Genomic DNA, 115,343 nt, shown 5'->3' on the forward strand with positions numbered 1-115,343 from the left:
TCATGGGTGGCTCCAAGGGCAAACTCACGGTCATGACGATCATTCATTCGCATCAATTCCGGTCCATACGTTCCCCAGCGGCCAGATTCCTTCCAAAGTTCAGAAGGTTGAAGGGCAGGCATAAGCAATTCAACAGCACCTGCTGCATCCAATTCCTCTCGGATGATTTCTTCTACTTTTTTCAACACTTTATTTCCGAGTGGCAGAAAACTATAGATCCCGCTGGCATTTTGTCTGATGAATCCCGCACGCAAGAGAAGCTGATGACTTTTGATTTCTGCATCAGCAGGTGTTTCCCTTAGTGTCGGGATGAATGTATTTTGTTGCTTCATTTACTAGCACCTCATACCATATAGATTATTTATGTAGTGTAAGAATTTCCTTCTCACTATTTTAACTTAAATGAACAGGCAGTAACACCCTCATTTTTTGATTACAAAGGGAGAAACTGCCTGTTTTGTTTCATTCGTTGAATTCTAAAGGAAAAATCTTTGTATGTCATTCCATGTTACGACGAGCATGAGTACCATGAGAAGGGCGAATCCGACGAAGTGGACCATTCCTTCCATTTGACGATCTACAGGTTTTCCTCTGACCGCTTCTACGGCGAAGAATAGAAGTCTGCCTCCATCAAGGGCCGGAATCGGTAATAGATTCATGATTCCCAGGTTGATGCTGAGGATTGCTGCCCATCTCATCAGATAGTATATTCCTGATTTCGCCACTACGTCTGTCGATTGATAGATTCCCACTGGTCCTGATAAGGCATCGATGGAAAATTCTCCAGACACGAGCTTCCCTAACAGTACAAAAATCATTTTGGTCCATTCATAGGTTTGCTGGGCACTGTTTGAGACGACCTTGAGTGGTGACTTCTCCACGGGGCTGTGAACACCGATGATCCCTATCTCTTTGCCTTCGATTTCCTGAGGCTTTGGAGTGACAGGGATCTCAGCATTTGAACCATCCCGGTCAACATTGAATCTCAGTTCATCTCCCGGATGTTTCTGAATAACCGTCACAATATCTTCCCAAGTGGATATTTCTTTCCCGTCGATACTCATGACGATGTCATTCTTTTGAAGGCCTGCCTCTTTCGCTGCCCCGTCTTCAGTCAATTCCCCAAGTACCGGGTCGTTTGTGGGTACACCCTGTAATAGACCGACTAGGATAAAGATAAAGAAGGCCAAAATGAAATTAAATAAAGGTCCGGCAAAGATGGCCAATGCCCTTTGGGGAAGGGTCTTGGAAGCGAATTGACGATCCCATGGGGCAATTTGCGTTTCCACACCATCTTCAATGAATACCGCATCGCGTGAAATAGGGAAGGTTTTCAATTCTTCCTCGTCTTCCTCATATCCACGGATATGCAGTCTATGTTCGAGATCCGCTTCTTCCACTTCGATGACACGAATATTAGGATAGCGATCTTTATTATTCATGACAATTTTAACGATCTTTTCATCCTGATCGAGTACAAGCCCCACACGATGACCCGCCTTGAGCTCCACCATTTCCGGATCCTCTCCGGCCATCCGCACAAAGCCCCCCAGCGGCAGTAAGCGAATGGTGTAGGTTGTTTCATCCTTTTTATAAGAAAATACTTTAGGACCAAATCCTATGGCAAATTCACGACATAGGATCCCTGCACGTTTAGCGAAGATTAAATGCCCAAGTTCATGAAAAAATACTAAAGCCCCAAAAATAACAATAAAGGCAATCACCGTTTGCAAATAAAAAACCACCTTTTTTATAACCTGTTGGTAACAGATTTAAATGTTAAAGTATCCCGCAAGAAACATGTCCACTATCATTCTACGTAACAGTCTGTGTAAACATGCTAAAGACTCTTGCCTACAACCAACTTGAAACGAGTCGACGGGTCTCGAGATCTATTTCATGTATGGTTTCAAGGTCAGGTCTATGTATTACCTGGTGGGCATTCATAGCCTTTTCAATATATGTTTCTATGTCGAGGAAAGATATTTTATTATCCAGGAACAGCGCTACGCTTGCTTCATTTGCGGCATTCAGCACCGTCGTCATACTCCCCCCGATCTTTCCCGCTTCGTATGCAAAAGCCAGGCACCGGAAGCGATTTAAATCCATTTCTTCAAAATGGAGTTTTCCTATTTCTACAAGGTCCAGCCTTTTCCCAGGCCTTTGAAGCCTGTCTGGATAGGTAAGGGCGTATTGAATGGGAACACGCATATCCGGTGTCCCCAGTTGGGCCATGACAGATGAGTCATGAAATTGAATCATCGAGTGGATGATGCTTTCCCTGTGTTGAACAACGTCGATCCGCTCGTATGGAATATCGAACAACCAATGAGCCTCAATGACCTCTAACCCTTTGTTCATCATGGATGCCGAGTCGATGGTGATCTTAGCTCCCATTGACCAATTTGGATGATTCAGCGCTTCATGTACCGTGACACCGACCAATTCTTCCCTCGTACGATCTCTGAAACTTCCACCGGACGCTGTAATGATTAACTTTTCGATGTTCTTTTCCCGTTCTCCCTGAAGTGCCTGGAAGATGGCGGAATGTTCACTATCCACCGGCAGCAGGGACGTCCCTTTTGCCCTCGCTGCTTCCATTACTAGATGACCGGCTGTTACAAGAGTTTCTTTGTTCGCGATCGCAATCGTTTTCCCAGCCTCGATGGCTTGAAGGGTAGGATATAACCCTACACTACCAAGTACAGCATTCACAAGGATATCGGCTTCCTGGTGACACGCTACTTCCACTAATCCTTCTTCACCATGAAGGACTTTTACAGATGAAGGAAATTCCCTCGATAATGTTTCAGCATCTTCTTTACGCTGTACGGATACGAGCCTGGGATTGAATTCAGTGATCATGTTCCTGGCTTCTTCTATATTTTTGCCGACAGACATGGCTGTCAGTCTAAATTCTTCAGGATGTTCCCTGATGACATCCAGGGTTTGTGTCCCAATGGACCCTGTAGCACCCATCAAGCTGATTTTCTTCAACACCTACACTCCTCCCGATTACAACCTTCCTCACATTAAATCAATGTTATAACAGAAAGTGAAGAAGGGGTAAAACAAATAACAAGCTATCGAAACGATCCAGCATACCACCGTGTCCCGGCAGTAATTGTCCTGAATCCTTCACTTTGTAGTGCCTTTTCAGAGCAGACTCCACTAAGTCCCCTATCTGCCCAAAAATAGATAGAATCGCTGTCACGATCACAAGTTTAGGGATGGACATATCAAGATCGATGAAAAACGTCATGATGACACCCACGATGACAGCACAGATGATGCCACCAACGAATCCTTCAACGGTCTTATTCGGGCTGATTTCCGGCCATAGCTTCTTTTTCCCCATTGCTCTGCCGATGAAATAAGCACCCGAGTCGGTTGCCCAAATGATAAATAACGCATAAAAGACATATTGCACGCCATTTTCTAATAATCGAATTTCCATGAAATAAAAGAAACCGATCCCCACATACAAAACGCTTAAAAGTGAATACGCCACATCATCAAAATTGAAGCGATTCTTGGTCGCCACTGTATACGTTAAAAATAATAGCACGGCAAGAAAGGCAAGCTCAATCTTGGAGTATCCGAAATCTGTAATGATCCCGATTGTTTCCGTCGGAATGAGGAACACCCACAAAAGAGCAAGGGATAACAAGCCCGGGATGCTGAAAATCCAACGCCCCCTCATCTTTAAAGCCTCGTATAAACTGATGGAAGCGATCAGATACATTAAAATAATGAATGGCGTTTCGCCAAAAATGATGATTGGTAAAAATATCGCTGCCGCTACCACTGCTGTAATAATTCTTTGTTTCATTAGGATTCCTCGCTTTGTAACCCACCAAATCTTCTTGAACGACCTTGATATGCCTCGATGGCTTCAACTAGATGTTCCTTACCGAAATCCGGCCACAGTACATCTGTGAAAAAGAACTCGGTATAAGCCAATTGCCAAAGCATAAAGTTACTTAAGCGGATTTCTCCACTCGTTCGAATAAGCAGGTCTGGATCTTTTAAATCTTTAGTCATCAAATAACTTGAAAACAGTTCTTCGTTTAAATCACTCTCATCTAGTATTCCATTCTGGACATCTTTTAAGACATGCTTCATAGAATCGATGATTTCTGACCGGCTGCCGTAATTCAAAGCAAAGTTCAGGATTAGCCCGTCATTGTGCTTTGTTGCTTCCATGGCCTTTTTAACGGCGGTCCTAGTATGGATAGGCAAAGCATCCGGAGAGCCCATCATCTTCACTTGCACATTTTCTTCAACCAATTCGGGAAGAAACGTCCCCAGAAATTCCTCTGGTAATTTCATAAGGAACTCTACTTCCATTTTAGGGCGTTTCCAGTTCTCTGTAGAAAAGGCATATAAGGTCAAGGCTTCGAGTCCCAGTTCATTTGCCAATTTGGTAATCTTGCGGACACACTTCATGCCTTCATGATGTCCTGCCACCCTTGGCAACGCTCTTTTTTTGGCCCATCGCCCATTACCATCCATAATGATCGCTATATGACCCGGAATCGGGTGTTTTAGTAATTCCTGAAATCGATCATCCACTTCCTCGGAAGTTTGCTGTCGTTTCCATTGTTTAAGCTTGTTTAGCATAAAAAATCCTCCACCAACAATCCAAAAAATATTTACCTTTACTATCATATCAAAAAACAAGGAAGATATCTTTAAGAAAATAGATTATGTATATTCAAGTAGATATTAGAACGTTTTGTCCAGGTCGTTCGCCCAATCACGACCGGAACAAAACGCTCCCTCAGAGAAAAGGAAAGCTATGTCGTTTATTCTTGGCTCTCTACCAAAACAAAGGGACCGGCCCATAAGGAATATGAGTTCACTTACAGGACAGCCCCTAATGATTCGTTTATGAAAGATTACACTTCCAGCATTTCTTGTTCTTTATCTTTTGCGATGTTATCAATTTTGACGATACTTTCATCTGTCGCTTTTTGAACATCATCAGAGTAACCACGAAGATCATCTTCAGTGATGTCACCGTTCTTCTCTTTTTTCTTCAATTCATCGTTAGCATCACGGCGAATATTACGGATGGCGACCTTTGCATCTTCCGCTTCTTTTTTCACAAGCTTCACAAGCTCCTTGCGTCGCTCTTCCGTTAGAGCAGGAACGACGATACGGATGATGTTCCCATCACTTGTAGGTGTAATGCCCAGATCCGATTTTAGGATTGCCTTCTCGATGTCACCTAGAGCGGATTTGTCATAAGGCTGTATGACAAGCATACGGGCTTCAGGAATAGAGATTCCAGCTAATTGATTGACTGGTGTCGGCGCACCATAGTAATCAACCGAGATCTTATCGAGCAGTGAGGCATTGGCTCTTCCTGCACGGATGCTCGCTAACTCACGTGAAAATGTTTGAATGGCTTTTGTCATTCTTTCTTTTGCATTTGTGATGATCGTGTTTGGCATTATGATTTCCCCCTTACGATTGTACCGATATTTTCACCAGTGATGGCTCTCTTGATATTTCCGTTCTCCATAATTGAGAATACAATAAGCGGAATATCATTGTCCATACATAGAGAAGATGCGGTTGAATCCATTACGGCTAAGCCTTCCTTCAGAACATCTAAATAGGATAGTTCTTCATATTTAACAGCCGTTTCGTCCTTCTTAGGATCTGCTGAGTATACACCATCTACGTTGTTCTTAGCCATAAGAATCACTTCTGCTTCGATTTCCGCCGCTCGGAGCGCAGCTGTAGTATCCGTCGAGAAGTATGGATTACCTGTACCTGCCGCAAAGATGACAACCCGTTTCTTCTCTAGGTGACGGATGGCTCTGCGTCTAATGTATGGCTCTGCCACTTGGCGCATATCAATGGATGTTTGAACCCTTGTTTCGATTCCCATCTGTTCTAGACTGTCTTGAAGAGCCAAAGAGTTCATGACGGTCGCTAGCATCCCCATATAATCTGCAGATGCACGATCCATTCCCATTTCACTGCCTATTTTACCACGCCAGATATTTCCTCCGCCAACGACAACTGCTACTTCTACATCAAGTTCAGCGATTTCTTTTACTTCTTCTGCTACATTTTTAATGACAGAAGGATTAATTCCGAAGCCATCATCACCTGCTAATGCTTCTCCACTAAGTTTAAGAACGACACGTTTGTATTTCGGAACGCTCATGGGAACCTCCATAAAATAGAATTTTTCTTGAAAAATAGGGAACACACTAGGTGTTCCCTACTAAATAATGTTCAACTTTAGCTGATCTTATTTGTTAACTTGATTCATTACTTCTTCAGCGAAGTTTTCTTGACGCTTCTCAAGACCTTCTCCTACTTCGTAACGAGTGAAATCAGTTAAAGTAGCTTTGTTTGCTTCCAGGTATTGACGTACTTTTTGGTCTGGATTCTTAACGAATGTTTGATCCAGGATACAGATATCCTCAAAGTATTTACCAAGGCGGCCTTCCACCATTTTTTCAACGATGTTTTCAGGCTTTCCTTCGTTTAGTGCTTGTTGTTTAAGTACTTCACGCTCACGTTCTACTTCTTCAGCAGAAACCTGATCGCGGGAAACGTACTTAGGATTCAATGCTGCAGCGTGCATCGCAACATCTTTCGCTACACTTGCGTCAGTCGTACCTTCCACTACTGTAAGAACGGCAATGCGGCCACCCATGTGCAGGTATTCACCGAACGCAGCGTTATCATCTTTTGTACGGATTTCAAAACGGCGAAGAGTAAGCTTTTCCCCGATTTTAGCGATGGCAGCGTTGATGAATTCATTTACAGTTGAACCATTTGCCATTTTTTGCTCAAGAGCTTCTTCAACAGATGCCGGCTTGTTGGCAAGAAGATGATCAGATAGTTCTTTAACAAGGTTTTGGAAGTTTTCGTTTTTCGCAACGAAATCTGTTTCTGCGTTCACTTCAAGAATGATTGCAGTGTTTCCTTCGCTTGCAATGTAAGTAGTTCCTTCAGCTGCGATACGGTCCGCTTTTTTAGCTGCTTTTGCGATTCCTTTTTCACGTAGGAAGTCAATTGCTTTGTCCATGTCTCCGTCAGTTTCTGTTAACGCTTTTTTACAATCCATCATTCCAGCGCCAGTTTTCTCACGAAGTTCTTTAACCATTTGTGCAGTAATTGCCATAGTGGGTTTCCTCCTTAGATTGACTATGTAGACTTCAGGGACCTATTGGTATGAGTCATAAATGTACCGACACTCTGGTAGAGTGCAGTACATGTGAATATTCTTTAAAAAAAGGTGATAAGGGTAAGCCCTCTTATCACCTTTCGTTGATTACTCAGCTGCTACAGCTGCTTCTTCACCTTGCTTAGCTTCTAAAATAGCATCCGCCATTTTACCTGTCAGAAGCTTGACCGCGCGGATCGCATCATCATTCGCAGGAATGACAACATCGATTTCATCCGGATCACAGTTTGTATCAACGATACCCACGATAGGGATATGAAGTTTACGAGCTTCTGCTACTGCGATACGCTCTTTACGAGGGTCGATGATGAATAATGCATCAGGTAGCGTGTTCATATCTTTGATTCCGCCTAAGAATTTAACTAAGCGCTCATGTTCTTTTTTAAGTTGTACAACTTCTTTCTTCGGAAGTACTTCAAACGTACCGTCTTCTTCCATCTTTTCGATGTTTTTAAGACGTGTAATACGCTTTTGGATTGTTTCGAAGTTTGTAAGTGTTCCACCTAACCAACGTTGGTTGATGTAGTACATACCTGCACGTTCTGCTTCTTCTTTAACAGACTCCTGTGCTTGTTTCTTTGTTCCTACGAAAAGAACTTTACCGCCGTTACCAGCTAGCTCTTTCACGAAGTTATAAGCTTCTTCAACCTTTTTAACTGTTTTTTGAAGGTCGATGATGTAGATGCCGTTACGCTCAGTGAAGATGTATCTCTTCATCTTTGGGTTCCAACGGCGAGTTTGGTGTCCGAAATGTACACCAGCTTCAAGCAATTGTTTCATAGAAATTACTGACATGTGTGTTTCCTCCTAAATGGTTTTGTTTTTCTCCTCCGTTTCCGTCATCTGGAAAGTAGAAACTATTTAACAAAATAGCACCATCTACCCCAATCGAGAAACGTGTGTAATCACACCATGAATACTATAGCATACCTATCCCAGACAGGCAAGGACTTCCTACATAATTTGACGAAATTTCAGCAGGAGCTCGATTTCTGTTTGACCTTTCCCGAGAGATTCAGCTATTTCTTCAATTGACATCCCTTTTTTCTTTAAAGCCAAGACTTTTTGCAAGAGTGGGTCTTGTTCGGATTCTTTGGTTTGATACTCGGGGTCCGGCCCATGGTCTTTCATCTGTTTATAAGCTTTTGAAGCGCGCTTATATCCTCCACCTGTCCACTTTGTGACATTCTCAGAAGACCGGGGATCCTCTTGTTCATTTTCTTCGGTGTGAAAGACGTTTTCTTTGTCGTTATGGACTTGTGTACTGAATTTTCGCATGAATTCATCATTTTCTTCTTTCATTTCAATCAGATAAGCTGAAATGATATCTTCCATTTCAACAATGATCTTCTTTTGCTCTTTTTCCATGTTTACAAAGCGGTTTTGCCTTGAGTATAAAATGACGATTGAAAGCAGGGAAACGATATTTAGAAGAAAAGATATAAATAGTAGAAATGTTACCATGTCATCACCCTATTTTTTTGATTTTACTACTTCTTTCAGCTTGTTTTTTTCCGGCAAAGAAAAGGACCGCTCCCGTAAGCGTATACTCCAGGGACAGTCCAACAGTGTGTATTGTTTTTGGGTTAATGCACCCTTATTTTTCACAGCATTTATGAGCCCAGTAGATTTCGTAATTTGAAAATGGATTTTGAATGAATCTGCGAAATCCTGGATGTAGACAAGCTCATGACTTCCCCGATTTCTGTCAGCGTCAGTTCTTCCTTATAGAATAAACTTAACACAAGCTGCTCTTTCTCTGAAAGGGTCAAGATCGTTTTCTCTAATTCATTCAGTTTTTCACCTTTCAATACTTCTTCTTCGGGTGAAATCGTTTTATGATCTTTAATGGAATAGTTTTGAGATTCGTGATCGTCATCAGTCAATTGCTCATCCATGGAAAGGACATTGGCAAAGAAATGCTCATTTGTGGTCTGGTATACTTCATCCGGCGTCATCTCCAATGAAGCGGCTACTTCCTCTGCGGTCACGTGACGTAAAAGCGTTTGTTCGAGTTCCACGGTCCTGGCCTCGATCTTCTTCGCCCGGTCCCTTGTAGACCGGGGAAGCCAGTCTTCCTTTCTCAGCCCATCAAGGATCGCCCCTCTGACCCGGAACGACGCATATGTATCAAACTTTAAATCTCTTGTAGGATCAAACTTCTGAAGTGCGTCCAGTAACCCCATCAAACCAAGACTCTTAATATCTTCTCTCGAGACGTTCCTTGGCAGGCCAACGGAAATTCGCTGCACATGATACGACACAAGTGGCATGTACTTTTTCACTAACATATCTCCGGCTTCTGTATCACGACTGTTGATCCATTTCTCCCAATATTGTTGTTCATCTGTTCGAGTGGGTTGTTGAGACATAAGAATCCTCCTTGCTGACTAATTCTTTCATGGAAACGCTTAGTGATTGATTTTACCTGAGCAGAATGAATGACTTCACAATTCCTTTGTACCTTCATTTACCGTACGTACCTGAAGAATGCCTGTGGACGTAAAGAATTCGATCGTTCTTCCTTTGTTGCCCCCTAAATCCTCGGAAACCACCGGCACTCCATGCTTCAATAGGGCAAATTTTACAGCTTCCGCATTTCTTGGACCGATCCTCATCACGTCACTCTTCGATTGAAATTGAAACATTTGGGCACCACCGGCCATTTTGCACTGAAGTCTTTTAATGCTTGCCCCACGGCTTCTTAGTTGACCTATGAGTTCTTCGATCCCTGTGTCGGCGTATTTGGCGGGATTCGGTCTTGTTTCATTACCGATCGAGGAGTGAGGAAGCATCACATGGACCATTCCGGCCAGTTTGAGAAAATCATCATATAAAACGACCCCGACGCACGATCCAAGACCCGAGGTGCGGATCGAGCCTTCGCCCTCGACGATATTCATATCCGCAATTCCGACCTTTACTACAGTGCTTGTTCCCATCATAGGCTTACACCCAATGATTGAAAAATGATTTCAAAGGAATCGGGATCCGGCAAGAGGAAGAAGTGTCCCTTCACACTTTCAGACTCCTCTACTTCTTCTTCTTTAAGGGCAGTGTCTATCACGATTGCATAATCGCTCACCTGGGATATTTCCAGTAATCCACAACCGATGATTGCTCCTGCCATGTCAACGGATAGAGCAGGAACGGATGGGAGAAGCTTAAGATTTGTAAAGTCAGACAGGGAAGATAAATATGAACCCGAAAGAATATTCCCCAATTCCTGCATGGCAGAAAGCCCCAGTTCTGAATAAGGGGGGGCATTAAAAGAGAAGGAGCGATCCCGGATCATGCTCCGGATATACATAGACGCCTGTTCAAGTGGCAACAGGAAGAACATACTCCCTGGTGCCTCCCCTTCAATCCGTAAGAATACACTTACGACCACATTGTCAGGTCCTCCTGCCATTTCCATCATTTCATCAAATGAAACGACTTGAACGCTCGGTACTTTCATATCAATCTTCTTATCCAGCAGAGTGGAAAGGGCAGTCGCAGCATGACCCGCCCCTATATTACCGATTTCTTTCAATATATCTAAATGCATCGATGTTATCTTTTTTTCATAGCCCAAACCTATTCTCTCCCCTTAGATGGATTGAAGTATTTTATCTAAATGGAGAATGATCAGAAGTCGTTTGTTTTGCTTTACGACTCCACCGACGTACTCAGCTTCGACGACTCCCACAACTTCCGGGGAGGGTTCAATCGATTCTCTGGAAACATCCAGCACATCATTGGCAGCATCCACGATCAAACCAACCTCTTTATCCTCTAATCCTGCAATGATCACACGTGTACTGTCAGTCGGCTCTGAAACTGGTAAATCGAATCTGCTCCTTAAGTCGATAATTGGTGTCACAACCCCGCGCAAGTTGATCACACCTTTAACATAGGAGGCAGTTCTCGGTACTCTTGTAATATGTTCCAGCTTCTCGATGGATCGTACCTGGTGCACTGGAATGGCATATTCCTTATCCACCAATTGAAATACGATAAGCTTTAGATCTTCCACTGCATCTATTATTTCACTCATTACCCTTACCTCCTATTTTATTAACGCATTGCAATCAACAATCAGCGCTACTTGCCCGTCTCCTAAAATGGTCGCACCGGAGATCGCAAATACATCGTTTAAATAATTCCCTAAGGATTTCAATACAACTTCCTGCTGACCAATAAAGGAATCGACGACTAACCCGGCCATTTTTTCACCTTTTCGTACAATGACAACAGAATACAATTCTTCATCTTTGGAATGTTTAGGTACTTCAAATACATCCTCAAGGAACAGCAATGGCACAACTTTACCCCTGAAATCAATCACTCTCTGATTATGAGTTTTCATGATTTCTTCCTTTTTCACAATTGCCGTCTCAATAATGGAAGATAGAGGAATGGCATACTTTTCGTCTTGGATTTCTACCAGCATGACAGAAATGATCGATAAGGTGAGTGGCAATTGGATAGAAAACAATGACCCCTGCCCTTCCGTGGAATCAATCGTAATGGAACCACCAAGAGACTCGATCGTCGCTTTTACAACATCCAATCCGACTCCTCTTCCGGAGATATCCGAAATTTGTTCGGCTGTAGAGAATCCTGAAGCAAGTATGAGTTCATAGATTTGTCGATCGGTTAATGTATGAACGGCTTCACCTGAGACGATTCCTTTCTGGAACGCTTTCTCGAGGACCCTCTCTTTGTTGATACCCGCTCCATCGTCTTCCAGTTCGATAAAGACATGATTCCCACTATGATACGCTTTCAGCTTGACGGTTCCCTGTTCCGGCTTTCCGTTTTTCACACGGAGTTCCGGCATTTCAATACCATGATCCAATGCGTTTCGTATCAAGTGAACAAGAGGGTCACCTATTTCATCTATTACCGTTCGATCAAGTTCCGTTTCTGCACCGATGATTTCTAATTCGATTTTTTTATTCAAATCCCGTGCAAGCTGTCTGACCATTCGTGGAAAGCGATTAAATACGGTTTCAACAGGCACCATACGCATATTGAGGATGATGTTTTGCAAATCACCTGATATTCTTGTCATTCTTTCCACTGTTTCATTTAACTCAGGATTATTCAATTCCTTGGAAATTTGTTCTAATCTTCCCCTATCAATGACCAGCTCCTCAAAAAGGTTCATAAGAACATCCAGTCGTTCAATGTTGACTCGAATCGTTTTATTGGAAGGATTCGAATGCTTTGTAACGTTTCCGGCAGGTTTTGAAGCGTCCTGTCCTTTCACTTCAACTTCTTTCTGTGCCGGCTCTGTAATGGCATCCTCTATTTGATTCTGATTCAGCAAATCCAGGCTCGTCAATTCCACAACAGAGACTTCGTCCACTTCAGATACTTTGCGCACCGCACTCTCTATATGGACTGCCTCTTCTTTAGACACCACGGCAATAACGAAGGAATGGTCGAATTGCTCCTCCTCAAGCTGATCTACTGTCGGAAGGGACTTAATGACTTCACCTAATTTCCCCAACACTTCAAAGACCATATACACCCTGGCAGCTTTAAGCAGGCAATCCTCCCGGAGTGAAACGGAAATTTCAAAACAACGGAATCCTTGTTCATGGGATTGTTGAATGACCGTTTGCTCAAAGGCTTCATACTGCATGGAAAATGTCTGTCTTTCAGCAGGTTCCGCAGTTGCAGCGACCTCACTTTCAACAAGTATTGCGTGTAGACCTTCCCCTTTTTCTATAGCCTCAAGCATCGCTACGACTTCTGTGACATCCCGCTTTCCATCCCCTCCATCGGCAATAGAGAACACCATTGCTTCCAGATCATCGACGGATTTAAACACAACATCCAATATTTCAGGTGAAACCTTTATTTTTTCATTCCTGATTGCATCGAGAACATTTTCCATTTTATGGGTAAGATTTGCTAAATCCTCATAACCCATCGTGGCAGACATCCCTTTAAGGGTATGAGCAGAACGAAAGATTTCATTGACAATCGTAAGATCTTCCGGATTTTTCTCCAATTCAAGCAATTGCTCATTGCAGGTTTGCAGATTTTCTTTACTTTCTTCTATAAACACTTCTAAGTATTGACTCAACTCCATGTGCTCCACACCTTCCTACACCATGTATGTCATAATTGATCGAGGGATATCCCCGATATGTTCCACCCTGTCCACTAATCGTGTAGCGATAGCCGATTTTGGCATCCCGAACACAATACAAGTCTCTCTTGATTCTGCAATAGCTTTTACTTCGCCTTGCTCTTTAAGCTTGATCAGTCCTTCCGAACCATCAGCACCCATCCCGGTCAAAACCACAGCTATTTTGGCATAGTGTCGAATCAGGCTTGCAGACTCGAACAAAATGTCAACCGAAGGTCTATGACCATTTCTCGGATCCTCTTTCGAAAGTTGGATCGATAATTGTCCGCCAGTTTCTACCACCTTCGTATGTACACCGCCCGGGGCAATATAGGCCGTTCCTTTTACGAGAATTTCACCGTGTTCGGCTTCCTTCACATTTATCGAGGCTTGACCATCCAAACGGTTGGCGAGTGATCTTGTAAATCCCGGGGGCATATGCTGAACGACAACGATTGGCGCATCCAGCTGACGGGGTAACCCTGTCAATACGTTTTGTAAGGCCCGTGGGCCACCTGTCGATGTTCCTATCAGAATCACCTTAGGGGATTTCACTCCCCATGGACGATCATTCGGTAATGGTTCAGTCATTTCAAGTGAGCCGATTTCGGGGTCATTTGCTGTTTCCCGCTGAAACGTCCTGGTTATTTTCCTCACATTCACCTTGCTTGCAGCCACTACTTTTTCAACCATTTCATCTTGAATCTTATGAAGATCCAAAGAAATGGTCCCTGATGGTTTCGTTACGAAATCGACAGCTCCAAGCTCCATGGCTTTAACTGTCTCCTCCGCCCCATCAAGTGTAGTGGAAGAAAGCATGACGACAGGGACAGGGCACTCCTCCATAATTCTCCTTAACGCATCTATCCCATTCATCTTCGGCATTTCTACATCAAGGGTTACGACATCGGGTCGAAGTCTTTTAATCTTAGCAATTGCGTCTTCACCATTCCTTGCAATCCCTATCACTTCTAGCTGTTTGGTGCTCGTTAAAAATTCACTGATAAGTTTTCTCATAAATGCTGAATCATCTACAACTAGAACCTTTTTCATTCAGGGCTTTTACCTCCCAAAAAATAATTTTCTAAATGACCTTACAAACCCTGTCCCTTTACGATCCCTGGACTCCCTCGTACCTGTCAGGCGATGTACCATCGTATGCAGGCTCAGTGTCATGGCTGATGCAGGATAACCCACAACGATCGGCGTTTGGTGAATGACGGCCTTCCTGACAGCTGAGTCCTCTGGAAGCACCCCCAGGGATACGATTTCCTTATGGAGGAACTTCCTCACTGTTTCTTGTAATCTAGTAATGGTTTGAAGTCCTTCATTCTTGAATTCAGCCCGATTACATAAGAGATAGAAGGGTTTTTCCCCGTCCCTCAGGTAGATATATTTCATCATAGAATAGGCGTCGGTAATGGATGTCGGTTCAGGAGTGGTGACAACAATGATTTCATCCATGGCGAGGAGGAATTCAAGTGTTCCCTTCGTAGCACCTGCCCCCATATCGAATAGAATATAATCATACTTATGGATGGCGTATTCCATTACTTCGAAAAATCGTTCCATTTGCTTTTCTTTCCACTCCACTATATTCTTTAGGCCATTACCCCCACTTATGTAAGAGATGCCATGAATATTTTCACATATAATCGTGTCGATATCTAGTTCTTTTTCCTCAATATAATCCATGATGGAGTATGAATGATGGCTTCCAAGTAGAATATGAATGTTCCCCATCCCTATATCGAGATCAAATAATAGTACCTTCTTATTCTCTTTACCAAGCAGGATGGAGAGGTTTGTAGAAATATTCGATTTACCGACCCCTCCCTTTCCACTTACGATCGCAATGGTTTTAGCAGGTTCAGAATCGGACAGGAGCATTTTCCTCCTAAGGTTATATGCTTGATCTTTCATAGCTGAATCCTTTCATGAGCATACTTACGATTTCATCCTCTTTCACCTCAGTAATATCCTCAGGGACATCCTGGCCATTCGTTACGTAGGCTGCACCGATCTTCACTTCAGACATCATATTGATCATGCTGCCATAACTTGATGTCTCGTCTGATTTCGTAAAGATAAAACGATCAATATCAATAGAAGAAAATTGAGTAATGATTTCCCTCATATCCTGCTCTTTACTTGTCAATGATAGAACCAGGTAGGTTTCCATTTGTTGATCGAAATCGATGATCTTTTGCAAATCCGCTACATATTTTCTTTCCCTGAAGTTACGACCTGCTGTATCAATGAACACATGATCGTAGTCCACGAACTTCTCGATTGCTTTATTGAAGTCCTCCATTTTATAGACCACTTCAACGGGAACATTCAGGAGACCCGCATAAGTTTTCAATTGTTCAATCGCTGCGATTCGGTATGTGTCCGTAGTGATAAAGGCAATTTTCATACGTTTCTCTATCACTGCTTCAGCGGCCATTTTGGCTAGCGTCGTAGTTTTACCCACACCCGTAGGACCAATGACATTGATATATTTCCTGTTATAACTTATTCCACCAAAGGTGATTTCTTTTAAATATTGGTGAAAAAAACGTTTCACTTCATTATGAGCCCATTCATCCTTATTGATGGCTTGAACCGATTCACTTGTGATATTTTCTTCCATCGCTTCCCCCAATTGAAACAGAGTGGAGTCACTTACGTCCTGTTTCTTAAGGTGGAGGAGAACTTCCTTTACATCATCACTGAATTTATCAAAATGATCCCTGGATTTCAGGGAAGAAATCATTTGCTTTAATTCCTTTAATTCTACTTCTACCAATCGATTGGAGTCATGCTCAGTCTTCTTTTCTTTTTCCAAGGAAGGTTTAATGACCGATGTTGAAGCCTGCTTCGTTTTCACCCGGCTGATTTCCAGTCTTTCTTTTTCAACCTCCGGGTCAATGGCTGCGATGACTTGAATCATTTTTTTCCTGAACAATCCCATAAAGCCTCCTGTGTATGAGACTTTGGAATTTAAAATGACTGCATCTTCACCCAGTTCAGCCCTGACCTTCTTCATTGCTTCATTCATAGATGGAGCCGTGTACTTCTTTACTTTCATCCAACATTCACCACCCCTAAACTTTGTACTTCTACATTTGCCTCTAATTCGTTATACGAAATGATTGGTACCTGTGGGAAATATCTTTCCGTTAACTGTCTTACATACATTCTCACAGCAGGAGAACAAAGAATGACGGGGGATTCCTCCATAAGGGAGAGCTGCTCCACTTGAGAGGCGACAGCTTCCAGAATGCTCTGCGAATCATTGGGATCCATGGATAAATAGTTGCCATGTTCTGTTTGCTGAATGGCATCCGCAATCATTTTCTCCACCTTGCCGCTCATGGTGACCACCTTTAATGAAGTGTCCCCTTGAACATATTGATTCGTGATTTGCCTGGCGAGTGACTGTCTTACATACTCCGCTAACAGGTCTGTATCCGAACTCATCTTCCCGTAGTCGGCAAGTGTCTCGAAGATGATCGGTAAATTCCGAATGGAAACATTTTCTTTTAATAGTTTGGAGAGTACCTTTTGTACTTCTCCCACGGTCAATGGATTCGGTGTCACTTCCTCAACAAGTATCGGATAGGATTCCTGCAGATGATCAATGAGCTGCTTCGTTTCCTGTCTCCCTAGAAGTTCATGTGCGTTATTCTTAATCAATTCCGTGATGTGGGTTGACACCACTGAAGGAGGATCTACTACGGTATATCCGAAAATTTCTGCCTGCTCTTTCATATCTTCTGATATCCATTTAGCGGGAAGGCCGAATGACGGTTCGACCGTATCGATCCCTTCAATGGAGTCATCTTCCACCCCTGGACTCATCGCCAGATAGTGATCTAAGAGGAGTTCCCCACGAGCCATTTCATTTCCTTTGATCTTCAACCTGTATTCGTTAGGTTGAAGCTGGATATTATCCCGGATCCTGACAACAGGGATGACTAGGCCAAGCTCGATGGCCAATTGTCGTCTGATCATCACGATCCTGTCAAGAAGGTCTCCCCCCTGGTTTGTATCTGCAAGTGGAATCAATCCATATCCGAACTCAAATTCAATCGGATCGACATTAAGGAGGTTTACGACACTTTCAGGACTCTTCATTTCGTCCTGCTCCACTTCTTCTTCCATTTCCATCATGTCTGTTTCACTTTCTTTAGGCGTCCTTGACAACATATAACCACCGATCCCGAGTAAGGCTGCTACCGGTATCGTCAAAATATCGTTGATTGGAGTGGCTATGCCAAGCATGAAAATGGTGAACCCGGATACATAGAGCATGACAGGATAAGCCAGCAGCTGATTCATGATGTCCTGCCCCAGGTTTCCTTCAGACGCAGCCCTTGTCACCACGATACCTGTTGCTGTAGATATTAACAGAGCAGGGATCTGACTGACGATCCCGTCGCCGACTGTCAGAAGTGAGTAACGGGTTGCTGCCTCTGCGATAGGAAGCCCCTGTTGAGTCATACCGATGATGATTCCAAATATCAAGTTGATCAAGACGATAACGATCCCGGCGATGGCATCCCCCTTGACAAACTTGGATGCTCCGTCCATCGCACCATAGAAATCCGCTTCTCTCCCTACTTTTTCACGGCGATTTCTTGCATCGTGCTCAGAGATCATACCGGCATTTAAATCGGCATCGATACTCATTTGTTTCCCGGGCATGGCATCGAGTGTAAATCGTGCGGCAACCTCTGATACACGCTCAGACCCTTTCGTGATAACAATAAATTGAATGACGATTAAAATAATGAATACAACAAGTCCAACAAGGATATTCCCACCTACAACGAATGTTCCAAAGGTTTCCACAACGTCCCCCGCTTCACCCTTACTAAGGATCGATCTCGTTGTGGAAACATTTAGACCCAGTCTGAAAAGCGTCAATAATAATAATAGGGATGGAAATATTGAAAACTGTAATGGTTCATTCATGTTCATGGAGATTAGGAGGACAAGTAATGCAAGTGAAATATTCATGATGATCAATAAACTCAATAACCAGGATGGGAATGGAATAATAAGCATGGCCACGATTAATATAACACTGGCTAAAACGGATAAATCTCTTGCTGACATTGTTTTTCTCCTAACTGCTTACATCTGGTTTTTAATTCGGTAAACATAAGCTAAAATTTCTGCTATTGCCTTAAAAAATTCTTCAGGGACGGCATCGCCGATTTCTGCCGAGTCGTAGAGCGAACGGGCCAGAGGCCGATTCTCTACCATGACGACGTCATTTTCACCTGCGATGTATTTTATTTTCTGTGCAAGGTAATCAACGCCCTTTGCCACGACATACGGGGCATCCATTTTATCCTCATCATATTTAAGGGCAATGGCAAAGTGGGTGGGATTGGTGATCACCACATCTGCTTCTGGTACTTCCTGCATCATGCGCCGCATGGCCATCTCCCGCTGCCTTTGCTTAATCTTAGACTTGATGAGGGGGTCACCTTCAACGTTTTTATGTTCGTCTTTCAGGTCCTGTTTTGACATTCGTATGTTTTTCTCAAAATCGTATTTCTGATAAAGAAAATCAAAAAGAGATAAGAATAACAACGCAAGAGATGCTGCAATCCCCATTTGGATCGTCAGACTTGCCATGGTCGTCAAGGAATCTCCCACCGATTTAAAGGACAGACTCAACACCCGGTCGATGTTCATCCATAGAACGACAAAGGTAATGGCCCCTACAAATGAAATTTTCAGGATGGATTTTAGTAATTCGACAATGGCACGCAGGGAGAAAATCCGCTTAAATCCTTTAATGGGATCGATCTTCTCTAATTTAGGCTGTAAAGGCTCTGTCGTGAACATCACACCTACTTGTATATAGTTGGAGATCAAGCCGGCAATGAGGGCGACGAGCATGATAGGACCAAGTAACAGGGCAAGCTCCTTCATTAGGTCCATGGTGATGACATGAACGGTATTTTCTGTAAGGTCCATGAGCATGTATTCCTGAAACGTTTGATGAAACAAATCAAACACGATATCCCCTATATAAGAAGCACTGAAGGTAAGAAATAAAAAGACAGCCAGCAGAATGATGGCCGTATTGACATCCTGACTTTTTGCTGTTTGACCTTTTTTTCTGGCGTCATCCCTTTTTTTGGGGGTTGCTTTCTCTGTCTTTTCCCCACTGAAATACTGTAGGTCTAATGATAGCCACTTCAATTTAGGTGCCTCCAATAATTTTCATTAAATCCCTCATGGTTACAAACATCATTTCAAACAATTTCTGCATGACCGTAAATGTGACCCCCATCACTATGAATAATACGATAAAGGCTACCCCGATTTTTATGGGAAACCCAACCACAAAGATATTTAACTGGGGTACGGTCCTCGCTACAATTCCTAATGCCACATCTACAAGGAAAAGAGTCGCGACGACAGGAATGGACATCTGAAAAGCGATGATGAACATGGAATTAAAGGACGTAATGACATATTCGATTAAGTTCTCATTTCCAAATGGAATCCAAGGAGAATCGATCGGAATCAATTGATAACTGTAAAAAATCCCATCGAGCAGTAAATGATGACCATTAAGGGCGAGCAATAACAATAGGGCGAATGTGTACAAATATTGTCCCGTCAAAGGACTTTGGGCTCCGGTTTGAGGGTCAATCACGTTCGCAATGGCAAACCCCATTTGAAAATCAATGAAGCCCCCAGCTATTTGAATAGCCGTTACAATCATGTAAGCAACAAAACCGATCAAAAGACCGATCATGGCTTCTTTCATGATCAAAAGGAAGTATTGTCCGTTGATTTCAAATGCCTTTGAGTCGATCGTATAGTACATAACCCATGAAAGTACCACTGAGAAGGCGATTCGATGCTGAGCAGGTATATTTCGATATGAAAACAGCGGCATCGTGACAAAAAATGCCGAAACCCTCACAAAAACGAGTAGATATACCGATAGAATAGGTACGAGCTCTTCCATACTACTACCCTACGAACCTTGTTAAATCTGAAAAAATCTGCGAAGTATACGTCACAAGCTTAGTTAACATCCAAGGCCCAAAGAAAACGATGCCGATCATCACGGCAACAATTTTCGGAATGAATGCAAGTGTCTGTTCTTGAATTTGGGTTGTCGCCTGAAAAATACTTACAATCAACCCGACGACCAGGGCCAGTAGCAGTAATGGGCCTGAGACGACGAGGGTAACATAGATACCCCTCTCTGCTATGGCAATTACGGATTCAGCATTCATTGTAACTCACCTACTTAAAAACTTTGTAAAAGAGATTTTATTACTAAATACCAGCCATCCACTAAAACAAACAGTAAAATTTTGAACGGCAATGAAATCATGACAGGTGGCAGCATCATCATACCCATCGACATCAAGACACTCGCTACAACCATATCGATGACCAAAAATGGGATGAAAATCATAAATCCTATCTGAAAAGCCGTCTTGATCTCACTCAATGCGAAAGCTGGCACTAAGGATGTGAGAGGAATATCTTTCACTGATTCGGGACGTTCAGCCCCTGAATATTCCAGAAACAATTCCAAATCCTTTTGTCTTGTCTGCTTACTCATAAATTCTTTAAATGGAATCGAAGCCTTACTGTATGCCTCTTCCAGATTGATCTCTTCATTAAAAAGAGGTGTCAACGCTTCATCATTCACCTCTTGGAAGGTAGGAGCCATAATAAAAAAAGTAAGAAATAAAGAAAGTCCGATCAATACCTGATTCGGAGGCATTTGCTGAGTGGCAAGGGACGTACGGACGAAGGACAAGACGATCATGATCCGGGTAAATGATGTCATTAATATCAGAATACTGGGTGCAAGTGATAAGACGGTAAATAGTAACAGCAGCTTTACACTTGTCGACACATCATCCGCTGAGCTACTATTGAAAAACTCCATGAACTCATTCATCTGACTGTTTCCCCTTATTCTTTAACTCCTCGAGCATTTTTTTCCTTCCCTTGTTCATTTCCTCAAGCTGTAATTTCAACTGAGCTTGAAATGACCTGTCCGTCTTATTCGGTGAAGAGCCTTTGACTCTGTTCATTAAGCTTGAAACGGCAGACTTGGTATCGGGAAATTGAGATTCCTCATAATAGGAAAGAATCTCTTCTTTTTCCTTTTCATCCCTTACCTCTTTCAATAGCTGAATGTCTTCACCCACACCCAGGACCAGTACCTGTTTGCCTACCTTTACTATCTGTACTGACCGGTTCCCCCCAAGTGGGGTCCCCCCTAAATGATTGATTAATTTTGTTTGCTGAAACGATCTTCCTTTTTGATTAATGAACTTTAATAAAAAATATATGAGTGCCACTACAAAGATAAGTGCAACGATCATCTTGAGGTAATCTAAAAACGTAACGGAAGTGGCCAGTCCTGATTCAGAACCTTCCACTTCATCCGTTTGCTGCCCCTCGCATGTATCTGGATGCTCTATGCAGTCTTTCACATTATTCACTTCAGCAAATGCTGTACTATCCCCGGCGGCTGCCGAGAAGATGAAAAGCAATATTGCAAATAGAATTTGAAACTTTTTCAATACATGCACCTTCTTATTAACTGTTAGCTTAACGCTTTCTGGATCGCTTCGATTACACGATCGGCCTGGAACGGCTTTACGATAAAATCCTTCGCTCCAGCTTGAATCGCATCGATGACCATGGCTTGTTGGCCCATGGCTGAACACATAATGATTTTCGCAGAGGCATCAATCGACTTGATTTCCTTTAAGGCAGCGATACCATCTTTTTCAGGCATTGTAATATCCATCGTCACAAGATCGGGTTTTAACTCCTTGTATTTATCCACAGCCTGACTTCCATCCGCTGCTTCCCCTACTACGTCAAAACCATTTTTCGTTAAAATATCTTTAATCATCATCCTCATAAAGGCTGCATCATCTACAATTAGAATCTTATTCGCCATTACCCTCATCCTCCATCATCTCAAATATATATCTTCCATTATTTTAATTTTTTAATACGATCACTCTGACTTACAATGTCGGTGATCCTGACACCGAAGTTCTCATCGATGACAACGACTTCCCCCTTGGCCATCAACTGGCTGTTCACAAGGATATCGACCGGCTCTCCCGCTAACTTATCAAGTTCGATGATCGAACCAGAAGATAATTCCAGGATGTCTCTGACTGAACGATTTGTTCTTCCGAGCTCCACGGTCACTTGAAGAGGAATATCCAATAGCATATTTAAATTTTTACTTTCCTGTTGTCCCAGTTTTGCAGGCTCGAAGCTACTGAACGTAGCCGGTTGTACATGCACGGGCTCAGATTGCCCGCTTTGTCCCCCCAGATGCTGAGAGTGGGAGTGGTGAGTCGTGTTCGCACTTTCCGCAATACCACTATATACCGGTTCAGGATCGGCTTTCGGTGCTTCCACACTCGGCGCGGACGTTGCCGCCACTTCCTTTGTGGCTCCGCCATTCATTAATTCATCCACTAAGCTTCTGGCAAAGGATAGCGGCAGGAGCTGCATGATATTAGAATCAATGAGATCTCCTATTTTCAACGCAAACGATACCTTTACAAGCAGGTCTTGATCTGGTATGTTTTCTTCCCCTTCTCCTTGGGGAATGTACATGAGATCAATGGATGGAGGTGAAATATCCACTTTCTTACTGAATACAGTCGACATGGATGTAGCAGCTGAACCCATCATTTGATTCATAGCCTCTTGTACAGCGCTGAGCTGAATTTCACCGAGATCCCCAGATGGATTTCTTCCATCGCCACCAAGCATCAAGTCGGCAATGATGGACGCATCCGATTGTTGGATCACAAGCAAATTCACACCGGAGAACCCTTCGGTATATTGAACCTGAATGGCGACATAAGGATGAGGAAATTCCTCTTCTAAATAGTTCTTATTAATAATGGTAACTTTAGGGGTCGTAATTTCCACCTTTTGATTTAATAAAGTGGAAAGTGCTGTTGCAGAACTTCCAAACGAAATGTTCCCGATTTCACCCAAAGCATCTTCTTCTATTGAGCTGATGTAATCACTCATCTTAATCTCTTTGCGGGCTGCTGTATCTTCTTCAGGCTCCGCCGAACCACGAAGTAATGCATCTATTTCATCTTGCGATAACATATCATCACTCATCTTCGTCGTCTCCCCCCTTCAACGAATCTAAAATTTGCACTGCCATTTTTTTATTTGATTTACCAGGCTGTGCAGTAAATTTAGGAATCTCACCTACTTTAATAGTTAAAGGATCATCGATTCGGGTATTCATTTCAATGACATCACCAATCGAAAGCATAAGGAATTCTTCTATGGTGATATCCGATTGTCCTAATTCAGCCGCGATCGGAACTTGTGCCATCTTGATTCTTCTTTCTAGCTGAGCGGCTTCTTCAGGGTTGCTTTCTTTCCGCTTTGATTCCATCCAATAACTGCCGGATAGTTTCGGAAGGATCGGTTCCAATACCACATGAGGAATGCAAATATTGATCATTCCACTGGTCTCACCAATCGTTGTATTCAAGGAAATGACCACTACGGTTTCATTGGGAGAGACCATTTGCAGAAACTGGGGATTCACTTCAAATTCAGCGAACATTGGATCAACGTCCACCACTGTGCTCCAGGCTTCCCTGAGATTTTCAAACGCCTTTTCAAATAATTGACTCATGATTCTCGTTTCAATTTCTGTCAGACTCTCCACTTTATTGACACTGATCCCTCTGCCCCCCATGACTCGATCCATCATGGAATAAGCAATATTCGGGTTGATTTCCATGAGGATCCGTCCATCAAGTGGCGGCAGTTCATATACGTTCAAAATCGTCATTTTCGGTACGGAACGAATAAATTCCTCATAAGGAATCTGATCAGCAGAAGCTACATTAATTTGAACATACGTCCTTAGTTGTGCAGAGAAGTAGGTCGTTAAAATCCTTGCGAAATTCTCATGGATTCTCGTTAAGCTTCTGATCTGGTCTTTTGAAAAGCGCAGGGCTCTCTTAAAATCATATACTTTGACTTTCTTCTCTTCTTCTTCTTTCTTGAAATCATCCGCGCTCATCTCCCCGGTATTGAGGGCAGATAACAGAGCATCAATTTCACTTTGAGACAATATTTCACTAGCCATCCCTTCACCTCCAAACCTTTCAGGCTATTCATTGAATCATCATAGAGGTGATATATACTCTTTCTACCGCGCCTTCCTGCATAAGGGAGTTCACTTTGTCCTTAACCTTTGTCTCGACTAATTCTTTCCCTTTTTTTCCTTGCAGTTCTTCTGCTTTCAATTCAGAAAGCTCTTCTATGATGATATTATTCACTTGAAAATCCCTTTTCGCTAATTCTTTCTTAGCTTTCTTACTATCCGTTTGAATTTTAAATGAGATACGAATAAAGTCGTTGCTCATTAAATTCGTGGTCATTTCAGGTATGTCCACCGAGTTTTCAATCACTTCTTCGATGGAGGGATCTTTTGCTTTTTCATCCCCGGAAAACTTCAGCAATACCACCAGTGCTATGACACCGACGAGGGTAATGGTCACCAATGAAATCATCATGATGGTCATCGTTTTACTTTTCAATTTGTATTACCTCCCTCCTGGGGCAGATGAAGAAGACTCACTTTTTGAAAAAAAGTAAGTGAGCGGGAATTGACCTCATCCACTGTTTCTTTCACAACATACCGTCTACCATTTGTTAATAAAATGGTAGTATCGGGAAATGCTTCGACTGTTTCTATGTATAGGGCGTTCAACGTAAACGATTTACCATTCAGCCTGGTTAATGTAATCATTCATTTATTGGGAGTGACTGATCTCGTCAGCCACTCCCTTCCTCCCTTTCAAGAAATTAACGTTTCAAGTTTACGAGTTCCTGCAGGATTTCATCTGACGTTGTAATGATCCGTGTATTTGCCTGGAATCCGCGCTGAGCGACAATCATTTCAGTAAACTCCTCTGAGAGGTCTACATTGGACATTTCAAGTGCACCGGACTGAAGGGCTCCACGTCCTTCCCCTGCTACACCTTGGTTTGGAAGGCCTGAGTTATTGGAAGCCTGGAACAGATTATTACCTGCCTTTGTCAATCCGCCGGGATTAGAGAATGTGGCCATAGCCAACTGACTCAACACTCTTACTTCCCCATTTGAAAATACTCCGTTCACTTCGCCGGAAGAACCGATATTGAAGCTTTCTAGATACCCTTCTGAGTTTCCGTCAACTGTATCCACATTGGCAGAGGAGGAGCTGTCGAACTGAGTGATCTTGGAGAAATCAAGATCGATCGTTTGGGTTGTATTGGCACCTGTACTGTTATCAAGGGTCAACTTAAAAGGAACATATCCAGTAGGTGGTGCAATAACATTTCCTTCATTATCAAATTTAACAACTGCAGAAGTGGTGGCGGCATTTACAGAAACGTCATCTGTTAAACTTGATATGTCAACACTCCACTCGTTCATTCCTGTTTTTTCCATAATCAGTTTCAAACTGATATCCTTACCAAGTGAATCCTTAACTTTGGTCTCCAATTCCACTTTGGTCCCATCTGTGGCACTTGATTTCAAATTCCCATTATAAGTAGCTTTACTTGTAGCCTGAGGAGCCATTGTCGTGTTCGTGTCAATCTTTATATCCGTAGCGCCACTCTTATTGACCACTCCGGCCGCATCAACTGGATACCCCTGAACAAGATTACCCTGACCCGTCACAAGATTTCCGTTTGAATCCAGGTAAAAGTTGCCGGCGCGCGTGAACATTTCGTTATTTCCTTGTCTCACTACGAAGTACCCATCACCTGATATGGCGACATCCAATGAGCGTCCGGTAGTTTGAAGACTTCCCTGTGTCTGGATTGTATCGATCGATGATAATGACGATCCAAGCCCAATTTGCTTTGCGTTCTGACCTCCCCGGTTGTCTGTTGCCCTGCTGGCACCGGACACGGTTTGGTTCATGAGATCCTGGAACGTGACCCGGCCCTTTTTATATCCGTACGTATTGACATTGGCAATATTATTCCCGATTACATCTAATTTGGTTTGAAAGTTTTTCATTCCACTTATACCTGAATACATTGAACGTAGCATGAATGTTTTCCCCTTTCGTATGTGCTGCTTCGGTCATTCCACAGCATATAGGCTTCCTTCTCGAGGTCCGGCCTATGAATCGATTAATATGGTTCCATTAATGTTGGTGAATATTTGAGAATTTGCTTCTTCACGGTCCAACGCAGTAATCACCGTCTGGTTCTTCGCACTTACAATCAATGCGGCATCTTTCAGTATCACCAGTGAGTCCTGTACACCCTTTTTCTTCGCTTCTTTCACTTTCTCCCCTATCTTCTCCCACGTTTCAGAAGGGATCGAGATTCCTCTTTTTTCCATCCTTGCTTTTGCATGTTTGCTGATTTGCATTGGAGGGACATCTTGAATGGCCTTATCCAATTGGGTTGCAAATGATGTAGAAGAGCGGGTAGATCGATTAACTGATTTACTGTGATAATTATGCGTGATAGGTTGCGGTGAGCGGTGGAAGAACGTTTTTTCCATATTACCACTCCCTAAGATTCAATTTTCAACAATGCATTACTGGAGATTTTCTCACCTGATTCTGTATGAACCCATATTTGGGAATCCTTTTTCGAAACAGATTGAACCACTCCGCTCAGTTCTCCATCCTCCCCACTCCATGTCACCTTCTTGCCTATTAACATAGATGCGCTTACGAGGGATGAATCCCCGCTTCCTGATGTATTCACTTGAGAAATATTCCCCGGGGTCAAGATCGTTCCATCTTCCATGATGAATTCAACAGAGTCCCCTTTAAAACGGACACCCTTAACTAGGCCCTGTCCTTCTTCAATTTCAGGTACTTCATCAGATTCAGATTCAATGATCTTATGCCAGGTCACTTCTTTCCCTACAAATTGATTATAAGAAATCAATTGTGTCTGACTTTGATTATCCACGAATTTCTCCATTGTCTGGGTAAGATTGGTCATTTGTTCCAGGGAAGAAAATGTCGCCATTTGTGCAATGAAATCCTTGTCCTGCATGGGATTCATCGGGTCTTGATTTTGCAACTGGGTCATAAGGATTTTAAGGAAATCATCTTTCCCTAAAATATCCCCCCCTGCTTCACGCTTTTTAGCCTGAACAGTGGAATATAGTAAACTGGGATCTATTTTCGTCATGTCATCACCTATATTTCAGTATTTACGAGATAATCTTTGAAAGATGGCATCTCCTCTTCATGTGTCGATTCAGCTTGATCGGATTGTTTCTGTTTGTGCTGGTGAGATTGCTGCTCGGAATGACCTTTATACTGGCGCTCAGTATCCGTGAATGCCTGTGAGATTTCGATCTTCTCAACATTCAGATTCTGGGCACTGAAAGCATGTTTCAACCCATGAATCTGTGAATCCAGCATTTCTTTGGCACTTGTGGTAGATGCCAGGATCTTCGCTGTCATGACTCCATTTTGCTGCAATAATTCAATTCTTAAAGAACCCAATTGTTCTGGATACAGTTTAATCAAGAGCTTACTCATATTTGGTTGGGACATCATATTCGATTTACCCAGGATGTTCTGAAATTCTTTAACAAATTGCTCGTATTGAAGGGAGCGGCTTGTTTGTGGCAGATTCATTGAAAAGGTTTCAGCCTTAGGCAGAACAAAATGAAGATTGGTTCCCTGTATCGGTTGAATGCCCTTCTTATCATTTGAGCCGTTCAATTCAGGATTCTTCTCAATCGTTTCTTCAGTCCCCCGGCGCGTATAGGCTTCACGCAGTACTCTTGACCAGTCACCTGACGTTTGTGCAAGTTTCGGTAAGGTACCCTCAATCCCGGATTGAATATTCTTCACCACAGCCTTTAGCTCCGCTGCTTTAGAAGCATCAGTGACATGCATATCACGGTTACGAGCAAAAAGCTCCATTACTTTTGCTAATTTAACGGCGACTTCAATTTCTCCTTGGCTATTTAATTCTTTTAAAGAGTTTTCAACAGTTGACTTTGCTCCTTTGATATCCTTTGAAAGGACGGACTGCAATAATTGAAGTGTACCAAGCAGATCTTCATAAACATCCTCAACCTGCTCCGGTTCGACAGGTGACCCCGTTCCCAAAATGACAGACTTCAAATTAGAAAAAAGTGTTGTGATTCCTTCCGAACTTACCCCCAAAATATCTGCAATTTGACTAACATCAAGTTCTTTCACTTGTGATAGTTGATCCAACTGCTCTTGAGAGAGGCCGAGATCCTCCAGTTTACCAGCTGCAAGGATTGCTTCCATATTTACGAGAAATGACAGGGTATCCTTTGCCTTAACTTCTTTCAATTCACTGCTTTGGTTGGCGACAAACCCTAAAAGATGCTGTGAAAAGCCAATTTCTTTTTTTGCAAGATTCGCTTCCTTATACACAGGTGATGCAGCGTTTACCCTTTGTGTAGCGATTCCGATTTCCATTCATTCACCTCCTTTAAAGAAACAAACTGATCATTCCTCAGCTGATAGAAGACTTGTGTATCTTGCAGCATCCTTTGGCGGCATCTTTTCTAAAATGTCTGCAAGCATATCCGGTTTAATGTTTGAAAGGATCTTCATCGCCTCTTCATCTTCCATGTTCATGAGGACCGGAGCGGCGCTTTTCGCAGACATCGCTTCAAAGGTATTGACTACCTCCTTAAAAGCACGTTTGTTGTCTTCACCAATCTGTCGCAGTTCATTCATTTCTTCCTTCTGCTGTTGGATGGTTGCCTGAAGTTGCTCGTTGTCACTGTCTTTTTTATCCATTTCACTTTGAAGCTGGACTATTTTGGCTTCTTGATCTTCCATCGAAGCGTTTAATGAAATAATTCTCTCTTGTAATTGTTTTCTGTCCTCTCCATCATCTGAAGGGATGACCTTTGCCAAAAAAGGAATTTCCGATCCTAGTGATTGCACTTTTTCAAAGATATTGATTCCTGCAAACGTCATGATGACCAAAGCGAAGGTGATAGCAAACAAGAGAGGAATGACGATGATAAAAATGAATCTTTGGAAACGATTATGTGAATCTTTCTTTTCCTCTTCGATTACCTTTGCCACGAAATCACCTAACTCCCCGTTTCAAATATTGAACAACCGACACTTCGTCTAACTGCTTGTTTTCCATCGATTGGATGTTTTGATGAAACCGATCTAGATCTTTCTCTTTCATTTTTTCGTATTTTTTCACTTCCACATTCATATCCACCAGCTTTTCTTCATACCAATTCATCCGATTCCTCGCTTGGATCACCAAATCCTGGTAATAAGAGATGGTCTTTTCAAGATTGGTGATGAACTGTTGATGATGACGGATATCCTGGACTGATAAGCCCCCCTGTAATTTACTCTCCTGATGGAGCTCCAGGGTTTCTTTCTTTTTCAAAAATTCATATAGCTTACCCGCAACGGTTTCAAACTTTTCGATGGAACTCCTGTACATCTCCTGGACTTCATCTTTTTCTTTTTCTTTTAATGTTAAAATTCGTTGGAATTTATATTGATAACTCATTCGGATCATCCACCTTTTTCCGATAGCTTGATAAGCTCACCAACACTCGAGGGTAGAGAAATCTGTTCGTATACACCCTGCTTAAGAAAGGAGATGATTTCCGGATAATAGTTGATGGCTTCATCCACTTCACGGGAAGTTCCTTTTTTGTAAGCACCTATTTGAATCAAATCTTCTGAGTTCATATAGGTACTCAATAACTCTCTTATTCTAGTGGCAGCTTGTAAATGTTCTTTAGAAGCGAGGTGATTCATTAACCGGCTGACACTCTTCAGAATGTTAATGGCAGGATATTGACCACGATTCGAAATCTGACGGTCGAGTACGATATGACCGTCGAGTATCCCCCTCACTGTGTCTGAAATAGGCTCATTCAAATCATCACCATCTACTAGAACGGTATAAAACGCCGTAATGCTTCCATGGAGGTTTGTTCCTGTTCTTTCGAGTAGCTTCGGTAAAATAGCGAATACGGAAGGAGTATAGCCTTTCGTTGTAGGCGGTTCACCAACCGCCAACCCGATTTCCCTCTGTGCCATGGCTACCCGGGTGGCAGAATCCATCATCAGCATGACATTCATGCCTTTATCACGGAAGTATTCCGCAATCGCTGTTGCCGTAAAGGCGCCTTTAATTCTCATAAGTGCAGGCTGGTCGGATGTGGCAGACACTACAATCGTTCTCTGCAATCCTTCTTCACCTAAATCTCTTTCAATGAATTCTCTTACTTCCCGTCCGCGTTCCCCTACCAGTGCGATGACGTTTAAATCAGCTTTCGTATTTCTGGCGATCATTCCAAGTAATGTACTTTTTCCCACACCACTTCCCGCAAAGATTCCTACCCTTTGCCCTTTACCGACGGTCAACATGCTGTCGATGGCTTTTACGCCAACTTCCATTTTTTCATCAATCGGAGGTCTTGATAATGGATTGGGTGGCTCCTGCTCTGTATAGGCAGTGCTTAATCCCGACGGTAATTGGCTGCCATCAAGGGGATGCCCCAGGGAATCAATCACCTTTCCGATTAACGACGGCCCAATTTTGATTTCTAATGGTTTTGCCGTTGCTTCGACTAAACTGCCTGGTGAGATATCCTGCATGTTGGTATATGGCATAAGGATCACCAAATCATCATTAAAACCGACCACCTCTGCTTGTATCACTTTTCGTTTGCCACGGGAGAGGATATGGATATGACACACTTCACCTACAGAACTTTCAGGACCTTGAGACTCGATCATCAAACCGACTACCCGTTTCACTTTCCCGAATTTTTTGAAAGTTGGGATATGAGGGATATGAGAGATAAGATCTGCTGCTTTCATTCCACATCACCTTCAAGAAGATGGTGAAGCTTCAGCTTCAATTCTTTTAATTGAGAATCCACACTGACAATGACCCGTCCTTGATTCGTTTCAATATAGCATTCCTCAGGGAGAAGATCATCGTTGGCATAGATGAAGCATTGAATATCAGTGGGAAACATTACTTCCAGTTCAGACTTGTTTTCAGCAAGGAGCTTATGTCTCGTTGGATGCACATGTATTTGGATATGAGGTGAATCCCTCACTTCCTTTAGTCCCCGTTCCACAATGGAAAGAAATAAATCCGGTTCTTCCTTCATTTTTTGATTCATGATTTTCCCTGCACACGCTATCCCAAGATTAATGATGACTTTCTCTGCCCTTTGTATGTAACCCTCATACTGTTTCTTGTTGTTCTCTGTTATCTCATTTGCTTCCTGCAGTTTGTTCTCATATTCCCGGTAGCCTTTAATTCTTCCTTCTTCCTCCCCTTGCAGGAATCCGGCATTATATGCCTCTTGCATAAGCTGTTCCCGTTCTGTTATCCATCTTTCTTTTTCAAGTAACAACCGCTCTTCTTCTCGACGATTCTCCTCTATTGCTTCCCGGATGATTCGTTCAGCTTCAATGGTCGCTTGTTCTATGATGTGATCCCGTCGAAAAGATGCATTCCCTATTAACATATCTTCCTCTTGGGATACGTCTTCCAATGGCTTCACTCTCTTAAGAGATATTACTTTCCGGTTTTCTTCAATAGATTGAGCTACGGTAGACTTAATGATCCTAGACAATAATATCGTCTCCTCCACCACGGGCGATGATGATTTCACCTGAATCCTCTAACCTTCTTATGACTGCTACAATCCGTGACTGTGCTTCTTCAACATCCCGCAATCGGACAGGCCCCATGAATTCCATTTCTTCTTTAAGGGTCTCAACCATCCGGTTCGACATATTCCTGAATACCACTTCTTTCACTTCATCACTTGACACTTTAAGTGAGAGAAGCAGATCTTCATTATCACAATCCCTGATCACACGCTGGATGGAACGGCCATCGAGTGTGACAATATCTTCAAACACAAACATTCTCTTTTTGATTTCTTCGGCTAATTCCGGATCTTGTATCTCCAAGGCATCAAGGATGGTTTTCTCTGTCGAACGATCTACCCCGTTCAACACTTCCACTACCGCTTCCACCCCGCCGGTTTGTGTATAATCCTGTGTAACGGTCGCTGAAAGCTTCCTTTCAAGGATCGCTTCCACCTCACTGATCACTTCAGGAGAGGTACCATCCATCACAGCAATCCTTCTTGCGATATCTGCTTGGACTTCCTGGGGAAGCTCTGAAAGTATCTGACCTGCTTGTTGAGGGTCAAGATAAGATAGAATCAACGCAATCGTTTGAGGATGTTCATTCTGGATGAAGTTAAGAATTTGAGCTGCATCCGCTCTTCTTGCAAAGTCAAAGGGTTTGACCTGTAAGGAAGAGGTTAGACGATTAATGATGGCTAGCGCCTGTTCAGATCCAAGTGCCTTCTCCAAGACAGTCTTTGCATAGCCAATTCCACCCTGTGAGATATAGTCCTGCGCAATGGCGATTTGATGAAATTCCTCTAAAATATCTTCCTTAGCTTCCGTTTCTACCTTCTTCACTCCGGAAATCTCTAATGTCAATTTCTCGATATCTTCTTCCGACAAATGCTTGTAAACGGATGCTGATACATCAGGACCAAGAGAGATCAGGAGGATGGCCGCCTTTTGTTTTCCTGTTAAACCTTTCTCTCTTCTAACCATGTTCATTCCTCCTAATCCTCTGCTAACCAGGTGCGTAACAGTTTCGCGAATTCTTCCGGTTTATCTTTAGCCATTTTTTCCAGCTGCTTACGGCGAATCGAACCCTCTGTCTCTTCTTTGGGTTCAATATCCGGAATCTGGACCGGCTCTCTTGTTTCTTCATATTCCAATTCATCAGTCGATTCTTTCTTTCTTGAACGTAATAAGAAAAATACTAAAAGAAGAATCACTACAAGGAGAATCCCCCCCACAACATATGTCCACCAAGGCAGTACAGGCTTCTCTTCAGATGCAACATCCACTTTCCCATTGAACGGTTGAACCGAGACGACGACCTTTTCTGCAATCGCGTCATCTGTGAGTTCCGGGTTCGCTTCCTTATCAATGGACGTTCGTACGATCGTGGATAATACTTGACGTATATCATCGACCCTGTCCTGTGGTAATGACGATTCTTTTTCTGGATCAGGCGGTTCCACCATAACCTGTATTCCCAGGTCTCTAATCTTGTAAGGACTTTCTACAATCTCTTTTTTGATCCGATTGACTTCATTATTAATCGTTTCTTCCATGCGTTCATAATCACCATTCGATTCTGAACTGGACCCGTATGTAACACCGCTATTCGTCGGCTCGTTGGCATCGCCGGCACCTGGTGTCCCTCCTGGAGCAGCACCTTCACCCGAGAATGTTTCCGTAATACGCTGAGCACTGACTGCGATCCCTTCCATATTTTCTTCATCGACAGGGGTCACAAGGTTTTCTTCGCGGTTTTCCTGGGTAAAGTCAATATCAGTTGTCACGGAAACAACTACCTTATTAAAGCCGATCAGCGTACCGAGCATGTTTTGCACCTGACGTTGAATATCACGCTCGACTTCTTTCTTTACATTCATTTGCTGAGCAAAATTTCCACTTCCCATGGAATTATTTTGAGATTCTAAATCAAAGTACTCAAAATATTGATTCATGATGGCGATATTCTCTGTAGGAAGGTCTGGAACACTTTTCGAAACAAGATGATAAAGTGATTTGATTTGCTTTTGATCAAATGTGTAACCCGGCTTCGTATCCAAGACAATGGAGGCAGATGCATTTTGCACATCATCATTTAAGAAAATCTGCTTCTCAGGAAGATTGATCATGACTTTTGCATCCTGTATGCCGTCGATCCCTTTCATCAAATCGGCTAATTCCGTTTGCATGGCGTCCAATTTCATAACATTGAACTCATTATCGGTCATGCCGAATCCGGCATTTTGACTGAAGAAAGAATAGTCGATGCTCCCAGAGTTAGGTATCCCCTCTGCCGCCAGTTCAACTTTCAGTGTATCCACTTGTTCTTTAGGGACCATGATTGTCGATCCACTATCGGTAATTTCTGAAGGGATTCCCCTGCCATCCAGATTCTCTTTGATGGTTCCCGTCTCAGAAGGTGATAAATTACTATATAAGGGTTCGAGAGTCGTCCGCGTTGAAAAATAACTAACCGCACTAATCAGGATGACGGCAATCAGAAAGATGGCTCCCATGCTTATTTTTTGTTTTTTTGTTCTACTTGTCCAATACGACTTTATTTGCTCTGTATATTTCTTAAACGATTCATTCATTACAATCCTCCGGTACTCGACTGCATGAGCCTACTACATTGGCATTCTCATTATCTCTTGATAAGCTTCCACTACTTTGTTACGGACTTCCATTGTCGTTTGCAGGGTAATGCTCGCCTTTTGTGAAGCGATCATCACTTGATGGAGATCAACGTTCTCACCCCGTACAAGTTTTTCCGTTAATTGATCGGACTGCACTTGCATCTTATTGACTTCGTCGATGGACTTTTTAAGTAATTGACTGAAGTTTTCCGTTGCATCTGAAGGAGAACTATTTTTTTTATCAAATGACGGACTTATAACAGCCGGAGTTACCGAACTAATATTGTGTATGGCCATAGAACTACAACCTTTCTTTATTTACCAATTTCTAATGACTTCATTAACATTGCTTTGTTTGCATTAAATACAGTCACATTTGCTTCATAGGAGCGTGTAGCTGAAATGAGGTCTACCATCTCCCGCAGGGGATCGACATTCGGCAGGCGTATATATCCATCATCATTTGCATCGGGGTGCAGAGGGTCATAAACCATTTTAAATGGTGTTTCATCATCCTCTATAATCCGTGAAACTTTCACTCCACTGCCAATTGAGTGGTTGTCTTTTGTGTTCATCGCCTGATTTAAAAAAGAAGAAAACTGATCTCCCTTTGGCGCCATCACGACAGACTTGCGCTGATAAGGCTGCCACTCACCATTCACCATTTTGCCTCTCGTTGTATCCACATTGGCCATGTTGGACGAAATGACGTCCATCCTCAAGCGCTGGGCCGTCAATGCAGAAGCCGTTGTAATCATTCCTGTAAATAATCCCATTCTTACTTGCCACCCCTTATAACAGATTGCAGACTGTTAAACTTTCCATTTATCCGGTCTGACAGGGCATTAAAATAAATTTGATTCGTTGCCATCTCTGACATTTCCTGATCCAGATCCACACCATTCCCATTATGATTGTACTGAAAAGAGGATTTCGTCTTTACGGCAGGGTGTTGACTGTTTGTTCGAAAGGTAAAATGTCGTTGATTCGTTCTTTTCGCTCCCAGTTGTTGGGTGGACTGATCTAATATCGACTTAAACTCTACTTTTTTCGCTTTATAATTCGGTGTATCGACATTGGCAATATTTTGAGAAATCACTTTCTGATTTAACGAGGCATAATTCAGCCCGTTTTCGAGTGTTGAAAAGGTGTTGGAAAAAAGTTTCATTTTAGGCACCTCTATCCGTTTTTTTGACATGTATCAACTATTTTTGACATATTTATCATACAACAGTATTTATTGTAATGTTTAGCGTGTTTAGTGTCTATGAATATTCCGTAAATTTTAAAGAAAAATGGCGATATTCATCGAATTCGTGACTTTCCATTCACTTTTAAACCTTATATTCCCATGGATAAATTTACAATTAAAGTTGGTTTTTTCTCGTTTTGTTACATCAATATTACAAAGGGATGAAACGGTAAGGAAGCAGTGCACCATACATATCCGCAATTGACCGGTCATTTACGAGAAATCTATTCTCAATATGCATAAGAAAACTTCACCTAAGATCCAGGTGAATCCTTAAACCCCAATATTTATCACTCAACTCGGAAGGTTGTCGAATTTGGTCGTAACATTGTTGTAACTTTATTGTACTATCACCACCATAGATGACAATACTAAAAGAACAATTGCCGATAGTCCATTCGACTTATTTTCCCTAAACAATCTGACATTTCACTTCAAACAACCCATAAAAGCTGAGAAAGCTATCGCACTGTCAATTATGATTTCAATTTAAAAATATAAAAAAGCTGTTTCCCCGAAAGGGAAACAGCTTTTTTATATTAGTTTGTACGCAATTTATCCAGTTCCACCAAGAATTTATTATTTAATACCTTGATGTAAGTACCTTTCATTCCCAGGGAACGGGATTCAATCACGCCTGCACTTTCGAGCTTGCGAAGGGCGTTGACGATAACTGAGCGCGTAATTCCGACTCTATCGGCAATTTTAGAAGCAACCAGAAGTCCTTCATTTCCATTTAGCTCTTCAAAGATGTGTTCAATGGCTTCTAACTCACTGTATGAAAGGGAGCTGATTGCCATTTGGACGACAGCCTTGCTTCTCGCTTCCACTTCGATTTCTTCGGCTTTTTCACGAAGGATCTCCATCCCTACCACAGTTGCACCATATTCAGCGAGAATCAGATCATCATCTTCAAAGCTTTCTTCAAGGCGGGCAAGGATTAATGTTCCTAATCTTTCACCCCCACCGATGATAGGGACGATGGTCGTCAAACCACTTTTGAAAAACTCTCTATTTTCAACAGGGAAAGCGGTATATTCGCTATTCACATCCAGGTTGGGAGACGTTTCCTGTACATTAAATAAATTTTGAGTATACTCCTCAGGAAATTGACGGTCAGCAAGCATTTGCTTCATTCGCTCATTTTCGATTTGTTGATTGATGGCATAGCCAAGTAGTTTCCCACGACGGCTGACCACAAACACATTCGCCTCAATCACTTGACTTAATGTTTCTGACATTTCTTTAAAGTTCACCGGTTTCCCAGCTGCTTTTTGCAGCATAGCATTGATCGTTCTTGTTTTACCTAATAAATTCATTACGTTTCCTCCTACTACAACTAAAGTGTATCTATTATTTAATTTTATATGATCCTTAATCCATCTACCTATACCCCATAAAGGGTAAGAAAAAACTTAAAGAATGAACTGACTAAGATCCTTATCTTTTGAAATGGCGCCAAGTTTATCATCCACATATTGCGGAGTGATTTTAACCGTATCAAGGGTGATATCAGGCGCTTCAAAGGATAGGTCTTCAAGTAGTTTTTCCATGATCGTGTGAAGTCTTCTGGCTCCGATATTATCGGTATTTTGGTTTACATCATAAGCGATTTCAGCAAGTCTACGAATAGCATCGTCAGAAAATTCAATTTGTATACCTTCTGTATCCATTAAAGCGATATATTGTTTAATGATGGCATTATCAGGTTCAACAAGGATTCGCACAAAGTCTTCTGTAGACAACTTCTGAAGTTCCACCCTGATGGGGAAACGTCCCTGTAATTCAGGGATAAGATCAGAAGGTTTACTCATGTGGAAGGCACCTGCTGCAATGAAAAGGACATGATCTGTTTTCACGGAACCATATTTAGTTACAACGGTCGATCCCTCCACCACAGGGAGGATATCACGCTGGACACCTTCTCTGGATACATCCGCTGAAGATTGCCCTGAGCTTTTGCTGGCAATCTTATCGATTTCATCAATGAAGATGATCCCGGATTGCTCGGCACGAATGATTGCCTCCTGGGTCACTTCATCCATATCAATCAGCTTTTGGGCTTCCTCATTCGTCAGTACCACTCTTGCTTCTTTCACCTTCAATTTTCGCTTTTTCTTTTTCTTCGGCATGAAACTACTGAGGGCATCCTGCATATTCATCCCCATTTGTTCCATTCCTGAGCCTTGAAGCATATCAAACATGGACGCTTGCTGCTCCTCGACTTCAATCGTGATGAATTCCTCTTCCAATTCACCATTTTCGAGTCTTATTTCCATTCTTCTTCTTTGCTCTTGGAGTGAAATCTCTTCCTGCTTTTCTTCCTCTTCTTCAGATGTACCTTGTGTCCCGTTGCCGCCGAAGATCATTTCGAATGGGTTCTTATAAGAAGAGGATTTCTTTTTGGACGGTACCACAAGCTCTACCAGGCGGCGACTTGCATTTTCAGCTGCTCTTTCCCGGACACCGACCATTTTCTCCTCTTTTACCAGGCGTACGGATGTCTCAACCAGATCTCTGACCATCGATTCAACATCACGTCCAACATAACCCACTTCCGTAAACTTGGTTGCCTCCACTTTCACAAATGGTGCACGGACCAATTTTGCGATCCTTCTGGCTATTTCCGTTTTACCGACACCAGTCGGCCCCATCATCAGGATGTTCTTTGGAATCACTTCATCCTTCAATACATCGGCCAGAAGGCTCCGTCTATAACGATTCCTCAGCGCAACGGCGACCGCTCTCTTGGCATCCTTCTGGCCAACAATATATTGATCCAATCGTTCAACTATTTGCCTGGGGGTTAAGTGATCAGTACTCTTCATCAAATGGCACACTCCTTACTTTCCTATAGTGTGAGAGAATATCTATTCTTACCTGGACTTTCCAGATTAGAGCTCTTCAACGATAATCTGGTTATTCGTATATACACATATATCGGCAGCGATTTGAAGGGAAGATCGGGCGATTTCCTTAGCAGTCAAGTGGTCTCCGGCATACTGCTTTAATGCCCTGCCGGCAGATAAAGCGTAATTCCCACCGGAACCGATGGCCAGGATTCCATCATCCGGTTCAATCACTTCACCTGTCCCTGAAATTAACAGAAGGTGGCTTTCATCCATAACAATCAACATCGCTTCAAGCTTTCTCAGTACTTTATCGCTCCTCCATTGTTTCGCGAGCTCGACTGCTGCTCTTGGAAGATTACCGTTGAACTCCTGAAGCTTCCCTTCAAACATTTCAGACAAAGTAAACGCATCGGCAACAGATCCCGCGAATCCAGCCAATACTTTTCCATTAAAAAGCTTTCGTACTTTTTTTGCTGTATGCTTCATGACAACTGAATTACCGAATGTAACCTGCCCGTCACCGGACATCGCACACTTGCCATTATGCTGTACGGCAAAAATAGTGGTTGCGTGGAATTGTTCCATTTCCTAAACCTCCAACTCTTCTAAGCACGTGGATGATGTGCTAAATACGTTTTTCGTAACTGATCCTTGGATACATGGGTATACAGTTGGGTGGATGAAAGCTGAGCGTGTCCAAGAAGTTCCTGAACCGTCCTTAAATCGGCGCCATTATTCAACAAATGCGTTGCAAACGTGTGACGCAGCATATGGGGATGTATCTTCCCCGTCAAAGATGCTTTCTCGATGATCTTATTTAAAATAAGACGAATGCCTCTTTGGGTTAATGCTCCACCACGATGGTTGACCAGCAATTGAGTATGGGACCCATCCTTCGCAAGCTTCGGCCGGGAATGTAATATGTATTGTTCTAAGGCATCATGTGCAAAGCTTCCAAATGGGACATACCTCTCTTTTTTCCCTTTTCCTTTTACCAGGAGCGTAGACATCCCAAGGTCCACGTCACCCAACTGTATATTCGTACACTCACTTACACGGATTCCCGTCGCATAAAGAAGTTCGAATATGGCCAGGTTACGCATTTCCAAAGGGGTATCCCCATCACAAGCATCCAGCAGAGCCTTTATTTCCTCCTCATAAAAAAAGGAAGGCAATCGCTGTTCTTTCTTCGGAAGGTTAACAAACGAAAAGGGGTTATCGAGTAGTTGTTTTTCCCGATTTAAATAACGGTAAAAGCTTCTTATGCTCGATACCTTCCTTGAGACGGAAGATCTCTTTAAACCCTGATCATGCAGCTTAGTTAAAAAAAGTCGTGCATCAGAATACTCGACCTCTTTTAATGAACGTAAACCTTGTTCTTTCATAAATACGTAAAACTCTTCAATATCATGACGATATTGTTCAAATGTATGAACAGAATAATGTTTTTCTATTTGTAAATATTCAGTAAAGGAAAGTAATTGTTCACCTAATTGCTTATTCATGTTTAACACCTCACAAGGGCTACTAAATAGTAACACAACCGTGGGACCCTTGCAATGAATTTTACACTTTTTTCACAAAGTTCTGAATTGTTTCCAAGGCCCGGTTTGCATGTTGCTCATTACGTTCTTTCTTTCCTTTTACCTTTTTTGGTAATTCCGGGAAAAGACCGAAATTCGCATTCATCGGTTGAAAGTTATGTTTATTCGCTGTAGTGATATATCTTGCCATACTTCCCATGGCCGTCTCATATGGAAATACAACGGGTTCTTCTTCTACTGCGAGTTTGGCCGCATTTATACCTGCTATCAATCCGCTTGCAGCAGATTCCACATATCCTTCCACACCTGTCATTTGACCAGCGAAAAACAGATTCTCATGATTTTTCAACTGATACGTATTCTTCAGAACATTAGGTGAATTGATGAAGGTATTCCTGTGCATGACGCCGTATCGGACAATATCTGCATTCTCAAGTCCAGGAATCAATTGAAGAACCTCTTTCTGTGGCCCCCACTTTAAATGGGTCTGGAATCCGACAATATTATAAAGGGTACCCGCGGCATCATCCTGTCTTAATTGTACAACGGCAAATGGACGTTTACCTGTTTTAGGATCTTCAAGTCCGACTGGCTTGAGGGGGCCGAATAACATCGTCTTCTTTCCGCGTGAAGCCATTACCTCTATTGGCATGCAACCTTCAAAGAATACTTCTTTCTCAAATTCTTTCACCGGAACCGTCTCCGCGGAAATAAGGGCTTCATAGAATCGATTGAATTCACTCTCGGTCATCGGGCAATTCAAGTATGCAGCTTCCCCTTTGTCATATCGGGACTTTAAATATACTTTATCCATATCGATGGAATCTTTCTCTATGATCGGGGCAGCCGCGTCATAGAAGTATAAATGTTCCTCCCCTGTCAGCCGTTTGATTTGATTGGAAAGACCTTCACTCGTCAGCGGCCCGGTAGCAACAATGGTGATCCCCTCCGGTAAATCCGTTACTTCCTCATTAAACACGGTAACATTCGGGTGGTTTTTCACTTTATCTGTGACAAGTGCTGCAAATTCATGGCGATCGACGGCGAGAGCGCCTCCAGCCGGTACAGAGCAGGCATCCGCTGCTGACAAGATGACTGAATCCAAATGTCTCATTTCTTCTTTTAATACTCCGACTGCATTCGTAAGTGTATTCGCTCTGAGTGAATTACTGCACACCAGTTCTGCAAACTTATCTGTATGGTGTGCAGGGGTTTTAATGATGGGTCTCATTTCAAAAAGGTTGACCTTTATCCCCCTTTTTGCAATCTGCCAAGCCGCTTCACTTCCTGCTAACCCTGCTCCAATAACATTTACTGACATTTGTTTTTAGACCTCCTACATCCCGAACGCTTTATCCACTTTGCATTGTACACCAAGGGACAATGATAAGAAAGATAATTGTATATTGAAAATATGTATCGTTTGTTACAAAGATTAAAAAAACACAAAAGGGCTGACCCACCAGGTAATAGAGAAATCACCTGTTGGAACAGTCCCTCGTTCCATTGTATTCGTTCATTGTTCAACAATCAATCGTTATAATCACTATTTCTGAGGTTCTTCTTTATAATCACAATTTATACATTGAATTTGATTACCCTTTTTAAGCTTCTTCTCCACGAGCAACTCTTCACATTTCGGACATTTCCGTTCAATCGGTTTATCCCATGATAAGAAATCACATTCAGGATACTGGTCACACCCGTAGAAAATACGCTTCTTCTTACTTTTACGCTCAATGATATTCCCTTTTTCACATTTAGGGCATTTCACACCGATTTCTTTCACGATCGGCTTGGTATTACGGCAATCGGGAAAATTGCTGCATGCCATAAACTTACCGTATCGTCCCATTTTGAATACCATTGCATGACCGCATTCCTCACAGTCTTCCCCGGCAGGTTCATCACGGATTTCAATTTTCTCCATTTCATTTTCCGCTTTTTCCAGATGTTTTTCAAAATCCTGATAAAAACGGTCAATGATTCTTTCCCACTTCACATTGCCATCCTCGATGTCATCCAGGCTCCGTTCCATGTTAGCTGTAAACTCCACATCTATGATATCAGGGAAGAATTCCCTCACTAACTCTAACACGATTTCTCCAAGCTCCGTCGGGATAAATCGCTTGTTATCCAGAGTAACGTATCCTCTCCTTTGAATCGTATCAAGGGTTGGAGCAAATGTGGACGGTCTTCCTATACCGAGTTCTTCCAACGTTTTCACGAGTCTTGCCTCGGTATATCTTGGCGGTGGCTGGGTGAAATGCTGATTTGGGTCGATGTTTTCACTTTTCACTTTATCTTTTTCTTCCAATGCAGGAAGGAAATTATCTTTTTCTTCTTTCTGATCATCCGATCCCTCAACATATACCTTCATAAAGCCGGGGAATTTCACTTTTGAACCAGACGCCCTGAACATGACGGAGCCGTTTACAAGATCTACACTCATAGTGTCCATGACAGCAGGTGCCATCTCACTTGCTACGAAACGTTCCCAAATCAATTTATAAAGGCGATATTGGTCCCGTGATAGGAACGGTTTAACCGAAGACGGATTCCTCAAGGTACTGGTCGGACGGACCGCTTCATGGGCATCCTGAGCTTTTTGTTGTTTTTTCTCTTTGCGCTCAGACTGCTTGATAAAATCCTGACCATATTTATTCACGATATATTCATTGGCTTCTTTCTGAGCTACTTCAGAAATCCGGGTGGAGTCCGTTCTCATGTATGTGATGAATCCGACGGTTCCTTGTTTCCCCATTTCGATTCCTTCGTATAATTGCTGTGCAAGCATCATCGTCTTCTTTGCCCTGAAATTTAATTTACGGGCTGCTTCCTGCTGAAGGGATGAAGTGGTAAAAGGCGGTGCTGGATTTCTCTTTCTTTCCTTCTTTGTGACTTTATTCACTTCGAAAGACTTCCCTTTCACCTTGCCAAGAACATCTTTTACTTCTTCTTCCGTCTTCAATTCCACCTTTTTACCGTCAATCCCATAGAAAGATGCCTGGAATGTATCATTACCTTTGGTGAATTCTGCTTCGATGGACCAATACTCTTCCGGAGTGAAGGCTTTGATTTCATTTTCCCTATCAATGATCAACCGGACTGCAACCGATTGTACCCTTCCTGCACTTAGTCCCTTTTTGACCTTTTTCCATAATAATGGACTGATGTTGTAACCAACCAACCGATCTAAAATTCTTCGTGCCTGCTGAGCATCAACCAGGTCCATATTGATGGCACGGGGATGCTTAAATGATTCTTTGATCGCATCCTTCGTGATTTCGTTGAAAACGACCCGGCATTCTGAAGTCGTATCCATATCAAGGCTGTGAGCCAAGTGCCAGGCAATTGCCTCCCCTTCTCTGTCGGGGTCGGCTGCGAGGAAGATTCTTTTCACTTTTTTTGCAGCGGTTTTTAATTCTTTTAATACAGGGCCTTTGCCGCGTATGGTGATATACTTTGGTTCAAATTCATTCTCGACATCGACGCCCATCTGACTTTTTGGCAAGTCCCTGACGTGGCCCATTGATGCCCTGACCTTATATTTTTTCCCTAAATAACGTTCAATCGTTTTCGCCTTAGCCGGCGATTCCACTATTACTAAATAATCTGCCATCCAATAAGCCTCCTTAAAGAGGAAAATAATCACTGTTTTATAGCACCTTGGAATGTTCTTTTAACAAGCACAAACGGAAACGTTTACACTTACATTCACATAGGTGTAAGAATGATTTCAGTGTAGAGAAGTACTGCTCTAATCTATTTATTTCTCTTTTATACAGTTTTTGATACCTGTTGCAAAATGTATAACAGTTTCAGCATAAATGCAACCATTTTGTATGAATTACATGTGATATTCATCGTTTTATGTTCAAAAAACCCCTTTAATAATAGATTTTACATCATATTTTTGAAGTTTATACCCTGAGATCTGAGAAAATGTCTTCTATTGTCAGAACCATCTTGGCTCCTTCTTGTATAAGGGAGTTTGTTCCTTCTGCCAATGGATCGTATATGGACCCTGGTAAGCACAGGACTTCCCTCCCTTCGTTCAATGCATAATCTGCCGTGATAAATGTACCGCTCTTTTTTCTGGCTTCGGTGACAAGTACCGCATCACTGATACCACTAATGATTCGATTCCTAAATGGGAAATGCCATTTTTCCGGTTTGATATAAGGGGGATATTCCGAAAGGAGGAGATGGTGGTCCATCATATGGTCGGCCAGATCGACATTTTGTTTAGGATAAATATGCTGGAATCCTCCTCCCAACACACCTATCGTTCTGCCGCCTGATCTTATCGCTTCTTTATGAGCGATGGTATCAGCCCCTTTTGCCAGTCCACTTACGATCACAACATCACGTTTGACAAGCTCCGGAATCATTGTGTGTAGAACTTTTTCTGTGTAGGAGGTGGCGTTTCTCGACCCTATCACAGCCAATTTTGGGGAAAAACGGAGCAGTTTCCTGTCACCTTTTAAAAAGAGGAGAAATGGGGGATCATATACATTTTTCAACAAGACTGGATAATCATCATCAAAAAGGGTGATCCACTCTATATTGTTCTCAGCATAGAGCTGCATATAGCGTTTTGAAGAAAAGGAATGGAGATCTTTATAGAAGGTTTCTACATTCGTAGAAGTGGCGTGCGTTATCTGTTGGAGTTTTGATAAAGGGAGTTCAAGGACAGCGTGAAGATCCTGATAAGTTTCTAGCAATCGTTTTATGCCTTTCAAACCAATTCCACGGCAGTGATGAATATGAAAGACAAGGTGACGGTTTCCTTTCATTAAAAGCCTCCTAACGATCAAGTTAATATAGATAAAATTGAGACTGACAGCCAAGCTGTCAGTCTCAGTAAAAAATTAATGCGTTTTACATTTATCGAGGATTCCCTCTTCTTTAAGGACCTTGATCAATGTTTCCCCCATATCTGAAGGAGTTGGCGCAACTTGAATTCCACATTCGTTCATAACGCGGATTTTCTCATCAGCCGTCCCTTTACCACCTGAAATGATCGCACCGGCATGGCCCATACGTTTCCCTGGAGGTGCCGTACGTCCACCGATGAAGCCGACTACAGGCTTCGTCATATTAGCCTTGATCCACTCAGCAGCTTCTTCTTCGGCTGTACCTCCGATTTCACCGATCATGATCACGGCATACGTATCCTCATCTTCGTTGAATGCTTTCAATACGTCAATGAAATCTGTACCGTTTACAGGGTCTCCACCGATACCCACTGCCGTTGACTGCCCGATTCCAGCTTGTGAAAGTTGGTGGACGGCTTCATACGTCAATGTACCAGAACGTGAAACAACCCCTACATGTCCTTTAGTATGGATGTAACCAGGCATGATCCCGATCTTACATTCGTCAGGAGTGATGACTCCAGGACAGTTCGGCCCGACAAGGCGTGTATTCTTGCCTTCCATGTACCTCTTAACCTTTACCATATCCAATACAGGGATATGCTCTGTGATACAAATGGCCAGATCAAGCTCGGCATCTACCGCTTCCATGATTGCATCTGCTGCAAATGGTGCAGGAACATAGATGACGGAAGCATTTACGCCAGTTGCTTTCTTTGCTTCTTCCACAGTATTGAAAACAGGTACGCCTTCAACCTCTGTTCCGCCTTTTCCAGGTGTAACACCTGCCACGATCTGTGTACCGTATTCAAGCATTTGCTTCGTATGAAAAAGAGCTGTTGATCCTGTAATTCCTTGTACAACAACCTTGGTATCTTTATTAATAAATACGCTCATTAGTCCCCCGCCTTTCTCAGCCTACTTGCTCAACGATTTTTTGTGCGCCGTCTGCCATGGATTCAGCTGCAATGATATTCAAGCCTGATTGATTCAGGATTTCTTTACCTAAGTCTACATTCGTTCCTTCAAGACGAACCACAAGTGGTACTTGAAGACCGATCTGCTTAGCAGCTTCTACAACACCCGTTGCGATGACGTCACATTTCATGATTCCACCGAAGATGTTGACGAAAATACCTTTAACGTTTTCATCAGAAAGGATGATTTTGAATGCTTCTGTTACCTTTTCAGCTGTGGCACCGCCCCCAACATCAAGGAAGTTAGCGGGATCTCCGCCATAATGCTTCACGATGTCCATCGTGGCCATGGCAAGACCAGCGCCATTTACCATACACCCGATATTCCCATCAAGGGAAATATAGCTCAGGTCGTATTTGGAAGCTTCGATTTCTTTCGCATCTTCTTCTTCAAGATCGCGTAACTCAATGACATCCTTTTGGCGGTATAATGCATTTGAATCGAAGTTGAACTTCGCATCAAGTGCCATGACATCTCCGTCACCAGTCACTACTAACGGGTTGATTTCAACAATTGAAGCATCCTTTTGGATGTACACATTGTAAAGACCCATCATGAACTTAGCTGCTTTACCTACAAGTTTTTGAGGAATATTGATATTGAATGCAATACGTCTCGCTTGGAAACCTGTTAATCCAACAACTGGATCGATGTACTCTTTAAAGATTTTTTCAGGTGTTTGTTCTGCTACCTCTTCGATTTCCGTTCCACCTTCTTCAGATGCCATAAGGACAACCTGGGAAGTTGCACGGTCGAGTACAAGACCTACATAATACTCTTTTTTGATATCACAGCCTTCTTCGATAAGTAAGCGCTTTACTTCCTTACCTTCAGGACCCGTTTGGTGAGTAACTAAAGTTTTTCCGATTAATTCCTCTGCATATGTACGCACTTCGTCAAGGCTCTTGGCGATTTTGACTCCGCCTGCCTTGCCCCGTCCACCTGCGTGGATTTGCGCCTTTACAACATATACGCTAGAATCTAACGTTTTCGCCGCTTCTACTGCCTCTTCAGCTGTAAAAGCCACTTTACCATTTGGTACGGACACCCCGTAATTTCTGAGGATTTCTTTACCTTGATATTCATGGATATTCATTTTCCATCCTCCTATCAAACTCTTCAAAAAATAGACTGCGCTTTCATTGTATAAAATGACAGTATATATGTCTACCATTATGCTAAAAATATTATATTAATTTAAAAATTCTGAACATAATTAGATAGAATTCATTTACATCATGCCGTTTCTACTAGAAGGAACACACATAAATTATTATACTCAAAAAATATATTCCACCTAACCAATCTAGCTTCATTTAACGTCACCGTGAGATCCTTTTGTTCATTCTCTCCTGGATATGTCCCTGTCCAAACGGTAGATAAAAGCAAATACTTCTGCTACGGCTCCGTATAATTCCTCAGGGATGGATTCACCGATATCCAGGTTGCCGAGGAGGGATAACAGGCTCTTATCCTCTTGAACAGGTACTCCATGCTCCATCGCTCTTGACAGGATGTTTTCAGCAATCATCCCTTTTCCTTTTGCCACGACTTTTGGCGCTGATGCTTCTTGCTGATTATAACTTAGAGCAATCGCTTCTTTTCTCTCGTGCCGCCTTTTCATATTTTTACATCAACTCCGGAAAATGTTCGATTGGACTCGTTCCTTAAGATCTTTTCTGAGAGGCTTTCATGTTTATCGGGTTTCTTCACTTTCACGGCGGATAACTGATAGTCCAATTTCTCGAGCCCTTTTTTTAGATCGGGAATGAGTGGTTGTGACAAAGCTTCTATTGCTGAATGGTCATTCCAAACCGTCAGAGAAATGACACGGTGTTGTACCTGCATATCGATCAAGGTCTCATCCAATTCCTTCATGTTCAAATAAAATAACACCCTGCAATAGTCGCCATCGATGACTCCCTTTTCCTTCTCTTTTCCAGTCCATTGTAAGGTGATATCCGTATTTCGTCCGAACAGATACATTGGAAACTGCTGTACGATTGTAAGGAGAGGGGATGGATCCTGGGAATGAAGCACTTGATGGTTCATTCTCAGAACAATGTCATCGGCTAATTGTCGAATGTCCGATGACGGGTGATGCTGGCTTAATCCGATAAGATGCTCCTTCAGTGTCTGGCCCTGAATCTCATATCCTTTCTGGAACTGAGCTTCATAGTTGATTCCGAAGTCACCGATCATCCTTTTTAATACTTTGGCCAATTCATCTCCCCTGAGTTGTTCCGTCAGGTCCAATACCGTTTGGTGGTGAAGCATCTGGAAGATTTTTTCCTGATTCGATGAAGGGACACCTTTCCCAGTTATTTGTTCAAGCCTGCTAAAGTTCATTTCCACAAGCTTTTCCTTCCCTGCTAATCCGACCAGCTGTTTTGCCGCTGCTTCAGGTGTCTCGTCTTCTGTTCCCTCCAGCCGGGTTTTTGAGCCTGTAAGGATATTCATCCATTTATCCACAAGAGAGAAAGCTGATTTAGTACCGGCTCCACTCACACTTGAAGCCTGTTCACGGCCGCTTCGAAGTCCTTCAGTTGCCGCCAGCCCGCCCTTTCCATCTGAAGTCACTCTCTCAAGGATCATGCCCGTTAAACCTTCCTTCCATTGATTCATGACCGTTTCATTCTGAATGAATCCAAGGGACTTTAATAAATCAAATCGTCCCAAACGGTTTGCGTAGGTTTGTGAAGAATCCGCTAAACCCGTCAACGCTTTGATGACAAGATTTTCAGATATATTCCTCTTTAAGGGTTCCTGCAGTCTTCGAATCACTTGAAGAGTGCTTCCATCTCCTCCCACTTCATTTAGTTTCGAAGCAAGAGTATCCAGCATGGAAATAAAATCACCACTTTCTCCTGCTTTCATGGAAAGGAATATCCTGTCTGTAAATGGCAGGTTCCTCTTTGCCATTTCTACGATGATCTTTAAATTAAGAGCTGCATCCTCCCCTGTAACATGCTTCCCTGCAAACACCAGCATCTCTTTATGAATGGGTATCTTATCCTTTACAAGATCCGAAACCAAAGAAGTCATTTCTTTCTCATCGGTCGAAATGGATAAATGATGTAAGAGCTTAGAAGCAATTCCTTCACCATCTCCTTGGCGAGACGGGATCAATTGGAGGCTGATTCCTGCCTCTGTCTGCTTCACTTCCACCCATTGACGCTCTCCAGCTTTCAAAGGAGTTTCAAGCTTTGCCAAGAACCGCTGACCGTTTGCAGATACTTCTGCCAGATCATCACCCAACAACTTATGTACCTTTATATAGATAACCTTTCCACCCTGGACCGAAAATGGTTTTTCACCAGGAGAGGACAGTGTCTGATTCCTTGCAGTACCGTGAATGTGGGTCATCTCTCTCCCCTCCGTCCCATGTTATTCATCCTACACTTTATGCTGAAAACGCTTATCCTTTAGTCTGCAGATGCTCTTTTACCGGTGCGAAGCTTTTCCGGTGCAGAGGGGTCACTCCTAATTGCTCAAGTCCATTTAAGTGGTCTTTTGTTCCATAGCCTGCATTTTTCTCGAAAGCATAGCCGGGGTACTTTTCAGCATATTCCTTCATCATCCTGTCTCTCGTAACCTTTGCGATAATGGAAGCTGCAGCAATGGAAATGCTTTTTGAATCTCCTTTGATGATTGACTGACTCGGATATGGCGATTGAATTTTCATGGCATCGATCAATAAGTAATCCGGCTGAACAGGCAGATGGATGATCGCGTCATTCATCGCCTTTTTCGTCGCTTGATAAATATTGATGGAATCGATCTCCTCCGCCTGGACCATTCCAACTCCAATTGAAATCGCATGATGTTGGATATATTCATAATACTCTTCTCTTTTTCCTTCTGAAAGCTTCTTGCTGTCATTCAATCCTGCTAAGTAGAAGTCTTGGGGAAGGATGACGGCTGCCGTCACGACCGGCCCTGCAAGCGGCCCCCTTCCCACCTCGTCTATCCCGGCGATACGGGTGAATCCTTGATGACGCAACTCACTTTCATATCGGGTGAGGTCCTGAAACTCCTTTTTCTCCTTAGCTTGCTTCTTTCGTTCCCTTTCAAGCTGAAGCAGAAGTTTCTGAACACCCTTTCTCTCATCCTGTTTCAATTCTACCAAAATCGGATCAGACTCTGTTAGTGTCCCGATCAATTGTTTAATTTCATTGATCGTTCTATGTACTTTCGTCACGTATGCTCCTCCTCGTATATATCGGATATCCCGCACAAAAATAAAGAGGCTGCGTCAAAGAGATCCATTCCCTTTATACAGCCTCTGCCGTTATTCACTATCTTTTTCAGCTTCACCAATAAAATCAAATGTCATAGGTCCTAACTGAACATTCCGTATATCCCTGACGATGATTTCAGAAGTCTTGTCATAATTGACTTCCCCACCGGTCATCAGACAGCCTCTCTTAGCCCCGATTTTATCAAAGCTATCCACTACCTCTTCAGATAACTCTTCGAGGCCGTAACGCTCCTCTAATCGCTCTGGATAATACTCTGCAAGAAAGCGCAGGCCATATACGGCAATATCCTGCAAATTCAGAATGGTATCTTTGATTGCTCCCGTTAATGCCAGTTTATAGCCTACCTTGGGATCTTCGAACTTCGGCCATAAAATGCCGGGGGTATCGAGCAGCTCAAGCTCTTTACCGACCTTGATCCACTGCTGTGCTTTCGTCACACCAGGTGTATTTCCTGTTTTGGCGATATTCTTCTTCGCCAGCCTGTTGATCAAGGTCGATTTACCAACGTTCGGAATCCCCACAATCATCGCCCTGATGGCCCGTGGTCTCATTCCCCTCGACTTCATGCGATCGAATTTATCTTTGAGGATTTCTTTAGCCGCCTGCACGATGACTTGAAGACCTTTGCCGGCCTGTGCATTTACCGCAAGTGCGGTGATTCCCTGCTCTTTGAAGTAGGCAATCCACTGATTAGTCCTGTTTGTGTCTGCCATGTCTGCTTTATTTAATAAAACGAGTCGCGGCTTTTGGCCGATGATTTCTTCAATCATCGGATTTCTGGATGATAACGGGATTCTTGCATCAACTAATTCAATCACTATGTCTACAAGTTTTAATTTCTCAGTCACTTGTCTACGAGCTTTAGCCATATGCCCTGGAAACCATTGTATCGTCATATGACCACCTCCAAACACTTTTTCTATTATTTCACTAAACCGAAATCTTTAACAGGCCAATAGATCACTTTCGTGTCCCCGATTACTTCATCGGTCGAGACCGTTCCGATATGACGGCTATCTTTACTGAATCGCCGGTTATCCCCCATAACAAAAATTTCCCCTTCCGGTACTGTTTCTTCACCGGTTATATCCTTTAATGAAAAATCTTCGGTTAGGACACCGCCGTTCAATTGATCTTTGTATTCTTTGAGATATGGTTCAGTATAGGCTTTTCCATTAATATATAATATATCATTTTTATACTCTACCTTATCCCCCGGCAGGCCGATGACCCGTTTGATATAATCCTTTTGCTCGGGAGCATGGAAAACGACGATATCGAAGCGCTCAGGCTCTCCCAATTTACTTACAATCATTCGGTCACCATTATGTAAAGTAGGCATCATTGATAATCCGTCAACTACGATGGGGGCAAATAAAAAGAATCTGATGATAGCTGCTAACCCTACTGCAATTAACAGGGCCTTCATCCATTCCCACCACTCGTTTTTTTCTTTAACCACATCTCCACCACCCATGATTTTTTCTATCTTTTTCTATTCTACTAGAAATTCTTCTAATTCTCATTAAAAATTGGTGGTTTCCCGAAAATAGTCGATATCCTCTTTCTACTCCCTTAAACGAAAGGTTTTAGAAAAAGGAAAAGGAGCTTGTCTCCAAGCTCCTTTTCTTACGTTCTTATCGAATTTCTTTAATACGAGCCGCTTTACCACGCAGATTACGCAGGTAATAAAGTTTCGCACGACGGACTTTACCGCGACGAATAACTTCTAATTTAGCGATTTTAGGTGTGTGTACTGGGAAAGTACGCTCAACACCTACACCGTAAGAAATTTTACGAACAGTAAATGTTTCGCTGATACCGCCACCACGGCGTTTGATTACTACTCCTTCGTAAACCTGAATACGTTCACGAGTACCCTCAACGATGTTAACGTGTACACGTACTGTATCACCAGGACGGAAAGATGGTAGATCAGAGCGAAGTTGTTCTTTCGTAATATCTTCGATTAATTTGTGCATCTTTTTCAACTCCTTCCAACAGATGCTCTTACAAAAGCGATTGATTGCAGCGGAACATCGGGATCCATGATTTCAGGAGATAACTCCTGGAAACCACAAAGAATATAATACCATACAGGCCTTCAGGATGCAAGAGCCTATTTAGAGTTTCTCCATTCCTCTATCCAAGCCTTTTGTCGATCTGTGAGAGGATAACTCTCTAATAGATCCGGCCTTCTTTCATAGGTCCTTTTCAGGCTCTCTTTCTCTCTCCATTCATCGATCAGACGATGGTTTCCTGAAATCAACTCAACGGGTACCTTCATCCCTCTGAAATCTGATGGACGGGTGTAATGCGGATGCTCCAAGAGACCTGAAGAGAACGAATCAAGTATAGGGGAATCCTCATTCCCCAGTACCCCGGGAAGCAGGCGGACAACACTATCTATGACCACCATCGCCCCGAGTTCCCCGCCAGTCAACACATAGTCACCAATGGAGATTTCGTCGGTTACCACGTGCTCTCTTATTCGTTCATCATAGCCTTCATAATGACCGCAAATAAATACGAGATGATCTTCTTTCGAAAGCTCCTCAGCCTTTTGCTGGGTATATCGTTCTCCCTGCGGGCACATAAGGATGACCCGCGGCGTAGATTCTTCTTCTTTTCTCAACGCCTCGACTGCATCAAATATAGGCTGAGGCTTCAAAACCATCCCGGCCCCCCCGCCGTAAGGGTAATCATCCACCTGATTATGTTTGTTATCAGCGTACTCACGAAAGTTGATCACATTATACGTAACGGCTCTTTTCTCATTGGCCTTTTTTAAGATGGAATCACCGAAGATCCCTTCGAACATACCAGGGAATAAAGAGAGGACGTCAATTCTCATCATGATAGCAGGCCTTCCATCGGCTCAATGGTAATAAGCTGACACTCAATATCGACCGTTTTCACGATATCCTCTATATAAGGGATGAGGTACTCTTTCCCTCGCTCACCCTTCACTACCCATACATCGTTCGCCCCCGGGCTCAAAATCTCTTTGACGGTACCCAGCTCTTCTCCTGCTGTTGTCACTACCTTACAGCCGACGATTTCATGGAGATAGTATTCCCCTTCGTCCAGTTCCTGTAATTGGTCTTCCTGCACCTTCAGGATGCCTTCTTTAAACTTCTCGACCTCATTGATATTTTCATACCCTTCAAACGTAAGCAAATCAAAACTCTTATGATTTCTATGAGATTTGATCACGAGACCGAGGGATTCCTGGCCATTCCTGAACAAATAGAGAGTGTTCCCTTTCTGATAACGCTCTTCGGGGAAATCTGTCGTCGATACGACCTTCACTTCCCCTTTAACTCCATGAGTGTTGACAATCTTACCTACATTAAACCACTTTTCCATCGCATTCACCTCTTGCATTAACGTATTTCTTTCACTATACCGTCTTCTATTACAATCGTCTTTGAAAGGGTTTCTTCCTCCCAATTGTCACCAACTTGAATGTCCATCATACCTTGGACTTCTTTTTCTTTCAGCTCGCTGCCAATCGGGAGGATATTCAGCTGTTCCATTTGAAATTCCAACAGCTTGATTTTTTCTGCCCGTTCATTCAATTCTCTTTCAAAATGCTGATTTAATTTATGAGTGGGATATTTCTTGCCACGTTCAATCTTTTTCATTTCGAACTGAAGCTGATCACTTTCCTTTTTCAAATGAAACGTTTGATTTTCATAGCGTTTCATTAACAGGTCCTTACTCTTTTCTGTGAGGACTTGTTTAATTGTTATCGTATGTATCACGTTCAACGTCTTTCCTCCTCCTTCTATTCACCCCTCACTGAAGTAATGACCTTAAGGGTGTTCTTAGGGGAGAAACGGTTTTATGAGGGCTTAAAACCCATCTGACGATAGTATACCATTACATGGCGATCAACCCTATGAAAAAGGGGACTGACGTCTTAAGGCTAAGTAGTAACCTTTGTGGGTCAGTCCCCTGATTCTTAGAGCTTGTAGTAATGAGCTTTAGTAAGCTTCCTTACTCCACTATCTCTAAAAAGATTTTCTTCTGTTGTGAAGATCCTGCTGCAGCGTATACCACAGTTCGAATCGATTTAGCTACTCGCCCCTGTTTCCCAATGACCTTACCCATATCCTCGGGATGAACGGATAACTTATAAGTTAAACCGTTCGTCCCTTCATCTAAATCGACGCGGACAGAGTCCGGATGGTCAACCAGGGGTTTCACAATCGTTAGAATAAGATCTTTCATCGATCTAATCGATTACTTGCTGTTCTTAGCATTGTGGAATTTTTCCATAATGCCTTGGTTTGAGAATAGGTTACGAACTGTGTCAGATGGCTTAGCACCATTTGATAACCATTTAAGAGCTAATTCTTCATCGATTTTCACTTCAGCTGGTTTAGCAACCGGGTTGTAAGTTCCAACTGTTTCGATTTGACGTCCATCACGTGGTGAACGAGAATCTGCAACTACGATACGATAGAAAGGGGATTTTTTTGCTCCCATACGTTTTAATCTGATTTTTACTGCCATAATTAAAGCACCTCCGAATAGTTTCACACAAGTTAGTATAATATCAAATGTGTATTTTGTTTGTAAAGTGTTTTTTCTTAACAGTTCAATTTTTCTTATGAAAAGTTGAACGAATCGCTTACATAAATGGGAATTTCATCCCTTTTTTCTTACCTTTTCCTTGCATCCCACTCATCTGTTTCATCATTTTCTTCATGTCCTCGAATTGTTTCAGAAGTCGGTTCACCTCTTGAATGGATGTCCCGCTCCCTTTTGCAATCCGTTTACGGCGGGAAGCATTGATCGTTTCAGGGTGGGTTTTTTCATCGCTCGTCATGGATTGGATGATGGCCTCTACGTGACTGATCTGCTTGTCATCGACTTGAATCTTATCCAGACCCTTCATCTTGTTTGCTCCAGGCATCATTTTGAGAAGTTCGTCCAGAGGACCCATCTGCCTCACTTGACCTAGTTGATCAAGGAAATCATCAAATGTGAAAGACATCGTGCGCATTTTTTGTTCAAGTTCTTTGGCCTTCTCTTCATCCACATTCGCCTGAGCCTTTTCAATGAGGGACAAGACATCCCCCATACCGAGGATCCGTGATGCCATACGCTCAGGATGGAAGGCTTCCAAGGCATCCATCTTCTCACCCATACCTACAAATTTAATAGGCTTTTCAGTGACGGAACGGATGGATAACGCTGCTCCGCCTCTGGTGTCACCATCAAGTTTGGTCAGGACAACACCGGATATACCAAGAGCTTCATTGAAGCTTTGTGCAACGTTAACTGCATCTTGACCAGTCATGGCATCTACCACGAGGAAAATCTCGTCCGGATTGGAGAGTTCTTTAATTTCTTTCAGCTCTCCCATCAGGTTTTCATCAATGTGAAGTCGACCTGCTGTATCAATCAGAACATAATCGTGATGTTCTTCTTTTGCCTTTTCGATGGCTTTTTTCGCAATTTCAACCGGGCTTACCTGATCCCCAAGTGAAAACACGGGAAGGCTTAATTGCTTTCCGATGGTTTCCAACTGTTTGATGGCAGCGGGACGGTAAATATCAGCAGCCACCAACAGCGGTTTGCGGTTATGTTTCTTCCGAAGCAGGTTCGCAAGCTTACCAGTGGTCGTCGTTTTACCTGCACCTTGTAAACCAACCATCATAATGACAGTGGGTGGACGTTTAGCGACGGCAATCTGACTTTGTTCGCCACCCATCAAGTTTGTAAGCTCTTCCTGAACAACTTTAATGACCTGTTGACCAGGTGTAAGGCTCTTCATGACTTCTTGTCCGACAGCCCGTTCACTTACTTTCTTGACGAATTGCTTCACCACTTTAAAATTAACGTCTGCTTCTAAAAGAGCAAGACGAACTTCACGCATCATTTCTTTGACATCCGCTTCTGAGATCTTTCCTTTTCCACGGATTTTTTGTATTGTACCTTGCAGTCGGTCGGCTAATCCTTCAAATGCCATTCATGCCGCCTCCTAATCCAATATTTCAAGATCATCAATGAGTTTTAAACAATGAGAAGAATCGATTGATGGCTCTTCTATTTTTTGTCTGAGTTGATCAAGAATCTCGTTGCGTTCTTGAAATTTTTTAAATAATAAAAGCTTTTCTTCGTACTCCTCGATCATGGCCTCTGTCCTCTTAATGTTATCGTACACTGCTTGCCGGCTAACATTATATTCCTCAGCAATTTCACCTAAAGAGAAATCATCCAGGTAATAGAGGGACATATAGCTTCTTTGTTTAGGAGTTAACAAAGATTGATAAAAATCGTAGAGATAATTCATTCTGGTCGTTTTCTCCAGCACGGATATCCCTCCTTGTTAAGTGAAAAACCTTTACATATGAAGAATACAGTGTTTACGGGCGCTTGTCAAGGATACTGACGGATTTTTCATAGAGAAAAGTAGAGCAGCCTGCTGGACTATATCGTAAAGTCTCTAAAGCAGGCTGCCCTATGGATTATGATTTATTCTTCTTCATCGACGAGGGTTGAAAACAAGCCGTAAACATACTTTTCAGCATCGAACGGTTGAAGGTCATCCATTTTTTCTCCCAGACCCACATATTTCACCGGAATTTCGAGCTCGTTCCGGATCGCAAGCACGATCCCGCCTTTAGCAGTCCCGTCAAGCTTCGTCAGGACGATACCTGAGACGTTTGTTGCTTCTTTAAAGGTTTTTGCCTGTACCATGGCATTTTGCCCTGTGGTTGCGTCAAGAACGAGTAATACTTCGTGAGGGGCTCCTGGAATTTCTCTTTCAATCACCCGTTTCACCTTTTCAAGCTCTTTCATTAAATTCACTTTGTTTTGCAATCTTCCTGCCGTATCACAAATGAGTATGTCCGCCTTTTTCGCTTTGGCAGATTGGACGGCATCGAACATCACAGCCGCAGGATCGCTTCCCGCCGCCTGCTTAATGACAGGGACCCCAACGCGTTCACCCCATACTTCAAGCTGTTCGATGGCACCTGCGCGAAATGTGTCGCCTGCTGCAAGAACAACATTTTTGCCCTGTTCCTTGAACATATGAGCCATTTTTCCGATGGTCGTCGTCTTCCCTACTCCATTCACACCGACAAATAGTAAAACCGTCAGTTGGTCTTCTTGAATATTCAGGCTGTTGTCCTCATCGCGATCACCCTGGTAGATCTCAACAAGCTTCTCTGAAATGACGGATTGGACGTCTTCCGTATCTTGAATATTTTTTCGTTGCACTTCAAGTTTAAGTTCATCAATGAGCTCCATGACGGTATCAAAGCCGACATCCGCTCCGATCAGAATTTCCTCCAGCTCTTCAAAGAATTCTTCATCGACTTTGCGGTATCTGGCCACCAGATCATTCACCTTTGACGTGAAGTTATTTCTTGTTTTACTTAACCCATCTTTAAATTTCTCTGTGACATTATCACTGGACTGTGTAAATTTATTTTTAAGCTTCTTAAAAAAACTCACTTTTCCACACCCTTATTTAAGTTTCAAGTAGTTCCTTTGTTTCCTGCAGCCTGACTGATACCAGTTTAGACACTCCGGATTCCTGCATCGTTACCCCATACAATACATGGGCTTCTTCCATGGTACCTTTACGATGAGTGATGACAATGAATTGTGTTTCATCACTGAATTTCTTTAAATATTGACTGAATCTCTGCACATTCGCTTCGTCCAGGGCCGCTTCCACTTCATCCAGTATACAGAACGGGACAGGGCGGATCTTCAGGATGGAAAACAGCAGGGCAATGGCCGTCAGAGCCCGTTCCCCGCCTGACATAAGCCCCAGGTTCTGTAGCTTCTTTCCGGGAGGCTGGGCTACTATATCCACACCGGTGTGAAGCAGATCAGATGGATCGGTCAGCTTCAGCTCTGCTCTTCCACCGCCAAACAAGGCTTTGAATACACCTTCAAATTCCTCTTGTATGCTCGAGAAGGTTTGATCAAAACGTTTAATCATTTCGGTGTCCATTTCGTTAATGACCAAGTAAAGAGTGTCCTTCGCTTCCGTCAGGTCATTCTTCTGATCAACTAAAAATTCGTATCTTTCCTTCACTCGTTCATATTCATCTATTGCACCCAGATTGACGGTCCCGAGCTCTTCCAATGCTAATTTCACAAGTTTCACTTTTTTCCTTGCTTCTTCCACCTCAATTGAAAGGGGGTAGTCCTGCTTTGCCGCTTCAAACGAAAGCATATACTCATCCCGCAAATGATCAAGACGGTTTTCGAGTTCTACATCAAGACGATTGATTTTCACTTCCTCATCCCGAAGAGCACCGACCAATCCTTTATGCAGACGCTTTAATTCTTTCAGCTCTATTTCCTCGTCATCGACAGTATGTTGAAGGTTGGAGCGCTCGTCCCTGCGGACAGCGATCAACTTGGACGTTTCTTCCTTTTGCACGGCACACTCTTCTGCTTTGATTCCAAGCTGCTCTTCACCCGAGAAGTTATCCTTCATTTCTGTCTGCAACCATTCCAGATCATCCTGGAGACTTATCTTTCGCCTGTTTGTCTCAGACATTGTATCCTGCACCCGGTTCAGTTGCTGTCGGCTGTTTACCAGCTGTTCATTCCGCGCAGCGAGAATCGCTTTAATGTCACTGATTTCATTCAACAAAGCGTCTTTGGACGTTCGTTCACTATTTTTCTGAAGAGTCAGCTCATTAATCTTTTGATCAAGCTTTGTAACCTCTTCCCCTATCTCCTTGAGTGAAGCTTCCAGTTCTTTCGTTCTGTAATCATGCTTTTCTTTGATTGACGTAAAATCTTTTTTCTCCAGGTCATAAAGGGACAGCCTTTCATCCAGATTTTGCTGGGAAAGTTCAATTTCACGAAGTTGGGAGAGCAGTTCCTGTTCCTTGAGACGCAGGCTCTCCCCCTTCACTCTCATTTCTTCCAGTTTCTTCTCACGAAAATTGCTTTCTTCTTTAAGAGCTTTCACTTGGGATTGAAGCTGTTCTGTTTGAGTTTCCATACTGGAAAGCTTTTCTTTCATCTCTTCCAGTTCCCCTTTTCTTGAAAGAAGGGAATTTTTCTTCTGTTTCACAGTACCTCCGGACATGGATCCCCCGGGATTGACAACATCCCCATCCAGCGTAACCAGGCGATAACGATATTGAACAAGCTTCGCAATTTCATTCGCACCCTTTAGATCCTTTGTGATGATGACATTTCCCACAAGGCTTGAAATCACCATTTGAAAGCGATCATCATAATGCAACAGATCAGATCCCACTCCTACAAAGGAAGGATGCCCTTTCAGCATGTTCTTTTGGCTTTCGGGTATGGTTTTCCCTTTGATTACGTTCATCGGCAGGAACGTGGCTCGGCCATATTGATGTTTCTTCAAAAAGGCAATGGCTTTACGGCCATCTTCTTCTGTATCGACTACAATATGCTGCATCGATGCCGCCAGAGCCGTTTCCATAGCTGTTTCATATGATTTAGGAACCGTAATTAGCTCCGCTACCGCCCCTTGAATACCTGTTAATTGACCCGAACGCTCTTTCAGGACCTCTTTTACCCCCTGGAAGAAACCTGAATAGTCTTCTTCCATTTCTTCGAGCATTTCTTTCCGGGACTTCGCTTGTTGCAGGAATTGAAATGCTTGATAAAGTGTTTTCTCCTGTTTTTCATATTTGGCTTTCACGGATTCAAGCTTCTTTTGCTCCTCACGATACAAGAAGATGTGCTCATCAATCTGTTCTTTTTGTGTTTGAAGTTCTTTCGATCGTTCCTTGTGGCGCAAATGCAAGACTTCACGTTGAGAGACATATTTTTCATTTTCCGCTTCTAATCGGCCGCTGCGACTGGATTGCTGGTCCAACTGCTGTTTGAGATATTGAATTTCATTTTTTGCAGAAGCCTGTTGATTGAGTTTTTCAATGTAATCACTTTTAAATGATTCAATGACTTCTTCAATATTTTCGTTATAGTGCTTGAATTGATTCTGTTTCGTGACAAGGAGTTCTTTTAACCCGGACACCTCAGTATCGATCCTCTTGAAGTCGCGTTTTGCTTTTTCTTTTTCAGAAACTAAACGTTGAATTTGATTTTCAGCTTCTTCAATCGATTGCTTCAACTGTGATTCATTGGTGGACGAATTTTTCTTACGCTCTACCAGTACTTGTTTTCTACCCTCAAGTTTCTCTAATTCTTCACTTGTGGAAAGGAGCACTTCTTGTAAGTTTGAAATCGACTCATCGAGAGCCGCAATTTTATCTCTTGTTTGTGTCAGTACGGCTTCTTTCTTCTGAATGCGGGAGGAAAGGAACACTTCTTCTTGTCCATGCTGTTCGAATTCTCCACTCAGCTTTTCCCACTGCTTATGTAAGTCTTCTATATCATAGACAGTCAAGGCGACTTCGAATTTCTCGAGCTCCTCTTTCTTCTCCAGATAATCACGGGCCATGGAAGCCTGCAGCTTCAGGGGTTCGACTTGTCCTTCCAATTCATGAAGGATGTCATTCACACGATTAAGATTTTCTTGTGTTTCAAATAACTTATTTTCAGCTTTTTTCTTCCGTGATTTATACTTCAGTACCCCGGCAGCCTCTTCGAAGATGGTTCTTCTTTCTTCCGGCTTACTGTTCAGGATTTCTTCCACTTTGCCCTGACTGATAATCGAGAAAGCTTCTTTTCCTAACCCTGAATCCATGAACAGTTCGATGATATCCTTTAACCTGCATGGCTGTTTATTCAGTAAATATTCACTATCTCCCGAACGGTAGACTCTTCTTGTGACACTGACCTCACTATAATCGATGGGCAGTGTTCCGTCTTCGTTATCTAAAACAAGGGTCACTTCTGCTATATTGAGAGCTTTCCTTGAATCACTTCCGGCAAAAATGACGTCTTCCATTTTCGATCCGCGCAGGCTTTTTGCTGATTGTTCACCAAGGACCCACCTGATTGCGTCTATAATATTGCTTTTCCCGCTGCCGTTTGGTCCTACGACAGCCGTGACACCCGGGACAAACTCCACGGATATTCTTTCTGCAAAAGATTTAAACCCCATTACTTCTAGTTGTTTGAGGAACATCTTCTTTCCCCCTATTTCGCGTCCAGCTTTTGTTTTAATTTTTCCAGAGCTTTCTGTGCGGCTTTTTGCTCAGCCTCTTTTTTTGACCGGCCATTTCCAATGCCCAATTCTTCATCATTTAAACTCACTCTTGAAATAAACTGACGATTGTGGGCAGGGCCGCTTTCTTCTAAGATACTATATTCGATCATTCCTGCACTGCCCCTTTGAACCAGCTCTTGCAATTGACTCTTATAATCCATCACATGAGAAAAAGCACCGACATTAATTTTGGGGTAGACCACTTTTTCAAGGATTGAGATGACTGTTTCCAATCCTTGATCCAAGTATAACGCCCCGATAAACGCTTCAAAGACATCGGCGAGTAAAGCCGGTCTCTCACGCCCCCCCGTCATTTCTTCACCTTTACCCAAAAGGATGAGTTCACCGAAATTCAGTTCAATCGAGAACTTTACCAGGGATGGTTCACATACGATGGCCGCCCTTAACTTGGTCAGTTCCCCTTCACTCATCATGGGGTATTTCTTGAAAAGAAATTGAGATACCGTTAATTCCAGAACGGCGTCCCCGAGAAATTCTAAGCGTTCGTTATCTTCATATGGTTTTCGACGATGCTCATTCACATAAGATGAATGAGTAAAAGCTTGTTTAAGGAGTTTTTCATCTTTAAATTGAATTCCCATTTGATTTTGAAATGTCTTGAATTTCAAATCATTTTTGTGTTTAGATAATCCATTACTTCTGTTTTGCTTCCGCATCAGGCACTCCACCTTGCTAATATGTTCTCAATGTATACTAATCAAGTTTATTCTAAAAAAATCATTTACGCAAAAAATTTCTTGAACAATGAAGTTAGAACACAAATAAACTTGGTAGGGATCAGACCCCTACCAAGTTTCAAATGGTTAGAATATAAGATGGAGCATCCATCTCTCTATTCAATCTAACGATTAAGCTTTTGCCTGTATGTAGTTCACAGCATCACCTACTGTGCCGATTTTTTCAGCATCATCGTCAGAAATTTCCATATCAAATTCATCTTCAAGTTCCATAACCAGCTCAACTACATCAAGGGAGTCAGCTCCTAGATCTTCTTTGAAAGAAGCTTCAAGAGTTACTTGAGATTCATCTACACCTAGACGATCAACGATAATTTTTGTTACACGATCTAATACTTCTGCCATTTTTGTCACCTCCCCTCAAGTATTATAGAGCATTTCCACCTCTAATGAAAAGAGTATACATGAAAACGATGCATAAATTATTTCATTCTTCCCATTACATGACCATTCCGCCGTCAATATGGAGAGTTTGACCCGTCATGTACGATGCCGAATCGGATGCAACAAATGTCACTACTTTTGCAATATCCCCGGGAGCGCCAAAACGGCTTAACGGGATTTGTTTTAACATTTCACCGCGTACATCTTCCGGAAGCTGATCGGTCATATCCGTCGAAATGAAACCAGGGGCAACGGCATTCACAGTAATTCCACGGGGGGCGAGCTCTCTCGCTGTCGTTTTCGTCAAACCGATCACACCTGATTTGGCTGCTACATAGTTTGCTTGTCCAGGATTCCCGCTCACTCCGACAATGGAAGAAATATTGATGATCCGTCCGCTTCGTTGCTTCATCATTTGACGTGTAACGGCCTTCGTACACAGGAATACACCTTTAAGATTGATGTTGATGACATCATCCCATTCTGTTTCTTTCATTCTCATCAACAGATTATCCTTGGTGATGCCGGCATTGTTCACAAGAATGTCGATGGAACCAAATTCAGCAATCGTTCCCTTCACCATTGCCTGAACACCTTCAGCATCCGATACGTTACATTGAACAGCTATCGCTTCTCTACCCAAACTCTTGATTTCATCCACGACTTCGTTTGCTTTCGCTTCACTACCCGCGTAATTCACGGCGACATTACAACCTTCACGGGCAAGTTCAAGGGCGATCTCCCGTCCAATTCCACGGGATGCGCCTGTTACCAGTGCCACTTTACCTTCTAAATTCATTTAAGCTTCCTCCTTCAGCGCTTGAATCGTTTGTTGCAAGGACGCTTCATCTTGAACTGCAAATGTCTTCACACGTCTGTTCACTTTTTTCACTAAACCTGAAAGCACTTTACCAGGTCCGATTTCGATGAATGTATCTACACCTGACTCAAGCAGCTTTTCGACCGAATCTTCCCATTGAACAGGTGAGTACAATTGTTCAATTAATAAACGCTTGATTTCTTCACGTCCTGTTACAGGCTCTGCATTCACATTCGCAATGACGGGTACTTCTGCATCGTTGATCGTGATCGAATCCAGGATTGAAACGAACTGTTCGGCAGCCGGTTTCATCAATTGAGAATGGAAAGGCCCACTTACCTGTAGCGGGATGACCCGCTTCGCTCCGGCTTCCTTCGCTTTCTCTGAAGCGAGCTCCACTCCCTTTACCGTACCTGAAATGACAATCTGCCCGGGACAATTCAAGTTCGCGAGTCCAACGGGATGACCCTCATCCGTCACAAGGTCTGTCACTTCTTTCAATGGTCCTCTTCCCAAACCAAGGACTGCCGCCATCGTTCCTTCTCCGCTTGGTACTGCTTCTTCCATGAATTCCCCTCTTTTACGAACGGCATACACGGCATCTTCAAATCCGATTGCACCTGCAGCCACCAGGGCAGAGTATTCCCCTAAGCTGTGACCTGCCGTATAAACTGCCGTAATCCCCTCTGCTTTCAAGCGGTCCAGGATGGCCATGCTCGTCGTCAGGAGGGCAGGCTGAGCGTTCGTTGTCTCGGTAAGCTCTTCCTGGGGGCCTTCAAATATGATCGATGAAAGCTTTGTGCCCAATCGTTCGTCGGCTTTATTAAAATATGATTGCACATCAGGGTATTGCTCGGCTAATTCTTTTCCCATCCCAACCGTTTGGGAACCTTGCCCGGGAAAGATAAACGCGATTTTACTCATATTATTCCACACTCCCCTTTATAGCATCTTTTATCGTGTTGGAAACGTCGTGCTTCACCATTTCCCTTGCTTGTCTCATGGCATTGTACAGCGCCACTTCATTGGAAGAACCATGGGCTTTGATGACAGGTGCCTTTAGTCCGAACAGGCCGGCCCCACCGTACTCTGTATAATCGAGCATATTCTTTAATTGCTTCAGGTCATTCTTCACCAGTCCTGCTGCAAGTTTGTTTTTCGTTGAGGCCGTGAACGTTTTTTTCAACATGGAGAAAACGGACAGGGCGGTCCCTTCAATGGTCTTCAGTACCATATTCCCAGTAAAACCATCCGTTACGACAACATCGGCCGGTCCGTCCAGTAGGTCTCTGGACTCTACATTCCCTACAAAATTGACAGGCAGTTCCTTTAATAATTGGAACGTTTTCTTTGTTAATTCATTTCCCTTTTTATCTTCCGTTCCAATGTTCAATAAGCCCACACGAGGATTATTGATCCCTCTCACTTTCTCGGAATAAATGCTTCCCATGACTGCGTATTGTGCAAGATGCTCAGGTTTCGCATCGACATTCGCCCCAAGGTCAAGCATAAGGAATCCTTTTCCATCAAGTGTGGGAAGGGTCGGTGCCAACGCTGGCCGCTCAATCCCGTCAATTCTCCCTACAATGAACAATCCTGCCGTCATTAGGGCACCCGTATTGCCTGCTGAAATACAGGCATCCGCTTCCCCATTTTTCACAGCTTGGGCCATCAGTACCATCGAAGCATCCTTCTTCCGCTTCACCGCTCTGACAGGCTCATCCGTACCTTCGATCACTTCATCGGTGTGGACGATCGTCAGGCGATCTTCCGGGGTGATATACTGTTTGATCTGCTTTTCATCCCCGTATAGAAGGACTTCAATATCATTAAATTCACGTAATGCCCGCTTCACTCCAAGAACGATTTCTTTCGGGGCGTTGTCCCCGCCCATTGCATCAACGGCTAATTTCATCTACTCTTCATCCTTTACAGATTTTTTAGAGCGATACATTTCAAATTCACCGGTAAAAACGAGCTCACCACCGACTAAACTTTGAACTTCTACCGTTGTTCGGTCTTTTTGATCTTTCATATGTATCACTTTTGCTTTCGCGACCACCCGTTCCCCTTCCTTTACAGGTCGGGTAAAACGGATGTTTGACTTCGCAGTTAACGCCAAGTCGTCATTTATGACAGCAACTGCAAGGGAATTCGCCTGAGCAAACAGGTGGTGCCCCCTCGCAATCCCATTCCTGATGAAAACATGCTCCCGTTTTACATCAAAAATGGATATCGCACTTTGATCCAGCTCTATATCAATAATTTCTCCAATAATCTCTTCAATAGGTAACGACTTCACTTCGTCTTCAAACGATTTCTCTGCAACGTATTTGATGCGTTCACGAAGCTCTGGTATCGACAATTCCATCCGGTCCAACCGGATTGTCTGGACGCTTACCCGAAACCGTTCAGCCAATTCTTCATCTGTTATAAAAGGATTTACTTTGATTGTGTCAGTAAGGTTTCCCTGTCTTTCTTTTTTCGAAAGTCTCAATTTTAACACCGTCCAGTATTAGTACTAGGTACTAATAGTAGTATATAATCTAAAAAAGCAGATTGCAAGAAATAATCTCACAATCTGCCTTTTCTTAGTCTAGCTTTTCGCCTTCTAATATTCCCGATCCGGATAAATACTCCCTGAGCGGTTCAAACTCTGGATCACTCCAGAATTGATCGGATGAGATCAAACGCTGAGCATCGTCCCTTGCTACTTCCAGCGCTCGGTAGTCGTGCACCATGTCCGCCACCTTAAACTCCGGTAACCCACTCTGTTTTCTGCCGAAGAAGTCACCGGGTCCCCTCAGTTCAAGATCTTTTTCACTAAGGACAAATCCATCATTCGTTTCTGACATGATCTTCATGCGCTCTTTGCCGACTTCGGTCTTCGGTTCGGCAAGGAGGATACAATAGGATTGATGTTCACCACGTCCTACCCTTCCTCTCAATTGATGGAGCTGACTCAAACCGAATCGTTCCGCGTCATAGATGAGCATGAATGTAGCATTGGGCACGTTCACACCAACTTCAACCACCGTAGTTGAAACAAGCACTTGAAGGTGGTTTGCACTGAATTCCCTCATGACTCCATCCTTATCTTCAGGATGAAGTCTCCCGTGCATCAGACCGACTTTGTAACGTCCTTCAAAATAATGAACCAATTGATTATAGACATCGATGGCATTTTGCACATCCAGTTTATCCGACTCCTCAATCAATGGACAAATCACATAAGCCTGGCGCCCCTGGTCTAACTCCTTATCCATAAACGAAAGGACCCTGGAAAGCATATCCGCTTTCGCCCAATAGGTTTCAATCGACTTCCTTCCCGCAGGCATTTGATCGATGATACTCACATCCATCTCACCAAATACGGTGATGGCAAGTGTTCTCGGAATCGGGGTCGCTGTCATGAATAAGACATCAGGACTTTCCCCTTTTTCCCGAAGGACCCTTCTTTGATTGACACCAAACCTGTGCTGTTCATCGGTGACCACGAGGCCCAGATGCTTGAATTCGACTTCATCCTGAATGAGTGCGTGGGTACCAATGAGAATATCAATCTCTCCCTCTTTCAATTTATCCAGTAAAAGACGACGCTTCTTCCCTTTTACTGAGCTGGTTAGAAGGGCAACGGAAAGTCCCATCGACCCCAGCAGTTCACTAAGTGAATTCGCATGCTGCTCTGCCAGTATTTCTGTCGGGACCATTAATGCTCCCTGATATCCCGCTGTTACACTTGAATATAAGGCAATGGCGGATACGACTGTCTTACCGGATCCCACATCCCCTTGAAGAAGGCGATTCATGCGATAAGGAGATTTCATATCTGCTGAAATCTCATTCACCACCCGTTTTTGCGCATCGGTCAATGGAAATGGTAAAGAATCAATGAACGATTTGACTTTCTCCAAATCATAATGTTGAGACATGCCGCTTGAATGTTCCCTTTCGAACTTTCTAAGGGCCTGCATCTTCAACTGAAACAACAGGAATTCTTCATAAACAAACCGCCTTCTTGCCTGCTTCATATCTTCTGTGGAATCAGGAAAGTGAAGATGATACAGGGCATCTTTCCGACTTGAAAGCTTATACTTTTCCATTAAATGGACCGGGAGATTCTCATGGATCATATGACCATAATCATTGAAAGCCTTCTTGATGAATTTCCTGAGTGTATTGTTTTTCACTGAGCCTTTCAATGAATATACAGGTTCAAAATCCCCCTGTTTATCATGAGGGCCCGAATGAAAATATTGGGCGGTAATGATTTGCCTGTTTTTATCCCATTTTCCAGTCACCGTTACCGTATCATGAAGATTGATTTTCTTTTTTAAGTAAGGCTGATTAAAAAACACCGCTTGAACCAGATTCCTCCCAACAAGAATCCTCATGGTCAAACGGGATTTCTTTCTCCCATAAAACATCAGTGCGGGTTCCGAATGAACTTTCCCCTCAACCGTGACGCGTTCATCATGGGCTACTTCTTCCAGATCCCTAAGTCGATAATCCTCATAGCGGTAAGGCAGGTATTCTAACAGATCCAGAACGGAATGTATCCCCATTGCATTCAGCTGTAAAGCTGTTTCTTCCCCAATCCCCTTAATGTTCTGGATTGTCAGTCCTTCATTACGAGTCTTCACGTTTATTCAGGGAAACCCCAAAAATTTTTGCTTCAAGCTCTCTGCCTGTCGGAGTAGCCGCCAGTCCCCCTTGAGCCGTTTCACGAAGCGCAACCGGCATGGTTTGACCGATTTTATACATGGCATCGATCACTTCATCACAAGGAATACGGCTCGTTATACCTGCAAGTGCCATATCCGCCGCAACCATGGCATTGGCAGCTCCCATCGCATTCCGTTTCACACAAGGCACTTCCACCAGTCCTGCAACGGGATCACATACCAGACCTAACATGTTCTTCAACGTAATCGCCATGGCTTCTGCTGATTGACCAGGGGTTCCCCCTGCCATTTCAACGATGGCAGCTGCGGCCATTCCGCTCGCGGATCCTACCTCTGCCTGGCAGCCGCCAGCTGCCCCTGAGATGGAAGCGTTATTCGCCACAACGAAACCAAAGGCACCGGATGTAAATAAAAAGCGGATCATTTCATCTTTTGTAGGATTTAACTTATTTTTCACAGCAAACAGTGTTCCGGGAACCACTCCGGCGGATCCTGCAGTAGGGGTGGCACAAATGGTCCCCATCGCTGCATTCACTTCGTTCGTTGCCACAGCTTTACTGACCGCATCCAAAATAGTATCCCCACACAGTGAACGACCTGAATCAATGTATTTTTGTAATAATACAGCATCGCCGCCAGTAAGTCCTGAATGGGACTTGACACCTTCGAGGCCCCTGGCTACTGCCTGCTCCATTACTTCCAGGTTCTTTTCCATCTGACTATAAACCTGTTCAAAAGTTTTACCCGTAAACTCAATTTCCTGTTCGATCATAATATCAGATATTTTCTTGTTCTGACTTTCAGCAAGTTCAACCAATTCTGCTACATTTCTAAACATGTAAATAACCTCCTCGCCTTCATGTAAACGCTATCATAATAGTAATTGATTAATCGGAAATCCGTGTTACTTGTGTAATGTTCGGCAGTGATGTCAATTCATTGATGACCGCTTCATCTATCGGTTGATCGACCTCGATGGTCATAAGTGCCATTTGTCCTTTTTCTTTCCTTGAAACATCCATATGCCCGATGTTCAGTTGATGCTTGGCAATGACATTGGAGACAGAAGCAATCGCTCCGAATCGGTCATCATGGACTACAAGGATCGCTGGATGATGACCTGAGAGTTTAAGTTCAAAGCCGTTAAGTTCAATGATTTCAACTTTTCCTCCACCAATGGAAATACCGACCAATTCAATTTCTCCTTGATCATCCCCCATGCGGATCCGGGCTGTATTCGGATGATCCGTGATGGCATCTTCTTCTTGAAATTTGATCTTTATCCCTTTTTCCTTAGCTACATTGATCGATTCGATTATTCGTTCATCATATGTATCATAATCTAGGATACCTCCGACTATAGCTACATCTGTACCATGACCCTTGTACGTTTTTGCAAACGATCCATAAAAGGATATCGTCGCCCATTTTGGTTCCCTGCGAAAAAGGTTTCTTGCAATTCTTCCTATTCTTGCAGCACCAGCCGTATGAGAACTTGATGGACCAATCATCACAGGACCGATGATATCAAATACACTTTTGTATTTCATGACTATTCCCCCTTACCTAACATCCGATTTCTATTACCATTCTAACATAAGTGAAGGGGACAAACTCCTTTTAGAGCTGCCCCCTTCCTTTAATCCTTATTCAACTGAGAATATATAGGAGTAAAGTGGTTGTTTACCATTATGAACTTCCACTTCGACATCTTCATAGCGCTGTTCCACATACTCCCTTAGTGACTCAACATCCTCATCGCTTACATCTTCACCATATAGAATGGTCAAGATCTCTGAGTCAGCATCCAGCATTGTCTCCAATAGGCTCTGAGCAGACTTTTGACGGTCAGAATCCGAGACGACAATCTTGCCTTCGTCTATTCCCATAAAGTCATCTTTTGAAATCGATACACCATCGATCGACGTATCTCTCACAGCAAACGTGACTTGACCTGTTTTCACCTGTTTCGAAGCCTCGGTCATTAACTGTTTATTGTCTTCAACAGAAGCAGATGGATTAAAAGCAAGTAGTGCAGCCATTCCCTGCGGTACGGTCTTTGTAGGTACAACAGCCACTTCCATATCAAGAACTTCAGCCGCTTGTTCGGCAGCCATGATGATATTCTTGTTATTCGGCATGATGATGACTTTCTTCGCATTCACTTCTTCTACTGCTTTCACGATATCCTCCGTACTTGGATTCATCGTTTGGCCGCCTTCGATCACAGAAGTTGCGCCGATGCTCTTAAATAATTCGGCGATCCCTTCACCCATTGATACAGTCACAATGGCAAAGTCGACTTCCTTGGCTGGAGTCGGAGCCTCTGCTACTGCGGGCTTGGATTCTCCCACGATGCTGCTGTGCTGCTGTCTCATATTTTCAATTTTGATATTGATGAGACTTCCGTATTGATGTCCATACGTCAAAACATCCCCCGGCTGTTCGGAGTGGATATGTACTTTGGCTAATTCATCGTCACTGATCACAAGCAGGGAATCACCGAACTTACTTAAATCCTGACGAAAGTCTTCTTCCACAAAAGACTGCTTATCACTTTCAAATCGGACCATGAATTCTGTACAATATCCAAATTCAATATCCTCTGTACTCATGAAATCCTGTGCCGTCTTATGATGCTCTGCACTCACAAGATCATTCATGGATGGCAGTGACACCTGATTCGAAACCTTTTCCCCTTTAAGCTCTGCGAGGAACCCTTCATAAACGAACAGAAGTCCTTGACCTCCACTATCGACTACTCCCACTTCCTTCAATACAGGAAGTAAATCAGGTGTACGATTCAATGAAGCCTGCGCCTCGTCGACAATTGCCTGCATAAGCTTCACGAAATCACTTTCAGTCTCAGCTACAGAAACACCTTTTCTCGCAGCATCTTTCGCAACCGTTAGAATCGTTCCTTCCACAGGCTTCATAACCGCTTTATAAGCCGTTTCCACCCCTGTTTGAAGTGCATTGGCAAACTCTGCACTTGATAAGGATTCTTTCCCTTCAATCGCTTTACCAAAGCCTCTGAACAATTGGGATAAGATAACACCTGAGTTACCTCTTGCTCCCATCAATAACCCTTTTGAAAGGGCAGTAGCCACATTTCCAATATGATCTTGAATGTGGTTTTGAACTTCCTTTGCACCGGAAGTCATTGATAAATTCATATTTGTTCCAGTATCACCATCAGGAACAGGAAAAACGTTCAGCGCGTCAACCAGCTGCGCATGGGCAGATAATTGGGTGGCACCTTGTATCACCATTTGGGCAAAACGTTTTCCTTCCAAAGATGTAATCGACACGAATCTTCCTCCTCACTACGGGTTCGTGACACGAACCCCCTGCACAAAAATATTTACTGAATCTACCGCCAAGCCGACGGTCTTATCAAGAGTATATTTAACCTTGGATTGTACATTATGGGCAATCTCAGAAATTTTTGTACCATAACTCACAATAATATACATATCAATATGTACTTCCTCTTCATCTTGACGAACAATCACTCCGCGAGTGAAGTTTTCTTTACGTAAGATATCTGTGAAACCGTCTTTAATTTGGTTCTTTGAAGCCATTCCAACAATTCCGTAGCAATCCACCGCTGCACCTCCAGCAATCATTGCAATGACATCATTCGTAATATCAATTTGTCCGTACTGCGTTTTTAATTCGATGGACATGGAATGTTTTCCCCCTTTAATTACATGCTTGGCTAAAAACATTTTACTATAAGTATACTGTTTTTGAAAGCTAAACTATTATCACAAGCGTCATTTGTTGGGTTTACCCTCTATTTTTTCCTTGATATTCAAAGATTAATCATTGGCTTTTTCAGAGTATGGGAAGCAAATGATTATTCTGCGCCAGGAAATGGTGCTAATGAAAAAAGACGCCTATATTAGGCGCCTTCCCATTTTAAGTATTATACGCGTTCTACTTTACCAGATTTCAACGCTCTTGCAGAAACCCATACTTTCTTAGGCTTACCGTCCACAAGAATTCGAACTTTTTGCAGGTTTGCACCCCAAGTACGCTTGTTCGCATTCATTGCGTGAGAGCGAGCGTTACCTGAGCTGGCTTTACGGCCTGTTACTACGCATTGTTTTGCCATAATATATTCCCTCCTCACTAACAAGAAGCTGAAGTTAATTTCAGTTCCACATTTCGCTTATTATCATAAAGATACTTTAATAATTTATCACACAACTTTCTATAATGCAATACTACAATTAAAACCTTTCAAGAAAAAATACTTTACACCCCGAAAAGCGGAAGGGGCTCGACCTGGGGCGACAAGCATAAGATGAATTGACCGGAAAGGCGTTCTTTGCCTTTTTGGTCAATTTAGCTTATGACCTCGAGCCCCAAGCCCCTGGAGCTGGACATCGCAGAAAAGCGGAGGCGGCTTGGGCAGAGGCGACAAGTTCAACAAGGGACCCAATTCTCGATTGAGAGATCAGGGTAAGCACCAGAGCTGATAAATAACCGGAAAAGTTCCGCTTATTTTGAAATTACTCTTTAAAAAGGATGAAATAGGAGGAAAAATTCTGCCTATTCACTCACATCATACTAAAATGGATGTTGTTTCTGTGCATAAGCGGAAAAAATCCCCTTATTAACCTCAAAAAAAGGGGCATCCTGAATATAACCGGAAAATCTCCGCTTATTCTACTCTCGATGGCAGAGCAAGACATCTTAAAGAAGCGCATAGGAAGTATTTAGTTTATAACTACCATGTTGCTCCAAGCGGTCCCCCGCCTTCTCTAAAAAAAGAAGATGGCACCGATGCCATCCCCAATAAACCATTTATTCTTTTTTAAACGTTCCTAACATCGCCCTCACAAGTCCACCCAAGAATTTTGGTAATTTAATTGTATAAAAGCGCATTTTTAGTCCCTCCCCACAATCTAAAGAACATAATGTTTCGCTTGACAACAGTTTAGTTTATTCAAGCAGTTTCAGTTAAGTACGTCTTCTTTTCTGCCTGGTTATGAGAAGCTTTAATCACTGCTTCTTATCACCATTAATATGCCATTTGAAAAGGAAAAAGTACCAGATGATTGTATAAGTTCATTACTAATACATAGTGTGGATCCTCTTGAAATATTCCGATTTTTTAATGGATATTTAAAGCCGGTGAGGGTGATCCCATCGACATTTCCGGTGACAGGAACAAAGGAAATATACTGTAATTCCGGGCTTTTTTCAACGTTATGCTCCCCGGGTTCGGCAAGGGATAATCGATTTTGCACATCGATCATTTCCACTTTGATGCGGGCTTCTAAAAGTTTAGGAGTCATTAATAACTGCAGGTTACCCATGAAGTGATCAAGCCTTCCCCCGGTGGCACCGAAGATTGAAATTTTAGCAGGGTTCTGATCGATCGCCCAGTTCAGGGCAAGCTCCAGGTCGGTCTCGTCCTTTTCAGGCTGATAGCGATTGACTTCCCGGACTTTTTGCTGGATCAGTTCCCACTCTTCCGTATTTACTGAATCAAAATCCCCGAATGCAATATGGGGAGCAATCTTTTGTTCCAATAAGGTATAAACACCGCGGTCCACACCCACCCATTTGACTTCAACACTGCAATATTTGTTCAATTCCGGAATGTATCTATCCGGTCCTCCGGCAACGATATTGATTTCCATATCCTCCACTCCCATTTTAAAATAGAGTAGGGTGACCTTTCTCAAGGCCACCCCCTCATCAAACCGTACGTGCCCTATTAAGGCATACGGCTTACCAATGTGATTCCGCTTAGTTCAAGATGATGCAAACTTATTCGCACAGTGTATTTTAGAAAGTCGTTGTGAAGAAAAGTATTCCTCTCCCTTTTCTTTTGCTCTCTCCAGACTTCTTTTGTATTTCTTCTTTTGCTTATCTTTCATGTATTGGAGGTAGTATTCAATACCATCTCCATACTGTTTTCCGTAATATATTTGAAAAGCAGATTTAAGACCTGTACACGCAAAGAATTCAATGTTCCATTTCGTACTCATCACCCATCCTTTTCGTTGTGAAGGATGTTTGTGAAGCATAGCGACTCTCAGCCTTCGGCGAGTGTAAGAATCTATTGCCAGTAGTTCATCTCTGAATATGTTGAAACAACAGTTCAGTCGATATCCCTTCTCTTTGAATTCTTCAATCGCTTTCCACAAGGTTAGATAGAAGTTTACCTTTCCTTGAATGATGGAGTTTACGCGTTGGTACCACGCTTCTCTGCTTAAGGTGAGTGTTTTCCTGGTGGCTCTCTTAATTTTCATTCGAAAGTCTTTCCAGGTCTCATCTTTTGGTTTGGCTAAATAGTAAGGTTTACCATCCTTCTTACGTTTTCTCCAGTGTTGGAACGTAAAACCAATAAAGTCGAAATCATCATGATTGAAATCGACAATTCTAGTCTTCTCGATAGAAATTTCCAGACCTAGTTCATCGAGTTTCTCTTTTGTGATTTGTTCGGCTTTCTTAATGTCCTCTTTGGATTTGGCGAAAAGGAGGAAGTCATCGGCATACCGTACAAATCGAATGCCGTGTAAATCAAGTGTCCAATCCAGTTCGTTCAGATAGATATTCGCTAAAAGTGGAGAAATCACTCCACCTTGAGGAGTACCTGAATCTGAGCGATGGTAGGTCCCTTCTTCCATGTATCCAGCTTTTAGCCATTTCCAAATCATGTCTAGGACTGTACCGTCCGCTACATATTTGTTTAGGACCTTCATCAGTTTCTTGTGCGGGATATTGTCAAAGAAGCCTTTGATATCGCAATCATAAATGTGATTGTATCCTTGTTCAATATTCCACATTATAATTTGTACAACTCGTTTGGCTCCGCGATTTTGACGATACCCACATGACCAATTATGAAAGATATGGTCATCGAATTTTGGTTCTAATACGTTTCGCAGAGATTGTTGAACAATCCGATCTTCGACCGTAGGAATACCGAGAGGTCTCTGTTTTCCATTCTTCTTGCGTATATAGGAGCGTCTGACAGGAGTAGGCTCATATTCTTTCGCTCTCAGTTTGCCGAGTAGATTATCTAGATTTTCATCCAGGTTCTCCTCATACTTTTCAAGAGTTACTTCGTCGATTCCACCTGAACCTTTGTTGGCTTTTACTTTCTCCCACGCACTTTTCAATTTACGGTCAAACAGTAGTTGTCCGTATACACTATGCCATTTAAGCTTTAATTCTTGATTCACTACGTATTCCACACCTTTCATTGTGTACATTCAGTTCGTTTATACCGAAGTATCGTGGTCTGTTGTCATTACACACCTTTACTTGTGTAGAGTCACAAGGTCGTTCCCCTTCCGTTCACCAGATGTTTTGTCATCTGGCTACTTCCGTACTATGAGAACGTCTGACTTCTCTATCCACATTATCCATTTCGGAATTCCTTATAGGACAATGCCCTGACGGTAAGATAGAGATCTCACGGGGTCATCGCACTTTCCTTCTGTACATACCCAGCACCATCACTTGATAAGTTGAGCTCATTCGGCTGATTCTTTGAATGAACACCTTTAAGACTTCCCATTATTTTCGCATGGTCGCCAACTTACCCAGCCGCCGTGCTTCACACTTTTTGCATTTGGGTCTGCACATCCGACTACGGGTCTCTCGATTATCCGCATCTCCTCCGAACACAATCTCACAATTATGCCCTAGATTAGTCTTCGTTAGTTGTATCAGCACTCTAACGGAAGGACTTTCACCTTCGAGACGATGAATCTTCCGGGATTCGGGAGCCGTTTATACTACGTATCGTACTCCAACCCTTAACAATTCATCTTGAGTGTGGAACACTCAAGGTGCGACTGCCCGTCGCACAAAATAGGCTGATCCCTTAAGGATCAGCCTTCGTCTTTTACAAGAGAGATTTTTTCAACTCTTCAATTGCTGCCCCTCGGTCACTCTTATTATAGATGGCAGATCCAGCTACAAATACGTCTGCACCCGCTTCAGCACAAACGGCAGCCGTTTCAGGGTTGATGCCACCATCCACTTCGATTTCGAGTGAAGGATTGACTTCATTTGCCCATTCACGGGTCTTCTTGATTTTCGGCACGACAGACGGGATAAATGACTGCCCGCCGAATCCAGGGTTCACAGTCATCAAGAGGATCATATCGACATCTTGCAAGACAGGTTTGATCGAGTCTGCTGGAGTACCTGGATTCAGGACGACACCCGCCTTGACTCCCTTGCTTTTGATCATTTGTATCGTTCTATGCAAATGGGGGTCTGCTTCTACATGGACGGTAATATAGTCCGCTCCTGCATCGGCAAAGGCTTCAATGTATTGACTTGGGTTTTCAATCATGAGATGTACGTCCAGTGGTAACGTTGTTAATGGACGGATAGCTTTTACGATCATTGGCCCGAGCGTAATATTCGGTACGAAGTGACCATCCATGACGTCTACATGGATATAGTCCGCTCCCCCTTTTTCTACATCTTTAATTTCATTGCCCAGCTCTGCAAAATTGGCAGAAAGAATGGATGGTGCGATTTTCATATTTAGTACCTCGGCTTTCTTTCTTTTATTTCTTTATGGAAAGTCAAATAGTGATTGTAGCGGTAATCAGGAATCCTTCCCGCTTCAACGGCGGATTTCACGGCACATTTCGGTTCATTGATATGAAGACAGCCCCTGAATTTACACTCTTCGGCTACCTCGACCATTTCCGGGAAGCATCGCGGCAGTTCTTCTATTTCAAGCTCTGAAAACTCCAATGAACTGAATCCCGGGGTATCTGCGACCAACCCATCCTTTATATCGATAAGTTCCACATGGCGGGTGGTATGTTTCCCCCGACCCAAGTGGGCAGAAATCATGGCTGTCTTCAGCTCCAATTCGGGGTTCAGGGCATTTAGCAAGGATGATTTCCCTACTCCTGACTGCCCGGCAAAAACGGAAATTTTACCCTTTAAGTAAGGGGTCAATTCCTCCAGCCCATGCTCTGTTTTAGAAGAAGTCATCAGCACTTCATACCCGAATGAGCGATAATCTGCCACATATTGTTCGATCTTGTTTGCCTGGTCCGTGGTCAAGAGGTCCATCTTTGTCACGCAGATGAGCGGTTCAATTTCTTTGCTCTCCACCAACGCAAGAAAACGATCCAGTAGCGCAGGACTGAAAGCCGGTTCACTGGCTGAAAAGACCAGAATCGCCTGATCGACGTTTGCGATGGGCGGGCGTACCAATTCATTCTTCCGATCCAATACCTTCAGAATGTATCCATCCGTTTTGTTCTCTGCTTGAAATTCAACATAATCACCCACGAGGGGCGTAATTTTATTTTTACGGAAATTGCCCCTGCCTCTGCATTGCGTCACGCTACCTTCTGAGAGAACATAATAAAATCCACTCAATGCTTTTACGATTTTTCCTTCAGGCATTCGAAACCTCCTATTCAATATGGTTATCTAAATATCTTCATTATGTATCATTATCATTATAAATGAAAACAAGAGGACTGTCCCGTAGGTTATTTCATAACCCGGGTACAGCCCCTTGGCAAGTGAATGTTATTCTTCTTTAGGATACTCGACAGTACCTTTTTTATACTCTTCACCGTCGACTAAAATAAGATATTCCCCTTTGGTTCCTTCTTCTAAAGTGAAGGTCATTGTAATGGTCGTATCCTCATAAATTCCTTGGACTTGGTCTGCATCACTGTCGTCAAGATTACTGTCCTTATCGTCAATGAATATTTCTACGGATTGAGGCTTTTCTTCTTGTCCCTTATAAGGGATGGTTACGTCTTCGGTAACCTCCTTAGTCGGTACTTCCTTCGGCGGTTCAGGGCCCTTAGACATGATCACATAAACCGTATCCCCTTTTGTGATAGGAGTACTTGCCACCGGCTTATGGGAAATCACCTTACCATCTTCTACTTCTGATGAGAATTCTTCACTTTGTACAATGATATTTATCCCTTTTGATGCTTCATATTTATCGAGTGCAGTTTGATCGAATCCTATCAAGCTGTCTAAATCAAAGGATTCTCGCCCTTTACTGACCGTAAAGGTTATTGTCGTCTCATCAGCCACGACTTCTTCCCCTGGTGACGGGTCCTGATCCAGGATCGTTCCCTGGGCCTCGTCCTCATTAAACTCTTCTTCTTTCTCTACCGTGAATCCCTTTTCTTCCAAATCAGCAGACACTTCTTCAAAGTCCTTGCCGGCATAATCATCGACTTCCACTTTTTCTTTACCTGTACTGACATAGATATCAACAGCCGATCCTTCATTCGCCATTCGGCCTGCTTTCGGATTGGACTTGATCACATAACCTTCAGGAATATCTTCATCGGGTACCTTCTTGGTCTCACCAACCACAAATCCATCCGATATGATTGTCGAAATCGCTTCGGTTTGATCCATCTCTGAAACGTTCGGTACTTCTATCTCTTTCGGTCCCAATAAACCAGGCACCAACGTGACAGCGGCAACTCCCAACAGAATCAATAAAAAGAATAATCCAATGATCACAATCGGCCACTTCTTCTTACTTTTTTCCTTTGGGGCTTTTGTTTTATCTTTTTTACCCTTCTTCCCCTCTTTCACTGGTGGGGTAGGCTTGGTTTGCACGTCATCTGTATTGTTCTGGTGATGGACGATCGTATCATCTAAATTCGAGTACGCCTTCTGATCGGTGATGACAGGAATCGCTTTTGTCGCTTCATCATCGAGAGGAACGGCGAATTTAGGTTCGTTCATGCGATCGGCATCAAGGGCTGTTGACAAGTCTTCATCCATTTCTTCGAGGCTCTCGTAGCGTCTGAATGGATCCTTTGCCGTTGCTTTCAGTACGATATTTTCGACACTTTGCGGAATGTCCTGGTTCCATCTTTTCAAGGAAGGTGTTTCCGATTGCAAATGCTTTAAGGCAATCGAGACCGCAGATTCTCCGGAGAAAGGTAATCTGCCCGTCAACAATTCGAACATGACGATCCCAAGTGAATAGATATCCGATTTCTTTGTGGCCATCCCGCCTCTCGCCTGCTCAGGAGAAAGGTAGTGGACCGATCCGAGAACCGAATTGGTCTGTGTGATCGACGTGGCACTAAGGGCCATCGCAATCCCGAAATCAGTTATCTTCACATTTCCTTCTTCATCTAGAAGGATGTTATGAGGTTTGATGTCACGGTGGACGATATGATTCTGATGAGCATGAGACATGGCGATTGTCAGTTGCTTCATGATATCGATCGCCTTGTCGACATTGACAGGCGAGTGTTGCTGTATGTATTGCTTTAGTGTCATGCCATGAACATATTCCATGACGATATAATAGAGATCATCCTCTTCTCCTACATCATAAATGCTCACAATATTAGGGTGGGCAAGACTAGTAGCAGATTGGGCTTCCCGTTGGAATCGTTTAATGAATTCCTCTTCATTGGCAAAGTCGATACGGAGCATTTTAATGGCCACTTCACGATCCAGAATTACATCGTGAGCTAAATAAACGTTGGCCATTCCCCCTCCACCAATGAGTTTAATAATTCTGTAACGCCCACTGATGCGCTTACCTTCCATCATGTTATCACCCGCTTTCCGTTTCAGCGGCAAACTCGACAATTACTACGGTAATATTATCTTCACCGCCATATTCGTTGGCTAAATGAACGAGCGACTCCCCTTTATTTTCCAGGGAGTGGTCCTGGGCCAGTACCTCTTTCATTTCTTTTTCAGAGACTTTATTTGAAAGACCGTCTGAACATAGAAGAATGACATCTTCCTCTTCGAACATGATTGTTTTAATATCCATCGTAATTGAAGCTTCCGTACCGATAGCTCTTAAGATTACATTTTTTCTCGGATGATGCTCTGCATCTTCCTTTGAAATTTCACCGCTCCTGACCAATTCATTCACAAGCGTATGATCTTCGGTCAACTGATGAAATCCGTTTTCATTCAGGATATATCCTCTGCTGTCACCAATATTGACAATCGTTGCAAATAAAGAAGTACAAATGGCTCCGACGAGAGTCGTACCCATCCCTTCACATTCGGAATTGGATTGAGAATAAGTATATACTTCTTTGTTTACTTCGTTAATAGTTGATTTTAACCAATTTTCTGCTTCATCAGCGGTGTGAAATTTCTCGGTTTTCTCCCATAAGTCCTTTAAGATGGAAATGGTAAGCTCACTGGCAACGTCCCCTGCTCTGTGGCCGCCCATCCCATCTGCTACAACAGCTAAATGATCTCCATGCTGATTCACGAATACACCGGCACTATCTTCATTCAGCTGCCGCACTTTCCCTTTGTCCGTAAAATAAACCGTCTTCACTTAGGTCACCTCTTCTCTTCTTCTGCACCTATTTCAAGCAGTTCCTTCTGCACATATTAAAAGGTCTGTTGTACTTTTACGACTTTTACAGCGGATTTTCCTGCTTTACTTTCAACATTTGATGAATACCCGACTCAATCCTTTTTAAGAAAGCACGAAATATAGAAGCCGTCCCCTCCGAAATCCTGCGGAAATATTTGCATTTGGTTCCCTTCAATGAACGGTCTCACTGCTTCCGGAAGGTGGTCGAGTGCATGAAACTCAAATTCAGGGTGATCATTCAGAAATGCCGAAACGGTTCCTTCATTTTCATTACGATCCACCGTACATGTGCTATAGACCAATAATCCACCATTTTTGAGCAATGGTGCAACGGCTGAGAGGATATCGAGCTGGATTTTTTGAAGGGACAAAAGATCACTTTCTTTTTTCGCATATTTAATATCCGGTTTTCTTCTGAGTACGCCTAAACCCGAGCATGGTGCATCGACCAATATCCGATCGAAACTTCCCTTTTCAAATTTCTCTCCTGCTTTCCTGCTATCAAGGACAGCGGTGTGTACATTAGAAAGACCGAGTCGGGAAGCATTTTCATCAATTAACTTGACCTTATGCTTATGGAGATCCAATGCATGGACTTCGCCGGTTCCAGAAAGTTTCTCTGCGATGTGGGTCGATTTTCCTCCAGGTGCTGCACACGCATCCAATACTTTCATGCCTTTTTCAAGCTTTAAAGCATGAGAAACAAGCATCGAGCTTTCATCCTGTATCGTACATAATCCATTTCTGTATGCATCTGTTTTCGCGAGGTTCCCCCGCAGCGCTTGGACCGCCTCCGGGACGATCGAACTTTTTTTCACTTCATTCCCGTTTTCAATTAAAAGTTGCATAAGCTCTTCACGACTGATCCTGGTAGTATTAACCCGGGCAGTTTGATTTGGAGCGATCAAATTGGTTTCGCACATTTCTTTTGTTTTTTCTAAACCAAATTGTTCTTCCCATCTCTTTACTAGCCAGTATGGATGACTCGTTTCGATGGCGACCCTTTCCACCGGATCCTTGATGGAATCAAGAGTCGGCAGACCTTTTCTCTGTACAGACCGCAATACCCCATTGACTAATCCTGAGATTCCTTTATGTCCTCTTTTCTTGGCGATTTCGACCGCTTCATAGAATACGGCACGATCCGGTATCCGGTCTAAGTAAACCAGCTGATAAAGGGATAATCGTAACAATTGACGAACCCAATCGTCCAGCTTCCCTTTAATGAAAGGAGCTAAATAGAAATCCAACGTCATTTTTCGTTGAATGGTCCCATATGTCAATTCCGTCAATAAACCGATATCCTTACTCGGCAGTTCATTTTTTTCAATCACGGAATGTAGCAGTAAATTGCTGTATGATTGATTTTTTTCCACTGCCTCGATGACATCGAGTGCTGCTTCCCGTACGGTTTTATTTCGTTTACTCATTTTCTTCTCCTAACATCAGGCCTGCTTTTAAATGTGCGCCCGCTCCCCGAAGATAGTCCTTTGCACTCATCCTTTTCTTCCCGGAAGGCTGTAAATCGGTGATTTTGATCCCAGTTGAATTCCCGGTCGAAACAACGAAACCATCCTCTTCAATCCCGATGATTTCCCCAGGTGATGACGGGGTCACGCTTACTTTCTCTCCCCACCATACTTTCATGACAGAGTCGTCTAATGTGGTATACGCAACCGGCCACGGATGCAGTCCCCTGATATGGTTGTAGATTTCTTCCCCGTCTTTCGCCCAGTCTATCTTCTCTTGTTCACGCTTGATATTCCGTGCAAAGGTCGCTTTTGAATCGTCTTGTTTTACAGGGGAGATTTCCCCTGCAAGTAATGGAGGGATGGTGTCAATCAGTAATCTTGCACCTGCCGCGCTCAGTTTGTCGTGAAGCGTACCCACATGATCACGCTCTTCGATCTCCACTTCCACTTGGCTGATGATGTCACCCGCATCCAGCTTTTCCACCATATACATAATGGTGATGCCCGTTTTCCCTTTTCCCTGGAGAATGGAGTAATGAATTGGCGCGCCACCTCGAAGTTCCGGAAGTAGGGAAGCATGAACATTGATGCAGCCATATTTAGGTGCCTCAAGCAAAGCGTTCGGAAGAATCTGTCCGAAAGCAGCCGTCACGATAAGGTCCGGTTTTAAGTCAAGCACTTGGTTTAATTCTTCTTCATTCTTTATCTTTTCCGGCTGGTAGACCGGGATGCCGTGCTTTTCAGCAGCCACTTTGACAGGTGGAGGCGTAAGGGTCCTTTTCCTTCCGACAGGGCGATCGGGTTGTGTCACCACCGCGATCACATCATATTTTTCATCGATTAGAGATTGGAGAACAGGAACCGAGAAATCGGGTGTTCCCATGAAAATCACTTTCGTCATTTAAGCTTCATACCCTTCTAATTCTTCTTCTGTGATATATTTTTCTACTTTTGTTGTAAATAATATGCCGTGCAGGTGATCGATTTCATGCTGGATGGCCCTGGCCAGAAAATCCTGGGCTTGAAATTCAACCATTCTCCCCTTACGGTCTTGTGTACGGACCCTGATCGAGTATGGGCGTGTCACTTCCCCGTAGAGACCCGGGAAGCTCAGGCATCCTTCCAGGTCGGTTTGAGACCCTTCTGACTCGATGATTTCCGGGTTGATCAGTTCGATCGTTCCTGAGTCATCGCCGATGTCGACGATTGCTACCTGAAGGTCGACCCCGACTTGAGGGGCAGCCAGCCCGACTCCGTCCGCTTCGATCATGGTATCATACATATTTGCGAGTAATTTCTTTAACTTTTTATCAAAATCCGTTACCTTTCCGCATTCTTTTTCGAGAATGGCATCCGGATGCATGACGATTGGAAGTATTGCCATAACTGTCCTCCATTTTTCTATATAAATAGTGTTACATCAACATATAAGGGTTCACATCTATGGAGATGGTTAACCCTTGTGATGCATATTGCTGCTGAAATTGATCGAGTACCGTTTTTAATGTACTGCCAAGATTTGGTTCACGCTTGTATTTTATCAAACATTGATAGCGATATCTATTCTTGATCCTGGGAATGGGCGATGCCACAGGCCCAAGGATGATCGTTGTATCGGATAGCTTTGAACGGACGAAAGCCGTCAATTTCTCTGAAATATCAACGACCTTCATTAGATCTTCATGACTTAATGTGATCAGTGTGATGTAGTAAAAGGGAGGATAGGAACCCATTTTTCTCATCATCATTTCCTGCTGGTAGAAACGATTATAATCATGATTGGATGCTAATTCGATTGAGTAGTGCTCCGGTGTGTACGTTTGTATGACTACTTCCCCGGGAAGCGTGTGCCTGCCTGCCCTTCCACTTACTTGAGTCAATAATTGGAACGTCTTTTCCGCTGCCCTGAAATCCGGCAGATGGAGCATCGTATCCGCACTGAGTACGCCGACCAGGGTGATATTTGGAAAGTCCAGGCCCTTTGCGATCATTTGTGTACCCAGGAGGATATCTGCCTTCCCTTCCCCGAAAGCGGTTAACAGTTTTTCATGTGAGCCTTTCCGGGATGTGGTATCGACATCCATACGGATGATCCTTGCATCCGGGAGGAGCTTCGTCAATTCCTCTTCTACCTTCTGTGTACCCGTCCCAAAATAACGGATATGCTCACTTGTACATTCGGGACATGTGGATGGGACCCCTTCTTCATAACCGCAATAATGGCATTTCATCCCGTTGGAAAATCGATGATAGGTCAAGGATATGTCGCAATTCGGACATTGCAGGACAAAGCCGCAATCTCGGCACATTATGAACGATGAGTGCCCCCTGCGATTTAGAAAAAGGACCGTTTGCTCTCCCTTTTCAAGTCTGTCCTGGAGCTTTTCGAAAAGGTTCGTTGAAAACATCGACCGGTTTCCCTTCCTGAGTTCCTCTCTCATATCCACAATATCGACGGATGGAAGCGGGCCGTCATTCATCCGTTTATCAAGCGTCAATAGTCCGTACACACCTTTTGAAGACCGGGCGAAGGATTCAAGGGAAGGAGTCGCACTGCCTAAGATCACCGGGCAGCGATGGAATTCTCCTCGGTAGATCGCAACGTCCCGTGCGTGATAACGAGGATTCTCCTCTTGCTTGTAGCTGGTTTCATGCTCTTCATCGATAATGATGATCCCGATATTTTCAAAAGGGGCAAAAACGGCAGAGCGGGCTCCGACCACCACTTTCACTTCCTTGCGTTGAATCTTTCTCCATTCATCATATTTTTCCCCGACTGATAATCCGCTGTGAAGAACGGCGACATCGTCACCAAACCTCCCTTTAAAGCGGTGTACCATCTGAGGGGTAAGGGAAATCTCCGGAACAAGTACAATCGCCTCTTTCCCCTCCTCCAGTACCCGTTGGATGGATTGCAGATAAATCTCTGTTTTCCCGCTGCCTGTTACACCGTAAAGAAGAAATGTGTGATGCTTCTCTTGATCAATGGTGCTCAAAATAGGACCAATCGCCTCTGCCTGCTGGGAAGTCAATGAAAGGGGGAAGGTCTTCTCAAATGTTCGATTTTCAAAAGGATCTCGGTATATTTCCACGTTTTTCTCAACAAGGATCCCTTTATGGACTAAAGACTTAACGGTACTTGAAGTCGTGGCCATCACTTCCATCAGGGTGGATGCCAGTATCCCATCACCACCAGGAGCAGCATCCATCATATATTCGATGATTTGTTTTTGTTTACTGGCCTGAGGTGGCAAACGATCTTTCATTTTATCCACTTGATCGATCGGTACGTTCAGATAAAGCTTTCGTACGGTTTTCTTATTCCCTTTGGCTTTCACCCTGTAGATGACTTCAACAGAGCCTTTCTTTACCTCTTTATGTACGAGAGGGAGCAATCCGTTTTCTTCGATTGCATTCCAGGAAACCTCTCTTCCGTTCTGAAAAAAGCGTTGGAGGGAGAGATGAAGCTCACCCGGATTCCTGTCTTCTTCAAGTCGAAGGAATTTTTCATACTTCGCTTTCATGGCTGCGGGAAGCATCGCTTGGAAGGCTGAGATTTTAAAGCAGAGGGTTTTCTCAGTCAACCAGTTGCCCAGCGCGAGTAATTCTTTGTTCAGGACGGGTACGAGATCCATCGGCTCGACAATCGATTTAAGTTTTGAGACTTCCCCTTTCTCCTTTAACTCAATGACAAAGCCTTGGATTTTCCTCGGACCAAAAGGCACGACGACCCTCATACCGGGAACGATACTGCCTTTCCATTCATCCGGGATACTGTAATCATATGTTCGATCCGTCTGCATGGCAGGAACGTCGACAATGACGCTAGCTACGTTCATGTGAGGAACCCTTCTTTATGTGCCGGATGGCTTCTTTATAGATTTCTTTTGCTACCTCTACCTTTGATAATAAAGGAAGCTCGCGAACGTCTCCCCCACTCGTGACAATCGATACTTTGTTTGTATCTGTTCCAAATCCGGATCCCATTTCTTTCACGTTATTTGCGACGATCATATCTGCCCGCTTTTTCACAAGCTTCGACTTAGCGTATGTTTCAACGTTTGTCGTCTCTGCTGCAAATCCGATGAGGTATTGGTGGGTCTTCCTTTCACCAAGGCTCATTAATATATCCTTTGTACGCTCAAATTCAATCACTAGATTTTCATCTTTTTTCTTTAACTTATCTTCAAAAATTTCTTTAGGGCGGTAATCGGCAACCGCTGCACTCTTAACGACAATATCTGCAGATGGAAATACTTCATGCACCCTATGATACATTTCTTCAGCAGTCGTCACGGAGACAAATTCAACATCTGCCGGAATCGGTAATCCGGAAGGTCCGGAGATCAATACTACTTCCGCTCCAAGGGAAACGGCCGCTTCCGCAAGGGCATACCCCATCTTTCCCGTTGAACGATTGGAAAAGAAACGCACAGGGTCCACCATCTCCCTCGTCGGACCAGCTGTGATCACTACTTTTCTCCCCTCAAGCAGCTTGCTTTCACTTACACGCTCCCGAAAAAAGCGATCAACCAACTCCACTACCTTCTCCGGTTCTTCCAATCTTCCTTTACCAATATACCCACAAGCTAAATACCCTTCACTCGGTTCGACAAATTGATGGCCAAACCCAAAGAGGGTGTCGATATTCCTTTTTACCGCTGGATGATCATACATATGTACATTCATGGCCGGGGCGATCCACACTTGTGCCGTCGTTGCAAGAATCGTCGTAGTAATCATGTCATCTGCAATCCCGTTTGCAAGCTTCCCGATCATATTTGCCGTGGCAGGTGCCACCAGTACGAGGTCAGCCCAATCCGCCAAGTCGATATGAGCAATTTTTGATGAATCTTTTTCATCAAAGGTGTCCCAATACACATCTTGACGGGATAATGCCTGAAACGTAAGGGGAGCCACAAATTTCTGTGCCGACTCCGTCATGATCACCTTCACTTCAGCACCGCCTTGAACCAATTTGCTTGTCAAGGCTGCCGCTTTGTATACAGCTATTCCACCAGATACACATAATAGTATTCTTTTCCCCTGCATCATTCTACTTTCCCCCATTACTCTTTATCCTTCTTATATTATGAAGGATATTGATTGAAAAAGAAAATAGGGTTGTCCCGAAAGATGATGAAATCTTCCGAGTCAACCCTTGGAGTTATTCAATAAGATCCGCCAGTCTATTCATCAGAATAAACTGCTTTGGCGTCTCTTTCTTTCATAGATAACTGACCGGCATGAATTTCTTCAAGGGCCTTACCTACGAACTTATGGGAATCATATCGGTTCAAACGGTAATCCCCCGTGTCTTGCAGGTTTCTTGCACGCTTAGCCGCTATACTGACTAACGAATATTTAGAATCAATCTTCTTCATTAATGAATCAATGGATGGGTTTAACATTTATTCAGCCTCCAGCATATTTAAGTATCGTTGTTGCACTCGTTCCCGTTTGCAGTGTTCTGCTTGCACAATGGATTTAATCTTATCTACCGCATGTTCAATCTGATCATTTTCAACAATGTAATCATATAAATTCATCATTTCGATTTCTTTTCTCGCGGTATTCATTCTGCCCCTGATCAAATCATCTGTCTCAGTGCCTCTTGTTACGAGGCGGTTCTGAAGTTCAGAAAGACTGGGGGGTGCCAGGAAAATAAACAAACCTTCGGGAAATTTATCTCTGACCTGCTGTGCACCTTGTACTTCGATTTCAAGAAAGACATCTCTTCCTGCATCCAGGGTTTCCCTGACATAATCTACAGGGGTTCCGTAATAGTTACCTACGAACTCTGCATATTCCAACAGTTTCCCCTGTGTGATCAGCACTTCGAAATCCTCTCTTGATTTAAAGAAATAATCTACACCATCCACTTCTCCTTCACGGGGTTTCCGCGTGGTCATGGAGATGGAATATTCAAACCTTGTATCTTCCTGGGAAAAAATCGCTTTACGAACTGTTCCTTTCCCTACACCTGAAGGTCCGGAAAGAACGATCAGCAATCCTTTTTCTTTCATTTATTTACCCTGCCCTTCTTCTACTAAATCCTCTTTATCTGTCAAACGATGAGCAACGGTTTCGGGTTGAACAGCTGAAAGAATAACGTGATCGCTATCCGTAATGATGACCGCTCTTGTTCTTCTTCCGTATGTAGCATCAACGAGTGTTCCCCGGTCTCTTGCATCTTGTATCAAGCGTTTGATCGGGGCTGATTCCGGACTTACGATTGAAATGATCCGGTTGGCTGAAACGATATTTCCAAATCCTATATTGATGAGCTTGATCGACATAACGCTCCTCCTAATCAATAGTTTAGTTTCGCCAGAATGATAGGAAACTAAACTTCTTATTCTACATTTTGCACTTGTTCCCTCAGCTTCTCAAGTGTTGATTTCAGTTCCACCACAATGGTGGCAATGAGGGAATCATTTGCTTTGGAACCAATTGTATTCACTTCCCTGTTCATTTCCTGGATCATGAAATCCAGTTTCCTGCCTACAGGACCACAATCGATTAATGTGGAGTGAAAGTACTGAATATGACTTTGAAGTCTTGTCAATTCTTCCGTTATGTCAGACTTATCCGCAAAGATGGCCACTTCCGTAAGCAAACGGCTTTCATCGAAAGATGTTTCGTTGTATTCGGCAATCCTTTTTCTTAATCGTTCTCTATATTGATTGACCACTTCCGGCGCATGACTGGACAGTTCAATGATATTCTTTTCAAACTGACTGAGATGAATGAGAAAATCTTTCTTGAGAAGTTCTCCTTCTTTCTCCCGCATCTTTCTAAGGTCCAGCGCTGCTTCATCCACAGCTTTTAATACCAGATTCTCAAGCTCTTCATTTTCTTCTTCCATTTCTTCAATCATGATAAATTCTTCTCTGTTCAAGAGATGGGATAATTGCACTTCATCTTCTAAGGAAAAGGTTTCTTTCACTTTATTTACTAACTGATAATAATCTTGAATGAGCTTCCAGTCAATATGAAGATTTTTATGCACAAGTCCGTCCCCTGTGATGGTAATGAAAATATCAACTTTCCCTCTTTTAACATTTTGGGATACTTGCTTCTTGATTTTATCCTCTAGCTTCATTAATTGTCGCGGCATTCTTATGTAACATTCACTGAATCTGTGATTCACGGATTTCATTTCAACCGTTACAGTATGTTGTTGAGAGTCTGATTTACTTCTTCCAAAGCCTGTCATACTGACAACCATTACGATCACATCCAATCCTTTGACGGTATTCGTATGTAAGATAACAGATTTCACTTTCTCGTGCTGATATATTGTGAAGGGAAGCACTCACTTATGAACAACATATCGCTTTATATAAAAAAGGTAATAGAGGATTTTCTCTATTACCTTTTGGATTATACCACATTTCACTGTTTTTTTCTTGCAAAAAATGACCCTGCCAGTAAAAAGGTTGGAACGGAGCTTAAACCAATGATCAAGAGCCAATCTTTCAATACGATCGGTACTGTATGGAAGATCGGTTGCAGGGAAGGGATATAGATGACCAAGAGCATTAATATGAGTGAAGATAATACGGCAAAAACGAGATACATATTCCCGAACGGATTTCTTGAAAACACCGATACTTCACTTCGGCAGTCGAACACATGGATCAGTTGTGCCATGACCAGTGTAGCGAACGCGACGGTTTGGGCATACGCCAAGTGATCTGGGTGAGTCTTATACGATAGCATGAACGCAAGCAGCGTCGCCCCGCCGATCAAGAATCCCCTGGAGACCACTTTCCACCCGAGCCCCCTTGCAAACACACCTTCCTTTGGATGTCTCGGTTTTCTTCTCATGACATCATCTTCCGGCTTATCAAGACCAAGTGCCATGGCAGGGAGACCATCAGTCACTAGGTTCACCCATAAAATCTGAATCGGCACCAATGGAAGCGGGAGCGCCAGAATCATGGCAAATAACATGACGAGAATTTCACCGACGTTTGAAGCTAAGAGATATCGAATGAACTTGCGGATATTTTCATAGATGTTCCTCCCTTCCTGAATGGCTGATTTAATCGTAGCGAAGTTATCATCCAACAGGACTAACGATGAAGATTCCTTTGATACGTCCGTGCCTGTAATCCCCATGGCGACTCCAATATCCGAGGATTTTATGGCAGGGGCATCGTTGACCCCATCCCCTGTCATCGCCACGACATGTCCCCTGTTTTGCAGGGCTTTGACGATTTTCAGCTTATGCTCGGGTGATACACGTGCAAACACCGATACTTCATCCACAATTTCTTCCAGTTCATGTACTTCCATCAGGTTTAATTCTTTTCCATCCATGACACGGTCTTTACTTTTCAAGATGCCCAGCTGTTTGGCAATGGCTTTCGCCGTCAGAACATGGTCCCCGGTGATCATGACCGTCTTGATCCCGGCAGCACGACACTCTTTCACCGCCTGCTTTACCTCTGGTCTCGGGGGATCGATCATCCCTTGTAAACCGATGAAGGTCACCCCTTCTTCCACATCTAGTTCCACCAGCGTTTCGACAGCCCGACCCTTGATCGGTTTATATGCAATAGCTATGTTTCGTAAAGCGTTTGATGACATCTCACTGATGGCACCTTCTACTTTTTCAGTGATCTCTGGAGATTTCGGTTGTAGCCTTCCCTCCCACAGGATCGATTCGCTTTTCCCGACCAATACATCCGGAGCACCTTTCGTTACGGAGAAGTGCTTTCCATTCTGGTCGGCCACTATGATACTCATCATCTTCCTTGTGGAATCAAAAGGGAACTCTTTGACAATCGTGAATTTTTTCTGCAATGATTCCCTCGAAAGCCCGGCCTTTAAACCTGCTACTAGAAGAGCCCCTTCAGTGGGGTCTCCATCGACGATAAAGGTTTTTTCACGAGTTACAAGGTCTGCATGATTGCAGAGCATCCCGAAGGTCAACAGTTGCTGCAGTGCATTCTCACTGTGAGGCGTCACCCTTTTTTCCCCGGTATAAAATTGGCCATCAGGTTCATAACCGGTGCCAGTGACGGTCCATGTCCTTCCACCACTCCACAGATGGGTGACCGTCATCTTGTTCTGGGTCAAGGTTCCAGTTTTATCCGAACAAATCACGGATGCACAGCCCAATGTTTCCACCGCCGGCAGCTTTCGGACGATGGCTTTCTTCTTGATCATCCTTTGAACACCAAGTGAAAGGGCAACCGTCACAATGGCGGGTAACCCTTCAGGTATGGCTGCTACGGCCAATGACACCCCGGCTAAGAACATCGTATACATATCATGGCCCTGAATCACGCCGATTCCTACAACCAATCCCGTCAGCACAAGAGCAACCGTAATGAGGATCTTCCCTAACTCTTCCAGTCTTCTTTGAAGAGGGGTCGTCATGGTTTCCGCGTTTTGGATCATATCGGCAATTTGCCCCATTGCCGTTTTCATACCAATTGAAGTCACAACACCGATTCCATTCCCCCTCGTGACCATCGTCCCCATAAATGCCATGTTTTCCAAGTCTCCGAGACTCATATTTTCACCATTTACAGGGTTTATGGATTTGGTGACAGGTATTGACTCCCCGGTCAGGGCGGATTCCTCTATTTCAAGATTATTCGCTTCAATGAGACGTACATCCGCTCCGATCCGGTCTCCACTTGCAAAGCGTATGACATCCCCAATGATGACATCCTTAGAAACGACCTTTACCCACTTACCGTCCCTTAACACCGAAACCTGGGGTGCAGAAAGCTCCTTTAAGGCCTGAAGCGACCTCTCAGCTTTCCGCTCCTGGAAAAAACCTAAAAAACCGTTAATGAACACAATGGCAATAATGGCGATGGCATCGATGTATTCACCAAGTAAACCTGAAATGAGCGTGGCTGCCAATAACACGAGAACCATAAAATCCTTGAACTGACTAAAGAACAATAATAAAGCTGACTGCTTCTCAGCTTCTTCTAATTGATTGTACCCGAATTGTTTCCGTCTGATTGTTACCTCTTCTGTTGAAAGCCCTTCTTGATAATTGGTATTTAATGACTGCTCTATGTCCTCTTGTCTCATCTCATGAAATTTCATGCAACCATGTCACTCTCCTCCTACGATACGAAAAGTTGTCCTTCTCATAGCATTCTTATTCAGACTCGTCCTAAAAAATGATATGATTTAAGTATGTTTTGCATTTTCCCTTTCAGGGGGATAAACTCGGTTACATTTGATACACTTTTCAACCACGCCCTAGTCGGATAGAATTAAACTATACTGAAATCGCATGAAGCAGAGGATGTTATATATGTCATTTGATGGATTATTCACAAGAAACATGACGAAAGAATTGAATGAAAACCTATTACACGGACGCATTAACAAAATACATCAACCTTATAAAAATGAAATCATCATGGTCATCCGGGCAAATGGAAAGAACCATAAATTGCTCTTATCCGCTCACCCAAGTTACTCACGTGTTCAATTAACCGCTGAGAATTACGACAATCCACCGGTTCCCCCGATGTTTTGTATGTTGTTGCGAAAACATCTTGAAGGGTCGATCATCGAAGGGATCAATCAGATTGAATTAGATCGTATGATTGTATTCGAAGTGAAAGGCAGGAACGAAATCGGGGATATTTCTTATAAACAACTGATCATTGAAATAATGGGCCGTCACAGCAATATCATTCTAATCGATAAAGAACGAAATATGATTCTTGACAGCGTCAAGCATATTTCTCCAAGCATGAATACGCATCGTACTGTCTTGCCTGGCCATACCTACGTGTTGCCGCCCCAACAGGATAAAATAAATCCACTTGAAGCAGAGACGGTAGATGTTTTACGTGCCCTTGATTTCAATTCAGGTAAACTTGATAAACAGATCGTCCAATCTTTCGCCGGTATCTCGCCCCTTTACGCGAAGGAAGTCGTACACCGGGCCGGGATCGGTAGCGGGTCAGCCATTGCGGAGTCATTCGTATCTTTGATTGCCCATGCAAAAAATGATGCTATAACGCCGACCCTGATCACAGCAGAGAAGGAAACGTTCTACTGGATGGACCTTCTGCATCTTCAAGGTGAAAAACAAACATTTCCTTCCTTAAGTGAACTGCTTGACCGGTACTTTTACCAGAAGGCTGCACGAGATCGAGTCAAGCAACAAGGAAATGACCTGGAGCGGTTCATTCGAAATGAAAGAGATAAAAATGTCAACAAAATAACGAAACTCGAGCAGACGCTTGACGATGCACAACAGGCTGACCGCTATCAACTGCTCGGTGAACTCCTTACTTCGAATCTATATGCCGTAGAACGAGGCATGACGGAAGTCAGCGTAGTCAATTATTATGACGAAAACGGGGAAAGTATCACGATTCCATTAAACCCTCAAAAGTCACCTTCCGATAACGCTCAGAATTATTTCTCGCGTTATCAAAAAGCGAAGAATGCCATAAAGATCGTCCATGAACAAATTGAAAAAGCGCAGGAAGAGATTGTGTATCTCGAACAATTACTGCAGCAATTAGAATCTGCTTCGACGAAAGATGTGGAGGAAATCAGGGAGGAACTCGAAGAAGAGGGTTACCTGAGGGTCCGCAAGCAAACAAAAAAGAAAAAAGCCAATACGAAGCCTGTACTGGAACAATACATGTCATCTGACGGGACACAAATCCTGGTCGGTAAAAACAATAAACAAAACGACTACTTGACCAACCGTGTCGCAGGTAGAGATGAGATCTGGCTTCACACGAAGGATATTCCAGGGTCTCACGTGGTCATCAAGAGTCATAAGCCAACTGATAAAACGATCAAGGAAGCGGCCAATATTGCCGCCTACTTCAGTAAAGCCCGTGAATCAAGCTCCGTGCCCGTTGATTTCACCGAAGTCAAACAGGTCAAGAAACCTAAAGGTGCGAAACCCGGATTTGTCATTTATGAAGGACAGCAAACCGTATACGTGACACCGGATCTTGATTTGGTCCGATCGTTAAAAAATTGATATAGCTCAAGATGCACTTTCATTCAGTAAAGAATTGACTGGATGGAAGTGTATTTATTTTGAACAATGACAAAAAGCAACTCAAAATACGAGTTGCTTTCCCACTTACATCCCCCATGTCTCAGGGTCTTTCCTCCAAAGCTTTAATTGTTCCAACTCACCTTCACTGATGATTTCATTTTGGACTGCTACCTCCAGTAAGCTTGAATAATCGGATAGGGCATAGGATGTGATATTTTGTTCTTCAAGCATCTTTTTCCCTTTATCCAATTCATATGTGAAGATCGCGACCACCCCTAAAACGTCACATCCCGCTTCTATTAAGGCGTCAACCGCTTTTATGCAGCTGCCTCCCGTGGAGATAAGATCTTCAACGACGACAATCTTTTGTCCTGGTGCCGCGATCCCTTCAATCTGCTTTCCTTTTCCATGGGCTTTAGGCTTTGACCGGACATAACACATGGGAAGATTTAATTTCTCACTCACCCAGGCGGCGTGCGGAATTCCTGCGGTTGCTGTTCCGGCGATGACTTCCGCCTCGGGAAAATGCTTTTGGATCAACTCTGATAGTCCCGTAGAAATGCGGTTCCGTACTGAAGGATACGACAGCGTCAGCCGATTATCACAATAAATCGGTGACTTTATTCCGGATGACCATGTAAACGGCTCCGTCGGGTTTAAAAATACGGCTTCGATGTCAAGTAATTTTTTTGCGATTTCATGTTTCATTCTTTGCCCTCCCATTCATGTACGATCCGTTCGTATGCTAAGACCGGATTCACCGCACCTGTAATACTTCTCCCAACGACTATGTAGGAAGAACCCATTCCTTTTGCCATTTGTGGTGTAGTGACCCTTTTTTGATCTGCTAATTGATCTTCTGCTAACCTGATCCCGGGAGTGACCCGTAAAAAGTCATTCCCGCAATGTTCTTTTATCAGACCCGATTCGTGGGGAGAACATACCACTCCATCCAGTCCGGCATCTTTAGCTAGAGTGGCATAATGCAGGACAGACTCATTGATGGTAGTATGGATAAGCTGTTCTTTTTGCATCTGTTCTTCCGTTGTCGAAGTAAGTTGGGTGACGGCGATCAGGTTTGGGCGTTTATGATTGGCAGGAGTTCCCGCATGGAGACCCTCCAGCGCCTTTTCCATCATCATGCTACCACCTGCAGCATGGACGTTGATCAGTTCCAGGTCGAAGCCAGCAAGTCCTTTCATGGCCCCGTACACTGTATGAGGAATATCATGAAGCTTCAGATCCAGGAAAATCCGATGATTTTTATTTAATATCTTCTCAATGATTGCCGGACCATTTTGAAGGTACAACTCCATACCGACTTTCACATTCAGACTTTCTGAAAATTGATCCAGGAAGGTTGAAGTCATCTCCCATGTCGGGAAATCAAGTGCTATGAACGGTGCTTGATTCATGCTTCCCCCAGCTCCTTCCGGTTAATTGGGATATATGCTCGACTCCGAGCTCCCCAAGTAAAGGCGGTAACTCATTTATGATTCGTTGGCATACGAATGGATCAACGAAATTCGCCGTACCGACTGCAATGGCACTGGCTCCGGCATAGAAGTATTCAATCACATCTTCAGCTGATTGTATTCCACCCATTCCAATAATCGGAAGGTCCACCTGTTGACTCACTTCATAAATCATCCGGATGGCAACCGGTTTGATGGCAGGGCCGGATAATCCCCCGGTTTTGTTCGCAAGAACCGGCCTGCCCGTCTTCATATCCAATCTCATTCCGAGAAGTGTATTGATCATTGTCAGTCCGTCTGCCCCTCCCGCTTCAACAGCCTTAGCCATGTCGACGATATTGGAGACGTTCGGTGATAATTTCACATACAGCGGGACCTGTGATACTTCTTTAACCTTCTCAGTCAATTCCTTAGCCACTTCAGGGATGGTCCCGAAAGCGATTCCTCCCGTTTTGACATTTGGACAGGAGATATTGAGTTCAAGTGCAGTCACGTTTTCAGCGGAAGAAATGACCCTTGCCACTTCCACATAATCTTCCACTTGGGAACCAGCCACGTTTGCAATGATCGGTACATCAAATTGTGAAAGCCATGGAAGTTCATTTTCCATCACACCGCTGAGCCCGGGATTTTGTAACCCGATTGCGTTCAGCATACCCCCGTTTGTTTCAGCAACCCTTGGAGTAGGATTTCCAAAGCGGGCCTCTTCCGTCGTCGCTTTGATCATGATCGCCCCAAGCTCGTTCAAATCATAAAACTGGCTATATTCACGCCCGAAACCAAAGCAGCCGGATGCCGGCATGACCGGGTTCTTTAAAGACAAGCCCGGCAATTTGATTTGTAATGATTTCATAAAAGCACCTCCCCTACTGGAAATACCGGTCCGTCACTGCATACCTTTACGTAGGTAGACCCTTCCGGATCATCCTGTTTATGGCAAACGCAGGCGAAACAAGCCCCGATTCCGCATCCCATCCGCTCCTCTAATGAGATGAAACCGCGTTTGCCTTTCAATTGCCTTTCAAGAGCTTTCAGCATGGGTGTCGGTCCACAGGAATAAAACACATCAAAGTACGGCTTCTCTTCAGAGATGACATCTGTTACAAATCCAACACTACCAAGGGAGCCGTCGACAGTGGCAACATATGTGAGCCCAAGTTCCCCGAACTTATCTTCATAAAAGCTGACAGATTCATTTTGAAAACCAAGAATGTGCTTCACTTCCCAACCGTTTTCTACAAGCTTTCTGGAAAGACCGTAGAGGGGAGGCACGCCAATCCCTCCACCTATCAACAGCGCGGTCTTACTTTCGTCTCCCACGGAGAAACCATTACCTAAAGGGCCTAATACGTCGATCCTTTCACTACGATCCACAAGGGAAAGAAGTCGTGTCCCTTTTCCTTCAGCCCGGTAGATAAGGGTCATGGTATGTTGTTCAGGATCGTGGGAGGCGATGGAAATCGGCCTTCTCAGTAAAGGGTCGATTCCCGTCCCTACTTTCACATGAACGAACTGGCCCGGGGCCATTATTTGATCCACCAGATTTCCTTGAAGAACGAGTTCAAAAATATTTTCAGCTATCCGTTCATGAGAAAGCACAACCATCTTTTCGTTAACGATCATTGATAATCCGCCTCTTTCACTTTCGGTAGTGAGTCAAGTGCCTCTGCTGAGAAAGTCATGGATTCAATCACTCTCAGGATGGCTTCTGCAGTGTCCAGTGACGTAAGACAAGGAATTCCGTTTTCGACCGATTCCCTTCGAATTCTGAATCCATCCCGGGCAGGTTGCTTTCCTTTTGTCAATGTATTGATGACAAGCTGTGTTTCACCACTTTGGATGATATCCAATAATGTAGGACCGCTGGAACCGATCTTATCCACTTCACGGACAGTGATACCTGCCTTGTCCAGATGCTCTGCCGTACCCTTCGTTGCGAGGATTTGATAGCCGATATCGATAAAGCGTTTTGCCAGGAGTACTGCTTCATCCTTGTCTTTATCTGCTACAGTCATGAGCACAGAGCCATATTCCTTCATTTGCATTCCTGCAGCAACCATCCCCTTGTAGAGTGCCTTCTCTAAGGTCTGATCTTTCCCCATTACTTCACCTGTAGATTTCATCTCAGGTCCGAGCGTAATGTCCACCCGTCTAAGTTTAGCAAAGGAGAAGACTGGAACTTTGACGTACACACCCTGTTTTTCAGGAACCAGTCCTGATTCATATCCTTGATCTTTCAGGGATATTCCAAGGATAGACTTGGTCGCAATATTCGCCATTGGGACATTTGTGATTTTACTGATGAATGGCACGGTCCTGCTGGAACGAGGGTTCACTTCCAGGACGAATACTTCGCCTTTTGAGATGACATACTGGATGTTCAGTAATCCGATAATGTTCAACCCTTTTGCCAGTCTTGTCGTATAATCGATAATGGTTTGTTTCTGTTCATGTGTAATCTGTTGTGGAGGATACACTGCGATGGAATCCCCCGAATGAACCCCCGCACGTTCGATATGCTCCATAATTCCCGGTATGACCACGTCTGAACCGTCTGAGATGGCATCCACTTCGATTTCCTTGCCGATCAGATAACGGTCGATTAAAACCGGGTGCTGGGGATTGACTTTTACAGCATTTTTCATGTACTGGAGAAGCTCTTCTTCCCTGTATACAATCTCCATGGCCCGTCCTCCGAGGACGTACGAAGGTCTTACCAGAACCGGGTATCCGATGCTTTTTGCTATTTCAAGTGCCCCTTCTACCGAAACTGCTGTTTTCCCTTTAGGTTGAGGGATGCCGAGTTGGTTCAGAGTATGCTCGAATTTATCACGGTTCTCCGCGCGATCGAGATCCTCAAGTGAAGTACCCAGAATCTTGACGCCTCTTCTCACCAGCTCATCTGCCAGGTTGATGGCCGTTTGTCCACCAAACTGGACGACGACTCCCTTTGGCTTTTCAAGATCGATGATGTGCATCACATCTTCCACCGTCAGTGGCTCGAAATATAATTTATCCGAAATACTGAAGTCGGTCGAGACCGTTTCCGGATTGTTATTCACGATGATGGCTTCATAACCCGCTTCTTTAATGGCCCAAACGGAGTGAACGGTTGCATAATCAAACTCCACTCCCTGTCCGATCCTGATCGGTCCAGAACCGAGGACGATGACACTCTCACGTTCTGTGACCCTTGATTCATTCTCGTCTTCATAAGTCCCGTAGAAGTAGGGAGTTTCTGATTCAAACTCTGCTGCACAGGTATCGACCATTTTATATACCGGGATAAGGTCATTTTCTTTTCTCCATGTATACACATCTCTTTCCTTACTTTCCCATAACCTTGCCATGGTGATATCTGAGAAGCCCATGCGCTTCGCTTTTTGTGCAAGCTCAAAGCTGAAGGGGCTCAATGCCAGTTCTTTTTCAAACTCTATGATTCTATTCATTTTATATAAGAAGAAGAGGTCGATTTTGCTCCATTCATGAATGGTCTCGATTGTCACTCCCCTTCTCAGCGCTTCGCCGATATAGAAGAGGCGTTCATCCCCTGCTTTCCTGATCCTTTTTTCGATCCACTCGTCTGTAAATTGATCCGCGTCACTCAATTCCATGTGATACGTATTGCTTTCAAGGGAGCGGATCGCTTTCAGTAGTGATTCTTCGAAGGTCCGGCCGATCGCCATCACTTCTCCGGTTGCTTTCATTTGGGTACCGAGGTTTCGTTTGGCAGCTTCGAATTTATCAAATGGCCATCTTGGAATCTTCGTCACAACATAATCCAGTGCAGGTTCGAATGATGCATACGTTTTACCCGTAACCGGATTCATCATTTCATCCAATGTCAGGCCGACGGCGATCTTCGCTGCAAGCTTTGCAATCGGGTAACCGGTCGCCTTGGATGCCAGTGCAGATGAACGGCTCACCCTGGGATTCACTTCAATGATGTAATACTGGAAGCTGTCAGGATCGAGTGCCAGCTGAACGTTACAGCCTCCCTCGATTCCCAGCTCTCGAATGATACTTAAACTTGTATTCCGGAGCATTTGATATTCGCGGTCACTTAATGTTTGGCTTGGTGCCACCACGATTGAGTCTCCCGTATGGATTCCAACAGGATCTATGTTCTCCATATTACACACCACGATGGCGTTATCGGATGCGTCCCGCATAACCTCATATTCTACCTCTTTGAAGCCTGCAATACTTTTTTCCAGCAGGCATTGTGTTACAGGGCTGTATTTCAATCCTGAGCTTACAATCTCGACCAATTCGTCTTCGTTGTGACAGATTCCCCCTCCGGTTCCTCCCAATGTGTAGGCTGGACGGACAATGACCGGATATCCGATTTCATTCACAAATTGATAGGCTTCATCCAGGGAATGAATGATTTCACTATCCGGAACCGGTTCTCCCATTTCATTCATCAAGTTCCTGAACAAATCACGATCTTCCGCCTTCTCGATGGCAGAAAGTTTCGTCCCGAGGATTTCTACTCCGCATTCTTCCAAGACCCCTGACTGGGCAAGTTCAACAGCCATGTTCAATCCCGTTTGGCCACCTAATGTAGGCAGCAGCGCATCCGGTCGTTCTTTACGGATGATCCTGCTGACAAATTCAAGTGTCAATGGTTCGATATATACTTTATCTGCCATTTCAGCATCTGTCATGATCGTGGCAGGATTTGAGTTTACAAGGATGACCCTGTAGCCTTCCTCTTTCAATGCGATGCAGGCTTGTGTTCCGGCGTAGTCGAATTCCGCCGCCTGTCCAATGATGATAGGTCCGCTTCCGATAACCAAGATGCTTTTAATGTCTGTACGTTTAGGCATGTTGAAGCTCCTTTCTTTTCTCTTCTTTCATCAATTGTAAGAAATCATCGAATAAGTAGTTTGAATCCTCTGGTCCTGGAGATGCTTCAGGATGATACTGAACCGTAAAGGCAGGAAAGTCCAAATGCTTCAATCCTTCTACTGTTCCATCATTTATAGCTAAATGGGTGACCTGTATTCTTGATCCGGCTAAAGACTTTTCATCCACTGCATAGCCATGGTTCTGTGAAGTCAGTGCGACCTTTCCAGATTTTAAATCTTTGACCGGATGGTTGCCGCCACGATGGCCAAATTTCATTTTGAAAGAGTCCCCTCCACACGCAAGGGCAAATAATTGATGCCCTAGGCAGATACCGAAGAGTGGAATTTCACCAAGCAGTTCTTTGATCGTTTCAATTGCTTCCGGTACATCTTTCGGATCCCCCGGTCCATTCGATAACATGATCCCGTCAGGCTGCAGGCGTCTGATTTCTTCAGCAGAAGTATCATAAGGAACGACGATTACGTCACAATCACGCTTGTTTAATTCCCTTAGAATCCCGTGCTTCATCCCAAAATCCATCAGCACCACACGATACCCTCTTCCAGGGCTTGCGTAGGCCGTCTTCGTGGATACCTGCTTGACTTGATCTGTTCGCAGATCTGTACCATGCAGCTTATCAAGCATTGCCCCTGAATCTATTTCGGCTGCACAAATGATGCCTTTCATGGCTCCATGCTTCCTGATGATCCTGGTTAACTTTCTGGTATCGATACCTGAAATCCCAGGAATTCCTTTTATTTTTAATAATTCATCCAACGTTGATTCATTTCTCCAGTTAGAAGGGAAGTCCGCCACTTCTCTCACAATGAACGCTTTGATGGCAGGGGTAATCGACTCAAAGTCATCCCGGTTGATGCCGTAGTTCCCTACAAGGGGATACGTCATGGTGACAAGCTGGCCACAGTAGGATGGATCTGAAAGTATTTCCTGGTAGCCAGTCATGCTTGTATTGAATACCACTTCACCGATCGTTTCTTCATTCGCTCCGAATCCTTCTCCCACGAAAACCGTTCCATCGTCTAAAATGAGTTGTCTTTTCATTGTTCGTTTCCTCCTTCATTCCATACAAGAGATCCCTGATAAAAAGTTGCTTTCGGCCATCCTTTGCATTCCCATCCTTTAAATGGTGTGTTTTTCCCTTTGGATACAAATCCAGCCGGGTCGATTTCTTTTTGTTCTTGCAAATCAATGAGCGTAAAGTCTGCTTCTCCTCCTACTTCAAGTAGTCCAAACGGAAGATTGAATGCTGAACTTGGTTTGATGGTCATCCAGTCAATAAGCTGTTTCAGTGTAAAGATCCCTTTTTCCACAAAGTTTGTATAGAGCAGCGGAAATGCCGTCTCCAACCCGACGATTCCGAACGGAGCGAGCTGCATCCCTTCCGACTTTTCGGCTTCTGTATGCGGGGCATGGTCGGTGGCGATGAAATCAATCGTTCCGTCCAAGAGCCCCTCTATAAGAGCCTGTCGATCCTCTTTACTCCTAAGAGGCGGATTCATTTTGAAGTTGGGATCAAGCCCTGGGATATCGTCTTCTGAGAGCAGAAGATGATGGGGTGTCACTTCAGCCGTCACGTTGATACCGGCTTTCTTCGCATCCCTGACCACCCTGACAGATTCTTTTGTCGATATATGGCAGACGTGGTAATGGACTCCCGCTGCTTCAGCCAGAAGAACATCCCTAGATATATGTACTGCTTCACAGATGGAAGGAATGCCTGGCAGATTATGCTCTTTGGAGAATGTCCCATCATGAACCGCTCCTCCATAAATCAAGGTATTCTCTTCACAATGGGCGACAATGGAGGCATTGATCCCGGCTGCTGTCTTCATGGCTTGATACATCATATCAGCTGATTGTACCCCTACCCCATCGTCTGTGAATGCAAATGCCCCGTTTTCTTTTAATGATGGTAAGTCATTAAGCTTATTCCCGATTTGTCTTTCCGTGATGGCAGCATACGGTAACACGCGAACACCTGCTGTGTCAGAAATTTTCTGATTAAGGGACTGTAGATTTTCCACTGAGTCAGGTACAGGTCTAGTATTGGGCATTGCCGCGATGGTGGTGAAACCGCCTTTTGCTGCTGATTTCGTTCCCGTTTCGATGGTTTCCTTATGTTCTCCGCCCGGTTCCCTTAGATGGACATGGAGATCGACAAAGCCTGGTGAAATCACTAACCCTTCTGCTTGAAATTCCTCGTGATCTTTCCCTTTCAGCTCTGAACCGATCTCGATGATTTTCTTTTCTTCCACCTTTACATCCACCGTCTCAAGTTCACCATTCTTTGTTACAATTCGTGCATTACGGATTAACCAATTCATTTCAAATTCCCCCTGGTCAGTTGATTTCGAGTGCTCTTTTTAAAACGGCCATTCTCACGTATACTCCATTTTCCATCTGATTAAAGATTCTTGATTGCTTACATTCAACCAACGAGTCGGCTATTTCCACCCCTCGATTGACAGGTGCGGGATGGAGGATGATACCGGATGATTTCATCCTGTCTTTCCTGGATTCTGTCAATCCGAAGCTTTCATGGTATTCCTCTTTCGTCAGGGTCGATGTACTCTCGTGACGTTCATGCTGGATACGGAGAAGCATGATGACATCAGAATCGGTTATGCATTCATCTATAGGCAGATAGTTCGTTCGGTCTGTTGATGGGAACCATTCCTTTGGTCCTGAAAAAATGACTTCTGCACCTAGTTTCGTCAAGGCTTCCGCATTGGACCTGGCAACCCTGCTATGGGCTATATCTCCGATGATGGATACCTTTAGTCCTTCGAATCGGCCAAATTCCTGACGGATGGTCATCAGGTCCAACAGACATTGAGTGGGATGATTTCCACACCCATCCCCTCCATTGATCACACTTATATTGAGAGGGGCCAGTTGATCAAAATAGCGTTCAAGGGAATGACGGATGACGACCGTATCGACTCCTATGCTCTCTAATGTTTTCACCGTATCATACAAGCTTTCACCTTTTTGGATGCTTGACGTCTGGGCTTCGAAGGGGATGACTTCAAGACCAAGCTTTCTTTCCGCCATTTCAAAGCTGCATTTTGTACGTGTACTTGCTTCGAAGAAAAGATTGGCAGCGAATTTCTTTGTCCCGCACTCCCAGGTTTCCCCTTTTTGAAAACGTTCCGCCTGATCCAGTATTTGAATGATTTCTTCTTTTGGTAAGTCAATCATCGTCAACAAGTTCTTCATCATGAGACAACCCTTTCCTCTCTTCTCTTTCAAAAAAAACACCCTGTCTTCTTCCCGACAGGGTGTTTTTGAACGTATCAACTGTGACAGTGCGGAAAAATCCCGCATGTCTTGTTCAAATTCACCCTTCTTAGACTCTCTGGACCATGTTAAAAGGTGTTTCTATTTATGCAACGTCATGCTTAGCTTTTTCTTCTTCGAATAAATTGTTCTTCCCTTCGCTTTCTTCCCGGCCCGGCAGGACAAGGTTCAAAAACACCCCAACGATCGCCGCAAGGGCCATTCCCGATAGAGAAACCTGCTCGTTGACCTTTACGAATGCCCCTCCTACTCCGATTACAAGGATGACACTCGAGATGACTAGATTACGCTTGTTTCCTAAATCTACTTTGTTATCGATTAACATACGGAGTCCACTTGAAGCGATGATTCCGAACAGCAGGATGGATACCCCGCCCATGACCGCTGATGGAATCGAGCCGATCAAGGCTGTTATCTTGCCGACAAATCCGAACATGATGGCAAGTACCGCCGCCCCGCCGATGACAAAGACGCTGAACACCCGTGTAATGGCAAGCACTCCGATGTTTTCTCCATACGTTGTATTTGGCGGTCCACCCAGGAAGGAGGCGATCACAGTCGCTACCCCGTCCCCCAGGATGGAGCGGTGAAGACCCGGCTTTTCAATGAAATTTCGTCCTACGACTTTACTTAATACCATTTGGTCCCCTGTATGTTCTGCCAGGGTCACCAGTGCAACCGGGACCATGATGGATACGATCTCCCAAGAGAAGCTAGGTGTGTAGTCTACAAATGGGACAAAGAAGTCCGGCATCTGGAAGAAGGGAGCATCGATTACCTGTTGAAAATCCACCAGCCCTGCAAAAACCGCGATGACATATCCTCCGATGATACCAGCGAGAATCGGGACCATCCCGAGAAATCCTTTGAAGTAAATCGAACAAATGACCGTGATTCCCAATGTGGCAAGCGCCACCATGAAGTGCGTGTTACTGTAAACCAATTGTTCTGCTCCAGGATTTTCATACATGGCCATATTGACGGCGGTTCCGGCAAGACCTAATCCAATCACCATGATAACGGGCCCTACCACAATCGGAGGGAGAATCCTGATCAGCCATTTCAATCCAAGCTTTGATATGAGCAGCGCAACGATTCCGTATACAATTCCTGCGAGAAAGCTTCCCATCATGGCAGCCTCCGGCCCTCCCAGGCTCTTGGCAGCCAGGATCGGTGCGATGAAAGCGAATGACGACCCCAGGTAAGCAGGGATCCTCCCCTTCGTGATCAGGAGATAGGCAAGTGTTCCGAGTCCGCTTGAAATTAAAGCAACCCCCGGGCTTAACCCCACCAGGAATGGAACCAGCACTGTTGCACCGAACATGGCGAATAAATGTTGTATGCTAAATGTAATCCATTTTCCTATATTAGGTACTTCTTCTACGTCTAAAACGACTTGTTGATTTTGATTCATGTTTGTTTTCTCCTCCAATACCCATTTTTACCCATTAAAAAACCCTCTTTGTAAAGAGGGCACAAAGAGGGTACAAGAAGGCCTGATTCTACCTTCATTCCCATCCTTTGTCAGCCTCTCTGGACCGCTATTAAAAGGACTTCCATTATTCTTTTTCGTGTATGGCAACGATGTCTTCCTGATCGACTTCTGATAATGCGACCATGATTTTTTCAGAGCTTGATGTCGGAATATTCTTCCCGACGAAGTCTGCCCGTATCGGTAATTCCCTATGTCCACGGTCGACCAGTACAGCCAGTTGAATCTGACTTGGCCTGCCGAGATCCATTAAGGCATCCAATCCCGCCCGGACCGTTCTTCCGGTGAATAAGACATCATCCACCAAAATGACTTTCTTGTTTGTAATATCAACCGGAAGGTCAGAACCCTTCACTTCCGGTTCGTGATCCTCTGTCTTCGTCGTTAAATCATCACGGTATAGGGTGATGTCTATTTCTCCGACCGGAATTTCTTCCCCTTCAATCGCATGGATCCGCTCGGCTAATCGATTGGCGATATAAATGCCCCTTGTTTTGATTCCAACAAGGACGCAATCTTCAATTCCTTTGTTTCGTTCGATGATTTCATGGGCGATCCGTGTGAGCGCTCTTCGAATGGCGGGTTGATCCAGTACCGTTGCTTTCTTTGTCATATTCGCCACCTCGTTTTAATTATTATTTAAATAAAAAATCCCTCTCACCGTAGAGATGAGAGGGCACACTTATCGTTATGATCGTATTGCACGCCAAAGAATTTTGGTCGTACACTGCTCCTTCTCAGCCTCACGGGACCGTATTAAAGGTTACTTATTCAATTAATATCATCATAAAGGTCTGGTCGAAATTTGTCAACGGTTATTTTCAAGATGCTTAACCAATTTCGAAAATTCTTCGGGTAACTCCGCATGAAACTCCATATACTCTTCGGTTCTTGGATGAACAAACCCAAGCACTCCGGCATGAAGGGCCTGTCCTTCAATGCTCAACGTCTTTCGCGGGCCATATTTCGGATCACCCGCCAGCGGAAAGCCGATATATTTCATATGGACACGGATTTGATGGGTTCTTCCTGTCTCTAATTCACATTCAACGAGTGTGAAATCTTTATACCGGTCCAACACTTTGAAATGCGTGACCGCTTGTTTGCCATTATCCACGACAGCCATACTTTGGCGGTCTTTAGGATCCCTGCCGATCGGGGCATCGATCGTCCCGTATTCGTGGGGGATCAGGCCATGTACGATGGCTGTATATTTTCTTGTAACGGACTTTGCCACCAGCTGATTTACCAGATGCTCGTGTGCCATGTCATTTTTCGCTACCATCAGCAATCCCGATGTATCCTTATCAATACGGTGGACAATCCCTGGTCGCAAAACGCCATTGATGCCTGACAGGTCCTTACAGTGATGCATCAATCCGTTCACCATTGTTCCTGAATAATGCCCCGGTGCGGGGTGGACGACCATCCCTTTCGGCTTATTTACGACGATGACATCCCCGTCTTCATAGGCGATATCAAGGTTAAGATCTTCCGGTTCTACATCTAATTCTTCCGGTTCCGGAATCGATACAGTGATGACTGCATTCAACGGACACTTAAAGTTAGGCTTGACCGCTTCTTCATTTACTTTAATATGACCTTCTTTAATCCATTGTTGAACCTGGGAACGGGACCAATCCTTATTCAATTGACTTACGACCTTATCGATTCGTTCTCCCTGGCTTTCCTCAAGTATGTTGTGCTGAATTACTTCCATTTTTGTTCTCCTTCTTTGCTTTTCGTTCGTCTAAATACATATAAATCAGTAACAGTGCTACTCCAATGGTTAATGCTGCATCGGCAATATTAAAAATCGGGAAATCATAGGAAAAGATGTATGTATTTAAGAAATCGACCACTTCTTTTCTGAAGACACGGTCAATAAAGTTTCCAATTGCTCCGCCTAGCATGAAAGCAAGACTCAGACTAAACAATGAATGCCCTTTTGCATGGACTTGCATATAATACACGATACCTACAATCACTATTAATGTAATAATGTAAAAAAACCACATTTGTCCTTGGAGTATTCCCCATGCTGCACCTTGATTCCGATGAGAAGTAAGATAAAAGACATTATCTATGATCGAAATGCTTTCTCCCTCGGTCATTCTTCTTACAACCAACCATTTTGTTAATTGATCCAGTCCAATAACAACCAAAGCCACTAAATAATAATACACAAAGGCAACCTCCGAACATCTTTAAATGATTACCTTTGCATTTTAGCATAAAAGGGGAAATAAAGACACTTAAACTGGAGAAGAACGAAGGAAACGCGAGTGAAATCTAAGAATATGATGAAATCTTCCCAAACCTTCTCCATTCGAATGCATCTTCGATTGTCGTACAGGTTGGGTTCATCAACATGTAATCAAATGGGATCTCTTGCCCACTCAATTCACAATATCCGTATTGATTATCCCGGACACGACTCAGTGCCTGTTTTACCTCGGTGATTTCTTCATTTATATACTGCTGGATTAAAGGATGTTGAGATTGACTTGCTTCAAGCTCTTTCAAGGATTGTTTCAGCTCTTCTACAATGGATGTGTATCGGTCATATGTCATCTTGATCCCTCCATTTATAGTATGGGGGAAATGACCCTGAATATTGTGTTGCAAGATATAGCAATTATGGAATTAGAAACACTTTAGTCAAAAAAGGGACCTGCCAAATGACAGGTCACCTCTACATATTTACACTAAGCCAAATGAGAATAACTTTCTTTCACAACAGCTGCACAGCGTGTGCAAAGTGTTGGATGATCTTTATCCTCTCCTACTGTTGTTGTAACAATCCAACAGCGGTCACATGTTTCACCTTCAGCTTTTTCGACGACGATGTTGTTTTCACCCAGGCTTAACGCATGCTCCGGAGCTTCGTTCACCGCTCCGCCGATTTCAAAGGCTGATACGATGAACAGCTGTTTTAAGTCCTCTTTGATGGAATCGAGTAAGCCTTTCGTTTCATCATTTACAAATAGGGTCACTTTAGCCGTTAATGACTTACCGATCACCTTCTGATTACGGGCTTCCTCAAGTGCTTTTAGAACATCATCCCTTAATTCTAAGAATGTGTTCCATTTTCCCTTCAATTCATCCGCATTTGCGAGTTGTTGTACTTCAGGCATATCGGTTAGCTGAACACTTTCGCCCTCTGCACCCGGGATATATGCCCAAACCTCATCTGCTGTATGGGAAAGGATTGGGGACATCAGTTTTGTAAGGGCAACCAGGCTTTCATACAATACCGTCTGAATCGCTCTGCGCTCATAATGATTTTCTGACTCGATATATAGAACATCCTTTGCAAAATCCAGGTAGAATGAACTTAAATCCAATGTACAGAAGTTATTGACCGCATGATAGATGCTTGCGAATTCATATTTATCGTACGAATTTTTCACATTCTTCACAAGATCATTCAGCTTCACGAGCATAAATTGATCTACTTCTCTTAATCCATCAAAGGATACCGCATCTGTTTCAGGGTTAAAGTCAGAAAGGTTCCCTAATAAGAAACGATAGGTGTTACGGATCTTCCGATAGACTTCAGCCACCTGCTTCAAGATTGGATCAGAAACCCGAACATCTGCCTGATAATCAACAGACGCTACCCAAAGACGAAGGATATCGGCTCCAAGCTGTTTCATTACCTTTTCGGGGACAACGACGTTCCCTAATGATTTACTCATCTTTCTTCCGTCTCCATCAAGAGCGAATCCGTGACTTAACACGCCTTTGTATGGAGCTTTACCCGTTACGGCTACACCTGTCGTCAATGATGAGTTGAACCAACCGCGATACTGGTCGGATCCTTCCAAATAAAGATCTGCAGGTCGCTGCAAGTCATCTCTTTCCTCAAGAACAGCCTGATGGGAAGATCCTGAATCGAACCAAACGTCCATGATGTCCTGTTCTTTCGTGAATTTTCCATTCGGACTAGCTTCGTGAGTAAATCCTTCAGGTAAGAGGTCTTTTGCTTCTTTCTCAAACCAAATGTTTGATCCATGATCACGGAAAAGCTTAGACACATGATCGATCGTCTCATCTGTAATGATCTCCTGACCATTTTCAGCATAAAATACAGGGATCGGCACTCCCCATGCACGCTGACGGGAAATACACCAGTCTCCACGGTCTCTGACCATATTGTATAGACGTGTTTCTCCCCATGCAGGAACCCATTTCGTATCATTTACCGCTTGAAGTAATTCTTTGCGGAATTTATCGATGGATGCAAACCATTGTGCCGTCGCTCTATAAATAACCGGCTTTTTCGTGCGCCAGTCATGTGGGTAAGAGTGAGTGATGAAGTTTAATTTCAGTAATGCCCCAGCTTCCTGAAGCTTTTCTGTGATTGGTTTATTTGCCTTATCATAGAATAAACCTTCAAACCCGGGAGCTTCTGAAGTCATAACCCCTTTATCATCCACCGGACATAAAACATCCAGTCCGTATTTCTTCCCTACAAGGAAGTCATCCTCCCCGTGCCCTGGAGCTGTATGGACACAGCCAGTACCTGAATCAGTCGTAACATGCTCACCAAGGACTACAAGGGAGTCACGATCGTACAGGGGATGTTTAGCCACGATATGTTCGAGTTCTGCTCCTTTGACCTTATTAACTACAGAGGGGTTTTCCCATTCAAGATTCTCTGCGACATCTTCAAGCAAATCTTCGGCTACGACATAGTTGTTTTCCTTCACATTTACTACAACATAGTTCAAGTCTGCATGTACGGCAATCCCAAGGTTCGCAGGAATTGTCCAAGGTGTCGTCGTCCAGATTACGAGTTGGGTTCCTTCTTCAAGGACACCCTTACCCTCTGTAACGGCAAACCCGACATAAATGGATGGGGAACGCTTATCCTGATACTCGATTTCTGCTTCTGCAAGGGCTGATTCACTTGATGGTGACCAATAGACCGGCTTTTTCCCTTTATAGATATAACCTTTTTTCGCCATATCACCGAAAACTTTGATTTGCTGTGCTTCATATTCAGGTTTTAATGTGATGTACGGGTTTTCCCAATCGCCACGTACACCTAATTGCTTAAATTGCTTACGTTGATTATCCACTTGCTCATAAGCATATTCTTCACATAATTTACGGAACTCCGCGATTGTCATTTCTTTACGCTTCACGCCTTTATTCGTTAACGCCTGCTCAATCGGCAAACCATGAGTGTCCCAACCTGGAACATAAGGGGCATGATAACCGCTCATGGATTTATAGCGTACGATAAAGTCTTTCAGGATCTTATTCAATGCGTGACCCATATGGATATTCCCATTGGCATATGGAGGCCCATCGTGAAGGACGAATAAAGGACGATCACTCGTTCTTTCCTGTACCTTATGATAGATGTCCATCTCTTCCCACTTTTTCTGTGTATCCGGTTCTCGCTTAGGTAAGTTCCCTCTCATCGGGAATTCCGTTTTCGGCATCAGTAATGTATCTTTATATTCCATGAAATCATCCTCCTAATCGTTTCTCTTAATTGCCATCATTTCTATATCCTTTACTTCTTAATCAGGCAGGGTGAACTTTCCTTTTTTTAAAAATAAAAAAAGCTTTCTCATCCCTGAATAGGGACGAGAAAGCCTTTCCCGCGGTACCACCCTCATAAAGACCGAAAAGAGTCTTCACTTGTTGATTCGTAACGTGAATAAATCGCCACTCATTACTCTTCGGGGAGGAATTTCATGAGCAGGGCTCGAGGGTGATCTTCCGCGCTTCTTTCCTTGTCGGGCTCACACCGTCCCCGACTCGCTAGAAAGGATTCATTATTAGTACGTACTGTCCCTGTCTTAGCTTATTAATACAATTAAGATTGTTGTTCAATTATATGAAAGTATTGCTCTTTTCGTCAAGACAATGTCTCTTCTTCTTTTAAAGTTTTTAAATCCGTTGCGTCCAAATCAAATTCCATTAACTGATCCCAGTCATTTGTATCGAGAAGATCTAGCTGCGCTTCGATCAACATTTTGAAACGAGTACGGAACACCTTCGACTGTTTCTTGAGTTCTTCTATCTCAATGGCAATCTTACGGGCTTTGGACAGTGATTCATTAACGATGCGATCGGCATTCTTCTCGGCTTCCTTAATGATCAGCTTTGATTCTTTCATTGCATTCCGCTTGACTTCTTCCCCTGCTTCTTGAGCAATGACGATTGACTTGTTTAACGTTTCCTCGATGCTTGTAAAATGACCTAAACGTTCATTCAATGAGTTTAAACGTTCTTCTGTTTCTTTCTTCTCACGGATCAGAATTTCGTAATCTTTAATAATCTGATCTAAAAATTCGTTAACCTCATCCTCATCATAACCGCGAAAGCCACGACTAAATTCTTTATTATGTATGTCTAATGGCGTTAAAGGCATGGGAGCCACCTCCAGTACTTGGTGAATTACATATTTATTATAACTAAAATTTCGACAGTATGTGGGAGAATTCCTTTATTTTTCTTAAATTATTTCAGAATTCCCACAGAGATTCGCCATTTATCCCGTTTTGTTCTTCCTTCAATGGACAGTAACTTACTTCTTCCGTACCCTCTGGCGGAGAGAACATCGGAAGTTTCGACTTCAAAAGAGGGGTTTTCAACCGCTTTCCAATTTACTTTGACTTGCCCGCTTTTGATCAAGGTTTGAGCCTTTTGGCGGGAATCATTATAGATAGCTGCAATTACGACGTCCAGCCTCAAAGAACTGACGGTCGTCATTTTTTCCTGCCATTCTTCCTGCCTTTCCATTCGTTCTTCCAGCGGAATGTCGTTTAAGGAAATCTTTGCTTTCCCTATTTGGGTCAGTTCCATAAGGACATAATCCGAAATTTCATCTGCAAGCATCAGCTGAATGGTATCCTCCCCGGTCAGGATATCCCCGAACTTATCCCTTTTCAACCCAAGTGACATCAAGGTCCCTAATACCTGTCTATGTTCTATTGTAACAAACTTCGAAGCATACTGTATTTCAAATAACCTTATTCCAAAATCTTCTTCCCCTGGCTGAAAATAAGGGGGATACAATAAAGCTCGTTTCCTTTCCGAGTTTTCAGGATAAAAAGATAGGATGATTTCATCGTTATGACCAATGATAGACTCGACAATATGCTGCTGTCTCGGGTCCAAAAAGTCCGTTCTTTTCGCTGTATATTGATCTTCCACTGTCTGCTTCCACTCAAGTACAGCATCTACGAACTCCTTTTCATCCGGCCTGAAATGTTGATAGATCGAAGACATACTTTCACCCCCTATGTGGTTTACCCAAAATAAAAGGACCGAAACTGTTTGACCGGTTTCAGTCCTTTTTAGGCATCTATCCTTATCATAGTACCGATTAAATAAGCCATCTAAATATTTGGTACAACCCGGATTGGGCCAGATTCAGCACAATGAATGCCACAATCGGTGAAATATCAATCATTCCGATCGATGGGACAAAACGTCTGAATGGTTCTAAATACGGTTCGCATATCCTTGCAAGGAACTGTCCGATCGACGTCTCTTTGGCATTCGGGAACCAGGACATTAAAATATAAATGATTAACGCCCAGGAGTATATTTGAATTAGTTTAGACAAAATTTCATAAAGCATTACCATAATTTACATTACCACCTCGAGTCTGATAAATCTTCCTCTTTTAAGAACTCAGAAATATTTCCGCTCACTTCAACATTGTCAGGTGTGCACAGAAAAATATTATCGCCTACACGTTGAATGTCGCCACCGATTGCATACACCGTCCCGCTGAGAAAGTCGACAATACGCTTCGCCTGATCATGTTGTATCCTCTGCAGGTTTACAAGGACTGAGCGCCGATTCTTTAGATGGTCTGCAATTTCCTGAGCCTCTGCATATACTCTAGGTTCTACAAGAATCATCTTAGAAGATTTCTGGACACTCTGAAGGCTCACAACATTTTGTTTTGAATTTGAAAGCTGTGACTTCATGGGCTTTTTCTCCTCGTATTCTTCTTCATACTTCTCTTCTTCGTATTCGTATTCATCTTCGTCCAGCAAAAAGAACGTTTTAAACTTTGACTTAATACCCATTTGTATTCATCCCCTCTCAGTCATTTCCAACTAATGCAGTTCCAATACGAATAAATGTGGCACCCTCTTCAATTGCTATCACATAATCGTTGCTCATTCCCATGGATAATTCCGTACATGGGGCATATGGAAGATTAAGTGAACGGATTTCTTCCTGAATGGTTTTCAGCTGCCTGAAACAAGTCCTTAAGAAAGCTTCATCATCCGTATGGGGTGCCATCGTCATCAATCCTACGACTTTAATATTGGATAAGTCTTTTAAACTGCCGACAAATTCCTTCACTTCATCAGGAGAAATTCCATGTTTGGATCCTTCTCCGGAAACATTCACTTGAACGAAACAAGACACAGGCTCATCCGCTCTTTTATGAATTTCTTTCGCTAATGACAGACGATCCAGGGAGTGTATGTATGATACTTTATCAATGATGTTTTTAACCTTTCTTGATTGCAGGGAACCAATGAAATGCCATCGGGCCTTGTCCCGTAAAACATCCCACTTGGAGATAAGCCCCTCATCCCGGTTTTCCCCTAAGTGAAAAAGTCCTGCTTCAACTGCCTCTTCCGCGCGGTCGATGGATACGTATTTCGTGACCGCGACAACATTTACGTCTTCTGTCCTTCTTCCACTGCGTTCACAGGCACGTTGGATGTTTTCATTGATGTGTTGGATATTTTCAGATACCTTCATCTTATTTCTCCTTCCAGCCAATAAAACTCATTATTCTTCCCGTTTCTCCACCATCTCTTCTATAAGAGAAAAATTCATCGTGACAGGACGAACAAAAACTGGAAGTATGAATTTGATCAGAGTGTAAGCCGGACTGAATCAAGAGCTGTTGATTTAACTTCTTCAGATCAAGATTGTACTGTCCCTCTTCCTTTAAATTATAGGGTAAGTTGTTTTCATCTTCTAGTGTTTTTTTCACTTTATCAATCACATAATCATCCACAATATAGCAATCTTTACATATGGAAGGTCCTATAACCACTTCTAATGAAGATATGGAGGAACTTCTCCCGACAAACTTACCGACCATTTTCGGCCCTATTTCAAGGACCGTCCCCTTCCATCCGGCATGTGCCAGACCGATTGTGCCAGTCGCCCTGTCGAGGAAATAAAGAGGGACACAATCTGCATAACACATCGTTAACAGGAGGTTCCTTTCCCCTGTCAAGAATCCGTCGGTATCTTTAATGCTGTTATGATAGTTCTCTGCACCTTTCCCTCTGTCTTCAGAGTTCACAAAAGAGATATTCTTCCCATGTGTCTGTTCAGCAGCCACAAAGCTGTCAAAAGGCATATTCAGGCCGGATGCCAAAAGTTTGCGGTTATGAATGACTGATGCTTCCTTATCTCCTACATGAAGGCCCATATTGAATGAATGAAAAGGTCCTTCACTTATTCCGCCACGATTTGTGGTTATGCCCGCGACCAGTTCCGGGTTTTCTTTCGTCCATTTTCCAATGGAGTAATATGAGTTTGTCTCTGTTATAAAAGGCTCTTTCGACACGGTGAATCTCCCTCGTTTTTTATTTAGTGTACCATAGTCCATTGAGATTCGTCATGTGTCGGGGGATTGTTTCGGTTCCTGAAGCTGTCCTTGAATGTAATGGTTGTCTTTATATCTGACCAGAATCACGTCTTCCCCTATCTTTACGATACTGCTCCATGGGATCACGATATCTTCTTCCTTGCCAAAAAAACCTAATATTTTCCCTCCGCTCCCGATCACAATTGCCTCGATTCTTCCAGTATCCAGATTGATCTCAATGTCACCGATATTCCCCAATTTCCGCCCGTCTGAAATACTGACAACATCCTTCACCTGGAATTCTGATATTCGCACCATACTTCTTCACCCTCTTTTCATGTTGATTTCTGATCGGTTCATCATTTTAAATGCATATAGGCATACTCTTTACCTTTTAAATGTGGATATTATCATTGTATGCAGCATAGAAAAAAGGCAGACCTTCCCGAGGGAAATCCGCCTTTTTTCTATGCTTGTCGGGGCTGAACGAGCCGCCTCCACTTTTCTCTGTCCAGCTACAGGGCTTAGAGGCTCGAGGTC

At 43.4% G+C, this 115,343-nt stretch carries 117 protein-coding genes and 1 other annotated feature (1 of these 118 running past the window's edge); of the genes, 1 reads left to right on the plus strand and 116 read right to left on the minus strand.

Features of this window, described 5'->3' with window-relative positions:
* The 95 genes from ACSQ2E_RS13510 to ACSQ2E_RS13980 form a co-directional block, all read right to left on the minus strand.
* A protein-coding gene (locus tag ACSQ2E_RS13510) for a proline--tRNA ligase (RefSeq protein WP_435991288.1) crosses the window boundary here: on the minus strand, window positions 1–332 show its start. 1,372 nt of this gene lie to the left of the window's left edge; only the first 332 of its 1,704 coding nucleotides appear in the window; it begins with the start codon at window positions 330–332; its stop codon lies off the left edge, out of view.
* Window positions 333–476: 144 nt separating this feature from the next.
* Complete coding sequence (gene rseP, locus ACSQ2E_RS13515) at window positions 477–1,733, minus strand: RIP metalloprotease RseP (RefSeq protein WP_435991290.1); 1,257 nt, start codon at window positions 1,731–1,733, stop codon at window positions 477–479.
* Between the two features lie 121 nt (window positions 1,734–1,854).
* A complete protein-coding gene (dxr, locus tag ACSQ2E_RS13520) occupies window positions 1,855–2,997 on the minus strand; it encodes a 1-deoxy-D-xylulose-5-phosphate reductoisomerase (protein ID WP_435994538.1) in 1,143 nt (380 codons plus the stop codon).
* A gap of 46 nt (window positions 2,998–3,043) precedes the next feature.
* Window positions 3,044–3,832 carry a phosphatidate cytidylyltransferase gene (locus ACSQ2E_RS13525; RefSeq protein ID WP_435991292.1) on the minus strand — a complete coding sequence of 263 codons (789 nt, stop codon included), beginning with the start codon at window positions 3,830–3,832 and terminating at the stop codon, window positions 3,044–3,046.
* Window positions 3,832–4,623: an isoprenyl transferase gene (locus ACSQ2E_RS13530; protein WP_435991294.1), complete on the minus strand. Its 792-nt coding sequence runs from the start codon at window positions 4,621–4,623 to the stop codon at window positions 3,832–3,834. Before ACSQ2E_RS13530 ends, ACSQ2E_RS13525 begins: the two co-directional genes overlap by 1 nt.
* Window positions 4,624–4,901: 278 nt before the next feature.
* Complete coding sequence (frr, locus tag ACSQ2E_RS13535; RefSeq protein WP_098440752.1) at window positions 4,902–5,459, minus strand: ribosome recycling factor; 558 nt, start codon at window positions 5,457–5,459, stop codon at window positions 4,902–4,904.
* On the minus strand, window positions 5,459–6,184 hold the full coding sequence (gene pyrH, locus ACSQ2E_RS13540) for a UMP kinase (RefSeq protein WP_435991297.1): 726 nt from the start codon (window positions 6,182–6,184) through the stop codon (window positions 5,459–5,461). The genes frr and pyrH overlap by 1 nt, the downstream gene beginning before the upstream one ends.
* 87 nt (window positions 6,185–6,271) lie before the next feature.
* Window positions 6,272–7,153: a translation elongation factor Ts gene (tsf, locus tag ACSQ2E_RS13545; RefSeq protein ID WP_258263276.1), complete on the minus strand. Its 882-nt coding sequence runs from the start codon at window positions 7,151–7,153 to the stop codon at window positions 6,272–6,274.
* A 150-nt stretch (window positions 7,154–7,303) separates the two neighbouring features.
* Window positions 7,304–8,011, minus strand: coding sequence for a 30S ribosomal protein S2 (rpsB, locus tag ACSQ2E_RS13550; protein WP_034760179.1), 708 nt, complete (start codon window positions 8,009–8,011; stop codon window positions 7,304–7,306).
* 159 nt (window positions 8,012–8,170) lie between these two features.
* Window positions 8,171–8,680: a DUF6115 domain-containing protein gene (locus ACSQ2E_RS13555; RefSeq protein WP_435991300.1), complete on the minus strand. Its 510-nt coding sequence runs from the start codon at window positions 8,678–8,680 to the stop codon at window positions 8,171–8,173.
* A 149-nt stretch (window positions 8,681–8,829) separates the two neighbouring features.
* Window positions 8,830–9,588, minus strand: a complete 759-nt coding sequence (locus tag ACSQ2E_RS13560; protein WP_435991302.1) for a FliA/WhiG family RNA polymerase sigma factor — start codon at window positions 9,586–9,588, stop codon at window positions 8,830–8,832.
* Window positions 9,589–9,663: 75 nt separating this feature from the next.
* Complete coding sequence (locus tag ACSQ2E_RS13565; RefSeq protein ID WP_435991304.1) at window positions 9,664–10,161, minus strand: chemotaxis protein CheD; 498 nt, start codon at window positions 10,159–10,161, stop codon at window positions 9,664–9,666.
* Window positions 10,158–10,766, minus strand: a complete 609-nt coding sequence (locus tag ACSQ2E_RS13570) for a chemotaxis protein CheC (RefSeq protein ID WP_435994540.1) — start codon at window positions 10,764–10,766, stop codon at window positions 10,158–10,160. The genes ACSQ2E_RS13565 and ACSQ2E_RS13570 overlap by 4 nt, the downstream gene beginning before the upstream one ends.
* A gap of 42 nt (window positions 10,767–10,808) precedes the next feature.
* Window positions 10,809–11,255 carry a chemotaxis protein CheW gene (locus ACSQ2E_RS13575; protein WP_435991306.1) on the minus strand — a complete coding sequence of 149 codons (447 nt, stop codon included), beginning with the start codon at window positions 11,253–11,255 and terminating at the stop codon, window positions 10,809–10,811.
* Between the two features lie 12 nt (window positions 11,256–11,267).
* Window positions 11,268–13,304, minus strand: a complete 2,037-nt coding sequence (locus tag ACSQ2E_RS13580; RefSeq protein WP_435991308.1) for a chemotaxis protein CheW — start codon at window positions 13,302–13,304, stop codon at window positions 11,268–11,270.
* A gap of 15 nt (window positions 13,305–13,319) precedes the next feature.
* Entirely contained in the window at window positions 13,320–14,396 is a 1,077-nt protein-coding gene (locus tag ACSQ2E_RS13585; protein ID WP_435991310.1) for a protein-glutamate methylesterase/protein-glutamine glutaminase, read from the minus strand.
* 9 nt (window positions 14,397–14,405) lie between these two features.
* The gene (locus tag ACSQ2E_RS13590; RefSeq protein ID WP_435991312.1) at window positions 14,406–15,266 is read right to left on the minus strand and encodes a MinD/ParA family protein; all 861 of its coding nucleotides are present in this window, start codon (window positions 15,264–15,266) and stop codon (window positions 14,406–14,408) included.
* Window positions 15,247–16,416: a flagellar biosynthesis protein FlhF gene (gene flhF, locus ACSQ2E_RS13595; protein ID WP_435991314.1), complete on the minus strand. Its 1,170-nt coding sequence runs from the start codon at window positions 16,414–16,416 to the stop codon at window positions 15,247–15,249. Before flhF ends, ACSQ2E_RS13590 begins: the two co-directional genes overlap by 20 nt.
* Window positions 16,413–18,449, minus strand: a complete 2,037-nt coding sequence (gene flhA, locus ACSQ2E_RS13600) for a flagellar biosynthesis protein FlhA (RefSeq protein ID WP_435991316.1) — start codon at window positions 18,447–18,449, stop codon at window positions 16,413–16,415. The genes flhF and flhA overlap by 4 nt, the downstream gene beginning before the upstream one ends.
* Window positions 18,450–18,467: 18 nt before the next feature.
* Window positions 18,468–19,550: a flagellar biosynthesis protein FlhB gene (gene flhB / locus ACSQ2E_RS13605; protein ID WP_435991318.1), complete on the minus strand. Its 1,083-nt coding sequence runs from the start codon at window positions 19,548–19,550 to the stop codon at window positions 18,468–18,470.
* 1 nt (window position 19,551) lies between these two features.
* Entirely contained in the window at window positions 19,552–20,328 is a 777-nt protein-coding gene (gene fliR, locus ACSQ2E_RS13610; RefSeq protein ID WP_060669711.1) for a flagellar biosynthetic protein FliR, read from the minus strand.
* Window positions 20,329–20,332: 4 nt separating this feature from the next.
* Complete coding sequence (gene fliQ / locus ACSQ2E_RS13615) at window positions 20,333–20,602, minus strand: flagellar biosynthesis protein FliQ (protein WP_435991320.1); 270 nt, start codon at window positions 20,600–20,602, stop codon at window positions 20,333–20,335.
* A gap of 14 nt (window positions 20,603–20,616) precedes the next feature.
* Window positions 20,617–21,282: a flagellar type III secretion system pore protein FliP gene (gene fliP, locus ACSQ2E_RS13620; protein ID WP_435991322.1), complete on the minus strand. Its 666-nt coding sequence runs from the start codon at window positions 21,280–21,282 to the stop codon at window positions 20,617–20,619.
* Window positions 21,275–21,913, minus strand: a complete 639-nt coding sequence (locus ACSQ2E_RS13625; protein WP_435991324.1) for a flagellar biosynthetic protein FliO — start codon at window positions 21,911–21,913, stop codon at window positions 21,275–21,277. The genes fliP and ACSQ2E_RS13625 overlap by 8 nt, the downstream gene beginning before the upstream one ends.
* Before the next feature lie 23 nt (window positions 21,914–21,936).
* Window positions 21,937–22,299, minus strand: coding sequence for a response regulator (locus ACSQ2E_RS13630; protein WP_034760212.1), 363 nt, complete (start codon window positions 22,297–22,299; stop codon window positions 21,937–21,939).
* Between the two features lie 38 nt (window positions 22,300–22,337).
* Window positions 22,338–23,498 (minus strand): flagellar motor switch phosphatase FliY, encoded by a 1,161-nt coding sequence (gene fliY / locus ACSQ2E_RS13635; protein WP_435991327.1) that lies wholly within the window; start codon window positions 23,496–23,498, stop codon window positions 22,338–22,340.
* Entirely contained in the window at window positions 23,491–24,489 is a 999-nt protein-coding gene (fliM, locus tag ACSQ2E_RS13640; protein ID WP_435991329.1) for a flagellar motor switch protein FliM, read from the minus strand. Before fliM ends, fliY begins: the two co-directional genes overlap by 8 nt.
* Window positions 24,490–24,517: 28 nt before the next feature.
* Window positions 24,518–24,928 (minus strand): flagellar basal body-associated protein FliL, encoded by a 411-nt coding sequence (fliL, locus tag ACSQ2E_RS13645; protein WP_435994542.1) that lies wholly within the window; start codon window positions 24,926–24,928, stop codon window positions 24,518–24,520.
* A gap of 11 nt (window positions 24,929–24,939) precedes the next feature.
* Window positions 24,940–25,155 (minus strand): flagellar FlbD family protein, encoded by a 216-nt coding sequence (locus ACSQ2E_RS13650; protein WP_435991331.1) that lies wholly within the window; start codon window positions 25,153–25,155, stop codon window positions 24,940–24,942.
* 56 nt (window positions 25,156–25,211) lie between these two features.
* Window positions 25,212–26,450: a flagellar basal-body rod protein FlgF gene (flgF, locus tag ACSQ2E_RS13655; protein WP_435991333.1), complete on the minus strand. Its 1,239-nt coding sequence runs from the start codon at window positions 26,448–26,450 to the stop codon at window positions 25,212–25,214.
* 72 nt (window positions 26,451–26,522) lie between these two features.
* A complete protein-coding gene (locus ACSQ2E_RS13660) occupies window positions 26,523–26,912 on the minus strand; it encodes a TIGR02530 family flagellar biosynthesis protein (protein WP_435991335.1) in 390 nt (129 codons plus the stop codon).
* Between the two features lie 11 nt (window positions 26,913–26,923).
* A complete protein-coding gene (flgD, locus tag ACSQ2E_RS13665; RefSeq protein WP_435991337.1) occupies window positions 26,924–27,556 on the minus strand; it encodes a flagellar hook assembly protein FlgD in 633 nt (210 codons plus the stop codon).
* A gap of 8 nt (window positions 27,557–27,564) precedes the next feature.
* The gene (locus ACSQ2E_RS13670; protein ID WP_435991339.1) at window positions 27,565–28,833 is read right to left on the minus strand and encodes a flagellar hook-length control protein FliK; all 1,269 of its coding nucleotides are present in this window, start codon (window positions 28,831–28,833) and stop codon (window positions 27,565–27,567) included.
* Between the two features lie 30 nt (window positions 28,834–28,863).
* Window positions 28,864–29,454, minus strand: a complete 591-nt coding sequence (locus ACSQ2E_RS13675) for a MotE family protein (protein WP_435991341.1) — start codon at window positions 29,452–29,454, stop codon at window positions 28,864–28,866.
* Between the two features lie 4 nt (window positions 29,455–29,458).
* Window positions 29,459–29,905, minus strand: a complete 447-nt coding sequence (gene fliJ / locus ACSQ2E_RS13680; RefSeq protein ID WP_435991343.1) for a flagellar export protein FliJ — start codon at window positions 29,903–29,905, stop codon at window positions 29,459–29,461.
* 5 nt (window positions 29,906–29,910) lie between these two features.
* The gene (fliI, locus tag ACSQ2E_RS13685) at window positions 29,911–31,230 is read right to left on the minus strand and encodes a flagellar protein export ATPase FliI (RefSeq protein ID WP_435991345.1); all 1,320 of its coding nucleotides are present in this window, start codon (window positions 31,228–31,230) and stop codon (window positions 29,911–29,913) included.
* Window positions 31,227–32,000, minus strand: a complete 774-nt coding sequence (gene fliH, locus ACSQ2E_RS13690; protein WP_435991347.1) for a flagellar assembly protein FliH — start codon at window positions 31,998–32,000, stop codon at window positions 31,227–31,229. The genes fliI and fliH overlap by 4 nt, the downstream gene beginning before the upstream one ends.
* A complete protein-coding gene (gene fliG, locus ACSQ2E_RS13695; RefSeq protein WP_060669737.1) occupies window positions 31,993–33,006 on the minus strand; it encodes a flagellar motor switch protein FliG in 1,014 nt (337 codons plus the stop codon). Before fliG ends, fliH begins: the two co-directional genes overlap by 8 nt.
* A gap of 11 nt (window positions 33,007–33,017) precedes the next feature.
* Complete coding sequence (gene fliF, locus ACSQ2E_RS13700; protein WP_435991349.1) at window positions 33,018–34,616, minus strand: flagellar basal-body MS-ring/collar protein FliF; 1,599 nt, start codon at window positions 34,614–34,616, stop codon at window positions 33,018–33,020.
* 33 nt (window positions 34,617–34,649) lie between these two features.
* A complete protein-coding gene (gene fliE / locus ACSQ2E_RS13705; RefSeq protein WP_254651320.1) occupies window positions 34,650–34,955 on the minus strand; it encodes a flagellar hook-basal body complex protein FliE in 306 nt (101 codons plus the stop codon).
* Between the two features lie 17 nt (window positions 34,956–34,972).
* Complete coding sequence (gene flgC, locus ACSQ2E_RS13710; RefSeq protein WP_435991352.1) at window positions 34,973–35,434, minus strand: flagellar basal body rod protein FlgC; 462 nt, start codon at window positions 35,432–35,434, stop codon at window positions 34,973–34,975.
* Window positions 35,435–35,436: 2 nt separating this feature from the next.
* Entirely contained in the window at window positions 35,437–35,826 is a 390-nt protein-coding gene (gene flgB, locus ACSQ2E_RS13715; RefSeq protein ID WP_435991354.1) for a flagellar basal body rod protein FlgB, read from the minus strand.
* Between the two features lie 623 nt (window positions 35,827–36,449).
* On the minus strand, window positions 36,450–37,229 hold the full coding sequence (gene codY, locus ACSQ2E_RS13720; RefSeq protein ID WP_435991356.1) for a GTP-sensing pleiotropic transcriptional regulator CodY: 780 nt from the start codon (window positions 37,227–37,229) through the stop codon (window positions 36,450–36,452).
* 96 nt (window positions 37,230–37,325) lie between these two features.
* Window positions 37,326–38,738 carry an HslU--HslV peptidase ATPase subunit gene (gene hslU / locus ACSQ2E_RS13725; RefSeq protein WP_435994544.1) on the minus strand — a complete coding sequence of 471 codons (1,413 nt, stop codon included), beginning with the start codon at window positions 38,736–38,738 and terminating at the stop codon, window positions 37,326–37,328.
* Between the two features lie 66 nt (window positions 38,739–38,804).
* Window positions 38,805–39,347 carry an ATP-dependent protease subunit HslV gene (gene hslV, locus ACSQ2E_RS13730; protein ID WP_060669750.1) on the minus strand — a complete coding sequence of 181 codons (543 nt, stop codon included), beginning with the start codon at window positions 39,345–39,347 and terminating at the stop codon, window positions 38,805–38,807.
* Between the two features lie 20 nt (window positions 39,348–39,367).
* A complete protein-coding gene (gene xerC, locus ACSQ2E_RS13735; RefSeq protein WP_435991358.1) occupies window positions 39,368–40,267 on the minus strand; it encodes a tyrosine recombinase XerC in 900 nt (299 codons plus the stop codon).
* Between the two features lie 61 nt (window positions 40,268–40,328).
* Window positions 40,329–41,627, minus strand: a complete 1,299-nt coding sequence (gene trmFO, locus ACSQ2E_RS13740; RefSeq protein ID WP_435991360.1) for an FADH(2)-oxidizing methylenetetrahydrofolate--tRNA-(uracil(54)-C(5))-methyltransferase TrmFO — start codon at window positions 41,625–41,627, stop codon at window positions 40,329–40,331.
* Between the two features lie 225 nt (window positions 41,628–41,852).
* On the minus strand, window positions 41,853–43,928 hold the full coding sequence (gene topA, locus ACSQ2E_RS13745) for a type I DNA topoisomerase (RefSeq protein ID WP_435991362.1): 2,076 nt from the start codon (window positions 43,926–43,928) through the stop codon (window positions 41,853–41,855).
* 301 nt (window positions 43,929–44,229) lie between these two features.
* Window positions 44,230–45,105 (minus strand): DNA-processing protein DprA, encoded by an 876-nt coding sequence (dprA, locus tag ACSQ2E_RS13750; protein ID WP_435991364.1) that lies wholly within the window; start codon window positions 45,103–45,105, stop codon window positions 44,230–44,232.
* A 75-nt stretch (window positions 45,106–45,180) separates the two neighbouring features.
* A complete protein-coding gene (gene sucD / locus ACSQ2E_RS13755; RefSeq protein ID WP_435991366.1) occupies window positions 45,181–46,083 on the minus strand; it encodes a succinate--CoA ligase subunit alpha in 903 nt (300 codons plus the stop codon).
* A 16-nt stretch (window positions 46,084–46,099) separates the two neighbouring features.
* A complete protein-coding gene (sucC, locus tag ACSQ2E_RS13760) occupies window positions 46,100–47,260 on the minus strand; it encodes an ADP-forming succinate--CoA ligase subunit beta (protein WP_060669764.1) in 1,161 nt (386 codons plus the stop codon).
* A 246-nt stretch (window positions 47,261–47,506) separates the two neighbouring features.
* Complete coding sequence (locus ACSQ2E_RS13765) at window positions 47,507–47,788, minus strand: EscU/YscU/HrcU family type III secretion system export apparatus switch protein (RefSeq protein ID WP_435991368.1); 282 nt, start codon at window positions 47,786–47,788, stop codon at window positions 47,507–47,509.
* Window positions 47,785–49,530: a hypothetical protein gene (locus tag ACSQ2E_RS13770; protein WP_435991370.1), complete on the minus strand. Its 1,746-nt coding sequence runs from the start codon at window positions 49,528–49,530 to the stop codon at window positions 47,785–47,787. The genes ACSQ2E_RS13765 and ACSQ2E_RS13770 overlap by 4 nt, the downstream gene beginning before the upstream one ends.
* 52 nt (window positions 49,531–49,582) lie before the next feature.
* The gene (locus ACSQ2E_RS13775) at window positions 49,583–50,365 is read right to left on the minus strand and encodes a ribonuclease HII (protein WP_435991372.1); all 783 of its coding nucleotides are present in this window, start codon (window positions 50,363–50,365) and stop codon (window positions 49,583–49,585) included.
* 90 nt (window positions 50,366–50,455) lie between these two features.
* On the minus strand, window positions 50,456–51,322 hold the full coding sequence (gene ylqF, locus ACSQ2E_RS13780) for a ribosome biogenesis GTPase YlqF (RefSeq protein ID WP_435991374.1): 867 nt from the start codon (window positions 51,320–51,322) through the stop codon (window positions 50,456–50,458).
* 26 nt (window positions 51,323–51,348) lie between these two features.
* The gene (gene lepB, locus ACSQ2E_RS13785; RefSeq protein ID WP_435991376.1) at window positions 51,349–51,888 is read right to left on the minus strand and encodes a signal peptidase I; all 540 of its coding nucleotides are present in this window, start codon (window positions 51,886–51,888) and stop codon (window positions 51,349–51,351) included.
* 175 nt (window positions 51,889–52,063) lie between these two features.
* A complete protein-coding gene (gene rplS, locus ACSQ2E_RS13790; protein WP_032088854.1) occupies window positions 52,064–52,408 on the minus strand; it encodes a 50S ribosomal protein L19 in 345 nt (114 codons plus the stop codon).
* A 137-nt stretch (window positions 52,409–52,545) separates the two neighbouring features.
* Window positions 52,546–53,280, minus strand: coding sequence for a tRNA (guanosine(37)-N1)-methyltransferase TrmD (gene trmD / locus ACSQ2E_RS13795; RefSeq protein ID WP_435994546.1), 735 nt, complete (start codon window positions 53,278–53,280; stop codon window positions 52,546–52,548).
* Window positions 53,280–53,795, minus strand: a complete 516-nt coding sequence (gene rimM / locus ACSQ2E_RS13800) for a ribosome maturation factor RimM (RefSeq protein ID WP_435991379.1) — start codon at window positions 53,793–53,795, stop codon at window positions 53,280–53,282. Before rimM ends, trmD begins: the two co-directional genes overlap by 1 nt.
* A 17-nt stretch (window positions 53,796–53,812) precedes the next feature.
* Window positions 53,813–54,199, minus strand: a complete 387-nt coding sequence (locus ACSQ2E_RS13805; protein ID WP_258263238.1) for a YlqD family protein — start codon at window positions 54,197–54,199, stop codon at window positions 53,813–53,815.
* Between the two features lie 229 nt (window positions 54,200–54,428).
* Entirely contained in the window at window positions 54,429–54,662 is a 234-nt protein-coding gene (locus tag ACSQ2E_RS13810; protein WP_034755686.1) for a KH domain-containing protein, read from the minus strand.
* A 12-nt stretch (window positions 54,663–54,674) separates the two neighbouring features.
* Entirely contained in the window at window positions 54,675–54,947 is a 273-nt protein-coding gene (gene rpsP / locus ACSQ2E_RS13815) for a 30S ribosomal protein S16 (RefSeq protein ID WP_034755689.1), read from the minus strand.
* 118 nt (window positions 54,948–55,065) lie between these two features.
* The gene (ffh, locus tag ACSQ2E_RS13820; RefSeq protein WP_435991382.1) at window positions 55,066–56,409 is read right to left on the minus strand and encodes a signal recognition particle protein; all 1,344 of its coding nucleotides are present in this window, start codon (window positions 56,407–56,409) and stop codon (window positions 55,066–55,068) included.
* A gap of 12 nt (window positions 56,410–56,421) precedes the next feature.
* Window positions 56,422–56,733, minus strand: coding sequence for a putative DNA-binding protein (locus tag ACSQ2E_RS13825; RefSeq protein WP_371928757.1), 312 nt, complete (start codon window positions 56,731–56,733; stop codon window positions 56,422–56,424).
* Window positions 56,734–56,915: 182 nt separating this feature from the next.
* Entirely contained in the window at window positions 56,916–57,902 is a 987-nt protein-coding gene (ftsY, locus tag ACSQ2E_RS13830; protein WP_435991384.1) for a signal recognition particle-docking protein FtsY, read from the minus strand.
* Window positions 57,903–57,918: 16 nt separating this feature from the next.
* Window positions 57,919–61,485 (minus strand): chromosome segregation protein SMC, encoded by a 3,567-nt coding sequence (gene smc / locus ACSQ2E_RS13835; RefSeq protein ID WP_435991386.1) that lies wholly within the window; start codon window positions 61,483–61,485, stop codon window positions 57,919–57,921.
* 11 nt (window positions 61,486–61,496) lie between these two features.
* Complete coding sequence (gene rnc / locus ACSQ2E_RS13840; protein WP_435991388.1) at window positions 61,497–62,243, minus strand: ribonuclease III; 747 nt, start codon at window positions 62,241–62,243, stop codon at window positions 61,497–61,499.
* Between the two features lie 192 nt (window positions 62,244–62,435).
* Complete coding sequence (gene acpP, locus ACSQ2E_RS13845) at window positions 62,436–62,669, minus strand: acyl carrier protein (protein ID WP_034755712.1); 234 nt, start codon at window positions 62,667–62,669, stop codon at window positions 62,436–62,438.
* Window positions 62,670–62,763: 94 nt separating this feature from the next.
* Window positions 62,764–63,507 carry a 3-oxoacyl-[acyl-carrier-protein] reductase gene (gene fabG / locus ACSQ2E_RS13850; RefSeq protein ID WP_435991391.1) on the minus strand — a complete coding sequence of 248 codons (744 nt, stop codon included), beginning with the start codon at window positions 63,505–63,507 and terminating at the stop codon, window positions 62,764–62,766.
* Window positions 63,508–64,452, minus strand: a complete 945-nt coding sequence (fabD, locus tag ACSQ2E_RS13855; RefSeq protein ID WP_435991393.1) for an ACP S-malonyltransferase — start codon at window positions 64,450–64,452, stop codon at window positions 63,508–63,510.
* Window position 64,453: 1 nt separating this feature from the next.
* The gene (gene plsX, locus ACSQ2E_RS13860; RefSeq protein WP_435991395.1) at window positions 64,454–65,443 is read right to left on the minus strand and encodes a phosphate acyltransferase PlsX; all 990 of its coding nucleotides are present in this window, start codon (window positions 65,441–65,443) and stop codon (window positions 64,454–64,456) included.
* Complete coding sequence (fapR, locus tag ACSQ2E_RS13865; RefSeq protein WP_060669794.1) at window positions 65,444–66,025, minus strand: transcription factor FapR; 582 nt, start codon at window positions 66,023–66,025, stop codon at window positions 65,444–65,446. It abuts the gene before it with no gap.
* A gap of 94 nt (window positions 66,026–66,119) precedes the next feature.
* Window positions 66,120–68,171 (minus strand): ATP-dependent DNA helicase RecG, encoded by a 2,052-nt coding sequence (gene recG / locus ACSQ2E_RS13870; protein WP_435991397.1) that lies wholly within the window; start codon window positions 68,169–68,171, stop codon window positions 66,120–66,122.
* On the minus strand, window positions 68,158–69,051 hold the full coding sequence (gene sdaAA, locus ACSQ2E_RS13875) for an L-serine ammonia-lyase, iron-sulfur-dependent, subunit alpha (RefSeq protein WP_435991399.1): 894 nt from the start codon (window positions 69,049–69,051) through the stop codon (window positions 68,158–68,160). The genes recG and sdaAA overlap by 14 nt, the downstream gene beginning before the upstream one ends.
* A 49-nt stretch (window positions 69,052–69,100) precedes the next feature.
* Window positions 69,101–69,763 carry an L-serine ammonia-lyase, iron-sulfur-dependent subunit beta gene (gene sdaAB / locus ACSQ2E_RS13880; RefSeq protein WP_435991401.1) on the minus strand — a complete coding sequence of 221 codons (663 nt, stop codon included), beginning with the start codon at window positions 69,761–69,763 and terminating at the stop codon, window positions 69,101–69,103.
* Between the two features lie 96 nt (window positions 69,764–69,859).
* Window positions 69,860–71,524 carry a DAK2 domain-containing protein gene (locus ACSQ2E_RS13885; RefSeq protein ID WP_435991403.1) on the minus strand — a complete coding sequence of 555 codons (1,665 nt, stop codon included), beginning with the start codon at window positions 71,522–71,524 and terminating at the stop codon, window positions 69,860–69,862.
* A gap of 15 nt (window positions 71,525–71,539) precedes the next feature.
* Complete coding sequence (locus tag ACSQ2E_RS13890; protein ID WP_034755738.1) at window positions 71,540–71,902, minus strand: Asp23/Gls24 family envelope stress response protein; 363 nt, start codon at window positions 71,900–71,902, stop codon at window positions 71,540–71,542.
* Window positions 71,903–72,144: 242 nt separating this feature from the next.
* A complete protein-coding gene (rpmB, locus tag ACSQ2E_RS13895; protein ID WP_034755741.1) occupies window positions 72,145–72,333 on the minus strand; it encodes a 50S ribosomal protein L28 in 189 nt (62 codons plus the stop codon).
* A 695-nt stretch (window positions 72,334–73,028) separates the two neighbouring features.
* Window positions 73,029–73,109 carry a stage V sporulation protein SpoVM gene (gene spoVM / locus ACSQ2E_RS13900; RefSeq protein ID WP_032088878.1) on the minus strand — a complete coding sequence of 27 codons (81 nt, stop codon included), beginning with the start codon at window positions 73,107–73,109 and terminating at the stop codon, window positions 73,029–73,031.
* Between the two features lie 113 nt (window positions 73,110–73,222).
* Window positions 73,223–73,870 (minus strand): thiamine diphosphokinase, encoded by a 648-nt coding sequence (locus ACSQ2E_RS13905; protein ID WP_435994549.1) that lies wholly within the window; start codon window positions 73,868–73,870, stop codon window positions 73,223–73,225.
* Window positions 73,871–73,984: 114 nt separating this feature from the next.
* Complete coding sequence (gene ltrA, locus ACSQ2E_RS13910; protein WP_435988965.1) at window positions 73,985–75,421, minus strand: group II intron reverse transcriptase/maturase; 1,437 nt, start codon at window positions 75,419–75,421, stop codon at window positions 73,985–73,987.
* 668 nt (window positions 75,422–76,089) lie between these two features.
* On the minus strand, window positions 76,090–76,740 hold the full coding sequence (rpe, locus tag ACSQ2E_RS13915; RefSeq protein WP_435991406.1) for a ribulose-phosphate 3-epimerase: 651 nt from the start codon (window positions 76,738–76,740) through the stop codon (window positions 76,090–76,092).
* A gap of 2 nt (window positions 76,741–76,742) precedes the next feature.
* The gene (gene rsgA / locus ACSQ2E_RS13920; protein WP_435991408.1) at window positions 76,743–77,624 is read right to left on the minus strand and encodes a ribosome small subunit-dependent GTPase A; all 882 of its coding nucleotides are present in this window, start codon (window positions 77,622–77,624) and stop codon (window positions 76,743–76,745) included.
* A 129-nt stretch (window positions 77,625–77,753) separates the two neighbouring features.
* Window positions 77,754–79,772 carry a Stk1 family PASTA domain-containing Ser/Thr kinase gene (gene pknB / locus ACSQ2E_RS13925; protein WP_435991410.1) on the minus strand — a complete coding sequence of 673 codons (2,019 nt, stop codon included), beginning with the start codon at window positions 79,770–79,772 and terminating at the stop codon, window positions 77,754–77,756.
* A gap of 4 nt (window positions 79,773–79,776) precedes the next feature.
* Window positions 79,777–80,526 carry a Stp1/IreP family PP2C-type Ser/Thr phosphatase gene (locus ACSQ2E_RS13930; protein WP_261751192.1) on the minus strand — a complete coding sequence of 250 codons (750 nt, stop codon included), beginning with the start codon at window positions 80,524–80,526 and terminating at the stop codon, window positions 79,777–79,779.
* Window positions 80,527–80,660: 134 nt separating this feature from the next.
* Window positions 80,661–81,998: a 16S rRNA (cytosine(967)-C(5))-methyltransferase RsmB gene (gene rsmB, locus ACSQ2E_RS13935; protein WP_435991412.1), complete on the minus strand. Its 1,338-nt coding sequence runs from the start codon at window positions 81,996–81,998 to the stop codon at window positions 80,661–80,663.
* Window positions 81,991–82,941: a methionyl-tRNA formyltransferase gene (gene fmt / locus ACSQ2E_RS13940; RefSeq protein ID WP_435991414.1), complete on the minus strand. Its 951-nt coding sequence runs from the start codon at window positions 82,939–82,941 to the stop codon at window positions 81,991–81,993. Before fmt ends, rsmB begins: the two co-directional genes overlap by 8 nt.
* Entirely contained in the window at window positions 82,942–83,424 is a 483-nt protein-coding gene (def, locus tag ACSQ2E_RS13945) for a peptide deformylase (RefSeq protein WP_435991416.1), read from the minus strand. It lies immediately after the preceding gene.
* A gap of 31 nt (window positions 83,425–83,455) precedes the next feature.
* A complete protein-coding gene (gene priA, locus ACSQ2E_RS13950; protein ID WP_435991418.1) occupies window positions 83,456–85,879 on the minus strand; it encodes a primosomal protein N' in 2,424 nt (807 codons plus the stop codon).
* Window positions 85,866–87,095, minus strand: coding sequence for a bifunctional phosphopantothenoylcysteine decarboxylase/phosphopantothenate--cysteine ligase CoaBC (coaBC, locus tag ACSQ2E_RS13955; RefSeq protein WP_435994551.1), 1,230 nt, complete (start codon window positions 87,093–87,095; stop codon window positions 85,866–85,868). Before coaBC ends, priA begins: the two co-directional genes overlap by 14 nt.
* Before the next feature lie 134 nt (window positions 87,096–87,229).
* On the minus strand, window positions 87,230–87,451 hold the full coding sequence (rpoZ, locus tag ACSQ2E_RS13960) for a DNA-directed RNA polymerase subunit omega (RefSeq protein ID WP_034755771.1): 222 nt from the start codon (window positions 87,449–87,451) through the stop codon (window positions 87,230–87,232).
* Window positions 87,452–88,066, minus strand: a complete 615-nt coding sequence (gene gmk / locus ACSQ2E_RS13965) for a guanylate kinase (protein ID WP_435991420.1) — start codon at window positions 88,064–88,066, stop codon at window positions 87,452–87,454.
* Window positions 88,067–88,339 (minus strand): extracellular matrix/biofilm regulator RemA, encoded by a 273-nt coding sequence (remA, locus tag ACSQ2E_RS13970; protein WP_034755776.1) that lies wholly within the window; start codon window positions 88,337–88,339, stop codon window positions 88,067–88,069.
* Between the two features lie 56 nt (window positions 88,340–88,395).
* Window positions 88,396–89,271 (minus strand): YicC/YloC family endoribonuclease, encoded by an 876-nt coding sequence (locus ACSQ2E_RS13975; RefSeq protein WP_435994553.1) that lies wholly within the window; start codon window positions 89,269–89,271, stop codon window positions 88,396–88,398.
* A gap of 167 nt (window positions 89,272–89,438) precedes the next feature.
* Window positions 89,439–92,120, minus strand: coding sequence for a cation-translocating P-type ATPase (locus ACSQ2E_RS13980; protein ID WP_435991423.1), 2,682 nt, complete (start codon window positions 92,118–92,120; stop codon window positions 89,439–89,441).
* Window positions 92,121–92,334: 214 nt separating this feature from the next.
* Here ACSQ2E_RS13980 and ACSQ2E_RS13985 point away from each other — a divergent pair, with 214 nt between their 5' ends.
* Complete coding sequence (locus ACSQ2E_RS13985) at window positions 92,335–94,038, plus strand: Rqc2 family fibronectin-binding protein (RefSeq protein ID WP_435991425.1); 1,704 nt, start codon at window positions 92,335–92,337, stop codon at window positions 94,036–94,038.
* A 105-nt stretch (window positions 94,039–94,143) separates the two neighbouring features.
* On the opposite strand, the gene pyrE is transcribed toward ACSQ2E_RS13985, so the two are convergent.
* The 21 genes from pyrE to ACSQ2E_RS14090 form a co-directional block, all read right to left on the minus strand.
* Window positions 94,144–94,767: an orotate phosphoribosyltransferase gene (gene pyrE / locus ACSQ2E_RS13990; protein WP_435991427.1), complete on the minus strand. Its 624-nt coding sequence runs from the start codon at window positions 94,765–94,767 to the stop codon at window positions 94,144–94,146.
* The gene (pyrF, locus tag ACSQ2E_RS13995) at window positions 94,764–95,474 is read right to left on the minus strand and encodes an orotidine-5'-phosphate decarboxylase (RefSeq protein WP_435991429.1); all 711 of its coding nucleotides are present in this window, start codon (window positions 95,472–95,474) and stop codon (window positions 94,764–94,766) included. Before pyrF ends, pyrE begins: the two co-directional genes overlap by 4 nt.
* The gene (locus ACSQ2E_RS14000; RefSeq protein ID WP_435991431.1) at window positions 95,446–96,387 is read right to left on the minus strand and encodes a dihydroorotate dehydrogenase; all 942 of its coding nucleotides are present in this window, start codon (window positions 96,385–96,387) and stop codon (window positions 95,446–95,448) included. The genes pyrF and ACSQ2E_RS14000 overlap by 29 nt, the downstream gene beginning before the upstream one ends.
* On the minus strand, window positions 96,384–97,157 hold the full coding sequence (locus ACSQ2E_RS14005) for a dihydroorotate dehydrogenase electron transfer subunit (protein WP_435991433.1): 774 nt from the start codon (window positions 97,155–97,157) through the stop codon (window positions 96,384–96,386). The genes ACSQ2E_RS14000 and ACSQ2E_RS14005 overlap by 4 nt, the downstream gene beginning before the upstream one ends.
* Window positions 97,154–100,366: a carbamoyl-phosphate synthase large subunit gene (carB, locus tag ACSQ2E_RS14010; RefSeq protein ID WP_435991435.1), complete on the minus strand. Its 3,213-nt coding sequence runs from the start codon at window positions 100,364–100,366 to the stop codon at window positions 97,154–97,156. Before carB ends, ACSQ2E_RS14005 begins: the two co-directional genes overlap by 4 nt.
* On the minus strand, window positions 100,359–101,450 hold the full coding sequence (locus tag ACSQ2E_RS14015; protein ID WP_435991437.1) for a carbamoyl phosphate synthase small subunit: 1,092 nt from the start codon (window positions 101,448–101,450) through the stop codon (window positions 100,359–100,361). Before ACSQ2E_RS14015 ends, carB begins: the two co-directional genes overlap by 8 nt.
* Window positions 101,447–102,733, minus strand: a complete 1,287-nt coding sequence (locus ACSQ2E_RS14020; RefSeq protein WP_435991439.1) for a dihydroorotase — start codon at window positions 102,731–102,733, stop codon at window positions 101,447–101,449. Before ACSQ2E_RS14020 ends, ACSQ2E_RS14015 begins: the two co-directional genes overlap by 4 nt.
* Before the next feature lie 16 nt (window positions 102,734–102,749).
* On the minus strand, window positions 102,750–103,628 hold the full coding sequence (locus ACSQ2E_RS14025) for an aspartate carbamoyltransferase catalytic subunit (RefSeq protein WP_435994555.1): 879 nt from the start codon (window positions 103,626–103,628) through the stop codon (window positions 102,750–102,752).
* A 166-nt stretch (window positions 103,629–103,794) separates the two neighbouring features.
* A complete protein-coding gene (locus tag ACSQ2E_RS14030) occupies window positions 103,795–105,123 on the minus strand; it encodes a solute carrier family 23 protein (RefSeq protein ID WP_435991441.1) in 1,329 nt (442 codons plus the stop codon).
* A 145-nt stretch (window positions 105,124–105,268) separates the two neighbouring features.
* Complete coding sequence (gene pyrR, locus ACSQ2E_RS14035; RefSeq protein WP_336199115.1) at window positions 105,269–105,814, minus strand: bifunctional pyr operon transcriptional regulator/uracil phosphoribosyltransferase PyrR; 546 nt, start codon at window positions 105,812–105,814, stop codon at window positions 105,269–105,271.
* A 195-nt stretch (window positions 105,815–106,009) separates the two neighbouring features.
* The gene (locus ACSQ2E_RS14040) at window positions 106,010–106,921 is read right to left on the minus strand and encodes an RluA family pseudouridine synthase (RefSeq protein WP_435991444.1); all 912 of its coding nucleotides are present in this window, start codon (window positions 106,919–106,921) and stop codon (window positions 106,010–106,012) included.
* Window positions 106,893–107,387 carry a signal peptidase II gene (gene lspA, locus ACSQ2E_RS14045; RefSeq protein ID WP_435991446.1) on the minus strand — a complete coding sequence of 165 codons (495 nt, stop codon included), beginning with the start codon at window positions 107,385–107,387 and terminating at the stop codon, window positions 106,893–106,895. Before lspA ends, ACSQ2E_RS14040 begins: the two co-directional genes overlap by 29 nt.
* 106 nt (window positions 107,388–107,493) lie before the next feature.
* Window positions 107,494–107,775 carry a hypothetical protein gene (locus tag ACSQ2E_RS14050; RefSeq protein WP_435991448.1) on the minus strand — a complete coding sequence of 94 codons (282 nt, stop codon included), beginning with the start codon at window positions 107,773–107,775 and terminating at the stop codon, window positions 107,494–107,496.
* 134 nt (window positions 107,776–107,909) lie between these two features.
* Entirely contained in the window at window positions 107,910–110,681 is a 2,772-nt protein-coding gene (gene ileS / locus ACSQ2E_RS14055; protein ID WP_435991450.1) for an isoleucine--tRNA ligase, read from the minus strand.
* Between the two features lie 116 nt (window positions 110,682–110,797).
* Window positions 110,798–111,031, minus strand: a binding site (T-box leader).
* Between the two features lie 48 nt (window positions 111,032–111,079).
* Window positions 111,080–111,595: a DivIVA domain-containing protein gene (locus ACSQ2E_RS14060; protein WP_034755815.1), complete on the minus strand. Its 516-nt coding sequence runs from the start codon at window positions 111,593–111,595 to the stop codon at window positions 111,080–111,082.
* 89 nt (window positions 111,596–111,684) lie between these two features.
* Entirely contained in the window at window positions 111,685–112,455 is a 771-nt protein-coding gene (locus tag ACSQ2E_RS14065) for an RNA-binding protein (protein ID WP_435991452.1), read from the minus strand.
* 97 nt (window positions 112,456–112,552) lie between these two features.
* On the minus strand, window positions 112,553–112,816 hold the full coding sequence (locus ACSQ2E_RS14070) for a YggT family protein (RefSeq protein ID WP_435991454.1): 264 nt from the start codon (window positions 112,814–112,816) through the stop codon (window positions 112,553–112,555).
* Between the two features lie 8 nt (window positions 112,817–112,824).
* Window positions 112,825–113,268: a cell division protein SepF gene (locus ACSQ2E_RS14075; protein ID WP_060669857.1), complete on the minus strand. Its 444-nt coding sequence runs from the start codon at window positions 113,266–113,268 to the stop codon at window positions 112,825–112,827.
* Window positions 113,269–113,284: 16 nt separating this feature from the next.
* Entirely contained in the window at window positions 113,285–113,959 is a 675-nt protein-coding gene (locus tag ACSQ2E_RS14080) for a YggS family pyridoxal phosphate-dependent enzyme (RefSeq protein ID WP_435991457.1), read from the minus strand.
* A 1-nt stretch (window position 113,960) separates the two neighbouring features.
* The gene (gene pgeF, locus ACSQ2E_RS14085) at window positions 113,961–114,782 is read right to left on the minus strand and encodes a peptidoglycan editing factor PgeF (protein ID WP_435991459.1); all 822 of its coding nucleotides are present in this window, start codon (window positions 114,780–114,782) and stop codon (window positions 113,961–113,963) included.
* 51 nt (window positions 114,783–114,833) lie between these two features.
* A complete protein-coding gene (locus ACSQ2E_RS14090) occupies window positions 114,834–115,121 on the minus strand; it encodes a YlmC/YmxH family sporulation protein (RefSeq protein WP_060669862.1) in 288 nt (95 codons plus the stop codon).
* Window positions 115,122–115,343 lie beyond the last annotated feature (222 nt).

It is taken from the genome of Rossellomorea sp. LjRoot5 (genome assembly GCF_964253455.1).
In the GTDB taxonomy this organism is placed as follows: Bacteria; Bacillota; Bacilli; order Bacillales; family Bacillaceae_B; genus Rossellomorea.

Excerpts from the sequence above, each read along its gene's own strand:
- ACSQ2E_RS13580 (WP_435991308.1), bottom strand. The coding sequence starts at position 13,304 with ATGGAGTTGAGTCAATACTTAGAAGTGTTTATAGAAGAAAGTAAAGAA.
- ACSQ2E_RS13985 (WP_435991425.1), top strand. The coding sequence starts at position 92,335 with ATGTCATTTGATGGATTATTCACAAGAAACATGACGAAAGAATTGAAT.
- ACSQ2E_RS13810 (WP_034755686.1), bottom strand. The coding sequence starts at position 54,662 with ATGAAAGATCTTATTCTAACGATTGTGAAACCCCTGGTTGACCATCCG.
- ACSQ2E_RS13890 (WP_034755738.1), bottom strand. The coding sequence starts at position 71,902 with ATGTCCATCGAATTAAAAACGCAGTACGGACAAATTGATATTACGAAT.
- ACSQ2E_RS13630 (WP_034760212.1), bottom strand. The coding sequence starts at position 22,299 with ATGGCGAATAAGATTCTAATTGTAGATGATGCAGCCTTTATGAGGATG.
- trmD (WP_435994546.1), bottom strand. The coding sequence starts at position 53,280 with ATGAGAATTGACGTCCTCTCTTTATTCCCTGGTATGTTCGAAGGGATC.
- rpoZ (WP_034755771.1), bottom strand. The coding sequence starts at position 87,451 with ATGTTAAACCCATCCATTGATTCATTAATGAAGAAGATTGATTCTAAA.
- fliY (WP_435991327.1), bottom strand. The coding sequence starts at position 23,498 with ATGAGTGATGATATGTTATCGCAAGATGAAATAGATGCATTACTTCGT.
- topA (WP_435991362.1), bottom strand. The coding sequence starts at position 43,928 with ATGGCAGATTATTTAGTAATAGTGGAATCGCCGGCTAAGGCGAAAACG.
- ileS (WP_435991450.1), bottom strand. The coding sequence starts at position 110,681 with ATGGAATATAAAGATACATTACTGATGCCGAAAACGGAATTCCCGATG.
- ACSQ2E_RS13670 (WP_435991339.1), bottom strand. The coding sequence starts at position 28,833 with ATGGAAATCGGAATCGCTACACAAAGGGTAAACGCTGCATCACCTGTG.
- pyrF (WP_435991429.1), bottom strand. The coding sequence starts at position 95,474 with ATGAATCAAGCACCGTTCATAGCACTTGATTTCCCGACATGGGAGATG.
- ACSQ2E_RS14030 (WP_435991441.1), bottom strand. The coding sequence starts at position 105,123 with ATGAATCAAAATCAACAAGTCGTTTTAGACGTAGAAGAAGTACCTAAT.
- carB (WP_435991435.1), bottom strand. The coding sequence starts at position 100,366 with ATGCCTAAACGTACAGACATTAAAAGCATCTTGGTTATCGGAAGCGGA.
- ACSQ2E_RS14020 (WP_435991439.1), bottom strand. The coding sequence starts at position 102,733 with ATGAATTGGTTAATCCGTAATGCACGAATTGTAACAAAGAATGGTGAA.
- fliR (WP_060669711.1), bottom strand. The coding sequence starts at position 20,328 with ATGGAAGAGCTCGTACCTATTCTATCGGTATATCTACTCGTTTTTGTG.
- ACSQ2E_RS13905 (WP_435994549.1), bottom strand. The coding sequence starts at position 73,870 with ATGGAAATCAATATCGTTGCCGGAGGACCGGATAGATACATTCCGGAA.
- flhA (WP_435991316.1), bottom strand. The coding sequence starts at position 18,449 with ATGTCAGCAAGAGATTTATCCGTTTTAGCCAGTGTTATATTAATCGTG.
- rsgA (WP_435991408.1), bottom strand. The coding sequence starts at position 77,624 with ATGCCTGAAGGAAAAATCGTAAAAGCATTGAGTGGATTTTATTATGTT.
- flgF (WP_435991333.1), bottom strand. The coding sequence starts at position 26,450 with ATGCTACGTTCAATGTATTCAGGTATAAGTGGAATGAAAAACTTTCAA.
- fabD (WP_435991393.1), bottom strand. The coding sequence starts at position 64,452 with ATGAGTAAAATCGCGTTTATCTTTCCCGGGCAAGGTTCCCAAACGGTT.
- sucC (WP_060669764.1), bottom strand. The coding sequence starts at position 47,260 with ATGAATATCCATGAATATCAAGGTAAAGAAATCCTCAGAAATTACGGG.
- xerC (WP_435991358.1), bottom strand. The coding sequence starts at position 40,267 with ATGAATAAGCAATTAGGTGAACAATTACTTTCCTTTACTGAATATTTA.
- dprA (WP_435991364.1), bottom strand. The coding sequence starts at position 45,105 with ATGAAAGGAAACCGTCACCTTGTCTTTCATATTCATCACTGCCGTGGA.
- fliE (WP_254651320.1), bottom strand. The coding sequence starts at position 34,955 with ATGGCCATACACAATATTAGTTCGGTAACTCCGGCTGTTATAAGTCCG.
- fliP (WP_435991322.1), bottom strand. The coding sequence starts at position 21,282 with ATGAATGAGTTCATGGAGTTTTTCAATAGTAGCTCAGCGGATGATGTG.
- rplS (WP_032088854.1), bottom strand. The coding sequence starts at position 52,408 with ATGCACAAATTAATCGAAGATATTACGAAAGAACAACTTCGCTCTGAT.
- flgC (WP_435991352.1), bottom strand. The coding sequence starts at position 35,434 with ATGGGATTATTTACAGGAATGATTACAACGGCTTCTGCATTGACGGCC.
- ACSQ2E_RS13530 (WP_435991294.1), bottom strand. The coding sequence starts at position 4,623 with ATGCTAAACAAGCTTAAACAATGGAAACGACAGCAAACTTCCGAGGAA.
- ACSQ2E_RS13525 (WP_435991292.1), bottom strand. The coding sequence starts at position 3,832 with ATGAAACAAAGAATTATTACAGCAGTGGTAGCGGCAGCGATATTTTTA.
- ACSQ2E_RS14075 (WP_060669857.1), bottom strand. The coding sequence starts at position 113,268 with ATGGGTATTAAGTCAAAGTTTAAAACGTTCTTTTTGCTGGACGAAGAT.
- fliF (WP_435991349.1), bottom strand. The coding sequence starts at position 34,616 with ATGAATGAATCGTTTAAGAAATATACAGAGCAAATAAAGTCGTATTGG.
- ACSQ2E_RS13575 (WP_435991306.1), bottom strand. The coding sequence starts at position 11,255 with ATGAGTGAAATAATAGATGCAGTGGAAGATCTAAAGCTTATCGTATTT.
- gmk (WP_435991420.1), bottom strand. The coding sequence starts at position 88,066 with ATGAAAGAAAAAGGATTGCTGATCGTTCTTTCCGGACCTTCAGGTGTA.
- ACSQ2E_RS14015 (WP_435991437.1), bottom strand. The coding sequence starts at position 101,450 with ATGAAAAGACAACTCATTTTAGACGATGGAACGGTTTTCGTGGGAGAA.
- ACSQ2E_RS13825 (WP_371928757.1), bottom strand. The coding sequence starts at position 56,733 with ATGAATTATCTCTACGATTTTTATCAATCTTTGTTAACTCCTAAACAA.
- ACSQ2E_RS14025 (WP_435994555.1), bottom strand. The coding sequence starts at position 103,628 with ATGAAGAACTTGTTGACGATGATTGACTTACCAAAAGAAGAAATCATT.
- ffh (WP_435991382.1), bottom strand. The coding sequence starts at position 56,409 with ATGGCATTTGAAGGATTAGCCGACCGACTGCAAGGTACAATACAAAAA.
- def (WP_435991416.1), bottom strand. The coding sequence starts at position 83,424 with ATGGCAATACTTCCAATCGTCATGCATCCGGATGCCATTCTCGAAAAA.
- pyrE (WP_435991427.1), bottom strand. The coding sequence starts at position 94,767 with ATGAAACATGAAATCGCAAAAAAATTACTTGACATCGAAGCCGTATTT.
- ACSQ2E_RS14060 (WP_034755815.1), bottom strand. The coding sequence starts at position 111,595 with ATGCCTTTAACGCCATTAGACATACATAATAAAGAATTTAGTCGTGGC.
- fliG (WP_060669737.1), bottom strand. The coding sequence starts at position 33,006 with ATGGTTAGAAGAGAGAAAGGTTTAACAGGAAAACAAAAGGCGGCCATC.
- flgD (WP_435991337.1), bottom strand. The coding sequence starts at position 27,556 with ATGACGAAAATAGATCCCAGTTTACTATATTCCACTGTTCAGGCTAAA.
- fliJ (WP_435991343.1), bottom strand. The coding sequence starts at position 29,905 with ATGAGTTATCAATATAAATTCCAACGAATTTTAACATTAAAAGAAAAA.
- fmt (WP_435991414.1), bottom strand. The coding sequence starts at position 82,941 with ATGACGAAAGTGATTTTCATGGGAACACCCGATTTCTCGGTTCCTGTT.
- ACSQ2E_RS13565 (WP_435991304.1), bottom strand. The coding sequence starts at position 10,161 with ATGATGGGAACAAGCACTGTAGTAAAGGTCGGAATTGCGGATATGAAT.
- plsX (WP_435991395.1), bottom strand. The coding sequence starts at position 65,443 with ATGAAATTAGCCGTTGATGCAATGGGCGGGGACAACGCCCCGAAAGAA.
- ACSQ2E_RS14000 (WP_435991431.1), bottom strand. The coding sequence starts at position 96,387 with ATGAAATCATTACAAATCAAATTGCCGGGCTTGTCTTTAAAGAACCCG.
- rnc (WP_435991388.1), bottom strand. The coding sequence starts at position 62,243 with ATGCGGAAGCAAAACAGAAGTAATGGATTATCTAAACACAAAAATGAT.
- ACSQ2E_RS13980 (WP_435991423.1), bottom strand. The coding sequence starts at position 92,120 with ATGAAATTTCATGAGATGAGACAAGAGGACATAGAGCAGTCATTAAAT.
- tsf (WP_258263276.1), bottom strand. The coding sequence starts at position 7,153 with ATGGCAATTACTGCACAAATGGTTAAAGAACTTCGTGAGAAAACTGGC.
- ACSQ2E_RS13650 (WP_435991331.1), bottom strand. The coding sequence starts at position 25,155 with ATGATTACATTAACCAGGCTGAATGGTAAATCGTTTACGTTGAACGCC.
- ACSQ2E_RS14005 (WP_435991433.1), bottom strand. The coding sequence starts at position 97,157 with ATGATCGTTAACGAAAAGATGGTTGTGCTTTCTCATGAACGGATAGCT.
- codY (WP_435991356.1), bottom strand. The coding sequence starts at position 37,229 with ATGAATTTATTAGGTAAAACAAGAACGATCAATGCTATGCTGCAAAAA.
- sucD (WP_435991366.1), bottom strand. The coding sequence starts at position 46,083 with ATGAGCGTATTTATTAATAAAGATACCAAGGTTGTTGTACAAGGAATT.
- ACSQ2E_RS13590 (WP_435991312.1), bottom strand. The coding sequence starts at position 15,266 with ATGAAAGATCAAGCATATAACCTTAGGAGGAAAATGCTCCTGTCCGAT.
- ACSQ2E_RS13975 (WP_435994553.1), bottom strand. The coding sequence starts at position 89,271 with ATGGTTGTCAGTATGACAGGCTTTGGAAGAAGTAAATCAGACTCTCAA.
- remA (WP_034755776.1), bottom strand. The coding sequence starts at position 88,339 with ATGTCGATCAAGCTCATCAATATAGGATTTGGAAATATCGTTTCAGCC.
- spoVM (WP_032088878.1), bottom strand. The coding sequence starts at position 73,109 with ATGCGCTTTTATACAATTAAATTACCAAAATTCTTGGGTGGACTTGTG.
- fliL (WP_435994542.1), bottom strand. The coding sequence starts at position 24,928 with ATGACCATCATGATGATTTCATTGGTGACCATTACCCTCGTCGGTGTC.
- ACSQ2E_RS13585 (WP_435991310.1), bottom strand. The coding sequence starts at position 14,396 with ATGAAAAAGGTTCTAGTTGTAGATGATTCAGCATTTATGAGAAAACTT.
- hslV (WP_060669750.1), bottom strand. The coding sequence starts at position 39,347 with ATGGAACAATTCCACGCAACCACTATTTTTGCCGTACAGCATAATGGC.
- pknB (WP_435991410.1), bottom strand. The coding sequence starts at position 79,772 with ATGATGGAAGGTAAGCGCATCAGTGGGCGTTACAGAATTATTAAACTC.
- ACSQ2E_RS14090 (WP_060669862.1), bottom strand. The coding sequence starts at position 115,121 with ATGGTGCGAATATCAGAATTCCAGGTGAAGGATGTTGTCAGTATTTCA.
- fliI (WP_435991345.1), bottom strand. The coding sequence starts at position 31,230 with ATGAAAGCAGCAGATCTTATCTCTCATATCCCTCATATCCCAACTTTC.
- sdaAB (WP_435991401.1), bottom strand. The coding sequence starts at position 69,763 with ATGAAATACAAAAGTGTATTTGATATCATCGGTCCTGTGATGATTGGT.
- ACSQ2E_RS14070 (WP_435991454.1), bottom strand. The coding sequence starts at position 112,816 with ATGGTAATGCTTTATGAAATTTTGTCTAAACTAATTCAAATATACTCC.
- ACSQ2E_RS13770 (WP_435991370.1), bottom strand. The coding sequence starts at position 49,530 with ATGACCCACATTCACGGTACTGCAAGGAATCAGACACTGTCCTCTCCT.
- rpmB (WP_034755741.1), bottom strand. The coding sequence starts at position 72,333 with ATGGCAAAACAATGCGTAGTAACAGGCCGTAAAGCCAGCTCAGGTAAC.
- ACSQ2E_RS14080 (WP_435991457.1), bottom strand. The coding sequence starts at position 113,959 with ATGAAGGTATCTGAAAATATCCAACACATCAATGAAAACATCCAACGT.
- rimM (WP_435991379.1), bottom strand. The coding sequence starts at position 53,795 with ATGGAAAAGTGGTTTAATGTAGGTAAGATTGTCAACACTCATGGAGTT.
- fliM (WP_435991329.1), bottom strand. The coding sequence starts at position 24,489 with ATGGCTAGTGAAATATTGTCTCAAAGTGAAATTGATGCTCTGTTATCT.
- pyrH (WP_435991297.1), bottom strand. The coding sequence starts at position 6,184 with ATGAGCGTTCCGAAATACAAACGTGTCGTTCTTAAACTTAGTGGAGAA.
- ACSQ2E_RS13660 (WP_435991335.1), bottom strand. The coding sequence starts at position 26,912 with ATGGAAAAAACGTTCTTCCACCGCTCACCGCAACCTATCACGCATAAT.
- rsmB (WP_435991412.1), bottom strand. The coding sequence starts at position 81,998 with ATGAGTAAACGAAATAAAACCGTACGGGAAGCAGCACTCGATGTCATC.
- ylqF (WP_435991374.1), bottom strand. The coding sequence starts at position 51,322 with ATGACGATACAATGGTTTCCAGGGCATATGGCTAAAGCTCGTAGACAA.
- hslU (WP_435994544.1), bottom strand. The coding sequence starts at position 38,738 with ATGAAGAGTACTGATCACTTAACCCCCAGGCAAATAGTTGAACGATTG.
- fabG (WP_435991391.1), bottom strand. The coding sequence starts at position 63,507 with ATGAATTTAGAAGGTAAAGTGGCACTGGTAACAGGCGCATCCCGTGGA.
- rpsB (WP_034760179.1), bottom strand. The coding sequence starts at position 8,011 with ATGTCAGTAATTTCTATGAAACAATTGCTTGAAGCTGGTGTACATTTC.
- coaBC (WP_435994551.1), bottom strand. The coding sequence starts at position 87,095 with ATGATGCAGGGGAAAAGAATACTATTATGTGTATCTGGTGGAATAGCT.
- flgB (WP_435991354.1), bottom strand. The coding sequence starts at position 35,826 with ATGAAACTTTTTTCCAACACCTTTTCAACACTCGAAAACGGGCTGAAT.
- acpP (WP_034755712.1), bottom strand. The coding sequence starts at position 62,669 with ATGGCAGAAGTATTAGATCGTGTAACAAAAATTATCGTTGATCGTCTA.
- ACSQ2E_RS14040 (WP_435991444.1), bottom strand. The coding sequence starts at position 106,921 with ATGGAAGTAATTCAGCACAACATACTTGAGGAAAGCCAGGGAGAACGA.
- frr (WP_098440752.1), bottom strand. The coding sequence starts at position 5,459 with ATGCCAAACACGATCATCACAAATGCAAAAGAAAGAATGACAAAAGCC.
- trmFO (WP_435991360.1), bottom strand. The coding sequence starts at position 41,627 with ATGTCAGTAAATGTTATTGGAGCAGGGTTAGCAGGAAGTGAAGCGGCT.
- ACSQ2E_RS13555 (WP_435991300.1), bottom strand. The coding sequence starts at position 8,680 with ATGGTAACATTTCTACTATTTATATCTTTTCTTCTAAATATCGTTTCC.
- rpsP (WP_034755689.1), bottom strand. The coding sequence starts at position 54,947 with ATGGCAGTAAAAATCAGATTAAAACGTATGGGAGCAAAAAAATCCCCT.
- ACSQ2E_RS13570 (WP_435994540.1), bottom strand. The coding sequence starts at position 10,766 with ATGCATTTAGATATATTGAAAGAAATCGGTAATATAGGGGCGGGTCAT.
- rpe (WP_435991406.1), bottom strand. The coding sequence starts at position 76,740 with ATGAAAATCGCACCATCCATTCTTTCTGCCAATTTTGCAGAGCTGGGC.
- ACSQ2E_RS13765 (WP_435991368.1), bottom strand. The coding sequence starts at position 47,788 with ATGAAAAGGCGGCACGAGAGAAAAGAAGCGATTGCTCTAAGTTATAAT.
- priA (WP_435991418.1), bottom strand. The coding sequence starts at position 85,879 with ATGAACGTAGCTAGCGTCATTGTCGACGTTCCTGCCATGCAGACGGAT.
- ACSQ2E_RS14065 (WP_435991452.1), bottom strand. The coding sequence starts at position 112,455 with ATGTCTTCGATCTATCAACATTTCAGGCCGGATGAAAAGGAGTTCGTA.
- flhF (WP_435991314.1), bottom strand. The coding sequence starts at position 16,416 with ATGAAAGTAAAGAAGTACACGGCTCCATCTATGAATGAAGCAATGAAG.
- pyrR (WP_336199115.1), bottom strand. The coding sequence starts at position 105,814 with ATGACAAAGAAAGCAACGGTACTGGATCAACCCGCCATTCGAAGAGCG.
- smc (WP_435991386.1), bottom strand. The coding sequence starts at position 61,485 with ATGTTCCTCAAACAACTAGAAGTAATGGGGTTTAAATCTTTTGCAGAA.
- ACSQ2E_RS13560 (WP_435991302.1), bottom strand. The coding sequence starts at position 9,588 with ATGTCTCAACAACCCACTCGAACAGATGAACAACAATATTGGGAGAAA.
- sdaAA (WP_435991399.1), bottom strand. The coding sequence starts at position 69,051 with ATGTTTAGAAATGTAGCAGAATTGGTTGAACTTGCTGAAAGTCAGAAC.
- fliQ (WP_435991320.1), bottom strand. The coding sequence starts at position 20,602 with ATGAATGCTGAATCCGTAATTGCCATAGCAGAGAGGGGTATCTATGTT.
- ACSQ2E_RS14050 (WP_435991448.1), bottom strand. The coding sequence starts at position 107,775 with ATGACATATGACCGATACACATCCATTGTAGAAGAGCTGAAACAATCC.